The 115,343-nt window shown below is 44.0% G+C and carries 95 protein-coding genes, 1 tRNA gene, 1 other RNA gene and 1 riboswitch (1 of these 98 running past the window's edge); of the genes, 45 read left to right on the top strand and 52 right to left on the bottom strand.

Translation table 11 applies throughout. The features are described 5' to 3' along the window. A protein-coding gene (gene aspS / locus R7Q48_RS09290) for an aspartate--tRNA ligase (protein WP_005378401.1) crosses the window boundary here: on the bottom strand, nucleotides 1-377 show its 5' portion. Its footprint begins 1,402 nt before the window's first position; only the first 377 of its 1,779 coding nucleotides appear in the window; it begins with the start codon at nucleotides 375-377; its stop codon lies beyond the left edge, outside the window. A gap of 273 nt (nucleotides 378-650) precedes the next feature. Between aspS and R7Q48_RS09285 the strand changes: the two genes are divergently transcribed. The 7 genes from R7Q48_RS09285 (at nucleotide 651) to R7Q48_RS09255 (ending at nucleotide 7,293) form a co-directional block, all read left to right on the top strand. Next, nucleotides 651-1,517: a DUF72 domain-containing protein gene (locus R7Q48_RS09285; RefSeq protein ID WP_318132263.1), complete on the top strand. Its 867-nt coding sequence runs from the start codon at nucleotides 651-653 to the stop codon at nucleotides 1,515-1,517. Between the two features lie 93 nt (nucleotides 1,518-1,610). Then, nucleotides 1,611-2,348: a carboxy-S-adenosyl-L-methionine synthase CmoA gene (gene cmoA, locus R7Q48_RS09280; RefSeq protein ID WP_017635063.1), complete on the top strand. Its 738-nt coding sequence runs from the start codon at nucleotides 1,611-1,613 to the stop codon at nucleotides 2,346-2,348. Nucleotides 2,349-2,429: 81 nt separating this feature from the next. Further along, nucleotides 2,430-3,401, top strand: a complete 972-nt coding sequence (gene cmoB, locus R7Q48_RS09275; protein ID WP_318132262.1) for a tRNA 5-methoxyuridine(34)/uridine 5-oxyacetic acid(34) synthase CmoB — start codon at nucleotides 2,430-2,432, stop codon at nucleotides 3,399-3,401. 276 nt (nucleotides 3,402-3,677) lie between these two features. After that, nucleotides 3,678-4,424, top strand: a complete 747-nt coding sequence (locus R7Q48_RS09270) for an ATP-dependent zinc protease (RefSeq protein WP_005378391.1) — start codon at nucleotides 3,678-3,680, stop codon at nucleotides 4,422-4,424. Between the two features lie 11 nt (nucleotides 4,425-4,435). Further along, nucleotides 4,436-5,941 carry an inactive transglutaminase family protein gene (locus R7Q48_RS09265; RefSeq protein ID WP_005378389.1) on the top strand — a complete coding sequence of 502 codons (1,506 nt, stop codon included), beginning with the start codon at nucleotides 4,436-4,438 and terminating at the stop codon, nucleotides 5,939-5,941. Nucleotides 5,942-5,944: 3 nt separating this feature from the next. After that, on the top strand, nucleotides 5,945-6,913 hold the full coding sequence (locus R7Q48_RS09260; RefSeq protein WP_005378387.1) for an alpha-L-glutamate ligase-like protein: 969 nt from the start codon (nucleotides 5,945-5,947) through the stop codon (nucleotides 6,911-6,913). 227 nt (nucleotides 6,914-7,140) lie between these two features. After that, nucleotides 7,141-7,293, top strand: a complete 153-nt coding sequence (locus R7Q48_RS09255) for a hypothetical protein (protein ID WP_005378381.1) — start codon at nucleotides 7,141-7,143, stop codon at nucleotides 7,291-7,293. 143 nt (nucleotides 7,294-7,436) lie between these two features. Here R7Q48_RS09255 and mukB read toward each other — a convergent pair whose 3' ends face one another. The 4 genes from mukB to cmoM are packed head-to-tail and all read right to left on the bottom strand — an operon-like array spanning nucleotide 7,437 to nucleotide 14,740. Beyond that, nucleotides 7,437-11,900 (bottom strand): chromosome partition protein MukB, encoded by a 4,464-nt coding sequence (mukB, locus tag R7Q48_RS09250; RefSeq protein WP_064369083.1) that lies wholly within the window; start codon nucleotides 11,898-11,900, stop codon nucleotides 7,437-7,439. A gap of 2 nt (nucleotides 11,901-11,902) precedes the next feature. Then, nucleotides 11,903-12,628, bottom strand: a complete 726-nt coding sequence (gene mukE, locus R7Q48_RS09245) for a chromosome partition protein MukE (RefSeq protein ID WP_005378379.1) — start codon at nucleotides 12,626-12,628, stop codon at nucleotides 11,903-11,905. Next, entirely contained in the window at nucleotides 12,609-13,946 is a 1,338-nt protein-coding gene (gene mukF / locus R7Q48_RS09240; RefSeq protein ID WP_213866951.1) for a chromosome partition protein MukF, read from the bottom strand. The genes mukE and mukF overlap by 20 nt, the downstream gene beginning before the upstream one ends. Before the next feature lie 2 nt (nucleotides 13,947-13,948). Then, a complete protein-coding gene (gene cmoM / locus R7Q48_RS09235) occupies nucleotides 13,949-14,740 on the bottom strand; it encodes a tRNA uridine 5-oxyacetic acid(34) methyltransferase CmoM (protein ID WP_033905340.1) in 792 nt (263 codons plus the stop codon). 114 nt (nucleotides 14,741-14,854) lie between these two features. Between cmoM and elyC the strand changes: the two genes are divergently transcribed. After that, the gene (gene elyC / locus R7Q48_RS09230; RefSeq protein ID WP_005387893.1) at nucleotides 14,855-15,640 is read left to right on the top strand and encodes an envelope biogenesis factor ElyC; all 786 of its coding nucleotides are present in this window, start codon (nucleotides 14,855-14,857) and stop codon (nucleotides 15,638-15,640) included. A gap of 71 nt (nucleotides 15,641-15,711) precedes the next feature. On the opposite strand, the gene torR is transcribed toward elyC, so the two are convergent. Continuing rightward, nucleotides 15,712-16,422, bottom strand: a complete 711-nt coding sequence (gene torR / locus R7Q48_RS09225) for a two-component system response regulator TorR (RefSeq protein ID WP_005378370.1) — start codon at nucleotides 16,420-16,422, stop codon at nucleotides 15,712-15,714. Between the two features lie 266 nt (nucleotides 16,423-16,688). Here torR and torD point away from each other — a divergent pair, with 266 nt between their 5' ends. From torD to R7Q48_RS09200, 5 genes are all read left to right on the top strand, one after another. Further along, nucleotides 16,689-17,336 carry a molecular chaperone TorD gene (torD, locus tag R7Q48_RS09220; protein WP_005378369.1) on the top strand — a complete coding sequence of 216 codons (648 nt, stop codon included), beginning with the start codon at nucleotides 16,689-16,691 and terminating at the stop codon, nucleotides 17,334-17,336. A gap of 467 nt (nucleotides 17,337-17,803) precedes the next feature. Beyond that, entirely contained in the window at nucleotides 17,804-18,808 is a 1,005-nt protein-coding gene (purR, locus tag R7Q48_RS09215) for an HTH-type transcriptional repressor PurR (protein ID WP_005378368.1), read from the top strand. A 287-nt stretch (nucleotides 18,809-19,095) separates the two neighbouring features. Then, nucleotides 19,096-19,185, top strand: a riboswitch (cyclic di-GMP riboswitch). Nucleotides 19,186-19,301: 116 nt separating this feature from the next. After that, nucleotides 19,302-19,892, top strand: a complete 591-nt coding sequence (locus R7Q48_RS09210) for a TfoX/Sxy family DNA transformation protein (RefSeq protein ID WP_005378367.1) — start codon at nucleotides 19,302-19,304, stop codon at nucleotides 19,890-19,892. 114 nt (nucleotides 19,893-20,006) lie between these two features. Continuing rightward, nucleotides 20,007-20,693: a TVP38/TMEM64 family protein gene (locus tag R7Q48_RS09205; protein WP_213903564.1), complete on the top strand. Its 687-nt coding sequence runs from the start codon at nucleotides 20,007-20,009 to the stop codon at nucleotides 20,691-20,693. 20 nt (nucleotides 20,694-20,713) lie between these two features. After that, nucleotides 20,714-21,034: a DUF2007 domain-containing protein gene (locus tag R7Q48_RS09200; RefSeq protein ID WP_017820033.1), complete on the top strand. Its 321-nt coding sequence runs from the start codon at nucleotides 20,714-20,716 to the stop codon at nucleotides 21,032-21,034. 31 nt (nucleotides 21,035-21,065) lie between these two features. On the opposite strand, the gene R7Q48_RS09195 is transcribed toward R7Q48_RS09200, so the two are convergent. The 4 genes from R7Q48_RS09195 to topA form a co-directional block, all read right to left on the bottom strand. Beyond that, nucleotides 21,066-21,869: an alpha/beta fold hydrolase gene (locus tag R7Q48_RS09195; RefSeq protein WP_017820032.1), complete on the bottom strand. Its 804-nt coding sequence runs from the start codon at nucleotides 21,867-21,869 to the stop codon at nucleotides 21,066-21,068. A 109-nt stretch (nucleotides 21,870-21,978) separates the two neighbouring features. Beyond that, nucleotides 21,979-23,436, bottom strand: coding sequence for a glycogen synthase GlgA (gene glgA, locus R7Q48_RS09190; RefSeq protein WP_256902830.1), 1,458 nt, complete (start codon nucleotides 23,434-23,436; stop codon nucleotides 21,979-21,981). After that, nucleotides 23,426-24,643: a glucose-1-phosphate adenylyltransferase gene (glgC, locus tag R7Q48_RS09185; protein ID WP_017634726.1), complete on the bottom strand. Its 1,218-nt coding sequence runs from the start codon at nucleotides 24,641-24,643 to the stop codon at nucleotides 23,426-23,428. Before glgC ends, glgA begins: the two co-directional genes overlap by 11 nt. A gap of 608 nt (nucleotides 24,644-25,251) precedes the next feature. After that, complete coding sequence (gene topA, locus R7Q48_RS09180) at nucleotides 25,252-27,882, bottom strand: type I DNA topoisomerase (RefSeq protein ID WP_005378351.1); 2,631 nt, start codon at nucleotides 27,880-27,882, stop codon at nucleotides 25,252-25,254. Between the two features lie 434 nt (nucleotides 27,883-28,316). Here topA and R7Q48_RS09175 point away from each other — a divergent pair, with 434 nt between their 5' ends. Further along, the gene (locus R7Q48_RS09175) at nucleotides 28,317-28,565 is read left to right on the top strand and encodes a YciN family protein (RefSeq protein WP_005387884.1); all 249 of its coding nucleotides are present in this window, start codon (nucleotides 28,317-28,319) and stop codon (nucleotides 28,563-28,565) included. 62 nt (nucleotides 28,566-28,627) lie between these two features. Here the strand turns inward: R7Q48_RS09175 and aroA are convergent, their stop codons facing one another. After that, complete coding sequence (aroA, locus tag R7Q48_RS09170; RefSeq protein ID WP_017634728.1) at nucleotides 28,628-29,908, bottom strand: 3-phosphoshikimate 1-carboxyvinyltransferase; 1,281 nt, start codon at nucleotides 29,906-29,908, stop codon at nucleotides 28,628-28,630. A 290-nt stretch (nucleotides 29,909-30,198) separates the two neighbouring features. Continuing rightward, nucleotides 30,199-30,675 carry a glycine zipper 2TM domain-containing protein gene (locus R7Q48_RS09165; protein WP_005378348.1) on the bottom strand — a complete coding sequence of 159 codons (477 nt, stop codon included), beginning with the start codon at nucleotides 30,673-30,675 and terminating at the stop codon, nucleotides 30,199-30,201. 39 nt (nucleotides 30,676-30,714) lie between these two features. Between R7Q48_RS09165 and aat the strand changes: the two genes are divergently transcribed. The 3 genes from aat (at nucleotide 30,715) to infA (ending at nucleotide 32,420) form a co-directional block, all read left to right on the top strand. Continuing rightward, nucleotides 30,715-31,422, top strand: a complete 708-nt coding sequence (gene aat, locus R7Q48_RS09160) for a leucyl/phenylalanyl-tRNA--protein transferase (protein WP_005387881.1) — start codon at nucleotides 30,715-30,717, stop codon at nucleotides 31,420-31,422. Continuing rightward, nucleotides 31,419-32,120, top strand: coding sequence for an arginyltransferase (locus R7Q48_RS09155; protein WP_005378346.1), 702 nt, complete (start codon nucleotides 31,419-31,421; stop codon nucleotides 32,118-32,120). The genes aat and R7Q48_RS09155 overlap by 4 nt, the downstream gene beginning before the upstream one ends. An 81-nt stretch (nucleotides 32,121-32,201) precedes the next feature. Next, a complete protein-coding gene (infA, locus tag R7Q48_RS09150; RefSeq protein ID WP_001040192.1) occupies nucleotides 32,202-32,420 on the top strand; it encodes a translation initiation factor IF-1 in 219 nt (72 codons plus the stop codon). A gap of 135 nt (nucleotides 32,421-32,555) precedes the next feature. On the opposite strand, the gene clpA is transcribed toward infA, so the two are convergent. Beyond that, nucleotides 32,556-34,823: an ATP-dependent Clp protease ATP-binding subunit ClpA gene (gene clpA / locus R7Q48_RS09145; RefSeq protein WP_005387879.1), complete on the bottom strand. Its 2,268-nt coding sequence runs from the start codon at nucleotides 34,821-34,823 to the stop codon at nucleotides 32,556-32,558. A 50-nt stretch (nucleotides 34,824-34,873) separates the two neighbouring features. Further along, nucleotides 34,874-35,194 (bottom strand): ATP-dependent Clp protease adapter ClpS, encoded by a 321-nt coding sequence (gene clpS, locus R7Q48_RS09140; RefSeq protein WP_005378419.1) that lies wholly within the window; start codon nucleotides 35,192-35,194, stop codon nucleotides 34,874-34,876. Between the two features lie 704 nt (nucleotides 35,195-35,898). Here clpS and cspD point away from each other — a divergent pair. Continuing rightward, the gene (gene cspD / locus R7Q48_RS09135) at nucleotides 35,899-36,117 is read left to right on the top strand and encodes a cold shock domain-containing protein CspD (protein WP_005378407.1); all 219 of its coding nucleotides are present in this window, start codon (nucleotides 35,899-35,901) and stop codon (nucleotides 36,115-36,117) included. A gap of 183 nt (nucleotides 36,118-36,300) precedes the next feature. Here the strand turns inward: cspD and R7Q48_RS09130 are convergent, their stop codons facing one another. Beyond that, on the bottom strand, nucleotides 36,301-38,526 hold the full coding sequence (locus tag R7Q48_RS09130) for an NADP-dependent isocitrate dehydrogenase (protein ID WP_005378404.1): 2,226 nt from the start codon (nucleotides 38,524-38,526) through the stop codon (nucleotides 36,301-36,303). A 311-nt stretch (nucleotides 38,527-38,837) separates the two neighbouring features. Between R7Q48_RS09130 and R7Q48_RS09125 the strand changes: the two genes are divergently transcribed. After that, the gene (locus R7Q48_RS09125; protein ID WP_005387874.1) at nucleotides 38,838-39,539 is read left to right on the top strand and encodes a pseudouridine synthase; all 702 of its coding nucleotides are present in this window, start codon (nucleotides 38,838-38,840) and stop codon (nucleotides 39,537-39,539) included. 85 nt (nucleotides 39,540-39,624) lie between these two features. On the opposite strand, the gene R7Q48_RS09120 is transcribed toward R7Q48_RS09125, so the two are convergent. Both R7Q48_RS09120 and R7Q48_RS09115 read right to left on the bottom strand, forming a co-directional pair. After that, nucleotides 39,625-40,302 carry a DUF2057 family protein gene (locus R7Q48_RS09120; protein ID WP_017634732.1) on the bottom strand — a complete coding sequence of 226 codons (678 nt, stop codon included), beginning with the start codon at nucleotides 40,300-40,302 and terminating at the stop codon, nucleotides 39,625-39,627. Nucleotides 40,303-40,378: 76 nt separating this feature from the next. Next, nucleotides 40,379-41,458, bottom strand: coding sequence for a porin (locus R7Q48_RS09115; RefSeq protein WP_005378424.1), 1,080 nt, complete (start codon nucleotides 41,456-41,458; stop codon nucleotides 40,379-40,381). A gap of 515 nt (nucleotides 41,459-41,973) precedes the next feature. Between R7Q48_RS09115 and dinG the strand changes: the two genes are divergently transcribed. From dinG to xthA, 5 genes are all read left to right on the top strand, one after another. Beyond that, nucleotides 41,974-44,049 carry an ATP-dependent DNA helicase DinG gene (gene dinG / locus R7Q48_RS09110; RefSeq protein WP_017634733.1) on the top strand — a complete coding sequence of 692 codons (2,076 nt, stop codon included), beginning with the start codon at nucleotides 41,974-41,976 and terminating at the stop codon, nucleotides 44,047-44,049. Between the two features lie 14 nt (nucleotides 44,050-44,063). Then, nucleotides 44,064-44,849: a sulfite exporter TauE/SafE family protein gene (locus R7Q48_RS09105; protein WP_138940022.1), complete on the top strand. Its 786-nt coding sequence runs from the start codon at nucleotides 44,064-44,066 to the stop codon at nucleotides 44,847-44,849. Beyond that, nucleotides 44,846-45,391: a primosomal replication protein gene (locus R7Q48_RS09100; RefSeq protein WP_318132261.1), complete on the top strand. Its 546-nt coding sequence runs from the start codon at nucleotides 44,846-44,848 to the stop codon at nucleotides 45,389-45,391. The genes R7Q48_RS09105 and R7Q48_RS09100 overlap by 4 nt, the downstream gene beginning before the upstream one ends. Beyond that, nucleotides 45,391-45,555: a pleiotropic regulatory protein RsmS gene (rsmS, locus tag R7Q48_RS09095; protein ID WP_005378432.1), complete on the top strand. Its 165-nt coding sequence runs from the start codon at nucleotides 45,391-45,393 to the stop codon at nucleotides 45,553-45,555. Before R7Q48_RS09100 ends, rsmS begins: the two co-directional genes overlap by 1 nt. 93 nt (nucleotides 45,556-45,648) lie before the next feature. Then, a complete protein-coding gene (gene xthA / locus R7Q48_RS09090; RefSeq protein ID WP_005378433.1) occupies nucleotides 45,649-46,455 on the top strand; it encodes an exodeoxyribonuclease III in 807 nt (268 codons plus the stop codon). Between the two features lie 92 nt (nucleotides 46,456-46,547). On the opposite strand, the gene R7Q48_RS09085 is transcribed toward xthA, so the two are convergent. The 6 genes from R7Q48_RS09085 to R7Q48_RS09060 form a co-directional block, all read right to left on the bottom strand. After that, nucleotides 46,548-49,271: an ImpA family metalloprotease gene (locus R7Q48_RS09085; RefSeq protein ID WP_256902828.1), complete on the bottom strand. Its 2,724-nt coding sequence runs from the start codon at nucleotides 49,269-49,271 to the stop codon at nucleotides 46,548-46,550. A 154-nt stretch (nucleotides 49,272-49,425) separates the two neighbouring features. Then, the gene (locus tag R7Q48_RS09080; RefSeq protein ID WP_005378435.1) at nucleotides 49,426-50,103 is read right to left on the bottom strand and encodes an ABC transporter permease; all 678 of its coding nucleotides are present in this window, start codon (nucleotides 50,101-50,103) and stop codon (nucleotides 49,426-49,428) included. Between the two features lie 3 nt (nucleotides 50,104-50,106). After that, complete coding sequence (locus tag R7Q48_RS09075; RefSeq protein WP_005378436.1) at nucleotides 50,107-50,847, bottom strand: ABC transporter permease; 741 nt, start codon at nucleotides 50,845-50,847, stop codon at nucleotides 50,107-50,109. Between the two features lie 81 nt (nucleotides 50,848-50,928). After that, nucleotides 50,929-51,699, bottom strand: coding sequence for an ABC transporter substrate-binding protein (locus R7Q48_RS09070; protein ID WP_005378437.1), 771 nt, complete (start codon nucleotides 51,697-51,699; stop codon nucleotides 50,929-50,931). An 83-nt stretch (nucleotides 51,700-51,782) separates the two neighbouring features. Next, nucleotides 51,783-52,553 (bottom strand): ABC transporter ATP-binding protein, encoded by a 771-nt coding sequence (locus R7Q48_RS09065; protein WP_005378438.1) that lies wholly within the window; start codon nucleotides 52,551-52,553, stop codon nucleotides 51,783-51,785. A 264-nt stretch (nucleotides 52,554-52,817) separates the two neighbouring features. Continuing rightward, on the bottom strand, nucleotides 52,818-54,293 hold the full coding sequence (locus R7Q48_RS09060) for a 54K polar flagellar sheath protein A (protein WP_256902827.1): 1,476 nt from the start codon (nucleotides 54,291-54,293) through the stop codon (nucleotides 52,818-52,820). A 453-nt stretch (nucleotides 54,294-54,746) separates the two neighbouring features. Here R7Q48_RS09060 and R7Q48_RS09055 point away from each other — a divergent pair, with 453 nt between their 5' ends. The 9 genes from R7Q48_RS09055 (at nucleotide 54,747) to R7Q48_RS09015 (ending at nucleotide 67,732) form a co-directional block, all read left to right on the top strand. Continuing rightward, on the top strand, nucleotides 54,747-56,294 hold the full coding sequence (locus R7Q48_RS09055) for a DUF3360 family protein (RefSeq protein ID WP_256902826.1): 1,548 nt from the start codon (nucleotides 54,747-54,749) through the stop codon (nucleotides 56,292-56,294). A gap of 303 nt (nucleotides 56,295-56,597) precedes the next feature. Then, entirely contained in the window at nucleotides 56,598-58,874 is a 2,277-nt protein-coding gene (gene pflB / locus R7Q48_RS09050) for a formate C-acetyltransferase (RefSeq protein WP_005378442.1), read from the top strand. A 153-nt stretch (nucleotides 58,875-59,027) separates the two neighbouring features. Further along, complete coding sequence (locus R7Q48_RS09045; RefSeq protein WP_256902825.1) at nucleotides 59,028-60,005, top strand: lipid A deacylase LpxR family protein; 978 nt, start codon at nucleotides 59,028-59,030, stop codon at nucleotides 60,003-60,005. Nucleotides 60,006-60,216: 211 nt separating this feature from the next. Continuing rightward, a complete protein-coding gene (gene pflA, locus R7Q48_RS09040) occupies nucleotides 60,217-60,957 on the top strand; it encodes a pyruvate formate lyase 1-activating protein (RefSeq protein WP_005378444.1) in 741 nt (246 codons plus the stop codon). A gap of 154 nt (nucleotides 60,958-61,111) precedes the next feature. Next, entirely contained in the window at nucleotides 61,112-61,777 is a 666-nt protein-coding gene (locus R7Q48_RS09035; protein WP_256902824.1) for an energy-coupling factor ABC transporter permease, read from the top strand. 136 nt (nucleotides 61,778-61,913) lie between these two features. After that, the gene (locus R7Q48_RS09030; RefSeq protein WP_005378446.1) at nucleotides 61,914-62,414 is read left to right on the top strand and encodes a YfbU family protein; all 501 of its coding nucleotides are present in this window, start codon (nucleotides 61,914-61,916) and stop codon (nucleotides 62,412-62,414) included. Between the two features lie 493 nt (nucleotides 62,415-62,907). Beyond that, nucleotides 62,908-64,842, top strand: a complete 1,935-nt coding sequence (locus tag R7Q48_RS09025; RefSeq protein WP_005378447.1) for a PrkA family serine protein kinase — start codon at nucleotides 62,908-62,910, stop codon at nucleotides 64,840-64,842. Between the two features lie 47 nt (nucleotides 64,843-64,889). Beyond that, entirely contained in the window at nucleotides 64,890-66,161 is a 1,272-nt protein-coding gene (locus R7Q48_RS09020; RefSeq protein WP_005378448.1) for a YeaH/YhbH family protein, read from the top strand. Nucleotides 66,162-66,172: 11 nt separating this feature from the next. Beyond that, complete coding sequence (locus R7Q48_RS09015; protein WP_005378449.1) at nucleotides 66,173-67,732, top strand: SpoVR family protein; 1,560 nt, start codon at nucleotides 66,173-66,175, stop codon at nucleotides 67,730-67,732. Nucleotides 67,733-67,811: 79 nt separating this feature from the next. Here R7Q48_RS09015 and kdsB read toward each other — a convergent pair whose 3' ends face one another. From kdsB to R7Q48_RS08990, 5 genes are read right to left on the bottom strand one after another with little or no spacing between them, the layout of a single operon-like run. Beyond that, complete coding sequence (gene kdsB / locus R7Q48_RS09010; protein ID WP_053349434.1) at nucleotides 67,812-68,567, bottom strand: 3-deoxy-manno-octulosonate cytidylyltransferase; 756 nt, start codon at nucleotides 68,565-68,567, stop codon at nucleotides 67,812-67,814. Further along, nucleotides 68,567-68,746: a Trm112 family protein gene (locus tag R7Q48_RS09005; protein ID WP_005378451.1), complete on the bottom strand. Its 180-nt coding sequence runs from the start codon at nucleotides 68,744-68,746 to the stop codon at nucleotides 68,567-68,569. The genes kdsB and R7Q48_RS09005 overlap by 1 nt, the downstream gene beginning before the upstream one ends. Then, the gene (lpxK, locus tag R7Q48_RS09000; RefSeq protein ID WP_256902823.1) at nucleotides 68,727-69,734 is read right to left on the bottom strand and encodes a tetraacyldisaccharide 4'-kinase; all 1,008 of its coding nucleotides are present in this window, start codon (nucleotides 69,732-69,734) and stop codon (nucleotides 68,727-68,729) included. The genes R7Q48_RS09005 and lpxK overlap by 20 nt, the downstream gene beginning before the upstream one ends. Nucleotides 69,735-69,739: 5 nt before the next feature. Continuing rightward, a complete protein-coding gene (msbA, locus tag R7Q48_RS08995) occupies nucleotides 69,740-71,488 on the bottom strand; it encodes a lipid A ABC transporter ATP-binding protein/permease MsbA (protein ID WP_042522131.1) in 1,749 nt (582 codons plus the stop codon). Nucleotides 71,489-71,519: 31 nt separating this feature from the next. Continuing rightward, nucleotides 71,520-73,775, bottom strand: a complete 2,256-nt coding sequence (locus R7Q48_RS08990; protein WP_130546609.1) for a DNA internalization-related competence protein ComEC/Rec2 — start codon at nucleotides 73,773-73,775, stop codon at nucleotides 71,520-71,522. Between the two features lie 8 nt (nucleotides 73,776-73,783). Here R7Q48_RS08990 and R7Q48_RS08985 point away from each other — a divergent pair, with 8 nt between their 5' ends. Then, on the top strand, nucleotides 73,784-74,293 hold the full coding sequence (locus R7Q48_RS08985) for a DUF2062 domain-containing protein (RefSeq protein WP_005387834.1): 510 nt from the start codon (nucleotides 73,784-73,786) through the stop codon (nucleotides 74,291-74,293). 149 nt (nucleotides 74,294-74,442) lie between these two features. On the opposite strand, the gene lolE is transcribed toward R7Q48_RS08985, so the two are convergent. The 3 genes from lolE to lolC are packed head-to-tail and all read right to left on the bottom strand — an operon-like array spanning nucleotide 74,443 to nucleotide 77,598. Continuing rightward, on the bottom strand, nucleotides 74,443-75,687 hold the full coding sequence (gene lolE, locus R7Q48_RS08980) for a lipoprotein-releasing ABC transporter permease subunit LolE (protein ID WP_256902822.1): 1,245 nt from the start codon (nucleotides 75,685-75,687) through the stop codon (nucleotides 74,443-74,445). A gap of 2 nt (nucleotides 75,688-75,689) precedes the next feature. Next, nucleotides 75,690-76,397 (bottom strand): lipoprotein-releasing ABC transporter ATP-binding protein LolD, encoded by a 708-nt coding sequence (gene lolD, locus R7Q48_RS08975; protein ID WP_054700735.1) that lies wholly within the window; start codon nucleotides 76,395-76,397, stop codon nucleotides 75,690-75,692. Further along, a complete protein-coding gene (gene lolC, locus R7Q48_RS08970) occupies nucleotides 76,390-77,598 on the bottom strand; it encodes a lipoprotein-releasing ABC transporter permease subunit LolC (protein WP_031778997.1) in 1,209 nt (402 codons plus the stop codon). The genes lolD and lolC overlap by 8 nt, the downstream gene beginning before the upstream one ends. Nucleotides 77,599-77,847: 249 nt before the next feature. On the opposite strand from lolC, the gene R7Q48_RS08965 reads away from it, so the two are divergent. The 4 genes from R7Q48_RS08965 to R7Q48_RS08950 all read left to right on the top strand — a co-directional run bounded on the left by R7Q48_RS08965 (nucleotide 77,848) and on the right by R7Q48_RS08950 (nucleotide 83,376). Then, complete coding sequence (locus R7Q48_RS08965; protein WP_017634743.1) at nucleotides 77,848-78,417, top strand: hypothetical protein; 570 nt, start codon at nucleotides 77,848-77,850, stop codon at nucleotides 78,415-78,417. A 5-nt stretch (nucleotides 78,418-78,422) separates the two neighbouring features. Then, nucleotides 78,423-81,884 carry a transcription-repair coupling factor gene (gene mfd / locus R7Q48_RS08960; RefSeq protein ID WP_318132260.1) on the top strand — a complete coding sequence of 1,154 codons (3,462 nt, stop codon included), beginning with the start codon at nucleotides 78,423-78,425 and terminating at the stop codon, nucleotides 81,882-81,884. A 7-nt stretch (nucleotides 81,885-81,891) separates the two neighbouring features. Continuing rightward, entirely contained in the window at nucleotides 81,892-82,665 is a 774-nt protein-coding gene (locus tag R7Q48_RS08955; protein WP_005387825.1) for a peptidoglycan binding protein CsiV, read from the top strand. A 162-nt stretch (nucleotides 82,666-82,827) separates the two neighbouring features. Beyond that, the gene (locus R7Q48_RS08950; protein WP_318132259.1) at nucleotides 82,828-83,376 is read left to right on the top strand and encodes a GNAT family protein; all 549 of its coding nucleotides are present in this window, start codon (nucleotides 82,828-82,830) and stop codon (nucleotides 83,374-83,376) included. A gap of 76 nt (nucleotides 83,377-83,452) precedes the next feature. On the opposite strand, the gene R7Q48_RS08945 is transcribed toward R7Q48_RS08950, so the two are convergent. The 7 genes from R7Q48_RS08945 to hinT form a co-directional block, all read right to left on the bottom strand. Next, on the bottom strand, nucleotides 83,453-84,742 hold the full coding sequence (locus R7Q48_RS08945; RefSeq protein ID WP_005378463.1) for an NAD(P)/FAD-dependent oxidoreductase: 1,290 nt from the start codon (nucleotides 84,740-84,742) through the stop codon (nucleotides 83,453-83,455). A gap of 533 nt (nucleotides 84,743-85,275) precedes the next feature. Continuing rightward, on the bottom strand, nucleotides 85,276-85,818 hold the full coding sequence (gene ycfP / locus R7Q48_RS08940) for an alpha/beta hydrolase YcfP (RefSeq protein ID WP_005378464.1): 543 nt from the start codon (nucleotides 85,816-85,818) through the stop codon (nucleotides 85,276-85,278). Between the two features lie 75 nt (nucleotides 85,819-85,893). Further along, complete coding sequence (gene thiK, locus R7Q48_RS08935; protein ID WP_115385840.1) at nucleotides 85,894-86,775, bottom strand: thiamine kinase; 882 nt, start codon at nucleotides 86,773-86,775, stop codon at nucleotides 85,894-85,896. Nucleotides 86,776-86,799: 24 nt separating this feature from the next. Beyond that, the gene (gene lpoB, locus R7Q48_RS08930; protein WP_005378467.1) at nucleotides 86,800-87,390 is read right to left on the bottom strand and encodes a penicillin-binding protein activator LpoB; all 591 of its coding nucleotides are present in this window, start codon (nucleotides 87,388-87,390) and stop codon (nucleotides 86,800-86,802) included. A gap of 66 nt (nucleotides 87,391-87,456) precedes the next feature. Further along, a complete protein-coding gene (locus tag R7Q48_RS08925; RefSeq protein WP_256902819.1) occupies nucleotides 87,457-87,849 on the bottom strand; it encodes a YcfL family protein in 393 nt (130 codons plus the stop codon). Continuing rightward, nucleotides 87,849-89,246: a COG3014 family protein gene (locus R7Q48_RS08920; protein WP_213903573.1), complete on the bottom strand. Its 1,398-nt coding sequence runs from the start codon at nucleotides 89,244-89,246 to the stop codon at nucleotides 87,849-87,851. The genes R7Q48_RS08925 and R7Q48_RS08920 overlap by 1 nt, the downstream gene beginning before the upstream one ends. A gap of 69 nt (nucleotides 89,247-89,315) precedes the next feature. Then, nucleotides 89,316-89,666: a purine nucleoside phosphoramidase gene (gene hinT, locus R7Q48_RS08915; protein WP_005378473.1), complete on the bottom strand. Its 351-nt coding sequence runs from the start codon at nucleotides 89,664-89,666 to the stop codon at nucleotides 89,316-89,318. A 269-nt stretch (nucleotides 89,667-89,935) separates the two neighbouring features. Here hinT and R7Q48_RS08910 point away from each other — a divergent pair, with 269 nt between their 5' ends. Then, nucleotides 89,936-91,927, top strand: a complete 1,992-nt coding sequence (locus R7Q48_RS08910; RefSeq protein WP_256902818.1) for a methyl-accepting chemotaxis protein — start codon at nucleotides 89,936-89,938, stop codon at nucleotides 91,925-91,927. 163 nt (nucleotides 91,928-92,090) lie between these two features. Continuing rightward, the gene (locus R7Q48_RS08905; protein WP_005378476.1) at nucleotides 92,091-93,251 is read left to right on the top strand and encodes a DUF1887 family protein; all 1,161 of its coding nucleotides are present in this window, start codon (nucleotides 92,091-92,093) and stop codon (nucleotides 93,249-93,251) included. Between the two features lie 157 nt (nucleotides 93,252-93,408). Here the strand turns inward: R7Q48_RS08905 and udp are convergent, their stop codons facing one another. The 7 genes from udp to R7Q48_RS08870 all read right to left on the bottom strand — a co-directional run bounded on the left by udp (nucleotide 93,409) and on the right by R7Q48_RS08870 (nucleotide 101,706). Continuing rightward, nucleotides 93,409-94,167, bottom strand: a complete 759-nt coding sequence (gene udp / locus R7Q48_RS08900) for a uridine phosphorylase (protein ID WP_017820007.1) — start codon at nucleotides 94,165-94,167, stop codon at nucleotides 93,409-93,411. A 314-nt stretch (nucleotides 94,168-94,481) separates the two neighbouring features. Further along, nucleotides 94,482-96,788 (bottom strand): zinc/cadmium/mercury/lead-transporting ATPase, encoded by a 2,307-nt coding sequence (locus R7Q48_RS08895; RefSeq protein ID WP_017820006.1) that lies wholly within the window; start codon nucleotides 96,786-96,788, stop codon nucleotides 94,482-94,484. A gap of 172 nt (nucleotides 96,789-96,960) precedes the next feature. Then, on the bottom strand, nucleotides 96,961-97,380 hold the full coding sequence (locus R7Q48_RS08890; protein ID WP_005378483.1) for a CBS domain-containing protein: 420 nt from the start codon (nucleotides 97,378-97,380) through the stop codon (nucleotides 96,961-96,963). 245 nt (nucleotides 97,381-97,625) lie between these two features. Beyond that, nucleotides 97,626-98,360, bottom strand: a complete 735-nt coding sequence (locus R7Q48_RS08885) for an RNA methyltransferase (protein WP_005378485.1) — start codon at nucleotides 98,358-98,360, stop codon at nucleotides 97,626-97,628. A 212-nt stretch (nucleotides 98,361-98,572) separates the two neighbouring features. Then, nucleotides 98,573-98,669: signal recognition particle sRNA small type (gene ffs, locus R7Q48_RS08880), an RNA gene on the bottom strand. 137 nt (nucleotides 98,670-98,806) lie between these two features. Next, nucleotides 98,807-100,810: a GGDEF domain-containing protein gene (locus R7Q48_RS08875; RefSeq protein WP_213973152.1), complete on the bottom strand. Its 2,004-nt coding sequence runs from the start codon at nucleotides 100,808-100,810 to the stop codon at nucleotides 98,807-98,809. 152 nt (nucleotides 100,811-100,962) lie between these two features. Next, a complete protein-coding gene (locus R7Q48_RS08870; RefSeq protein ID WP_005389942.1) occupies nucleotides 100,963-101,706 on the bottom strand; it encodes a hypothetical protein in 744 nt (247 codons plus the stop codon). A 257-nt stretch (nucleotides 101,707-101,963) separates the two neighbouring features. On the opposite strand from R7Q48_RS08870, the gene R7Q48_RS08865 reads away from it, so the two are divergent. Beyond that, nucleotides 101,964-102,266, top strand: coding sequence for a DNA base-flipping protein (locus R7Q48_RS08865; RefSeq protein ID WP_005378570.1), 303 nt, complete (start codon nucleotides 101,964-101,966; stop codon nucleotides 102,264-102,266). 30 nt (nucleotides 102,267-102,296) lie between these two features. On the opposite strand, the gene R7Q48_RS08860 is transcribed toward R7Q48_RS08865, so the two are convergent. Continuing rightward, nucleotides 102,297-102,731 (bottom strand): YbaY family lipoprotein, encoded by a 435-nt coding sequence (locus tag R7Q48_RS08860; protein ID WP_238844278.1) that lies wholly within the window; start codon nucleotides 102,729-102,731, stop codon nucleotides 102,297-102,299. A gap of 240 nt (nucleotides 102,732-102,971) precedes the next feature. Between R7Q48_RS08860 and tesB the strand changes: the two genes are divergently transcribed. After that, nucleotides 102,972-103,832, top strand: a complete 861-nt coding sequence (gene tesB, locus R7Q48_RS08855) for an acyl-CoA thioesterase II (protein ID WP_005378575.1) — start codon at nucleotides 102,972-102,974, stop codon at nucleotides 103,830-103,832. Between the two features lie 68 nt (nucleotides 103,833-103,900). Here tesB and R7Q48_RS08850 read toward each other — a convergent pair whose 3' ends face one another. Both R7Q48_RS08850 and R7Q48_RS08845 read right to left on the bottom strand, forming a co-directional pair. Next, nucleotides 103,901-106,942: a cadherin repeat domain-containing protein gene (locus tag R7Q48_RS08850; protein WP_238844277.1), complete on the bottom strand. Its 3,042-nt coding sequence runs from the start codon at nucleotides 106,940-106,942 to the stop codon at nucleotides 103,901-103,903. A gap of 456 nt (nucleotides 106,943-107,398) precedes the next feature. After that, complete coding sequence (locus R7Q48_RS08845; RefSeq protein ID WP_025998626.1) at nucleotides 107,399-107,863, bottom strand: Lrp/AsnC family transcriptional regulator; 465 nt, start codon at nucleotides 107,861-107,863, stop codon at nucleotides 107,399-107,401. A gap of 140 nt (nucleotides 107,864-108,003) precedes the next feature. Between R7Q48_RS08845 and R7Q48_RS08840 the strand changes: the two genes are divergently transcribed. Further along, nucleotides 108,004-109,098, top strand: a complete 1,095-nt coding sequence (locus R7Q48_RS08840) for a PLP-dependent cysteine synthase family protein (RefSeq protein ID WP_005389952.1) — start codon at nucleotides 108,004-108,006, stop codon at nucleotides 109,096-109,098. Between the two features lie 61 nt (nucleotides 109,099-109,159). Here the strand turns inward: R7Q48_RS08840 and R7Q48_RS08835 are convergent, their stop codons facing one another. Continuing rightward, nucleotides 109,160-109,477: a DUF1244 domain-containing protein gene (locus R7Q48_RS08835; protein ID WP_005378586.1), complete on the bottom strand. Its 318-nt coding sequence runs from the start codon at nucleotides 109,475-109,477 to the stop codon at nucleotides 109,160-109,162. 214 nt (nucleotides 109,478-109,691) lie between these two features. Here R7Q48_RS08835 and R7Q48_RS08830 point away from each other — a divergent pair, with 214 nt between their 5' ends. Continuing rightward, nucleotides 109,692-110,267 (top strand): porin family protein, encoded by a 576-nt coding sequence (locus R7Q48_RS08830; protein ID WP_213966479.1) that lies wholly within the window; start codon nucleotides 109,692-109,694, stop codon nucleotides 110,265-110,267. 90 nt (nucleotides 110,268-110,357) lie between these two features. On the opposite strand, the gene R7Q48_RS08825 is transcribed toward R7Q48_RS08830, so the two are convergent. The 3 genes from R7Q48_RS08825 to R7Q48_RS08815 all read right to left on the bottom strand — a co-directional run bounded on the left by R7Q48_RS08825 (nucleotide 110,358) and on the right by R7Q48_RS08815 (nucleotide 114,984). Next, complete coding sequence (locus tag R7Q48_RS08825) at nucleotides 110,358-110,555, bottom strand: type II secretion system protein (protein ID WP_031781369.1); 198 nt, start codon at nucleotides 110,553-110,555, stop codon at nucleotides 110,358-110,360. Between the two features lie 221 nt (nucleotides 110,556-110,776). After that, the gene (gene vmeF, locus R7Q48_RS08820; protein WP_151514631.1) at nucleotides 110,777-113,890 is read right to left on the bottom strand and encodes a multidrug efflux RND transporter permease subunit VmeF; all 3,114 of its coding nucleotides are present in this window, start codon (nucleotides 113,888-113,890) and stop codon (nucleotides 110,777-110,779) included. Continuing rightward, nucleotides 113,890-114,984, bottom strand: a complete 1,095-nt coding sequence (locus tag R7Q48_RS08815) for an efflux RND transporter periplasmic adaptor subunit (RefSeq protein WP_005389959.1) — start codon at nucleotides 114,982-114,984, stop codon at nucleotides 113,890-113,892. The genes vmeF and R7Q48_RS08815 overlap by 1 nt, the downstream gene beginning before the upstream one ends. Before the next feature lie 292 nt (nucleotides 114,985-115,276). Here R7Q48_RS08815 and R7Q48_RS08810 point away from each other — a divergent pair. Next, nucleotides 115,277-115,343 (top strand) — tRNA-Tyr (locus tag R7Q48_RS08810).

Below are 115,343 nucleotides of genomic sequence, written 5' to 3'. Positions count from 1 at the left end.
TAACGGTACTTCAGGCGCTGCTCTTCAGAGTTCTTTTGGTTGAAGTCTAGAGGCAGAACATCAGAACGGTTGATGATTTCAAGACCTTTCGCAAGGATCTCAACTTCACCTGTTGCCATGTCTTTGTTTGCTTGGCTCTCTGGGCGAACGCGCACTTCACCCGTTAGTTTGATACAGAATTCATTACGAAGTGTGTTCGCCACTTCATACGCATCCGCCATATCTGGATCAACAACTACCTGAACGATACCTTCGCGATCTCGCATATCAATAAAAATAAGACCGCCTAAATCACGACGACGGTTAACCCAGCCGCAAAGTTCTACAGTTTGTCCTGCAAGGGACTTGTTCAGGTGACCACAGTAATGGGTACGCATAATGAAATTCCCAATCTCTCAAATGTTGTTAACTACGCTCTGTCAGCCTCATTGCTAAGCAGAGTAAAGATTCAGTTATACGCTGAATGTCCACGAAAATCGACTACTCAACATACAATTACGTGTGTTTTATCATTCACTGGTGCTTTTTAGTACAACAAATGTTCAAAAGCGCACCAAAGCGAAAAAATTGGGGAGGATTATAGCGTGAAATTACCTATTTCAGCAAAACTCTCGTAAAGTATTCACACGAGTAGCAAGCAGTAAAGAATAATGGATAACTTACCTCTTCGACTTGGATTGACGATGTGGTCGCACAATCAATGGCAACAAAGTTTTTACGGCAGCGGGACAAAGCCCGCTGAACGTTTAGAAAGGTATGCGCAAGTGTTTCATACCGTGGAAGGCAACACGACATTTTATGCCACACCGACGCTCAATACAGTGCAAAACTGGAGAGCCGCAACCCACGATGATTTTCGCTTTACTTTCAAACTTCCTAAAGCCATCACTCATGAGCAAATGCTAAGAGGTTGCAGCGAACAACTGAGAGACTTCATGAAAGTCATGGAGCCTTTGCATGACCGTGTGGGCCAATGGACAATTCAATTACCAGCCGCATTTGGTCCTGAGCACCTTGATCGGCTGAAAAAGTTCTGTGCGAACTTTCCACCTAACTTCCCTCTCGGTGTTGAGGTTCGCCATATGGCATTTTTCTCCAAAGGCGAAGAAGAGCGAGCACTTAACCAATGGTTAGTAGAGAATAATATTGACCGCATTATTATGGATAGCCGCCCAGTCTTTGCCGCTAAGCCCGACAATGAGGCGATTATTGATGCACAAATGAAAAAACCACGAGTCCCTGTTCACGTCATTGCTACCGCTTCACACCCTTTGATTCGCTTTATTGGTCATCCAGAAGAACAGCAAAATTACGAGTTTTTTAAACCATGGCTCAACAAGTTGCCACAATGGATTGCCGAAGGTAAACAGCCATATGTCATGATCCATACCGCAGACAATATAATTGCGCCAGAGTTGGCCGCAAACCTATATAAAGACATACAAAAGCGTATCACACTCCCTGAGTTATCACCTTTCCCAGCTGACGATGGCAACTCGCAGTTACAGATGTTCTAACGCAACACATGACAGAGGCGCGAAATTCCCATAAAATACGCGCCTTTTTTGGTGCCTGACATTTTCAGGCGGCTTGTATGCAGAGACTTAGTTATGAACCCTAAGAGCAATCCAGATACTATTTTTTCGGCTCCAATCGATAAAATTGGGGATTTCACGTTCGATGAACGCGTAGCGGAAGTATTTCCTGACATGATTCAACGATCGGTACCGGGTTACAGCAATATCATTTCTGCAATCGGTATGCTGGCAGAGCGTTTTGTAAAACCTCACTCAAACATCTATGACCTTGGCTGTTCTTTGGGTGCTGCAACATTGTCTATGCGTCGCCATATCAAACAAGAAGGTTGCCAAATCATCGCAGTGGACAACTCTCCTGCGATGGTTGAGCGTTGTAAACTTCACGTCAACGCTTACCGCAGTGACACTCCTGTGGATGTAGTAGAAGCAGACATTCGCAATATCGAAATTGAAAACGCGTCAGTGGTGGTGTTGAACTTCACTTTGCAATTCCTCTCTCCAGAAGATCGTTACTCCTTGCTCGAGAAAATTTACGCAGGCCTGCGTCCAGGCGGCATTTTGATTCTATCGGAGAAGTTCGTCTTCGAAGATGAAGTTTCGAACGAACTGTTAATTGACCTTCACCACGACTTTAAACGTGCGAATGGTTATAGCGAACTAGAAATCAGCCAAAAGCGCAGCGCGATAGAAAACGTAATGCGCCCAGATTCAAAGAAAGAACATAAAGAGCGTTTCGCTAAAATTGGCTTTTCTAGCTACGATGTTTGGTTCCAATGCTTTAACTTCGGCTCCATGTTCGCGATTAAATAGACCATGCATACAAAGCCTGAACCATACCGATTTCGGCTTTTGTTAATAATTTATACCCATCAACTCAGCGATTAACTAACTATGTTTAACTTTGCAAATTTCTACCAATTGATTGCCCAAGACACCCGTCTTCAACCTTGGCTTAATGTGCTTCCACAACAGCTAACGGATTGGCAAAATGCAGAGCACGGTGACTTTGGTCGCTGGTTGAAAGCCCTGAACAAAATCCCAGCGGGTAGACCGGACAACATCGACATTGTTGATTCTGTCACGATTTCAAACGATGAGCCGATGCCTCAAGGGGAACTTAAAAAGCTAGAAAGCTTACTTCGTACATTCCATCCTTGGCGCAAAGGCCCATACCACGTACACGGCATCCATATTGATACTGAGTGGCGCAGTGATTGGAAATGGGACCGCGTGCTTCCGCATATTTCACCATTAAAGAATCGCAGCGTACTCGATGTAGGTTGTGGTAACGGCTACCACATGTGGCGCATGCTAGGCGAAGGTGCACGCTTAACTGTCGGTATCGATCCATCTCACCTGTTCCTGATTCAGTTCGAAGCAATTCGTAAACTAATGGGCGATGACCAACGTGCACACCTATTGCCATTGGGCATTGAACAGCTACCTAAGTTAGAAGCGTTCGATACGGTATTCAGCATGGGCGTGCTTTACCATCGCCGCTCGCCTCTCGATCATTTAGTGCAACTAAAAGATCAATTGGTATCTGGTGGTGAACTCGTATTGGAAACACTCGTTATTGAAGGTGATGAGAATGCAGTACTGGTCCCGACTTCTCGTTACGCGCAAATGCGTAATGTCTATTTCTTCCCTTCAGCAAAAGCCCTAAAAGTGTGGTTAGAATTGGTCGGTTTTGAAGATGTTCGTATCGTTGATGAAAACATCACATCCGTAGATGAACAACGTACCACAGATTGGATGACGCATAACTCTCTACCTGACTACTTAGATCCGAACGACCCAAGCAAAACTGTAGAAGGCTACCCTGCCCCTCGCCGCGCGGTTCTTGTCGCTCGCAAATCATAATTCGCTGAGATTCCTGACATTGTCTTAACTCATTTTACGAGTTAAGACATTACCCTCTTTCCTCGTAATGAGCGAGTTTGTTTTTTGAATCCATTTTTCACGTCAAAATATAAGCACGCTCTAAATAAGGATGCGCTTTTATGTCCTTGATTTTTGGCTTTTCATCACTATTCCTCAAACAATAAGTAATAGAGAAACATTCTTACTTGTGAGGCTTTATCGATATAAGCTAAACTCCTAAAAAATAAACAACTTAATCCAATCCCAAGGTTTTCAATGTTATTACGATTGACCCCGATTGTTGCCATCGCCTTACTATCTGGATGCTCACTAACCAAAGGCGAACAGTACCACCAAGAAACGTTAGCGGCGATTCAAAATTCAGAAGCGAATGTCAATAATCGCATTACCAACCTAGAGCTACAGCTCAGCAACCAATCGGACTATATCGACAGCCTTGAAGAACAAGTCGATAAACTACAGGTTGAACTTCTTACATTTCGCGATGAAGCAATGGCAGAAGTAAAAAAACCGAAAGAACCGATTATTGTCCAATCTCCCGCTCCTGTGGAACCAACCCCAACTCACGATATTGTCCTTGGCTCTATCGAAAAGGTCACTGTAGAGTCGATTAAGCAAACTTTTGATGCACGTATCGACACTGGTGCCGCGACGTCGTCTTTAAATGCCGTTGATATTGAAGAGTTCGAAAGAAATGGCAAAAAATGGGTCCGATTCCACTTAGCAGACACCAGTAAATCCGAAGAAGAGAAAAGTACTTGGATCGAAGCTCCTGTCATTCGCTACGTCAAAATCCGCCAGGTTACCAGTGAAGAGTTAGAACGCCGCGCTGTGGTAGAACTTTGGGTGCGCGTTGGAAAAATTCATGAAAAAGCGCAATTTACGTTGGCAGATCGCTCACATATGAACCATCCTATTTTACTGGGTAGAGAATTTATGCGCGACATAGCACTTGTCGATGTAAGTCGTACCTATATCCAAACGGACGAAGATAAAAAATAATAAGGTAGATTATGACGTCAAAAATACCGTTTTACCTTTCTATCATCTTATTGGTGATTGCGGGCATTGCTCTGAGTGTTTTCAGACATGAAAACTACGGCGTGCCTTGGACGCCAGGCGAAACTCGCCAGGTATGGGATGTAGAAGCTCGTATTGAGTTCAATGCTAACGGCAACGAAGTAAAAGCGTCACTTGCAGCACCTCATACGCAAAGTGGTTACACACTTATTGGTGAATCTGCTTCCTCATCAGGTTATGGCGTTTCCTACATCAATGACGATTCAGGCCGTCGTGCAGAATGGTCAATTCGCCAAGCTCAAGGGCCACAAACCATATACTACAAAGCCCAGTTCTTAGTAGACCCTCAGGCTAAAGTCACTCCGTTACCGCCAACGGAAGACATTACGCCACCAACGCTATCAGCACCACAAGCAGCAGCGGCAAATGCCCTTATCGAACGTGCGATGAGTCGATCAGCCGATAATGTGACGTTTACTCGTGAGCTTATCAAAGCGCTTAATGACCCAGATAGCCAAAACTCGTCGCTACTACTGAACGATTTCAGCCGTACTGATGCACTGCATAACATTTTGCTTACCGCAGGTATACAGAGCAAAACCGTCGGTGTTATCGAACTAGAAGATGGTCGTCGACGCCAAACAATTCAGCCAATGGTTCAGGTTTGGTCAGGTAAAGATTGGGTACTGTTTTCGCCAAAATCCGAACAAAAAGCAGTGAAACCCAACTTGTTAGTGTGGGATGAATCAAACGTATCCTTACTTGACCTTGTTGGTGGTAAAAATAGCCAAGTGCATTTCTCGATGATTAAGCAAGAAATGACACCACAACAAGCTACAAACAACAAAATAGAAGCAGATGGATTACTGAATATTTCAATTCATAGCCTACCTTTGGAAGAGCAAGCGATGTTCAAAACCATCATGCTCATCCCTATTGGTGCTCTGATCGTTGTGTTCTTGCGTGTGATTATCGGCCTGAAAACATCCGGTACCTTCATGCCTGTGTTGATTGCCGTTGCTTTTGTTCAAACTCAACTATTAACGGGTATTGTCGGTTTCTTGCTAATTGTAGGTACAGGCCTGATTATTCGAAGCTATTTGTCTAGGTTGAACTTATTGCTGGTAGCAAGGATATCTGCGGTCATTATTACCGTTATTATGATCATCTCGGTGTTCACCGTTGTTGCGTTTAAAATGGGCTTAACAGAAGGCCTAACAATTACCTTCTTCCCTATGATCATCTTGTCTTGGACGATTGAACGTATGTCAATCCTATGGGAAGAAGAAGGTGCGAAGGAAGTTGCTCTGCAAGGTGGTGGTTCATTGCTGACAGCGGTATTAGTTTACCTTGCAATGACGAACTCATACATTCAACACTTAACCTTTAACTTCATTGGTCTACAGTTGATTGTTCTGGCCGGTATTCTATTACTAGGTACTTACACAGGTTACCGCCTCACTGAGCTACGACGCTTCAAACCACTAGCGGAGGACTAAACGATGTTCGAAAGTTTTACTTCGCCGTCTAAGCTTCGCCATAAAGGCATTATGGGGATGAACAAGCGTAACCACAGCTATATTGGCCGTTACAATGATCGTTCTAAATACCCACTTGTCGATGACAAGCTAAAGACCAAAATTATTGCACAGGCAGCAGGAGCAACAGTTCCTGCCCTGATCGGTGTCATTCATAACCAAGCTGAAGTTAAGACTATCCACAAAATGGTTGAGAACTGGCCTGGTTTTGTAATCAAACCTGCACAAGGTAGTGGCGGTAAAGGCATTCTGGTTGTTACGTCTCACAAAAACGGGGTATATACCAAACCCTCCGGCTCTACAATTGGTAGGGATGAGGTCGAGCGTCACATTAGTAATGCGCTTGCTGGCCTTTTCTCTCTTGGTGGTAAAAATGACGTTGCTGTGGTTGAAAACTTAATCAAGTTTGATGACTGTTTTGATGGCTTCAGTTATGAAGGCGTACCAGATGTTCGGATCATCGTATTTAAAGGTTATCCAGTTATGGCGATGATGCGCTGCTCTACAGCGGCTTCCGACGGCAAAGCAAACCTTCACCAAGGAGCGGTAGGAGTAGGCATTGACATCGCGACAGGTAAAGCCGTCAGAGCGGTGCAGTTCGATCATCCAGTGACTCATCACCCTGATACAGGTAAAGACCTTTCGACCCTTCAAGTACCGCATTGGGAGCGCTTGCTGGAGCTTGCGTCAAGTGCCTGGGAAATGACAGGTTTGGGATACATGGGTACGGATATGGTGCTGGATAAAGATGAAGGACCTATGGTTTTAGAGCTTAACGCTCGCCCTGGTCTGGCAATCCAAATAGCTAATGGTGCAGGCTTACTTCCTCGTTTGAAACACATAGAGAGCCTTGGCACACCTGCTGAGTATCCAAAACCGATTGAACGCGTCGCTTACGCAGCAGAGCAGTTCGGTGTGAAGCCGTTGTTCTAACCCTCCGACCTAATGTTCGTTATTACTCGCCAGTAATTGTCATGATTACTGGCGTTTTTGTTCCCGCATCCAAAAACCTTGCACTTGCTCTCCTTATTAAACACATCCTTCTCATATATAAGTTGAATCAATGATCGAGCTAACAAAATCAACATAGATCGTTTCTTTTCTACTTTGCCTTTTGAGTATGATGAGAGCTCCCCTTACTCAACTTGAGAGGTTGGGAAATGCTAATAAAAGAAACAAATAATGATGAACCAGAGCTTGAAGAACAAGAGAGCTTAGACCAACACCTACAACGCTTGTCTGAGCTTTCTGTCCAAGCACTTGAAGAGCTTGCTGAAATGATCGAAGTCAGGGACGATATTCCAGAGGAATAAACGTCGCTTCCTCATTAAGTTCCGTTAATAAGCCGAGACTGCCGTCCTACAGTCTCGGCTTATCTTATGTATTTCGAAGCCTGCCTCGTAAACAGATACAAAAACGCCCGCGTTCATTGCGGGCGTTTTGTTAGATTCGAAGTTTACGATTCAAACTCTTCAATCATCTCTTGTGCTTCGGTCTTAGGCTTATCCGTTTGACCAAAACCGCGTAGACCCACTACGTGTACGTGTTCGTGGTCTTTAAACACCTTACGCACCAGTTTGTAGGTCGTACCTTTCTCTGGGCTGATGTTTTCTGGTGCCGCGATAAGAAGCTGCATATCCAGACGGTCACACAATTCGAACAATGTCGCGATCGATTTCGCATCCAGACGCGCTGCTTCATCTAAGAACAGCAGACGACAAGGCACAATGTCTTTACTGCGCAGGCGGCGTGATTCTTCTTCCCAGCTTTGAACAACCATCAGTAGGATTGACTGACCAGTACCGATCGCCTCACCTGTTGATAGCGCGCCAGACTCAGCCTGTAGCCAACCATCTGTACCACGGTTCACTTCTACACTTAGCTCTAGGTAGTTACGGTAATCCAGTAGCTCTTCACCCAGAACCTGAGGAGAACGTTGACCCATATCGATGTGTGGGTTCACGCGTTGGAACAGTTTCGCCATTGCTTCAGAGAAGGTAAAGCGAGTCGATTCAAACAGGTCTTTATGCTGCTCTTGTTGTGTCGCTAGGCCGTTCAGTAGCACTTCGTGACTTTCGCGGATCTTCACGTTCAGACGTACGCCCTTCACCTGACCAAACGAGATGTTCGACAGGCCTTGGTTCAGCATACGAATACGGTTTTGCTCACGTTGAATCGTCTTCTTGATAATGCTCGCTACTGACTCAGAGCTGATCGCTAGACGGTTTTCACGTTGCGTTAGCTCTTCCGTTAGACGCGCCAGCTCGACTTCCATCTCTTCGATTGCTTCAACTGGGTCATCAGTACGGATGATATCCTGACGAATACGCTCACGAAGGTGTTGGTATACAGCAATATAGAACAGAACTTTACGCTCTGGGCGAGCGTTGTCTTCTGATAGACGCAGCGCATCACGCAGGTCGTCATTGTTCGCAACCGCTAGACGCAGCGCACCCAGTGATTTATCCGACATCGAACGCAGTTCATCCGCTGACATGTAAGCCAGTTCACGCTTGTGTAGACGACGTTCAACATCGTTCTCGCGCGCCAGACGAAGTACAGAGCACCAGCCAGCTTTCGCTGCAACCACAAAGGTACGTAGCTCAACGTATTCTTTCTGAACTTTCTTCAGACGTTTCGCCAAGCCTTTCATCTCTAGTTCAGTAGAGGTGATTGTGCGCTCGTATTCGCTCTTACGGCTACGAGACGTGTGTAGACGCTCATGCAATTCATCACGACGACGCATTGCACGTTCTTCAGCACCTTCGTCCGCGTTCACGCCAAACTCTTGAAGTTCTTGTTTGAACTCTTGAACCGTTTCCAGTTTCGCTTGGTGTGAACTCTTCAATGACGCCAATACTTGGTTGTATTGGTTCATTTGGCCTTGCGACTGTTTCAACTCTTCACGAGAGCGTGTACGCATTTGTTCAGCTTGAACCAGTTTTGCTTTTAGCTGCTCGCTCAGTTCGCTACTCTTGTTCAGTAGGTCTACTGAATCTGAGTAAGCGAAGTAGTGGCGACGCTCAACGAGATCTGAGAGTGCAAAGATTTGCTTCTTAAGATCTTGTAGCTGTTCGTCTGCCGCTTTGTATTCTGCTTCTAGCGCGTCGAATTGCTCTGGGTCAGCATCAAGCGCAGACGCAATATTCTCTAATTGCGCGACGGCTTTTGCATGGTTGCTTAAGAAGTTCTTCGCCTCTGCAAGCTGAGCGATTTTCTCTTCTAGCTCATCAAAACGCGCTTGCAATGACTCATCTTCAACAAGCACCATGTGTGACGCTAGCTTGTCCAGAGAAGACAACGCTTGCTTGCTGGTTTGAAGCTGAGAACGTTGTTGTTGCTCTTTCGCATCCAGATCCGCCAACACGCGAGCAATTTGGTTACGCTTATCACGAATAGTTGCCAGTGCTTGTTCTGGATCGGCGTCAAAAGCAACCTGAATGTGGTTAGACACAAATAGGTTAAACGCTTGGTACAAGCGCTGCATTTTCTGAGAGTCAAACGCCGCTTTCGCGTGTTTCTCTACCACTTCTTCTCGTTCGTTACGCAGCAACTCTAGACGCTGCTCACGTGCCGCACGGCCAAACAATGGGATCTCAGGCAAGCGAGAGTAACGCATTTGGCGATCGTTCATACGAACGCAAACCGCGCCCTCTAACTCTTCTGCATCGAACGAGCTGTCATCAAAGGCATCGATGTCACCTTCAATGATGTACAAGTCTTCTGGACAGTCGTCTAGCTCTACCAGTTTCTCTTCGATGCCTGACAAGTCAGAAACAACGATAGCGTGACGAGCCGGACCGTACATCGCACTGAAATAAGGCGCGTCATCAATCGTGATGTCATCGTAGATCTCAGACAGCAATACACCGCCCAGCGTATCTGCCAAACCTTTCAGGCGAGGGTCATTTGAACCACCAGGAGAAGCAAGACGCTCAATCTCAGAGTCTAGCTGGCTACGGCGCTCAGCAAGCTTATCTTTAGCTAAAGACAGCTCCCTTTCTTGTTCAAGGACAACTTGCATGTGGTTCATTACCGCATGGCGATCCTCAAGCTCTTCACCGCTCTGCTCTCTCAGTTTCTCTAGCGCATCGTTCGCCGCGATCCAAGCTGGTGCTATTGCTTCAAGCTTACTGATTTCTGCCACCGCGTTTTGCTCTAGACGGCGCTGTTCACCACGCTGATCACGAACTTCTTCTTGAGCTATCTCTAGTGATTCGATTTGCGTCGCATGACGTTCACGTTCTTGTTCAAACGTAACCTCATCGGTTAGTTCAACGTGATATTGCTTTTTGTATTCAGCAACCAGTTCACGTGCTTGACGCTGCTGGTTAAGGCTGCGTTCGAGATCACGGTGTTGTGCTCGCCATTGCTGTTCGTTTTGTGCGATTTGTTGTGACTCACGCGCTTTCGCGATTGCAGTTTTCGCATGTTCAGACGCGTCTTTGCGCTCAACTTGACCAACGATGCTTTGTACCAGTTTAAGCGCGGTTTCAAACTGCTCTGCCGCTGCAGAGGACATGTCCAGTTTGTGCTTAACCGATAGCAACGCATTGGTGTGTTCTGATTCTTTGCTCTTAAGCTCAGAGACAAGCGCTTGAGCCGATTCCGCCGTTAGGCTGTCATCGCCAAGTAGCTGCTTCGCTTTCTCCAGCGCTTGAACTGCTTGTTGATATTGAAGGGCGCGAGTTTGCTGAACGTCAAGAGCTTGCTGGTAATCAGCAAGTTGCGTCTTAAGGCTATCCACCTCTTCTTCTGCAACGGTAGCTTGCTCTTCAGCCATCATCACGCGTTCTTGCGCTTCTTCCACTACCATCATTTGTTCTTCAAGACGCTCGCTCAGCTCTTCAAGATCTTCTTGGTAGCGTTCGATCTTCTCTTGCTGACGCAGCGCGTTTTGCACCAGTTGCAAGTGATCAGAAGCCGCTTGGTAGTCTTGCTCTAAAGAAGATTCTGATTCGATCAGCAGTTCCAGCTCTTCTTGAACGCGATTAAGCAGATTGTTTTGCTCAATCAAGGTCTCGCGAGAACCAAATAACTCTGAACGCAAAGACAATGTCTGTTCTAGTTTTTTACGACGCTCGTTAGCATGGCGCATATAGTCCGCTGCCACGTAGTTAGTCGACTCTGTGATCAAGTGTTTGAACAAGTCACGGTCTGCTTGCGTAGTTTTGATCGCTTCTAGCGTCATGCGGTTTTCACGCAGCGCCGATTCCATATCTTGGAACGCTTTCTTCACGCCGCCGTTTTGTGGCAGAAGGTAGTCACGTAGCGAACGGGTAATCGCACTTGAGATACCACCGTAAAGCGATGCTTCGATCAGGCGGTAGAATTTAGAACGGTCACCAGAGTTACGCAGTTTCTTCGGAATCACACCGAATTCAAACATTTGTGCGTGGTAATCCACGATAGAAGAGAAGGCTTTAAATTGAACGCCTTCAAATTCGGCGATTGATTCTTTTACTTCATTGATTTGACGTACACGAGCTTGAGTCGCAGATACGCTTTCAACCAAGATATCTGTTGGTTTCACATGGCTTGGAAGACCTTGGATAACAAACGGTTTGATATCTACTTTCTTATCACGACCTGCAACTTGCTGCAGTTTTACTGCGAACAATAGGCGTTGGTTACGTGAGTTAACCACGTCAAGCGCCGCATAACACGCGCCCGGCTGTAGCTTACCGTACAGACCTTTGTCGCGAGACGATTGGCTGCTGCCTGCTTCTGTCGTGTTACGGAAGTGCAGCAGCGTTTGGTCAGGAATCAATGCGGTGATGAACGCCGCCATTGTGGTTGATTTACCTGCACCGTTACCACCTGATAGCGTGGTGACCAGACCATCGATGTCAAACGTACGGGCAAAGAAGCCGTTCCAGTTGACCATGGTCAGCGATTGGTATTTACCGCGTTCAATCATGCTCATGCTTCACCCTCTTCTGTTGTTTCTTCTTGGGCTTGGTCGTCTTGATCTTCTTCAGACAATAAGCTGCCTTGGCTTGGCTCTTTGGTGTGCACTACTGCTTCACCATCACGGATCAGACGCAGCTGCGCTTCACGCATGTCATCGCCAATACGTACATCGGCACCAAAGCGGAATACCGCTTCACTGATGCTGAATTTACCGGTTTCACCGATGTTGATGATCATGCCTAGACGGCGTAGACGACGAAGTGACGTACGTACTTTTTCAAACAGCTTTTCTTTATCAAGGTCGGAACCAGTCGCACGGTTCGTCACTAGCTTCATCAGCTTGTTTTCATCTGCTAGAGCAAGCAGTTCGTCGTACAGCTCTTGGTTAGTGAAGATGCCTTCGTGCGCAAGACGCTCCGGGCTTAGGTAAAGGAAACACAATACCTTACCCACCAGCATATCCAGTTCAGAAAGAACACTACGGCCAATCAGAGACGTTGAACGTGGACGAAGGTAGAAGAAACCTTCTGGCGCTTTCACCAATTCGGTGTTGTAGCGTTGGTAGAAAGAAGAAAGCTCAAGTTCGAAATCCGACAACAACGCGTGGTTGTCTAGATCTTCACTTGAGATATGACGCCCTGCTCGAAGCATGCTGTCTAGCGCTGGGAACAGAGGGTTAGAAATTGCTTTTGCCAGATTCTCTGACATGTATTCATTAGTATCGGTCGATGACATTCGCTTGTACCTTTGCCCCAAATTCGTTGATTGCTTTCCAGTCTGGTTGAATCGCTTGGTAATCCGATTCTGAATACCCTAGACGTACAGCTTGATCGACGATAATGCGAGCTAAATCAAAATGATGAGTGTAAGGGTGCTGTGCAAGGTAATCTCGCAGTACCACACTCAAATCGATTGGTGTGCCTTGATCTTTATGCGCTTTCAGCATGTCACCAATTCGCTCTGCCAACTCATCATTGACTTGTTGAAACTCTTCGTATTCTACTTCCATCGGAACTTGACCCGTGACCTCGTCATCACGCAGTACTAGGGCCTCATCACGAAGGTCGGAAAGCCTCTCCGCATCTGCATAAGTCAGATACCAAGGCGCATCGAAGTAATCTTTGACAGATTGACGCAGACGCGAGCTAAACGCACGATTCTTATCCATATCGATTGCAGTACGGATAAACTTGTGCACGTGTCGGTCGTAACCAATCCAAAGGTCGATAGCTTGCTGGCCCCAGCTTGTGATTCGGTCCAGCTTCATTTGCAGACCAAACAAGGCTTCTTCGATAAACTCCAGCTCAGGGTCACCGTAAACAATTTCTTGAATATCGAGGATCTGAGTTTGCAGTTCATCACTGGCGGCTTGCAGCGTATCTTGAAGTTCACGCAACGTGCTTGATGTTTCTGACAGAAGTGCTTCACAGTTGTTGATCGCTTCACGCCAGTCTTTGTTAAGCAGGTCAGCAATCTGTTGTTTCACTGACTGTTGCTGCTCATCCATAACACGTTGGTTGAGGTCAATTTGATCGAAAATTTCGCCTACAGAATATTTTAAAACACCGTATACGTTTTTCTTCCAGTGACCCGGTGTGCCACCTTTTTGTGCTGCCTCAATCGCTTTCGCCATTTCATCCGCTACCATGGATAGCTGGATAGATAGACGCAGTTTTGAGAACTCACGATGACGCACGTAGTAGTCGGTTATTCCTATCGCTAATGGCGACAAGCGGTAAATGCTCGCTCCGTCAGTAATCTCACTGACAAAACGGCTCATAAGACGCTGCTTAACCATCTCGTTGATCGCATTGTTCGCACGAAAAGCGGAGGCTTCGCCGGTCTCATCAAATAGTCGAGTGACGATGGCAAATGCATCATGCAGTTCACCTTCACCCAGTTCTTCATCGAACCTTTCATTACTCAGTACGGCAATGGCTATCAAAAATGCCAATCGCTCTGTGGTCAGGTTCAACGAGAAATCGTGCTGCTTAACCCAGCCAACCAGCTCATCGATTGGTTGCTCTGCAGCATTGAGAGTCATCTCACTCATTGTTATTCCTGTTTATCGTTCTTCTTAGCCCACACGTGTATGTAGCGGCCTAATGAGAGGTATGGCTCTTGTCGACAAAGTTGTTTTTCTAGCGCCAACACATCTTCAAACTCGTAATCGCCCATGTATTGCATATTGCCTATGTAATCACTGAAGGAACGAATACCAGATTTGCCACAAATACTAAAACCAGAATCTTCTATCCATTGATAGACCTCTTCGGGTTTTAGGCCTTTCTGTGGCTGTAGTTTAAATCTTTTCCGGTGAGGCATGCCGTCTAAAATATGAGGAATGTTGCCACAAACCACATTTTTATAGACTAAACCGTGGTGGTTGTAGAACATGACTGATGCGATGCCTCCCGGTTTTACTTGCTCTAGAACTGTTTCAAGTGCGGCCTTAGGATCAACCAGCCACTCCATCACAGCGTGGAACATAACCAGATCGACCTGTACATCCATATGTTCACCGATGGATTGGACAGGCGAATGAATCAGGCGATACTGCTCAAGCAAACCGTTTTTTTCAATATCCTGCTTAGCCAACTGCAGCATTTCCGAAGATAGATCACATAAAGCGATTCGATGTCCGAGCTTAGCAAGCTTTTGCGACATTTGTGCCAAACCACCACCAGCGTCTAACACTTCTAGGGGTTGCTGGTCAGCATCTAATTCACTTAGAATCTGTAGAAAATCTTCCCACACAATGATTTGGCGGATCTCCCCTTTATCGGAGCCGTAAATATTTTTTGCAAATTTGTGGGCGATATCGTCGAAATTGCGGTCTTCTGTCACTTCTGCTGAGTTATCATAACGGATTGTGCCGCTATTCTGGCACAAGGAAAGCAGGAATAAAGAGGGATACCCTCATTTTTATTATCAATTGATGTTTTTTCGGACTATTTATGTATGTTTGAGCTGAAAAAAGTAGTGTCAGCCATGCTTATGCCCCTTCCGGCATTGCTGCTGATAGGCTTGTTGGGTCTTGCTCTCATTAGTTTTACTACAAAACGTAAAACTGGCTGCTTCGTTGTTCTATTCTCTTTTGTTGGCATTTTTCTTGTTGCCTTCCAACCTGTTTCAACCAAGCTTCTTATGCCGTTAGAGCGAGAGCATAAAGCCTTTTTGCCAGTTTCTGGCACCATCGACTACGTGATGGTTTTAGGGAATGGTCATGTTATCGATGACGAAATTCCACCCACCTCGCAGTTAAGCCGTGCAGCATTAATGCGCTTAACTGAGGGCATTCGTATTTTAAGAATGTATCCAGGCGCGAAATTAATCTTATCCGGCTATGCTGGCGGTTCTGAAATTAGCCACGCGCGAATGATGGCGAACGTTGCCCTTGCGTTGGGAGTCGCGAAATCCGATATCATTTTATTAGAAGATGCGAAAGATACGTGGGAAGAGGCGCGTCAAGCGGCTGCATTCGTTCAACAAAAGGAGATTGTGTTAGTCACTTCTGCGAGTCACATGAGCCGTGCATTGTATGAGTTCAACGCAGCAGGCATTAAACCAATCCCAGCCCCGACCAACTTCTTAGCTATTAGCGAGATAAGTCAACCTTGGGATAAATACTCACCTAAAGCGCGTTACTTAGAACAAACAGAGCTTTATTGGCATGAGTACTTGGGCAGTATTTGGCAAAGGTTGCGTGATACTGTCGGCCAAACACCAATGGTTGAAGCAAACTAGTATTATCTTGAAGCCACAAAAAAGGAGAGCCGAAGCTCTCCTTTTCTTTTTACGATTGAGTTATGTTCAAACTAGTCACCAGCAAACATATAGCCTTCGCCGTGCACCGTTACAAAAATCTGTGGGTTCTTAGGATCGAACTCCATTTTTGCGCGCATACGTCGAATAAGAACATCAATGGTGCGGTCATTCGGCGCATCCACTCGATGGCTGATCATGTTCAAAATACGCTCACGACTTAACACCTGGTTAGGGTAAGACGATAATGCCACCAAAAGTTCATACTCTGCTTTAGTTAGTTTTACTGGCTCACCGTTGCGGCTAAGTGCGCGACGTTGAATGTCGAATGTCCACTCCCCAAAGCGCACAATGTGCTCTTCACTGGTTTCATTCGCTTTCGAGCTGCCACTGCGCGCTGCTGAAATACGCCACAGCAAGTTTTTAACGCGAACTAACAGCTCTCTCAGTTCAAAAGGTTTTGTCACATAATCGTCAGCACCCATTTCTAGGCCTACGATTTTATCAATGCTATCCGTGCGTCCTGTTACTAATATGATACCAATATCCGATTGGCTACGTAACTCACGAGTAAGCATCAGGCCGTCTTCACCAGGCAGGTTAATATCCAGCATGATCAGGTCTACATCGCCCGCTTGCAAAACTTCACGCATTTCTGCGCCACTCTCTGCTTCGCTGACTTGGTAGCCCTCATTTTGGAAATATCCCGCAAGCTTACTACGAGTTACAACATCATCTTCTACGACTAATACGTGATAGCTCATTTACACCACTTTTCTGTCTTCTTATTATCCAAGACGTATTCTATTCATAACTAGTAACATTTCTAGTCATAGATACATTAAAACGCAAGATTTAGCGTTTTTATTGATTCAAAACAAGCTTGCCCATTGCTATTAATAAGCGGTCATTTTTGACCATAAAACATAACAATTATAGTTACTGCTATTCATTTTAATTGATTACACTTAGGGGATATCCCTAATTGACTTTGTGATGCATGACTTGAAGCATCATTCAGGAGCCCAAAATGCAAGAAGTGAAAGCTTTTAATGAAAAACGCGCTGAAATTTACTGGTGGTTTTCGAGCTTGTTCGCAAAAGAACTAACAGAGAAAGAATTGGAAGCCTATCACAGTGTTGAAATTCGCAGTTTTCTCGCAGGTTTAGGTGAAAATGAGTCGCTAAAACCAGCCGTTGATAGCCTAGTTGATGCATTGAATCGGTTACAAGATCGTGAAGATGCACAACTAGAGCTTGCAGCTGACTTTTGTGAACTGTTTTTGAAGACAGAAAAATACGGCGCTCTTCCTTACGCATCCATGTACATTGGTGAATCAGGTTTACTGAATGACAAGCCAGCTGAGGAAATGGAAAAGTTGATGGCTGAATTTGGCGTTCAAGTAGACGAAAACCTAAAGGAACCTGCGGATCACTTAGCCGTTGAGCTCGACTTTCTCGGGAACATGATTATCCGCTCAAACGAGCTTGAACAAGAAAAACACATGGAAGAAGCCTTCGTTAAACAAAACGACTTTATCCAGCAACAATTGATGTCTTGGTTACCTCAGTTTTCAGACAAATGTAAAAAATTCGATGAATTTGGATTTTACTCAAGTGTCGCGAAACTATTAGTTGCATTTTGTAAACTAGACAGCGCCTACCTTCTTGGTGAATAATTGCCGCCTATTTTTAGGGAGCCTGCCTATCGGGCTTCCTGTGTGCCTGAAAGTGACCGATTGTAAGTAACTTGGGTATAATATTCGTTTGCCTTAACTTAGCGCAAAGACGCTTGGTTATTTAGCAGTCAAAATGTGACTTCAAATACACAAATCTCTTGCTGAAAACATTGCTAGTCAGTCCACATAGGGCTAAAATGTGAGCGCAAACGATTAAATATGATTTATATGTAAACCGCTGAAATATAGCGGTTTTTGTGTTTTCTTAACAGGTTGATGGCAATTTCTCATCAGATAGAAAAAGATAAAATTCATCGACCGATGCTGCTACGCACCCTTTTGTCGCACTTGGATCAACCGCTGCCGAGACACTTAGCGCCAATTTTAGATTGCTAGGTGTGAAACCATTAGAGCATCAGGTACATCCAATACGACATATTTCAGTAGCTCGATACAGGACACCATTTATGGCCACGATAAAAGACGTTGCTCGCTTAGCCGGCGTTTCCACTACGACAGTTTCGCACGTTATCAATAAAACGCGTTTCGTTGCAGAAGCAACGCAAGAAAAAGTAATGAAAGCCGTTGACGAGCTGAATTACGCGCCAAGTGCCGTTGCACGCAGCCTAAAATGCAACTCAACTCGTACGATTGGCATGTTAGTAACTCAATCAACTAACCTATTTTTCTCAGAAGTGATTGATGGCGTTGAGAGCTACTGTTACCGCCAAGGCTATACTCTGATTTTATGTAACACAGGCGGGATTTACGAAAAACAACGCGATTACATTCGTATGCTGGCTGAAAAGCGCGTTGATGGCATCCTAGTGATGTGTTCTGACTTAACCGAAGAACTAAAAGAGATGCTTGACCGTCATGCGGACATTCCTAAAGTGGTCATGGATTGGGGCCCAGAGAGCTCACAAGCAGACAAGATCATGGATAACTCAGAAGAAGGTGGCTACATTGCAACCAAACATCTGATTGACAATGGTCATACGGATATCGCTTGTCTAAGCGGTCATTTTGAAAAGCTTGCTTGCCAAGAGCGCATTGCAGGTTTCCGTCGCGCAATGAGCGAAGCGAACCTAGCTGTAAATGAAGACTGGATCCTTGAAGGTAACTTTGAATGTGATACGGCCGTATTAGTTGCAGATAAAATTACCGCAATGGACAAGCGCCCGACGGCGGTATTCTGTTTTAACGACACAATGGCTCTAGGCCTAATGAGCCGCTTGCAACAAAACGGGATCAAAATTCCTGAAGATATTTCAGTGATCGGCTACGACAACATCGAGCTTGCGGAATACTTCTCTCCACCGCTAACGACTATCCACCAACCTAAACGTCGTGTTGGTAAAAATGCATTCGAAATTCTACTTGAGCGTATCAAAGATAAAGAACACGAAAAACGAATTTTCGAAATGCAACCTGAGCTTGTAATTCGAAATACTGTGAAAAAAATGAACTAAATTTCACTGTATTTAACCGTGTTAAATAAGCGCTCTACAGGGGCGCTTATTTTTTTGGAAAAATTAAGCATTCTCTAATACTTCACACCACTCTAATAACAATTGACTAACGTTAACTCCCTGTTTTATATAAATGTAATATATATTAAGAACTCCTTTTCAAAGGCCAATTTGCACCTTTCCATATGCAAAATAGAGCATTCAATCTATCATTTTTATTGAACCGAAATCACACTTTTAACGCTAAACCGTGATGTTAATTCAATATAAGAAGTATGCTCATTGTGTCACGCACAGGGCAAACCATTCGAAAGAGTGGGACGCAAAGCCTCCGGCCTGAACCATATTACGATATGGAAGGTAGCGGGGTTACCGATGGCAAGTGTGTAAGCAATGACTTTACTCTGTAATGACATTGTTTTTACGCATGTTTGCTACTCTCTCGGACCTGACTTTTGGTGGCGTAATATTAATTACACCGAGATAACAAAACATGGATAAACCGATACTCAAAGACTCTATGAAGCTATTTGAGGCACTTGGTAATATCAAGTCGCGCTCAATGTTTGGTGGCTTCGGACTATTCGCTGATGAAACAATGTTTGCACTAGTGGTAAACAATCAGCTTCATATCAGAGCAGACCAAAAAACTTCATCTGACTTCGAGAAACAAGGGCTAAAGCCTTACGTTTATAAAAAACGTGGCTTCCCAGTCGTTACAAAGTACTACGCTATTTCCAGCGATTTATGGGAATCAAGCGAACGCTTAATCGAAGTAGCGAATCAATCATTGAAAAAGGCAAAGCTTGAGAAAGAACAGCAAGCAAGTACAAAGCCTAACCGTTTGAAAGATTTGCCTAACTTACGACTGGCTACCGAGCGCATGCTAAAAAAAGCCGGCATCGAATCCGTAGAGAAGCTTGAAGAGGAAGGTGCGCTTAACGCCTATAAAGCGATAAGAGATACGCACTCTGCAACCGTCAACATTGAGTTGCTATGGGCACTAGAAGGTGCTATCAACGGCACTCATTGGAGTGTGGTACCTCAAGCTCGCCGAGATGAGTTGATGAACGGCCTCCAATAAAAGTCGACCTAAAAACTATCTTGTAAAACCGCAGTCTAATCTGCGGTTTTTTTGTGAAATTTTTTCGGTTTTCCTACTGTCTTATTACATATATCCCAAATTGGAATCAAAATTATGAATAAGAAACTGATATTAGGTCTCATCCTACTAGCGGCTATCGTCTTTTTAGGTATTAACTTTGGCCAGTATTTAACCTTAGAGAATGCAAAAGCCCAACAAGAAGCACTAACTACATACCTCGATCAGAATTTTGTATTCTCGGCTGCGATTTACTTTTTTACCTACATTGCAATTACCGCTTTTTCTATCCCAGGAGCGGCAGTAGTCACCTTACTTGGTGCAGCCTTATTTGGTTTTTGGACAAGCTTGCTACTGGTTTCTTTCGCTAGCACTATGGGGGCAACACTGGCCTTCTTGAGCAGCCGATACTTATTGCGTGACTGGGTACAAAACAAATTCGGAAATAAACTCAACGCAATTAATCAAGGTGTCGAAAAAGACGGAGCTTTTTATCTATTTTCCTTGCGCCTAATCCCTGTATTCCCTTTCTTTCTAATCAACTTACTGATGGGCTTAACACCGATGTCTGTAGGTCGATTTTATCTCACTAGCCAAATAGGTATGCTGCCAGGCACAGCCGTATATCTGAATGCAGGTACTCAATTAGCAACAATTGAAAGCCTATCGGGCATTGTTTCACCCGCAGTATTAGCGTCTTTTGCGCTATTGGGACTATTTCCAATCATCACTAAATGGGTTATGAATAAAGTAAGGCCGACACCAAGTCAGCAAAACTCGTAATTGGTGAAGTGGGTATTTTGATGAAAATATTTATCGCTAAAAACCCAGCAGAAGCACACATTGTATGTGAGCTGCTTAAAGTGGAACAAATTTACTGTGAAGTTCGTGGAGAAGGTATTTTCGGCTTAAAAGGAGAACTGCCGTTTGGTGATGATACCGATCCTTATGTGTGGCTTTTTGACACTGCACAAAAGATGAAAGCTGAAGAAATAGTAAAAGCATATCGAAAACAATCCGATAGGCATGAGTATCAAGATTGGCAATGCCCAAAATGTCATGAAATAAACGAAGGGCAATTTGGTGCATGTTGGCAATGTGGATATCAACTAGGAGAGCTATAGCGGCTCTCCTATTCAGTGGATGCACTCAGTTTTAAGCACATACAGCTTGCTGTTTAATAAACTCGATGGAGTGTTGATTGAAGTCTTCTGGACGCTCTACATTGCATACATGACCACAATTCGGGATTTCTCGTAGAATGCTGAGCTTATGTGCTGCAACCATTTCTTTGACAGGTTTAATAAACATGTAATCCCTGTCGCCCATTAAGTAAAGAGTCGGAATGGGTAACTCTCGATCTTTAAAATATTTCATTAACGGATTTACATCAGCGGCAAGAATAAACCAACGTTTAAATTCTTTTTGGCAAAGCTTCTTGGCTTCGCGAATAAAAAGGTGGCGAGATTCTCGTTGGCTTCTTTGAGGCATAACAATATAAGCGAACAGTTTGTAGAGCCACATGTACGGTAGGATATGCTTACAAAAATTACCTAATTTCACCAATATCTGAGAACGAGTGTTAAGCCTTGTGACAGCACCGCCGAGCACCATCGAACGTACGCGCTCTGATGACAATTCAGCAAGGTTTCGAACAATAATAGTACCAAGCGACATACCGACAAAGTGAGCGGATTGGATCTTTAAATGGTCCAATACTTTCAAAATATCTTGGGTAACTTCCGTAAAGGTATAACGGCTAGCAATGAGCTCTTTAAGTAACTGATTTGACTTTCCATGACCTCTTAAATCGATCAGCAATAAGTTAAAGTGTTGCTTGTAAGCTTTAATTTGCTTGAACCAGATAGAAGAGCTACCACCAGCACCGTGCACAAATACAACCCACTCATTACTAGTAGGGTGCAAATAGGTTTTATGAAAAAGTAGCGGCTGGGTCATATTGAGTATCAAAAAGATCGTGCTATTGAGTAAAAAGCCATCCTACCACACTCCCCTTACTCAAGATAATAAAGGCACCTCATTCGGTGCCTTTCGTTACAATTTTAAGTCAAACTAACGCTGAGTGGTAAAGCTGCAAATAAGATTCTGCGGCCTTTTGCCAACAAAAGTCTTGTTGCATCGCGTGCAACTGTACTTTATTCACTTCAGGCTCGTTTTGAGCGTAGAGCAACAGTGCCCTTAGCATCGTTAACAACAATGCCTGCGGTGTCGGTTCGAAAAAAACAAACCCCGTTGCTTCAGATGGGTTTACATCATAATCGCTAACGCTGTCCTTTAAGCCACCAACACCGCGTACTATCGGTAATGTCCCATAAGCCATACTATAGATTTGGTTTAAGCCACATGGTTCAAACTCAGAAGGCATCAAGAAGAAATCAGAACCAGCTTCAACGATATGCGCAAGTTCATTGTCATACGCTTCTACAAAGGCAAATTTGCTAGAAAACTGCGCGGTAACCTCTCGTAGCTGAGCGGCAAGAACAGGGTCTCCGGTCCCAACGACAACTAGCTGAACATCGTGCTTCAAAAAATCGGCCAAAGCAGGCAACAAGTAATGAACGCCTTTCTGCTGGGTCAATCGACAAACCATACCGAACATAGCTACATTTTTTTCGGGCAAATTTAGTCGTTGTTGTAATGCTTTTTTACAAGCTTTCTTCCCTTGCGACATACTTTGCTGGTCGGCGCAGTAATTAACCGGCAAGTAGGTATCCGTTTCCGGATTCCAAGCGCTGTAATCACAACCATTCAAGATGCCGACTAAGTCCTGTGCACGTTGCTGAAACTCCCAAGCCATGCCGTGACTGCCAAGCTCTGTTTTTAGTTCCTCTGCGTACGTAGGGCTAACCGCGTTTATCTTATCTGCATTCATTACGCCAGCTTTAAGCATCGTAATATGCGTTGCACTCACCGCAGCATCGGGAACGTTTCTACAATGAAACTCTGGCAAACACTGCACGTCTTCATAACTAAATACGCCTTTAAAGACCGCATTGTGAATTGAAATGACGCTTTTAGTATGAGCAAAGAACGGATCATTGCCATACCTGTGCTTGAGCAAAAATGGAACAAGACCTGTGTGCCAATCGTTCGCGTGTATGATATTAGGTTGAAAGGCGAGCTTGGGTAACATGTCGAGACATACTGCACTAAAAAACGCAAAGCGCTCGCCGTTATCAGTATACGCTTGGTTGTTCTCCGCATACATTGATGGTCGATTGAAATACGGCGGACAATCAATCAGGTAAACAGGATTTTGACCTAACATGAGCCGCAAAACTCGATACTCCGTATGCGGCCATGATGTTAATTTTGTTTCTAATACAACTTCTGCGTCTGCGAGTTTATCAATACTACTGTACGCAGGGATGGTAATTCTTACGTCTTGCTGTAGGTTTTGAAGGGCTTCCGGTAGTGCCTTGGCAACATCTGCCAAGCCACCACTTTTAATGAGGCCTTCAACCTCAGAAGCTACAAACAGAATAGATAAGTTGTTAGTAGCCAACTCGAGCTCCTTTCGGAATAACAACAATGCCCTCCTCAGACACGTGGAAGTGTTTTTTATCTTCTTGAAGATTCACACCAATCTGAGTACCAGGAGCAATATCGGCATCCTTGTCGACAATCACACGACGTAAAACACAGCCTTCGCCAATTTTTACGTCACCAAGAAGTATACATTCGCTGATATCGCAAGCAGAAGCAATATTACTGCGAAAACCAAGCACCGACTTTTCGATTCTTGAGCCTCTAACATAGCTGCCATTACACACTAAACTATCGATTATCTGCACACGACCATTATCAGAGTCGGTAAATGTCGCAGGTGGCAATGGTGGGTAGTAGGTGTGCAATGGCCATTTACGGTTGTACAGCGAAAATGGTGCATCTTTTTCTAGCAGATCCATATGCGCTTGCCAGTACGCATCAATAGTTCCGACATCACGCCAGTACACCTCTTCTTTTTCGCCACTGATTTTGTTGGTACTGAAGTCATACACGAACACATCACCTCTAGGGAACATCTTTGGAATGATGTCCTTTCCAAAATCATGTGATGAAGCTTCATTATCCGCATCTTCGACCAACTCTGAGAACAGTACCTGAGCTTCAAAAACATAGTTACCCATTGAAACTAAAGCGTAATCAGGGTCACCAGGAATCGACTTCGGATTTGCTGGTTTTTCTTCAAAGCCAATCATACGACCTTCACTATCCACTTCGATAACCCCAAATTGCGACGCCTCTTTTAGTGGCATGCGCAATGCAGATACCGTCAGAGAAGCCTGCTTTTCTGAGTGGAAGTTCAGCATTTGTTTGATATCCATCTTATAGATATGGTCAGAGCCAAAAATACAAACTTGCTCTGGTTCTTCTAATTCCATAAAACGCAGGTTTTGATAGATCGCGTCCGCCGTCCCTTCGTACCAACGTTTACCAGTACGCATTTGAGCGGGAATAGGATCGATAAAGCGGTCTGTAATGCCGTTGATGTTCCACCCCTTTTTTAAGTGATGGAATAAAGATTGAGATTTAAATTGGGTTAGGACGTAAATGCGCATCAAATCCGCATTAACAAAATTGTTTAGAGCAAAATCGATCAATCGATAACTACCACCAAACGGTACCGAAGGTTTACTGCGAGATTCCGTTAAAGGTCTCAAACGAGAGCCTTCACCGCCAGCAAGAATCATTCCCAAAACACCAGCCATTTGTTGTTCTCCATATCGTTATAGCTTGGATTTGGTACTCGCTTGAATGAGTCATACTCGGGGAGTCAAGCGAATACATTTAGCAACCGTCTCTGAGTTTCTGTGAACTCTTACAACACGGATAAAAAAGCTACGGCACTTCCAGTATGCAACGTCCACTCTTTCCTTATTTTTTGACGCAAACAATGCACACAGTTGCACTAATTTTTGTAATAAATTATCTAAGCGGGTTCTAAATTACAATTTTTAATACGCCATTCTGTGTACCATACAGCTCTTGCGTACTCAAGACGATATCTAGATCACACATGGAAAAGCAAACGATTACATTGTGAAAACAATTTACGAACGGATTCACTACACCGCCGATTTTTTAGCCTAATGTATAACAAATATGTGAATGCAAAATGAAAGTTACAACGAATATTTTTTACATAAAAAATACATCAGCGACTACGAAATATTGATGCTGGGATCTTCTTGCGTCAGCAAAACTCAGTCAAAGCAGCAAAGATCTATACGAACAACACAGTGGCCTTTACGCAAAAACAAAACGCAAAAAAGGCAGCGATATCGCTGCCTTTTTACATTACTTAGATCGTACGTTTTTATGCTTTCGCTTTTTTACGCTTATCAGTGACTTCCCACTTACCGTCAACAAAGAGCGCTGTCCAACCAGATGGTTTGCCATTCTCTTCCGAACGAACGTAGTTCTCTTTTGTTTTGCGACTAAAGCGTACGACTGCAGGACGACCATCAGGATCTTCTTGCGGTGCGGTCGCTAGGTATTTGAACTTCTCAGGTAAACGCTCTTCAAAACGTGCCAGTTCAGCAACCAAAGGAGCACGTGTCTCGCGCGATTTCGGGAAGTTGCTTGCCGCCATAAATAGACCTGAAGCACCATCACGAAGTACGAAATACGCATCTGAGTTTTCACATGGCAACTCGGGGAAATGAACAGGATCTTCTTTCGGGGGCGCGACTTCGCCATTCTTCAAGATCTTACGAGTGTTCTTACACGTTTCGCTCGTACAATCCATGTATTTACCAAAGCGACCGTTCTTAAGCACCATATCAGAGCCACATTTGTCACATTCAACAACTGGACCATCGTAGCCTTTTACTTTGAACTCGCCGTATTCAACAAGGTAGCCTTCACAATTCGGGTTATTACCACAAACATGCATCTTACGCTTGTCATCAATCAGGTATGCGTCCATCGCTGTTTCACAGATCGGACAACGCTTTTTAGCGCGCAGAGCTGCGGTTTCAACGTCTTCTTCTAGAACGTTAATAATACCTTCTTCGTCACCCAAGTTGATGGTTGTCTTACAACGCTCTTTTGGTGGTAACGCGTAACCTGAACAGCCTAAGAACACACCTGTCGAAGCAGTACGGATGCCCATTGGACGGCTACACGTCGGACACTCGATATCCGTCATGACGATGTGGTTTAACTTCATACCGCCTTCTGACTCATCCAGCTCCGCTTTTTCAAGATCGCCAGTAAAATCAGCAAAGAAGTTGTCTAACACAGCTTTCCAGTTCACTTCACCTTCAGCGATTTGGTCCAATTTCTGTTCCATACGCGCAGTAAAGTCGTAGTTCATCAAATCGTTAAAGCTGTCATCAAGGCGGTCAGTAACAATTTCACCCATTTTTTCAGCGTAGAAACGGCGCTGATCAACTTTCACGTAGCCACGATCTTGAATCGTAGAAATGATCGATGCGTAAGTCGACGGACGACCAATACCTCGTTTCTCCAGCTCTTTAACCAGTGCTGCTTCAGTGTAGCGCGCAGGTGGCTTTGTAAAGTGCTGTTTAGGGTCAAGTGACTCTAAGCTTAGCTTATCGCCAAGTTGTACCGCAGGAAGGATTGTATCCTCGTTTTTGCCCATTGGACGCTGTACACGAGTCCAGCCGTCAAATTTAAGGATACGGCCTTTCGCTTTAAGCGTGTATTCTGCCGCTTTTACACTGATGGTTGTTGAATCGTATTCTGCTGGCGTCATTTGACACGCTACAAACTGATTCCAAATCAAAGCGTAAAGTTTGTGCGCATCAGCATCGACACCTTGCAGGTCTTCCGCCTTAACACCCACATTTGAAGGACGGATCGCTTCGTGCGCTTCCTGTGCCCCTTCTTTGCTACCGTACGTCAATGGTTTCGCTGGCAGGTACTTATCACCAAACTCAGAACCAATAAAGTCACGTACAGCGTCCACAGCCTCGGCACTTAGGTTAGTCGAGTCAGTACGCATGTAAGTGATGTAACCGGCCTCATAGAGGCGCTGAGCTAGCATCATGGTCTTTTTCACGCCGTAGCCCAGACGTGTACTCGCTGCCTGTTGAAGCGTAGAGGTGATGTAAGGTGCTGAAGGCTTGCTCTTTGTAGGACGGTCTTCACGCTTACATACTTCGTAACTTGCATTCTCAAGTACAGACATCGCTGCTTTGGTTTCTGCCTCATTAACTGGCTTAAACGCAGAACCGTCTTTCTGCGCAACAAGCAGTTTAAAGTCCGCTTTGTCTTTCGTTTTCGTATTCGCATGAATGTCCCAGAATTCTTCTGGTACAAACGCGTTAATCTCACGCTCACGCTCAACTAACAATTTCACCGCAACAGACTGCACTCGACCAGCAGATAAGCCACGAGCCACTTTTTTCCAAAGTAAAGGTGAAACCATAAAACCAACGACACGGTCCATGAAGCGACGTGCTTGTTGGGCATTTACACCATCCATGTTCAGCTCGCCAGGTGTCTGGAAAGCTTGTTGGATCGCGTTTTTCGTAATTTCGTTAAAAACTACACGTTTGTATCGCTCTTCATCGCCACCGATGATCTCACGAAGGTGCCATGCGATTGCTTCCCCTTCGCGGTCCAAATCGGTTGCGAGATAAACGCAATCTGCGTCTTTGGCGAGTTTTTGTAGTTCGTTGACAACTTTTTCTTTGCCTGGAAGGATTTGGTAATTCGCTTCCCAGTCATGATATGGGTTAATCCCCATTTTTTTGATCAACGCTTTGCGGTCTTTCTCTTTTTTAACGCGCGCTTTCTCTTCCGGACTCATCCCTTTAGTTGAGATGGCTGCGGCTTTTTTCTCACCAGTGCTTTGACCGGCCGTAGGCAGATCACGCACATGACCAACACTAGACTTAACAATAAAGTCTTTACCAAGGTACTTATTTATCGTCTTTGCCTTGGCTGGTGACTCCACTATAACGAGTGATTTACCCATAACTGACTCTAACGTCCTTCATAATAATGCGGGTAGAAACCTTGTTTAAAGGCCACCCGCATAATGTTCTATTTCATTGCTTCTTTTTTTACTATTGTGCGAGATGAAAAGAAGATCAACTGCTTTTTTGAAATTCAGATCCGATTGGTTGACAATTCATCGTCTTTATACTTCAAAGAGACAGGGTTCTGAAAGGTATTGAGCGGCATATCTAAACAGGCAAACTTAGCATCCGCTAATCCAATGCAATAAATTTTGTTACCCATCACAAAATAGTTTGGTTCAATGCTCTGCCATCTTCCTCCGCATCATGCTTATACTCTAAAAATTGATCTGTTTAGTCTTACTGAACGATTGACTGAATTAATCATGCAAACCCATTTTAGTTGTAGGTATACTCAGCATTCTTAACTAAATAGAATGGTAGAAAGAATATGTCTGATAGAACGTTTATCGAAGAGTTCGACCTTCTTTTGATCGCTAACCAAATCATCCAAGAGCACGATGATTACATCGAGGGGATGCGAGCAACAAGCGTAGAAGAAAAAGAAGGTGTTTTAGTTTTTAAAGGTGAATACTTCCTTGATGACAAAGGTTTACCAACTTCAAATACGACTGCAGTATTCAATATGTTCAAATACTTAGCGCATCACCTTTCTAAGGAATTTACGCTGGTTAAATAGTATTGGGAAACAAAAAAGCCAGAGTGTTATTCACTCTGGCTTTTTGTTTTAGGTCAGAATATTTAGCAACTTAAAGCCTTAAGTTTGTCGAAGTAGTCAGGGAACGTTTTCGACGTACACTTTGGATCGTTAATCGTCACAGGCGTATCACTAAGTGCCACCAGCGAAAAACACATCGCCATACGATGATCATCGTAAGTATCAATCGCTGCATGCTTTAACTGAGAGACAGGTTTGACGATGATGTAGTCTTCCCCTTCTTCCACTTCCGCACCAACTTTACGTAACTCAGTCGCCATAGCTGACAAACGGTCTGTTTCTTTTACACGCCAGTTATAAACGTTACGAATAGCGGTAGTGCCTTCGGCAAATAACGCTGTTGTCGCGATGGTCATTGCAGCATCAGGGATATGGTTGTAATCCATATCAATGCCTTTTAATTGACCAACACGTGAAATTACGTAGTCATCACCCCATTCAATTTCTGCACCCATTTTTTCAAGCGCATCAGCAAATTGAATATCACCTTGAATGCTGTTTTTACCGATACCCGTGACTTTAACTTCTCCGCCTTTGATGGCTGCCGCCGCCAAGAAGTAAGAAGCAGAAGACGCGTCACCTTCAACCAAGAAATCACCTGGAGCGATGTATTGCTGACCGGCTGGGATCACAAACTCTTGATAGTCATTGTTGATCACATCGACTCCAAACTGCTTCATGATATGCAGGGTGATATCGATATAAGGCTTAGAAACCAAATCGCCTTCGATGTTGATGCGAATTTCACCTTCAGCCAATGGCGCAGACATTAAGAAAGCGGTCAAGAACTGACTTGAAATGGACCCATCGATAGAAACTGTACCTGCTTTTAGGCCAGTACCAATTATTTTGAGAGGCGGAAAGTTCTCGTTTTCCATGTACTCAACGTTCGCACCAGCATCTTTCAGTGCCGTGACAAGGTGACCAATTGGACGCTCTTTCATACGAGGTTCGCCCGTCAGTACATACTCCCCTTCTCCAAGACAAAGAGCCGCAGCTAATGGTCGCATCGCAGTGCCAGCATTGCCGAGAAATAACTCTACCGGCTCTGAGACAGAAAACGGACGCCCAAGGCCGTCAACGAGACATTCTGTTTTATCTTCGGAAAGTTGGTATTGAACGCCTAGTTTAGTCAGCGCATTCAGCATATGACGGATATCATCACTGTCGAGGAGATTAGTAAGGCGAGTTCTGCCTTTAGCAAGAGCAGCAAGTAAAAGAGCTCGATTAGAAACGCTTTTAGAGCCAGGAAGGTTCACTTCCCCTTGAATTTTATTGATAGGTTGTAACGTTAGGCTTTCCATTAAAAGTTGATAATCCTTTGTGCCCTCAACATACGATTTTTTATGAGGGCTAAACAATTCTTCGTGAATTCAGACTACCCAAAAAAACACGACAAAACCAGAGTAAATCGGCGCTAATTTATGAATATCCTCAAGCAGCCTAAAGATACAGAATTAAAGGCATTGCCAGCGATGTAAATAAGAGCGAAAGAAGCACGGCGAAACAGCAAACTATTTCGACTTGATTTGACAATAAGCCAGCCCGACTGTACATGCCTGATTAGGCTTAGTTAGGCTAAAACAACCTAGGGTTAATAAGTGATATCAACCCTGACTCCATCATCAAAATATAAAATACGAACTTCATCCCCTCGACTAAATAACATATTTTTATCAACATCTTGGATGACATTAATTAGCTTATCACCCTTCACTTTGATGAGTAGCTCAACTAACTTATATTCAACCGTGTATTGGTAATTACTTTGGTTTTGAGCAACTGCGGCACCTGCAAGCGCACCCACTGCCGTCGCGACTTCTCTTCCCGTACCGCCACCAAATTGATTACCGACTAAACCACCGATAGTGGCACCAAGTAGTGTCTTCCAACCGTTACTTTTCGATTGAACAACCTCTTGTTGAGTAATATAACGGACAGAGTCAATCTTCCCGTAAACTACTTCATTAACTGGCTTGGCAACATTTCTTTCATAGGCTGCGTTGGCGACAAGTGGTAAAAACAGTATGATCCCAAGCCATACTTTTACGATATTTCTTAACCAGGTCATCATAAACTCCTCTGACTCCAATGTTGGTAACGACTTCTTATGGCTATTTATTTAACTGAACTCGATGAAACGTTCAACTTTCCCTCACCCTATAAAGCACTCAGCGACCCCAATGGTTTGCTGGCTTTTGGTGGTGACTTAAACCCCATGAGAATCCTCAATGGTTACTATCAAGGCATTTTCCCTTGGTATGGTCCTGGTGAACCTATTTTATGGTGGAGCCCTTCTCCGCGCGCTGTGTTTGACCCATTGCAGTTTAAGCCATCTAAAAGTCTCAAAAAATTTCAGCGTAAACATAACTATAAAGTAACACTCAATTTCGCGACAGAAGAAGTGATTAGACTATGTTCTTCAACACGCCCTGCAGAGGAAACATGGCTCAACGAGGAAATGCAAGCTTCCTACATTGAGTTAGCCAAACTTGGTCACTGTCACTCTGTAGAAGTATGGCATGACAACAACCTGATTGGCGGACTATATGGCATCTGCGTGGGCCAACTTTTTTGCGGGGAGTCGATGTTTAGCCTAAAAGATAACGCATCCAAAATTGCATTGTGGTACTTATGCAACCATTTGGCGTCAAAGCAAGGTCAATTAATCGATTGCCAAGTTATGAATTCTCACTTGGCATCACTTGGCGCATTTGAACTTGAGCGTGACGAATTTATGCAAAAACTACTATCTTTAAGAGAAAAGCAAACACTATTTGATGCCTATCAGCCCCAAGTTTTGCAGGATTCAGTATGAGTACGGATATACAACATATTCGAATAGGGTTGACGAATAATCACCCTTGTAGTTATTTGCCTGAACGGCAAGAGCGGGTTGCGGTGGCGCTTGATGAAAGGCTGCATACTGAAGAAAATTACCAGTTGCTCATGGCTAACGGTTTTCGTCGTAGCGGAGATACCATATATAAACCGCATTGCGAGCATTGCACCGCTTGCCAGCCAATTCGAGTCTCGATTCCAGACGTTAGATTATCAAAAAGTCAGAAGAGGCTGCTTAATAAAGCACAGTCTTTACGCTGGGAAATGAAACCTGAAATGGATGAGGAATGGTTTGAGCTTTACAGTCGGTACATCTGCAAACGGCATAAAAACGGCACTATGTACCCACCAAAGCGTGATGAGTTTGCTCGATTTGCTCAAACTAGCTGGCTGACAACGTCGTTTTTACACATTTACGATGAATCAGATCAATTGCTCGCCATTGCGGTGACAGATTTGATGCCACAATGCTCGAGTGCTTTTTATACTTTCTTTGACCCTGACTACGAGTTATCTCTTGGCACGTTAGCAGTGCTTTATCAAATTAAATACTGCCAAGAAAACAAACAACAGTGGCTATATTTGGGATATCAGATTGATGAGTGCCCAGCAATGAGCTACAAAACACGCTTTCAACGCCACCAAAGGCTAGTAAATCAGCGTTGGCGAGGGTAGAATACGCCTCAACTTTACATAATTACTATTTAGCGGCAGAATATAGCCCGCTAATATTGCCTAATTTCTAAAGAGGATTAAATGGCTAAAGAAGACGTAATCGAGATGCAAGGCACTGTCCTTGACACTCTACCAAACACTATGTTCCGTGTTGAACTTGAAAACGGTCACGTTGTGACTGCTCACATCTCTGGCAAGATGCGTAAGAACTACATCCGTATCCTAACGGGTGACAAAGTAACTGTAGAGATGACTCCATACGACCTGTCAAAAGGCCGCATCGTCTTCCGCGCTCGTTAATCTCTGATTTTCGGATGCAATAAAAAACGGAGCAAGCTGCTCCGTTTTTTATTGCACAATTTTTTCCGATTTAGTTCAGATAAAAAAAAGCGTACGATCTTCTCGTACGCTTTTGCGTTTGTTACCGACTAACGATTAATGCATCGCTGTCTCTTTCTCACTTAAGTATTCAAACTCAAGCGTATCGTTGACCAGCGTTACCTTCACTGTACCGCCGTCAACTAAAGATCCAAACAACAGTTCGTTAGCCAAAGGCTTCTTAAGCTGTTCTTGGATAACACGCCCCATTGGGCGAGCCCCCATAGCTTTGTCATAACCTTTATGTGCTAACCAATGGCGAGCGTCTTGCGATACTTCCATTGAAACGCCTCTCGCATCAAGTTGCACTTGCAGTTCGACAATGAACTTATCAACCACTTGATGGATAACGCTTTCATCAAGGCTGTTAAACCAGATGATGTTATCAAGACGGTTACGGAACTCAGGAGTAAACACCTTCTTAATTTCCGCCATTGCATCGTGACTGTTGTCTTGTTGAATCAAACCAATTGATTTCTTCTCGGTTTCCGCCACACCTGCGTTAGTTGTCATAACAAGAATGACATTACGGAAGTCTGCTTTGCGACCATTGTTGTCCGTTAGCGTACCGTTATCCATGACTTGTAACAACAGGTTAAAGATATCAGGGTGCGCTTTTTCAATCTCATCAAGTAATACGACTGAATGTGGGTGCTTAATAACAGCATCAGTTAGCAAACCACCTTGGTCATAACCGACATAGCCAGGAGGCGCACCAATTAAGCGACTTACGGAGTGACGCTCACCATACTCAGACATATCAAAACGAAGTAGCTCGATACCTAGAAGCTTAGATAACTGCACCGTCACCTCTGTTTTACCAACCCCTGTTGGGCCTGCAAACAAGAATGAACCAACAGGTTTGTTGTCTACACCTAAACCTGCACGTGTCAGCTTGATCGCCTCGGACAAGGCATCAATCGCATTATCTTGACCAAATACCAACATCTTCATTTTGCTATCTAAGTTTTTCAAAATGTCTTTATCTGAAGAAGAAACCGACTTCTCTGGAATTCGCGCCATTTTGGCAACCATTGATTCGATATCAGCCACTCCGACCGTTTTTTTACGACGGCTTGCAGGAGCAAGACGACTACGCGCACCAGCTTCATCAATGACATCAATGGCCTTATCTGGTAGATGGCGTTCATTAATGTATTTAGCCGACAGTTCTACCGCGGCACGCAGAGCTTTATTGGTATAACGTACTTCATGGTGAGCTTCGTACTTCGGCTTCAAGCCCATCAAGATTTTAGTTGTGTCATCTAATGAAGGCTCTACAACGTCTATCTTTTGGAAACGGCGAGACAACGCACGCTCTTTCTCGAAAATGTTGCTGTATTCTTGGTATGTCGTCGAACCAATACAACGCAACTTACCGCTACTCAAAAGAGGCTTAATAAGATTTGCTGCATCGACTTGCCCCCCAGATGCCGCGCCTGCACCGATGATGGTATGTATTTCATCGATGAACAAAATGGCATCCTCTTCTTTTTCAAGTTGTTTCAAAATCGCCTTGAAGCGTTTTTCAAAATCACCGCGATATTTGGTACCAGCGAGCAAAGAGCCAATATCTAGTGAATAAATCACGCTGTTTTGAATGACCTCAGGGACCTGCCCTTCGACAATTCTCCATGCAAGACCTTCCGCAATAGCTGTTTTACCAACCCCTGCCTCACCCACTAGTAGTGGATTATTCTTGCGGCGTCGACAAAGTACCTGAATAGTGCGCTCTAACTCTTTATCACGTCCAATGAGTGGGTCGATGTTTCCATCTTTAGCGACTTGATTAAGATTCGTCGCAAAGCTTTCTAGGCGTTCTTCAGAATTAGGCTCTTCAACACTTTCTGAGCTAAACGAGTCTGATGATGAATCCTCACCTGCACCTGATGCTTTAGTAATACCGTGGGAGATGAAGTTAACAATATCTAATCGGGAGATGTCATTTTTCTTCAGAAGGTAAGCGGCATGCGACTCTTGCTCACTGAAGATAGCAACAAGCACGTTGGCGCCTGTTACTTCATTACGACCAGACGACTGTACATGAAAGACGGCGCGTTGTAGTACACGTTGAAAACTCAAAGTCGGCTGCGTTTCACGCGTCTCATCACTATCTGGGATAAGAGGCGTAGTTTGATCGATGAAAATATCGAGTTCGTTGCGTAAAGCGTCGAGATCCGCCTTACAAGCTAGAAGGGCTTCCTTAGCTGCATCATTTTCCAACAATGCAAGTAGGAGGTGTTCGACAGTCATAAACTCGTGGCGTTTGTCGCGCGCCCGAGCAAATGCACCGTTAAGGCTTGACTCTAGTTCTTTATTTAGCATAAGTACCTCCCGAAAAAACAACTGGGGTTGTTCGAGCAAGTCTTCTTTGTTTACGCTTGCTCCATAGTGCAAAGTAGCGGATGTTCATTTTCCCTTGCGTACATCGTAACTTGCGCTACTTTTGTTTCGGCAATTTCTGCGCTGTATGTGCCGCAGATTGCCTTTCCTTCATAGTGGACCTGAAGCATGATTTGAGTTGCTTTATCAATATCATGTGAGAAAAATCGCTCAAGCACCTCTATGACGAAATCCATAGGTGTATAGTCATCATTATTGAGTACGACATTGTACAGCTTAGGTGGCTGGACTTTCGTACTTTCTCTCTCCAGAAGATCAGAGTCCGGAGTGACCCATTCAAAATTTTTACTCATGGCAATCTAAAGATATCGTATCAAAGGGTTGATGTTTTCGACCTATAAAAACAATCTACCACAAGCATGCAGCGCGGTGTAGTGAGTTATGGCACCGAATTCGATCTTTGATCAATAAAAGTTGCTACCTAATATAGAGACTAATGCACGTCTTGATACGGCGCAAATAAAAGATGCTTGTCGATAAGTTACACATTTTTTCTTATAAAAGAACTTTCTATTTATTGCTCTCGGACTATTGCAAACCACCCCATCATCTTCTATCTGGATCACACTTCCTCATTGAGAATACGGTAATTATCACGAAAACTTCATTTTTTATTCAGTCAGAGGATTCTTCTCCCATAAGCAACACGGACAGTATGGCTTTTTCAGTATGAGCCACTTCATAGGCAAATTGACTAAACTTCTGCGTATATACGAAAAACTGTTTGCAAATTTGTTAATCTCAAAAGTGATTTGTTTTCAATTATGTTTCTGTTTGTTGCTCACTGCTATTGACTGTCGAAATTCATTGACTACAGTGGAAAGTGTCGATGCATAAATCATCATTTTGAAACCTCTCTCCTTTAAGTGGTTTGATGAATGTGACTTATCATTGATTTGACGTTTGTTGGCATTCGCTGACAATGGTAGTACCAAGTTAAAGGTATAACTTGGTTGCAGTAACAACATCAGTAAAAAATGCATGAGGGATGTAAAGCATGGCTACAGGTACAGTAAAGTGGTTTAACAATGCCAAAGGATTTGGGTTTATTTGTTCAGATGAAGAAGAGGGAGATATCTTTGCCCACTACTCAACTATCCAGATGGACGGTTATCGTACACTGAAAGCAGGCCAACAAGTCTCTTACGAGATTGAAAAAGGTCCCAAAGGCTGTCACGCGAGTAGCGTCGTGCCTCTTGAAGGCCAAGCCAAATAATTAGAGCGCTGTCGAAATATTAAAATATTGCTCTCGAAACGCCACGTTGATGTTTTGAAGAGAAAAATAAACCCGCAAAGATAGCGGGTTTCTTACTATTTAGAGCACGTGTTACAAAAGGAACACTTACAACGCACTTACAGGATAGGAAACACGCCGAAAACGACGTGTTTTTACACTAACTTACTTGTTAATGATTGCGTTAAAGGTTTCGCTTGGACGCATCAATTTAGAAACCAATGCATCGTCTAGTAAGTAGTAACCTCCTAGCTCACCTTTCACGCCTTGCGCATTATTTAGCTCAGCAACGATCGTTTCTTCCTGCTCTGACAGCGCTTTTGCAATTGGTGCAAATTCAGCAGCAAGATCCGCATCATCCGTTTGCTCTGAAAGCGCTTTCGCCCAGTAAAGTGCAAGATAGAAGTGGCTTCCACGGTTATCTAGCTCACCCACTTTGCGTGACGGAGATTTGTTGGTGTCTAAAAACTCACCGGTCGCTTTATCTAGTGTATCTGCGAGAACCTGAGCCTTAGGATTGTTTGTCGCTACACTTAAATGCTCTAACGAAGCTGCAAGCGCTAGGAACTCGCCCAAAGAATCCCAACGAAGGTGATTCTCTTTTTCTACTTGTTGAACGTGCTTAGGAGCAGAACCACCAGCGCCTGTTTCAAATAGACCACCACCATTCATCAATGGAACAATAGATAGCATCTTAGCAGACGTACCTAACTCGAGAATTGGGAACAAGTCTGTTAGGTAGTCACGAAGAACATTACCTGTAACAGAGATAGTATCTAGGCCCGCTTTCATACGCTCTAGTGAGTACTTACAAGCTTCAACAGGAGATAGGATCTTAATCTCTAGACCGTCAGTATCGTGATCTGGTAGGTAGGCGTTTACTTTCTTGATGAGCTCAGCATCGTGCGCGCGGTTTTCATCTAGCCAGAATACAGCTGGAACACCTGTTGCACGTGCGCGAGTCACTGCTAGTTTAACCCAATCTTGGATTGGTGCGTCTTTAACCTGACACATACGGAAGATATCACCTTCTTCAACCGCTTGCTCTAACAGTACGTTACCTGAAGCATCAACAACGCGAACAGTACCCGCAGCGTCTAGAATGAATGTCTTGTCGTGAGAACCATACTCTTCAGCTTTCTGAGCCATTAGACCAACGTTAGGTACGCTACCCATAGTGGTTGGATCAAATGCGCCGTGCTCTTTACAGAAATCAATAACCGCTTGGTAAATACCTGCGTAGCTACGATCTGGAATCATCGCTTTGGTGTCTTTTTGTTTACCATCTGGTCCCCACATTTGACCCGAAGAGCGAAGCATTGCTGGCATAGAAGCATCTACAATAATGTCACTTGGTACATGTAAGTTTGTGATACCACGATCAGAGTCAACCATCGCAAGTTCTGGTTGAGTTTGGTAAACCGCTTGAATGGCCGCTTCAATTTCTGCTTTTTGCGCTTCAGGTAGAGACTCAATTTTTGAGTAAACATCACCGATGCCATTGTTTACATCAACGCCTAGCTCTTCAAACAGCTTACCGTACTTATCGAAAACGTCTTTGTAGTAAACTTTTACGGCATGGCCGAAAATGACAGGGTCAGAAACTTTCATCATCGTCGCTTTCATATGAAGAGACAGCAGCACGTCTTGCGCTTTCGCTTCAGCAATCTCTTTCTCGAAAAATTCAACCAACGCCTTCTTCTTCATTACTGAAGTATCAATGACTTCTTTATCTAGTAATGGGAACGCAGACTTAAGCTCTTTAACTGTACCATCATTACCGACAAACTCGATTTTGACCTCTGTTGCACCAGAGATAGTTGTAGACTTTTCGCTACCAAAGAAGTCATTGTCTGACATGCTCGCAACATGAGACTTAGATTCGGCTGACCATGCACCCATTGAGTGTGGGTTTTTCTTCGCGTAGTTCTTAACCGAAGTCGGAGCACGACGGTCTGAGTTACCTTCACGAAGTACTGGGTTAACCGCACTACCTTTGATTTTGTCGTAAGCCGCTTTAATCGCTTTCTCTTCGTACGTGCTCGGCTCTTCTGGGTAGTTTGGTAAATCGTAACCTTTCGCCTGAAGCTCTTTAATCGCCGCTTTAAGCTGAGGAACTGAAGCTGAAATGTTAGGTAGCTTGATGATATTTGCTTCTGGAGTTTGAGCTAGTTCACCAAGCTCAGTCAACGCATCGCCAATGCGCTGTTCTTCTTTTAGATGCTCTGGGAAGTTAGCGATAATTCGACCTGCTAGTGAAATATCACGAGTATCTACATTGATGCCAGACGATGCTGTGAATGATTGAATGATTGGTAGTAATGAATAAGTTGCTAGCGCCGGCGCTTCATCAGTGATGGTGTAGATAATTGTAGGTTTTTCTGTAGGCATGAAATTTCCCTATTTTTTAATCAACTTGTTGGCTGATCAACTCAGCGTCTGAGTTGGTTTAATTGACGCATTGCTGCACGTTAGCAGTACATGTCTCCTCACTAACGCCACATGCGGTTCGCACTCTTTGTTGTAGTTTGAAGCTCTAAGCTCTGAATCCATGAGTGCACTGATATAATTAAACAAATAACACGAATTAGTCTATCATTCTGTGCGCGTTTGTTAGTTTTAGGCGCGCAAATCATATCCGATCATGAGAAAACTTAAAACTTTCAAACACAGTTCATTTACATTTTTGCAGGGTAGTTAACATGTCATCTCGTACAGGTCAGGAAAAAGGTCGCAGTCGTAACCAGTCTAAAACGGGCCATTTTAAACACTCAGGAGCTCGCAATGGCTCGAAGACTCGTACTCAACAAGACCGCCGCCCTAATCGTCCAACAAAAAGCCAAAAGCCAAAAGTGGCCCCTAAAGATCGTAAAGTCATTATTTTCAATAAGCCTTACGATACGCTCAGTCAATTTACCGATGGCGATGGTCGCAAAACGTTAGCGGACTATATCCCAATCAAAAATGTCTATGCGGCTGGCCGATTGGACCGAGACAGCGAAGGTTTAATGGTACTCACTAACGATGGCATCTTGCAGGCGAAGCTAACGCAGCCAAAGTCAAAATCACCGAAGACTTATTGGGTTCAAGTCGATGGCGCTCCTCAAGAGCAAGATCTTGAAAAATTGAGAAAGGGAGTAGAGCTAAAAGATGGTATGACTCTACCAGCCGAAGTTGAAGTTATTCCAGAACCACAAGTCTGGGACAGAACCCCTCCGGTCCGTTTTCGAGCAAATATCCCTACCACTTGGTTAGCCATTACCATTATTGAAGGAAGAAATCGTCAGGTACGTCGCATGACTGCGCACATTGGCTTCCCTACTTTGCGCCTCATTCGTCATTCGATGGGTGATATCGTCCTTAACGACCTAATGCCTGGTGAATGGAGAGAAATCTCTCTCTAATAAGCAGAAAAGATAAAAGCAGGCTTAAAGCCTGCTTTTTAGATTCGTACTTTTTCAGTTAAGCCCTATCTAATGAACTAAGGGATTACTGCTCAGCAAGCCAGTTTTTAAATGCCTCTTTTTCCGCCGGAGACGCTTTCTGGTACATCGTCTTTAATACATCAACCATTGGGCTGTCGTTCGATGCGGCTGTTGAACGGGTATCACTAGTCTCAACTCGAGGCTCGATATCACTTACTGATTGTTGATGCTGATTCACAGTTACATAACTAACGGCAACACTCGCGATACCGCCAGCAATATTGTAGTTGCGAGATTCTTGAGGGTAATTACGACCAATTTGAACACCATCTGACTCTAATACATCTTCGACCAAAGCAATAGGTTGGCCTTTGGTATCCAGTAATTGCCAATCTAGAGGCGAGATGTTGTTTTGCGCTTGGCGAAGAGTTTTAAACTCTGGCAGTTCAAACGTTAGCTTTTCGTTTTCAGCATCAAATTTAGCAACGATTACATCACTGTAAACCGTCTTAAGGTTTTCGTTAATTTCGAATGTAGGTTGATATTTGAAGACAATTTGATTCGTTCCGTCAGGTAGTTCGATTGTCTTCTCACTAGAAAAAAGACCACCTTCTAGATCTGGCTTCTCCATGTTGACGGCCAATAACTTCACGTCTTCTGGAACCACTAAAGTCGTTGCAGCGTAGAGGTTTGTACTGGCAAAAATAGACAGTGCCATTGCCACTTTTAATGATAACTGCATAGAATTTTTCATCCTTATCTTCATAGTAAAAGACCCAGCATATAGCTGGGTCTTACAATATCAAACTGGGTATTGATTACCAGTAGAAACGAGCACCAACACCGAAGTTAGTTGCGTCGTCTGTGTCTTTGTTGTCGAAGTCAGTACCTTCGAAAGTGTAACCCGCTTCTGCGAATACACGTGCCCATTTAGAGAACTTGTATTCAACACCAGCGTAGAACCAAGAAGAGTCTGCGTCTACTTTACCTGCTTCGTCAGTAGACTGAGCTAGGTACTCGTAACCAGAGTATAGAGTTGTTTTAGGAGCAACAGCGAACATACCAGCTACAACGATGTAGTGTGAATCAACTGTTGATTTACCTAGCTTATCTTCGTTTTCGTTGTAGTAGTACGTAGCACCTAGAGTGTGCTCGTTTAGTGCGTACTCAGCAGTTACTTCAAAAGATAGGTTTTCGTTATCAGTACGCTCTGTGTGAGAAACTGTTTGCTCTACACCATTAAGAACTAGTTTTTTCTCTTTAGTTACGTTGATGTCGTTGTTCGCAGTAAGTACACCAGCGTGTAGAGATAGGTCGTTGAAAGATTTACCAACGAATACTTCTAGTACTTCTTCGTTAGAATCTTTTTCGCCTAGCGCGTAACCAGCTTTTAGCCAGAACGCGTCATTTTCGTAAGCGTATTTGATTTGAGAATCGTTGTTCCAAGCATGACCGTATGCAGTTTCCGCTGCGTTACCACCGAAGAAGTAAGAGTAATCTGCGAAGTATACGTCATCAGCCCAAGTACCTTCTTTACCGAAGCGAAGAGTACCCATATCACCCATATCAAAACCGATGATGTGGCGACGTACGTATACAGAGTCATCTGTACGCTCGCTTGAATCAGCACCTGCGTCGTAGTTGTCACCTAGAGCAACACCGATTTCAACTTCACCCAGAACTTTTAGGCTTTCGTCAACAACGTAAACCGCGTTCACACCAGTACGAGAAGAGCTAGTGTTTAGCTCTGCTGTGTGATCAGTTTTTTCTGTGAATAGAAGAGTTGGACGTAGCTGACCGTAGAAATCTACAGAACCTTCTTCAGATTTGAATACTTCAGCTGCGTTCACTGAAGTTGCAGACGCAACTACAGCTAGTGCTAATAGAGTTTTTTTCATAATTAATCCACTGCCTTTTCTTAGTTCGGGATATCCTTGTCCGGTTCCCTTTTTTTATATGTTTGAGGTAGAGCGTTAACAAAACGTTATACAGCACCTCCTCAAAATCTGGAGCTAAGAGTGCAAAAGATTATTCTGGCTGTCAAATTTTCTAAATACCAATGTAAAAAAAACAAAATACCATTACAAAACAACAACTTGATAAGATTACCTTTATTTATTCGACGAACATCTAACCAATCTCCATTATTATTTGTAATTTACAAAATTATTAACAAATGGTTTTTTAATCCAATAAGTAAATTTAAAAAAACAAAAAAAAGAATAAAAACCTACAAATCAGACAAAGTTGGAGTTTTATATTTTTCATATAATGAAATTAATTTCATTAAGATAAGGTTCAATATTTTTTTGTGAAGGAGATCTACATTCCTTATAAAAGCATTCCGTTTTGTGAACTACTGTACAACTAGTGATGTGTGCTACTATTCGCCTCCAACGCATTTGAGGCCCGTATGCTGACCAGTAACATTCAAAAATCGATTCGTAATAGCTATCAAAACCTTCAAGATCAACTTGATAACTTTGTGCCTAGAAGAGCACAAAACTACCTTGTTGCAGAGATTGCAAAAACGCTGTGCGGTCAGTATCACAAATCTAACCGAATACTCGTTGCAGAAGCAGGGACTGGAATTGGTAAATCGCTCTCCTATCTAATGGCGACCATTCCCGTGGCTGTACATAACAATAGAAAAGTGGTTATCTCAACGGCGACCGTCGCTCTGCAAGAGCAGCTCATAAATAAAGACCTCCCTCTTTTTCGTCGGATTACCGACCGAGAGTTTTCTTTTATTTTGGCAAAAGGCCGTCAACGCTATTGTTGTGCAGAAAAGCTCGCTACTGCTAGCGGTGCTGATGGTGGCCAGTTAGCCATGTTTGAAACCAAACCTAAGCAAAAAGATATAGAGCTGTTAGAAACAATGCATCGCTCTCTTGCGCAAGGTAAATGGGACGGTGACCGTGATTCTTGGCCTAAACCCATCGACGATAAGCTTTGGCAACTGATTGTCAGTGATAAACACAGTTGCAATAACAGTTTACCAGGCCACCGCGGCTGCCCATTCCAAAAAGCGCGCTCAGAGTTGGATAAAAACGATGTCATCATTGCTAACCACTCTCTCGTCATGGCAGACGCAGATTTAGGTGGCGGCGTGATTTTACCTGAGCCAGAAAATACGATATACGTCTTCGACGAGGCACATCACTTACCTCACGTCGCTCGTGACCATGCTTCAGCATCTGCGAGTTTAAAAGGTGCGGCAGCATGGCTTGAGAAGTTAAATCAGTCGATTAGTAAGTTTTCATCACTCGCAGACGAGAAACGCGTAGCTCGATTTCGCAACGACCTTCAAGACGCGGTTCAGAACTTGATACCGGCACTGACTCAATTGCCCAAACAGTTCGACCCGGCTCAATTTGAAGAGGGTATCTACCGCTTCGAACACGGTGAACTACCAGAATGGCTAGAGAACCAATCCAAAGAACTAAAACAGTTCAGTAAAAAAGCAAATCAGAGTGTGGCAAAAATTGCCGACCTTATTGCGGAAAGAGTAAAGGACGGGGAGCTTGCGACAAGGTTGGCTGAACCAGCGCTTGCAGAGCTCGGTTTCTACATTCAAAGGTTAGAAAACCTAGCGCAAGTATGGCATTTAATGGCTGAACCAACTCGTGAAAAAGGTGCGCCTTTAGCTCGCTGGTTAGAAACCCACCCCGATCGCGAGGGTGATTTCATTGTGAGTGTTTCGCCACTTGAAATTGGATGGCAACTCGACCAACAGATTTGGAGCAGATGTATTGGCGCCATTTTGGTTTCCGCAACGATGCGTGCATTAAACTCTTTCCATTACTTTTGCCATCAGGTTGGTATTGATGGAAAACCAGAATCAGGCACTCAGTTTTTAGCGCTTGCGTCACCATTCGATTACCAAAACCAGGCAGAATTGCTCATCCCTGCGATGAAATATGAACCACCAGCGCCTCAATTTACTGAATATCTTATCGAGATATTGCCTAAGTACTTGGAAGACAAGAAAGCCAACTTAGTATTATTCTCATCCTATTGGCAGATGAACCAAGTCGCGAAGGCACTCTCTTCGGAGTTCATAAAAAAAGGCTGGGCGTTGCAAGTTCAAGGTGAAAGCTCACGTCAAGAAATTCTAAAAAAACATAAAAAGTTAATAGAATCAAATAAAACCAGCGTCTTATTTGGTACTGGTAGTTTCTCTGAGGGGCTAGACTTACCTGGCGAATTACTTGAAAACTTGGTGATTACAAAAATTCCATTTGGCGTTCCAACCTCCCCTGTTGAGCAGGCTCATTCCGAATACATCGAGAAAAAAGGAGGAAACCCGTTTATGCAAATAACTGTACCTGACGCAAGCAAAAAGCTGATCCAGAGCGTAGGTCGCTTACTGCGTAAAGAGAGAGATTCTGGTAGAGTAACGATTCTTGATCGACGCCTAGTCACTAAGCGATACGGACAAGCCTTAATCGACTCACTACCTCCATTTAAACGTAAAATAGAATATTAGAAGAATCACCATTTATGGAAATGATTGAGCCAACCATGCTGTTGGTGTTGGCGCTTGTCGCTTTTGTCGCAGGATTTATTGATGCAGTTGCCGGTGGTGGTGGCATGCTTACCGTACCTGCTCTACTTTCGCTAGGCTTGCCGCCTCATATTGCACTAGGCACCAATAAACTTGCCGCTACCTTTGCTTCTTCTACTGCAGCATTTACGTACTACAAAAAACGTCTATTCAAGCCTCAATGCTGGCGGCGTGCATTCGTGGCGACACTCGTCGGAGCGACATTAGGTACGCTATTTGTAGATGCGATTAGTACAGATTGGCTGGAAAAAGGATTGCCGCTTGTTATTTTGGCGGCAGCGTTGTATACCGTTTTTCATAAAACGCCCCACTCTGCTCATCAAAGTCCAATACCCGAGCCTTGCCCCAAACTTCATAAAAAACAGTACATACAAGGCTTATCAATCGGATTCTACGACGGACTCGCAGGGCCTGGAACTGGGGCTTTTTGGACAGTAAGTTCAATGGCGCTGTACCGGCTGAATATCTTGCTCGCCTCTGGCTTAGCAAAAGCAATGAACTTTACCAGTAACTTTACCTCTTTGATCACTTTTGCATTCCTCGGACATATCAACTGGGTGCTAGGCTTAACAATGGGAGTATGTTTAATGGCTGGTGCTTTTGTTGGCGCGCACTCCGCTATTAGATTTGGTTCTAAATTCATTCGTCCTGTATTTGTTACTGTCGTCAGCATACTAGCCATTAAATTGGCTTATGACGCATGGTTTGTAGGTTTGTCATGAACATTTCTCAACTCCAGGAAAATCTAGAACAAATGGCGAAGCAAGCCGCTGTTCTTGACCGTCAAAGAGGCGAACATCATGTTCCGCTTTTTGATGAGCGCTTATTTGGTTGCCGCTCTCGCTTACTTACTCCTTGCGTAAAAGAAGCAAAAGCCACGCTGGATGCGATTGTGCGTGAGCAAAATGAAGGTAAGCTCACCGCTTTGCGTGCTGAGTACCTCACTGAACAGTTAGTGGCGCAAATCGGTGCGATTCAACGCGAGATTTCTACCACTAAAATTCGTAAGAATGAAATCAAACATAGCAGCCATTTCCGTAAGCCTATCAACGTGCTTTATCAGGAGCTCGCTCAACATCAAGAGTGGGCAAGACGCTTGCGCGAGATGGTGTTAGAAAAAGAACGTGCTGTCGAAAGCGCTCCTAGTTTTATGCGTGCCGACGCTCAAAAAGTATTACTAGCAACCGAGCAACGTTTAGCGCGTTGTGAAGCAGCACTTCTTAAGCTAGAGAACCAAATTACACATAGGGAAAAACATCAATAATGGCTGATCAACCAACCTCGCCTTTAGATGACGCACCTGAAGAGATCAAACTGGCTGTCGATTTAATCTATTTGCTTGAGAGCAATGAGATAGATCCAGAAGTTGCGCTTAACGCTTTAAAGATCGTGCAAAACGACTTAGAAAACAAATTAAAAGCAAAGTAGCTCAGAGCGTTTCACTCCTTTCACCGAGACTCATTTTCAGTGCTCTTACACAATGATACTATTCATAAAAAGTACGCCCCAAAAGGATAAATAATGAAAGTAATCAGCTTTAACATCAATGGACTACGTGCGCGACTGCACCAACTCCAAGCGCTAATCGACAAACACCAACCTGATGTGATTGGTCTTCAGGAAATTAAAGTTCACGATGAAGCATTCCCGATTGAAGCTGTCGAAGCCATGGGCTACAAAGTGTATTTTCATGGTCAAAAAGCACATTACGGCGTAGCAATGCTTTGTAAGCAAGAGCCTCTACACGTACAAAAAGGGTTCCCGACGGATAACGAGGAACATCAAAAGCGCATGATCATGGCAACGTTTTTAAATGAAAACGGCGAAAAGGTAACTGTGCTAAACGGCTATTTCCCTCAAGGGGATAACATCAGCCACGAAACCAAATTCCCATACAAGCGCCAATTCTATAAAGATCTGATGACCTACCTAAACGATCATCACAATAACGACGAGCAATTGATTGTTATGGGTGACATCAACATCAGCCCTATTGATGCAGATATCGGTATCGGCGAGCCAAACCGTAAACGTTGGCTAAAAACAGGTAAATGTTCATTCCAACCTGAAGAACGCGAATGGTTGAAAACCTTACTAGACTGGGGCTTTGTGGACACCTTCCGTAAGCTATACCCAGAGGTGAACGATCAATTTTCGTGGTTTGACTACCGTTCTCGCGGTTTTGATGATAACCGTGGCCTACGAATTGATGTCATTTTGGCAACCCCTTCTCTAGCGGAAAAGTGTATTGAATCTGGTATCGACTATGAGCTTCGTGGTATCGAGAAGCCTTCAGATCACGCACCAATCTGGTCAACATTTAAGTAATATATTGCAAAGCTATAAGCGAGACTCAACGCTAAGCTTAGTCCAATAAAAAGGGAGACTCAGTCTCCCTTTTCATACAAATTACCAGTTAATCACTGATTCAGCGGCCAAACCGTTTGACCATCAATAGTTATCGGTGTTTGAGCAAATTCGTTCAGACAGTAGCCTGTATTACTACTTGCAAAGTAAGTGAGCGGCATCGGCGGTAGATTCAGCGCCACAACCTGCTGTTTCGCTTTTTCTGTGAACGAGAACCCCCACATATCGAGATAGCTAGTCATATCTCGCTGAGAGATGTAGCTCAGAGCAATAAGCAACCAGTCGTTGTTCGAGATGCTATTTGCTTCTTCCCGAGAGTAGTTGGCAAAACCAATGCTCAATCGTCTCTCATCCCAAAGCGCGTCGTCCGATTTTAAGCGGTTAAACTCACGTTCAATCAGGTGCAAGCGCGCCAATAAATGCCAACCATTTTTAAGCACACCTTCATGCTGCGCCGCCATCATCATTTGAATGTAAACACGAGCGCCCCAACTCCAACTGGTTTGATTTTGCGCAGCCATGTATGCGTTTGGATCCGCTTGAGTTCGGCTAGCTTGCAATAATTCAAACTGGCCTTTGAAATCCAAGCTTTGGCAAGTTGAAACTTTTCCCGTATTCTGGAAGAAACGAGACTTACTGTAATACGAGTAGTAATTGGTCGTTGAATGCCCTTCCCAGCCTGAAAATCGGAATCGACCTTTTTCTAAACCATGACCAAGCTCATGTAAATCACCGTGACCGAGTGGGCTGAATGACCAGTAAGCATCGTAAGGGTTACCCGAACAACCATAACCACACGTCGCTTGGTCAGCGTTCATGTGCTTCACTATATCAATATTGGCGATTTCCCAACCTTGGTTTTGGGCGTATTGAATAATTTCAGGCACTTCATCTATGCCCGGCCCTTGGAAACCTGCCAGCACATGCGGGTAGTTGTGAACATATTCTTCTGTTGCAAGCGCCATTTCCGAAGGGGTAGACCACATTTCATCGTTGACCGACTCCAACATTTTGTCGCGCTTTGAGTGTACTTCAAACCCAGGAGTGATCAGCTCAGCCCAATCGAATAAATTGGCTTCTAACTGTTGAATAAAAGCGTCGTTGTCCTTCTCACTTCTCCAAACTGGATGCTGTGCCACATGATTAAATTTCAGTTCAACCGGAACATCATTTTTGTCAAAGTGAACCTGTACTGGACCACCATAAGGAGAAGTCAGCGTGATGGTTTCACCCGGCTTCACTTCATAGCCGAATGAAGTCAGCAGTTTTGGTCGCGTGTATCCATCTTTGCTGAACTCATGAGTTGCACCACTTCTTAAAGTGTTGATGACAATCTTAGTCGCCACATCATTGCTGTCATTACGTTTAACCGTAAAGGTTTCCCCAGGAAGCGCATACACACCAGCCGAACGGAAGTTACGCTTTGATTCCATATTAATCGTTGCACTGATTCTCTTTATGTCAGGGCTAAACTCACTACGGCTGAAGTTCCCCATATTTGGTTGTTTTGGGTTTACGCTTCGGCTGTTGTATTGCACGTAATCGGCAAAGTACGACTTTAGGAATTCGGTCGTTTGGGTTGATTGTTTGTCCATCGGGAAGACAACCGTTTGACGATAATGATCAGCCAGCAATACCATGAGTTTTTCGTATTGGTAGCCGTTTTGATTAAACAAATCTACTTTTTGTTCATCAAGCTTTTGCAACCAATGGCGAATGCTGTTTGCCCCTGCATAAAATTGACTGTCCATATTCGCAGTGTCAGGGCAGGATTTGTCATCACACTTTGACAAGTCAACGTTGAAATTTTGAGATTCAAAACGAGACAACAGCGCTTGTTGCGTAGCAACAGAGTCTGGCACGAAGTTCATGAGTGATGAAGGCGCCCAATCAACCAAGCCTAACTTACGCCAATAGTTATCTCCCACATAATCAACATGGAATTTTTCCAAAATGTCTCGGCCAAGTTCAGTTAGTCCTCCATCCCAATGCAGGTATAGAACAGGAATTTGGGCTTGCTCAGCGTATGCCAGAGCATCGAGTACTTGTTGGTTGGTGTCGCCAGATTGCAGATGCTGTGACAAGATCAATAAGTTTGGAGTATTGGTTTGCAAGCAGCTAAGTAGCTTCGAACCATCGCATAGGTTGGCCTCGTTAAACGCCAACTCTTGTGAAACATTGTCTTTCAGCCAATTCCGAGTCGCTTGCTCATCCGGAAAGTAATAAGACTGGTCCATTTGCGCGATGACGACGTTTGAAGTAACTCCGCCCGACAACCAAGTGACCAGATTACTTAACCATTTCGTCATCGCTGCGTTGGAAGAGTCGGGAAAACGTTGTGCCGTTCTAAATGGGTTACTCCCTAATAGTGCGTAACGTTGACCATTAGACTTTTCCCCGGCAACGCCAATTGACATAGCTTGATCTTTGTAACCGCTTACCATGGCCTTATTGGTCATCAAGATGGTGTCGTTGAAGCCATACTTAGGTGCCAAGATCGCGGCATCATGGGTTGGATCCCAATAAAGACCTGAAAGGTTTTTCGCAATTGCAGATTTGATCGTATTCGACTGCATCTTGTGAGCTTCCACAACCTGACGACTTTCACGAATGAAATCGCTCGGGTCAGAAACGAGCAGTGCATTACCAGTTTCAAGAGCTTGTTGAACTGGAGCTGGCGTTGGTTTTACTTGAGCATTAGGTTGTGATTCTCCCTCTCCCCCACCACATCCTGTGGCTAAGGCGGCAATGCCCAACGATAGAATTGTTTTTTTCATTTTTACTTACTAAACAATGAGTTTATCGAATGTTAATGTAAGTTAATGAATAATAAGAAAGAGTCTTTTACATCGGCTGGAAAAATAGGAATGAAGATAACAAAATTATCAAAAGCAATAGCACCCACTCCGGTGCTATTGCCTCTATTGATAATTAGCTTAAAGGACGCAGATAAGCTAAGAAACGCTTCTCTGCCACTTTGAAACACCACAAAATCATAAACGTCAGTGCCATGTAGAACAGCCCCGCCGTCAGGAAAGACTCAAATGGTGCATAGTAGCGCGAGTTAACTAGACGCGCAGCACCAGTTAAATCCATGATGGTAACGATGCCCGCGACTGCACTTCCGTGCAGCATAAATATGACCTCGTTGGAATAAGCTGGTAATGCTCGACGCAATGCACTCGGCAAGATAATACGTCTGTATGTCATAAACTTACTCATGCCATAGGCTTTCGCAGCTTCCACCTCACCTTTCGGCAAACCATTAATCGCACCACGAATAATTTCTGCGGTGTAAGCCGATGTATTCAGAATAAAAGCGACCAAAGCACAGAACCAAGCGTTCTCCCATAAGGTATCTTTCACAGGGAAAAACTGATCCATGCCGTAGTAAATCAAATACAGCTGAACCAATAGCGGCGTTCCACGGAAAAAGTAAATGAATCCCCAAGAAGGTAAGCTTAGAGCGTAATTGGTACTATTGCGTGCCACGGCTAATGGAATAGAGACACACAAGCCAATAACCAACGCTAATCCCACTAACCAAACTGTTGTCCAAAGTCCCTGAAGATAAGTTGGAAAGCTTTCAATAATCAAAGAAAAGTCCATAACTTACCTCGCGTGAATACTGAACTTACGCTCAACAAGCTTGAGTAGCCCGGTCGAAACGCTGGTAAAAAATAGAAAGATGAGCGCGACAGCCATGTAAAAGGTGAACGGCATTTTCGTTGTACCTGCTGCCAATGAGCTCATTCTCACCATGTCATCCAGACCAATAATGGAAACTAACGCAGTGGTCTTAAGTAACACTAACCAGTTATTACCAAATCCAGGTAATGCATGACGAATCATCTGAGGCAGTAAGATTCTTCTAAACGATAAAGCAGAACTCATCCCATAAGCTTTCGCCGCTTCTAGCTCACCTTTGTCCACCGCCATGATCGCTCCACGAAAAGTCTCCGCCATGTAGGCGCCAAAGATAAAACCAATCGTGAGTACACCAGCAATAAATGGGCTGACATCAATATAATCAGGTAAGTAAGACGTCCATTCATGGTTTGGATCACTCGAGGCAAACCACTCGTTGAGCGTTTCGTTGATGGAGTAAAGGCTGTTATTTAAAAGTATTTGTCCACCAAAGAAAATTAGCATCATCAGAACCAAATCTGGAATGCCGCGAATGACGGTGGTGTAAAGAGTGGCAATCGCCCTTGCCCATTTGTAAGGCGCTAACTTAGCTAATGCGCCAAGCATGCCTAAGACCATGGCGAGAATGAGTGAAAGCACTGCAACTTCTATTGTTACTAAAGCTCCTTTCAAAATCGAAGCTTCGTATCCTTGTAAATCTAGCATAGGTGAGTTCCTAATCCCTAAACTCAAAAAATCGACCGTTGACTACTTCTAGGAACAAGCCAACGGTCGCTTAATTACGGTTTATTCACCGTACACATCGTAGTTAAAGTATTTACCAGCAATTTCTTGGTAAACACCTTTCTCACGTAGTGAAATAATTGCTGCGTCGAGTTTCTTCGTTAGATCTTTGTCTTGTTTACGAACAGCGATACCCATACCTTCGCCAAACCATTTTGGATCGGTTAACGATGGTCCAACAAACTCATAAGCTTCGCCACCTGCTTTGTTGATCACACCCTCTTCTAGAGCAGAAGCATCACCTAAAACGGCAGCAATTCGACCATTTTCTAGATCAAGATACGCTTCATCAAAAGAGCCATAACGCACAATTTCGACATCATCGCCGTAGTTGTCAGTTAAGTACTTGTCATGTGTCGTCGCACGTTGCACGCCAATTTTGACATCTTTAAGATTATCAAAATCTAGACCCGCACCTTTCTTAGCGATAAATTTATTTGGAATTTGTGCGTACTTGCCAGTGAAATCGACTTTTTTCTTGCGCTCTTCAGTGATAGACATTGCTGCGATGATGGCATCGTACTTACGTGCAAGCAGAGAAGGAATAATACCATCCCAATCTTGAGCGACGATTTTGCACTTCACTTGCATCTCTTCACAGAGTGCATTTGCCATATCTACGTCAAAGCCTTTTATTGAGCCATCAGTTTCTGTCCAGCTAAACGGAGGGTAAGCACCTTCGATACCAAAGCGAACTGTTTTCCATTCTTTCGCTTGGGCAACACCTGATACTGCCGTTGCAGCAATCGTTGCTGCTAATAACCACTTTTTCATTTCCATACTCCTGTGATTGCTATTTTATTTCGTTTTGTTTGTTGTGTTGGCTTAGGAGGCAATAGTCTGCCGCCTAACAAATATTAGTAAATGGATGAGATAAACTGCTGTAATCGTTCTGAATCCGGGTTTGTAAATAGCTTAGCTGGATTTCCCTGTTCTTCCACTAAGCCTTGATGTAAAAACATCACATGGTTTGATACGTCACGCGCAAACGCCATTTCGTGCGTGACCACCAGCATAGTTCGCCCTTCATCTGCCAAATCTCTCATTACCCCCAGAACTTCTCCTACAAGTTCTGGGTCAAGCGCAGAAGTTGGCTCGTCAAACAACATCACCTCTGGGTCAACTGCTAGCGCACGGGCAATAGCTGCACGTTGCTGCTGACCACCAGATAAGTGCCCAGGGTAATAATCTTTACGCTCATACAAGCCTACTTTCTTAAGCAAGACTTCTGCATTTTCAATCGCTTGAGCTTTTGGCACGCCTAAGACATGAACAGGCGCCTCAATCACGTTTTCTAGTACGGTTAGGTGAGACCAGAGGTTGAAACCTTGGAAAACCATTGCCAGGCGTGAGCGAATACGTTGGACTTGCTTTTCATTAGCAGGAACAGATTCACCTGCTCTGTTGTTCTTCATTTGGATTAATTCACCATTTACCCAAATTTCGCCCGCGGTAGGCGTTTCTAGCAAGTTGATACATCTGAGAAAGGTACTCTTGCCTGAGCCGGAAGAGCCAATGATGGAGATAACATCTCCTTTGTGCGCGGCAAGTGAAATGCCTTTTAAAACTTCATTTTGTCCAAATGTTTTGTGCAGGTCTTTTATATCTAGCGCTGGTACATCATTCATGCGCCCTACTCCCTGTGTTTTTGTCACTGCAATTAAGGGACTCCGCCCTCTCTAATTCGGAACAAATTAGCACCGCCCCTTGAAACTTGCAACAAATTATTAACCTAAATAATTCGAATAGAAAGATACGATAGACAAATTAATATGCAATATATAGCAACATATTCTTCAAAAGTTGAATATTAAATATAAAAAAGCCCCTTTCAAAGGGGCTTAATAAATTTACAAAAGTGTTAATTGAAGCCTATTCGAGGTCGCAATGAATTAATTAAAACGACTGACTACCAACGAGTTTGAAGTACGTAATGTCACTTCATTTTCCAAGCCTTCTTTTTCAGAAGTAATGATGCCATCTAGGTCTTCATCTAGTTCAGGCTCTGACGCTTCACCATTGGAGAAGAAGCTCATGAAAACTTTAGAATCAATATTACTATCTTCATTCACTACTAAAGCAGTGCGATTAAAATCGTCCGAAGCTGAAACTTTCAAACCGTTAACGGCCGATGTTGGGAAGTTGTAGTAATGCAATTCTGGAACAACAACAGAATCACTATCACTTGTTGTGAAAATGCGATGTGTGACTCTATAGTCGCCTGAAGTTGCAAAGTAAGCGACACGAGTAAAGCCTTCAGTAGACGATGTTAAGCCCATGTCCAGATCAATCACGGACTCTGCACTTCCTTGCGCTGATACACTTGGTTTTGTGTTCGGCAGGTTATCAATATTTAAGTAAGCACTCGGATCAACGTCAATATCCCATCCGTCAGAGATCGTTTCGTTAAGTAGAGACTCCCAACCATTAACTTGATTCTCTGAGAACGCCATGTATACCCAAGTTTCTTTATTCGTTGCACTAGGGCGATTATATTCAACGGCCGTTTTATCCAGCTTCAACGCGTCATATGCAAAGCCGTTAGTAACAAAGCCAATGTTGAGCGAGTCGTAAGTATAGTCAGAAGACGAATAAATGTTTGACGTATTATCCGCTCTAACTAAGGCTATCTCACCAGTTCCCCACGAACCAATACCATACTGGTAAAGCGCTTTGTCACTTGAACCTGATTCATACTGAAACAATGCCGTTGGTTCACCTTTAAGCCCCATCAGTTCATCAGTAGGCAACATATCAGGGTTCGGAGACGTGAAAATATCGGTTTGCGAGACAAAGTTGTAATCTCCGCCACCTGATTCAGCGTTTCGGTAATCTAAGTTAGTAAACTTATTGCTTGCTAAGTTACCGCCAGTAAAGCATTTGTTCAAAGAGTCTCGGTTTAGTGCAAAAGTAGCATTACGTAGTTTCTTATCTTGCAAGAACTCTTTTGAAAACGTGTTTACGCGAGCTTCTTTGCCGTTAAATTCTATTGCTTGAAACGTTACAAAGCCGCCGTCAGGGATATCTTCAAGATAAAACTTAAAGTTATCAGTGGTAGGTTTGATAATGTCTCCGGATCTTTTGCCATCGGCATCAGAGTAGTAACCGATAACATAGTTGGTCACTTGCTCTTTTGACGCTGCACTGTAGGTTAAAACCGTTTTATCGCCGTTCAGCTCAGTTTTGTGGTCATATACAGTACAACCTTTCGTAGTTGCTTCACTTTCAGTCATTGTTGCTGGTATAGCAAAACCAAAAGTAAACGCAGTTTTCGGCGCTGCACCACCGCCACCGCCGCCACCGCCGCCGCAACCGACCATTAACCCTGAGATGATTGCCACTAGTGGCAGTACTTTAAGCTGTTTCATGTCTTTTTCCTAAACTGAGCGGCAATGATTAGCCAAAAAATTGTCTTTGCTCTGTCCAAAGCAAGAATAAAGCCAGCTTTATATAATCATCGTGAATATTGACATTTAATCTGCATCTCGTGCCAAAGGACAAAAAGTTCTAATTTTATGCAACTTGTGTAATGAAATTACACAAGATCTCCGCATCTCATTCGCATGCCAGAAACTTTCTGTAGTTTTATTTCACAACCATTCTTAAAGTGATCTAAATCAATCACCCTAAATGGCTATCTTGCTAGACTCCTGCCAAAAGATGAGGCTTTTTTTGTGCCTCAACACAATAAGTTATTAGCTATGCTTAGGCACAGTGTCGACGTGTAACAAATCTAACAATAGCTAGCATAAGCGTGCCGCAGGATGCGGATTAACACAATTGAATGAAGAATTCATAACTTTTAAATATATGAGGAATCTATGTCAGACGCAGTTAACAAAACGCACTCTGATTCAGATATCGAGACCAAGAGCTACCGTGAGCTTCATCGTCCAGCATCTGAGTTCGCAAGCCGTTCAGACTATCTAGACCACGAACTACAAATTATGAAGCCACGTCGTTTTGGCTTGAACTTGCCAGGTCGTGACTTCCGCTTTGAGCTTGAAGACCTTGTTCCAGCGCTTGCTGGTACTATCGGTATTATCGCAATGTACTCTGCGGTAATGATGTCTTGGGCTGAAGGTCTTACTGCAGCATGGGACCACGTAAACTTAGGCAAGGACTTTGCTATCGAAGTTGCGCGTGTAGAAATGCTCATCCCTGCACTTCTTTTCTGTGTACTTGCCTCTGGTTTTATTAACCCTAAAGCCAACCTAGCAGGCAACCACGGCCCAATGATCCCTCTTATTGGTACCATCGCTCTTGCTGGTGCTCACCCTCTTGCATTAGCAATTCTCATTGGTGTGTTTGGTTTGATTTTGAGCCTCTTAAAAGGTGGGTCAAAACTGGTTAACCTCACCTCTGAAGGTACGGCTGGTGGCCTTCTTATTTTCCTAGGTTTAACCGGAACCATGAGCCAAATTAACTCTATTCAAGCTTGGGCTGTTGGTTTGCAATCCGATACGGTTGCCGCTGGTAGCATTGGTTACATCGGTCTAATTGTTCTTGCGGTTACCATTGGCTTATACGCGTTCCTTGCTAAAGTGAACAAACGCTGGCTAGCGATCCCTGTTTGTGCCTTCACTGGGCTTGCAATCGCACTTGCTCTTGGCGCAGGCTTCGATATTAAATTCGTAACCGAGACAGGCCTTCCAAACCTAAATCCAATCTACTGGTGGGGTTCAACAGAAGAAGGTTGGATGCTTGGTCTTCCTAATATGGAACACTTCATCGCTTCTCTACCATTCGCCATTCTTGCGGTAGCAATGTGGTCACCTGACTTCTTGGGTCACCGTATCTTCCAAGAGATGAACTACCCACGTAAGAGTGAGAAAGTGCTGATGGACGTTGATGACACAATGACAATGTGTTCCGTTCGCCAAATGGTCGGTACTGCAGTGGGTGGTGGTAACATCACATCATCTTGGGGGACTTACATGATCCCTGCTGCAATCGCGAAACGCCCTATTCCTGCTGGTGCCATCTTACTAGGCTCTCTATGTATTATTGTTGCAATCCTTGGTTTTCCTATGGACGTTGCAGTATGGCCTCCAGTTATGCGCGTTGCTCTTCTCGTTGGTGTATCTCTACCACTGCTTGAAGCTGGCATGCAGATGGTGAAGGACTCGAAAGACTCACAAGCAGCAGGCATTTGTATCTTTGGTTCTGCCGTTGTTAATCCAGTTCTAGCTTGGGCACTAACTATGCTTTTAGATAACAACGGTTTAATTGGAGATAAAGAGCGCGCGTCTCGCCTATCATTTGTAGACAAGATTGTGATCCCAGTAAGCGTACTTGTTATCTGTTTAGTTGCTATGCTTGCAGTTGGTATGCTTGAAGGCCAGTATGGCATCCAAGCTTGGCTATAAGCTAGCAGTCCAGAAATTTGTGGGTAGCGCTCGTCGCTACCCCATTTTTATCGAGATTTTTGAGGATTTATTGATTTAGTTTAAGGTTTGCAAAAAAATTTTAGTTTAACCTCTAACTGTTGCTTAAAAAGAGAAACGTTAAAACTAGTGACAATATTTATAGTTTTGTAAATCGAATACGTAAATTTAAGACTATAAATATTGTTATTCATAAGAGTGTACTGTTCCCCTCTTTTATCTGGGGATAGCTGGCTCAACGGCGAAGCAGTACGTATTTTTTTCTACTAAAAAGGTAGGTATGTCATGGCAGAGCAATTTGCTAAAGCTTGGGAAGGTTTTGCTGCAGGCGACTGGCAAAACGAAGTAAACGTTCGTGATTTCATTCAGAAGAACTACACTCCGTACGAAGGCGACGAATCTTTCCTAGTTTCTGAAGGTACTGAAGCGACTAACAAGCTTTGGGCTAAGGTAATGGAAGGCATCAAACAAGAGAACGCGACTCACGCTCCTGTTGATTTTGATACTTCAGTTATCTCTACCATCACTGCTCACGATGCAGGCTACATCGAAAAAGACCTAGAAACTATCGTAGGTCTTCAAACTGACGCTCCTCTAAAACGTGCGATCATCCCTAACGGTGGTATCCGCATGGTTGAAGGTTCATGCAAAGCCTACGACCGCGAGCTAGACCCACAAGTTAAAAAAATCTACACAGAATACCGTAAAACTCACAACCAAGGCGTTTTCGATATCTACACTCCTCAAATCATGGCGTGTCGTAAATCTGGCGTACTGACTGGTCTTCCAGATGCATACGGTCGTGGTCGTATCATCGGTGACTACCGTCGTGTTGCTCTATACGGTATTGACTTCCTAATGAAGGATAAATTCGCGCAGTTCTCTTCTCTACAAGAGCGTTTTGAGAACGGCGAAGACCTACAAATGACAATGCAGCTTCGTGAAGAGATCGCAGAGCAACACCGTGCTCTAGGTCAAATCAAAGAAATGGCTGCAAAATACGGTTGTGATATTTCTCGTCCTGCTGAAACTGCGCAAGAAGCTATTCAGTGGACTTACTTCGGTTACCTAGCTGCTGTTAAATCTCAAAACGGTGCGGCTATGTCTCTAGGTCGTACTTCTACATTCCTAGACATCTTCATCGAACGTGATATCGCGGCTGGTAAGCTAACTGAAGAACAAGCTCAGGAAATGATCGACCACTTCGTAATGAAACTACGTATGGTTCGTTTCCTACGTACTCCTGAGTACGATGATCTATTCTCTGGCGACCCTATCTGGGCAACTGAGTCTATGGGTGGTATGGGTCTTGACGGTCGTACGCTAGTTACTCGTACAAACTTCCGTTTCCTAAACTCACTATACACTATGGGTCCTTCTCCAGAGCCAAACATCACTGTTCTTTGGTCTGAGCAACTACCTGAAGGCTTCAAGAAGTTCTGTGCGAAAGTATCTATCGATACTTCTTCTATTCAGTACGAAAATGACGACTTAATGCGTCCAGACATGAACTCTGACGACTACGCGATCGCATGTTGTGTATCTCCAATGGTTGTTGGTAAGCAAATGCAGTTCTTCGGTGCTCGTGCGAACCTTGCGAAAACAATGCTTTACACCATCAACGGTGGTGTGGATGAGAAGCTAAAAATCCAAGTTGGCCCGCAAATGCCTAAGATCGAAGGCGATGTTCTTAACTACGATGAACTGTGGGAGAAAATGGACCACTTCATGGATTGGCTAGCGAAACAATATGTGACTGCACTAAACGCTATCCACTTCATGCACGATAAGTACAGCTACGAAGCGGCACTAATGGCTCTACACGACCGTGACGTTAAACGTACTATGGCTTGTGGTATTGCTGGTCTATCTGTTGCAGCTGACTCACTATCTGCAATTAAATACGCAAAAGTTAAGCCAATTCGTGACGAAGACGGTCTAGCAATCGACTTCGAAATCGAAGGCGATTACCCTAAATTCGGTAACAACGACCCACGCGTTGATGACATTGCATGTGAACTTGTTTCTGTATTTATGGGCAAAATCCGTAAGCTTAAGACTTACCGTGACGCAATCCCTACTCAGTCAATTCTTACTATCACTTCAAACGTGGTTTACGGTAAGAAAACTGGTAACACGCCTGATGGTCGTCGTGCTGGTGCTCCATTTGCTCCAGGTGCAAACCCAATGCACGGTCGTGACGAGAAAGGTGCTGTAGCATCACTAACTTCAGTTGCTAAACTGCCGTTTGCTGACGCACAAGATGGTATCTCTTACACATTCTCTATCGTACCTAACGCACTAGGTAAAGATGAGGGCTCACAACGCGCTAACCTTGCTGGTCTGATGGATGGTTACTTCCACCACGAAGCGGGTATCGAAGGTGGTCAACACCTAAACGTGAACGTTCTTAACCGTGAAACTCTAGAAGACGCAGTTAAGCACCCAGAGAAATACCCTCAGCTAACAATCCGTGTATCTGGTTACGCTGTTCGCTTCAACTCTCTAACTGCAGAGCAACAAGCTGACGTAATCGCGCGTACATTCACTGAGTCTCTATAAGACTATAGCGAAATAACGTTCTAGTAATACAACAAAGGCTGATGCTAAGTAGCATCAGCCTTTTTTTATTTCTTGAATGAAAGTTGTGATATCGCGAAAGACTTTTGCCCGCATTCTTACGTATGATGCGAAAAAAGTTAGCAAATAAAGTCTATGAGATTTAGTAAATTAATTATTCTTACCCTTCTTTCTCCAGTTGCAATAGCATCCACTAAGTCTACGGTTTCTTTTACCATCGACAACGATGGTATTTTTGGCGTCGATCAAGACTATACGAATGGTGTTTTCCTTTCTTACGCGACAGGCCAACTGATACAAGAAAGCCAATGGAAATGGCTGAGTCTAGCTAACTCAGAGCACGCCAATATCGATAAAATAGAGTTGGTTCTTGGCCACAAAATGTGGACTCCAAGCGACATTGAAGCCGATTATCCACTAATCAATGATCGCCCATATGCCGGTTACCTACACACCGAAATCAACTACCTTTCCCTAACGAGTGACAAAGCTGTACGGTACAATTTCACCATAGGAGCTACGGGTGAAAGTTCGCTATCAGAAAAGGCGCAAGAAATCGTTCACGGCATAACAGGATCGACGGACCCTCAAGGTTGGGATTACCAGATTGAAGATAAAGTTGCGTTCAGCCTTGGTTACCGCGTATTTAACAAATTGATGCGCAGCGAAGCACAAAAAACACAATGGGAGATTACCAACATTAACGACATCAATGCGGGTAACTTCCGTAGTGATGTCTCCCAAGGCGTCATGTTTCGTTGGGGTACAAACCTAGCGAATAGCATCGGAGCCGCCAATATCAGTGTCGAAAGCCCTTTCTCAGCAAGTATGATCGCTCAGAACACGTCGAGTTGGTTCTTGTTCACCGGGTTTGAAGGTCGTTACCGCTTTAATGACATGACTATCGAAGGAGATCGTCCTGGCATTCCTGAACCGTCAGCGCCATACGACGTCACACTGCAAAATTGGCAAGCAAGTGCCGTCGCGGGGGTATCTTGGTACAACCAAAATTACGGTGCAAGCATCACCTTTACAATTAAAACACCGGATTATGAAGAAGCCCAAACCGATGTTTATGGGACAGGCTCGTTCTCCGTGTTCGCCTTTTTCTAAAAACTGGATTATCCCAGCATCGAAGTCAATCTAGATACACGGCAAGTTCTCGGGGTAGGTATTAACCACCTCGTGTTCAAGCGTTTATGTAGATTGGCTCCATCTATTTTCTTTCTTCAAATAACCTTGCCTTTAGTACCGACAAAGCTGTTTTAACCCTGCTTTTTGTAATAAAATAACAGCTAGAATTTACTAGTAATGAGAGCAAAAGATGTCAACAGCTGGTCGTATTCACTCATTTGAGTCATGTGGTACCGTAGACGGACCTGGTATTCGATTTATCGTCTTCTTGCAAGGTTGTTTAATGCGCTGTAAGTATTGCCATAACCGCGATACTTGGGACACGCATGATGGCAAAGAAGTCACGGTTGAAGAAATCATTTCCGAAGCGAAAAGTTACCGCCACTTCATGAATGCATCAGGTGGTGGCGTTACTTGTTCTGGCGGCGAAGCGATGCTTCAACCGGAATTCGTACGTGATTTTTTCCGCGCAGCTAAAGCCGAGGGCATTCATACATGTCTAGATACTAACGGTTATGTTCGTAAGCACACTGATGTTATCGATGAAGTACTGGATGCAACAGACTTAGTCATGCTTGACATCAAACACATGAAAGACGAAGTGCACCAAGATCTCATCGGTGTATCCAACCGACGCACATTGGACTTTGCTCGTTACTTGCAAAAAATCGGAAAGAAAACATGGATTCGCTATGTCGTCGTGCCTGGTTACACAGATGACCCAGAAGCAGCACACATGCTTGGTGAATTTATTAAAGACATGGATAACATCGAAAAGGTCGAGTTACTTCCTTACCACAAATTAGGGGCTCATAAGTGGGAAGCGTTAGGCTTAGAATACCCACTCGAAGGCGTAAACCCGCCACCGAAAGAAACCATGGATGAAATTCAATCCATTCTTGCTCAATACAACGATAACGTAAAATACTAAGTGAACCGCAAGACTAACCTCTTTAAAATACCAGCTTATTGCTGGTATTTTTTTGATTATATCTAAGCCTTATCAGTGAGTTTCTCTGCGGTCATTTAGGTATAAAAAGAACGATAGAAATGATTGCGTCATGTTCGCATAGGAAGGAAGTAACATGGATTTGTTTAACTTAGGCTCTCTTGTTGTCTCAATTTGGATAGTAGTAGTCTACTGCCTACCAGATTGGAAAAAAGTCGTTTGGCCCAAACTGGAAAAAGAGAAAGGATTTCAGCACCTCGTTTTTGCAACGCTCTTCTTTTTCAGTATTTTATGGGCCGCTCAAGCAGGTGTAAAAGAAGGATTACAGATTCATTTTCTTGCACTAACAACGCTGACGATGATGTATGGTTGGCGCATGGCATTTCTACTCAGCATTCCCGCTATGTTGGTCAACCACCTACTACATGATGTGTCCTTGCTACTCTTACCCACGTCGTTAGTTCTATCTACCCTAATTCCGATTTTCATTAGTTACTTAGTGTTTCTTCTGAGTTACCACTACTTGCCACGAAACATTTTTGTTTTCATCTTCGTTGCTGGATTTTTCAATGGCGCGATAACAGGAAGTCTGCACCTCATCATTAACTCTTTTTATCACCTATCAGTTGGTCACTACGATTGGGAAACCATTCAACATAACTACTTTGTTTTTGTGCCGTTGCTCGCCTTTCCAGAAGGTCTATTAAATGGTATGGCACTGGCGGTTTTAACCGTATTCAAGCCAGAGTGGCTGAGAGTATTTTCAGACCGAGACTACATATACAATCATTACCATAAATAAGTGTTTTCAAACTGGTCAAAAGTGACAGTTCTTGCCATTTTTTAGTATTAAATATGTGTTGAGATCATGTTTCACTCATGTCTTAAGCGTTAACCTAAGCACATTAAAAATGTATTAGATATCTAGTGAGGTCACCATGGAAATGTCAAACGCTCAACGTTTGATTCTATCAAACCAATACAACCTTATGTCTCAACTTGATCCAAGTAATGCGGCCAAATACAAACGCTTACAAACGATCGTTGAACGTGGTTATGAACTACAAATGCGAGAGTTGAACAAAGATTTCGGCTGCCTCTCAGAAGCAGAGTGTCGTGAGATCATCGACGTTATGGAGATGTATCATGCGATGCAAGAATCTTACAACATGCTAGACGATGAAGATCGCAGCAACGTAGATCAGCGCCGCTTGAAGTTCTTGGGATTTGATATTGCTTCAGAAGCGCAACAAGTACATTACGTACGTTTTCTCATCGATTCTGAAGGTTTGTACCCTCAGTTTGACAAGGCAGATCATCACTTTAACAGCCAAATGCCGATGCTAGATAAATACCGCCGTATGCTGCAAACTTGGCGTAACTGCCCTCGTCAGTATCATTTATGTGAAAACGAACTAGCGCAAATCTTCAGCGCATAAAATGGTCGTCTAAGAATGAGGAGAGCGCCCGCTCTCCTTGTTATTTACCCTGTCACAAACTTATCTAAGACTTTGCTCTCTTCCTACCTCTTTCACTTACCTTGCTCAATGTAGAACAACGAATCACTGAGACTCTTCTGTCTTTGCCAAATATTTGATTTCTATTGCACCTATTCACGACATAAATTCGTCCTTAATAAAAGAGTGATTCAAATGTCACTTTTACAATAAATTCATAATTGTTAAGCAAAATTGCAAATCCCCGACTAGGCTTAAGTAGAGAAAGGCTGTGATTGAAAAATTCATATCCACCGCTCACCGTTGTAACGAAAAAACCGTCCATAAAGCAAAGTCTTTGGTGTCGCCAATCTTACATTCTGTACGAACCAAATGTGATAACAGGACGTATATTCAAACAACAACGAGCATAACTGTTGGTGGAAAGCCTGAATCAACGTTCGTCGGTAGACTGACTATTAAAGGGGAAAGCGACATGAGTATTTTCGACCACTATCAATCAAGATATGAAGCTGCAAAAGATGAAGAGATGTCGTTACAGGAGTTTTTAGCCCTGTGTAAAGATGACAAAAGCGCTTATGCTAATGCAGCAGAACGCCTACTGATGGCGATTGGTGAACCAGAGATAATCGATACGGCAAAGGATCCGAGACTAAGCCGAATCTTCTCGAATCGTGTTATCTCTCGTTATGAAACCTTTAAAGACTTTTATGGCATGGAAGATGCCATAGAACAAATTGTGTCTTACCTAAAACATGCGGCGCAAGGCTTAGAAGAGCGTAAGCAGATTCTTTACTTACTCGGCCCTGTAGGTGGCGGTAAGTCTTCGCTTGCAGAAAAGCTTAAGGCTCTGATGGAACAGATGCCTATTTATGTTCTTACTGCTAACGGCGAACGCAGCCCAGTGAATGACCATCCGTTCTGCCTATTCAAAGCCACAGAAGATGGCGATATTTTGAAAAAAGAATATGGCATCGAGCACCGTTATCTTCGCTCGATAATGTCTCCTTGGGCCGCTAAACGTCTTCACGAGTTTGGTGGTGATATCACCAAATTTAAAGTAGTGAAAGTACGCCCTTCTATCCTTGACCAAATCGGTATTGCCAAAACTGAACCAGGCGATGAAAACAACCAAGATATCTCATCATTGGTTGGTAAAGTCGATATTCGTAAGCTTGAACACTATTCGCAAGACGATCCAGACGCTTACAGCTACTCCGGTGCGCTGTGTAAAGCAAACCAAGGTTTAATGGAATTCGTTGAGATGTTCAAAGCACCAATCAAAGTGCTTCACCCGCTGCTAACAGCAACGCAAGAAGGCAACTTCAACGGTACAGAAGGCCTTTCTGCGATTCCATTCGACGGTATGATTCTGGCTCACTCAAACGAATCTGAGTGGCAGACCTTCCGTAACAACAAGAACAATGAAGCGTTCTTGGACCGTGTTTATATTGTGAAAGTACCTTACTGTCTACGTGTTTCAGAAGAAGTCAAAATCTACCAAAAACTTCTTGAAAACAGTGAGTTGTCTCAAGCCCCTTGTTCACCAAGCACGCTCGAGACTCTGGCACAATTCAGTATTCTTTCTAGACTTAAAGAGCCTGAAAACTCGTCCATCTTCTCTAAGATGCGCGTATACGACGGTGAAACGCTGAAAGATACGGATCCAAAGGCAAAAAGCTATCAAGAGTATCGTGATTATGCTGGTGTCGATGAAGGCATGAACGGTCTCTCAACACGTTTTGCCTTTAAGATTTTGTCACGCGTATTTAACTTCGACCAAACCGAAGTGGCAGCCAACCCTGTACATCTATTCTATGTGATTGAACAACAGGTTGAGCGCGAACAGTTCCCTGCTGAAACAGCAGAGAAATATCTCGAGTTCTTGAAAGGCTACCTAGTACCTCGATACGTTGAATTTATCGGTAAAGAGATTCAGACCGCTTATCTTGAGTCTTACTCTGAATACGGCCAAAACATCTTCGACCGATATGTCACCTATGCAGACTTCTGGATTCAAGACCAAGAGTACCGAGATCCAGAAACTGGTCAGCTATTTGATCGCTCTTCACTGAATGCTGAGCTAGAGAAGATCGAAAAAACAGCTGGTATTTCTAACCCGAAAGATTTCCGAAACGAAATCGTTAACTTTGTGCTTCGTGCGAAAGCGAATAACAATGGTCAAAACCCGGTTTGGACCAGCTACGAAAAACTGCGCACAGTAATCGAGAAGAAAATGTTCTCCAATACCGAAGAGCTACTTCCGGTTATCTCATTTAATGCGAAAACCTCTTCTGAAGATCAGAAGAAGCACGACGACTTTGTCGCTCGCATGATGGAAAAAGGCTATACCGAGAAACAGGTTCGCCTACTTTCTGAGTGGTACCTACGAGTACGTAAGTCATCCTAACCCAGTATTGAGTTAGGTCGCTTGTGAAACATGAAGAGGGCTATTTCATGGCGCAATTTATAGACCGAAGGCTCAATGGCAAGAACAAGAGCGCTGTTAATCGACAGCGCTTCTTGAAGCGCCACAAAGAGCAAATAAAAGAGTCGGTAGCAGACGCAGTGAATCGACGCTCGATTACGAATACGGAAACGGGCGAAGACGTCTCTATCCCTCACAAAGACATCAATGAGCCTATATTTCATCAGGGCAAAGGGGGTGTTCGCGAACGAGTTCATCCCGGTAACGACCAATTCATTACTGGTGATAAAATTGAGCGTCCCAAAGGTGGCGGTCAGGGTAGCGGCTCAGGAGAAGGGAACGCCAGTCCAGATGGAGAAGGCCAAGACGAATTTGTATTCCAAATATCAAAAGATGAGTACCTCGATATTTTGTTTGAAGATCTCGAGCTGCCTAATCTAGAAAAAAACCAAATTGCCAAAATCACTGAATGGAAAACACACCGTGCAGGCTTTCAAACTGCCGGTATACCTTCCAATATCGCAGTAGTACGTTCTCTGCAACAATCTCTTGCGCGCCGTACTGCAATGACTGCTGGTAAGAAACGACTTCTTAAAGAGTTAGAAGACGAACTTGCTCGCATCAAAAATATTGAACCTGCTCAGCAGTTTGAAGAGAACCGCTTGAAGGCTGAAATTGAAGAACTGCGCAAGAAAATCGAAAGCGTGCCGTTCATCGATACCTTCGACTTACGCTTCAAGAACTATGAGAAACGCCCGGTACCATCGAGCCAAGCGGTCATGTTCTGTCTAATGGACGTATCCGGTTCTATGGATCAGGCAACAAAAGACATCGCAAAACGCTTCTATGTTCTTTTGTACTTGTTCTTAACTCGTACCTACGAGAATGTCGAAGTCGTCTTTATCCGCCACCATACCCAAGCGAAGGAAGTGGACGAGCACGAATTTTTCTACTCACAAGAAACCGGGGGTACCATTGTATCTAGCGCGCTCAAGTTAATGGATGAAATAGTAAAAGAGCGATACCCGATTGGTCAGTGGAACATATATGCAGCTCAAGCATCCGACGGTGACAACTGGGCAGATGATTCGCCAAGATGCCGGGATCTGTTAGTGAACAAATTACTTCCAAACTGTCAGTACTACTCTTACATAGAGATCACGCGGCGCTCGCACCAAACTCTATGGCATGAGTACGAAAAACTCACTGAAGAGTTTCCTAATTTCGCAATGAAAAACATTCGCTCTGTGGAGGATATTTTCCCAGTCTTTCGTGAACTATTCCAAAAAGAAACGGCGTAAGGAGGCTAGCGATGAATACCGCAACGAGAAACCTCTCAGGAGAGGCGCCTAAGAAGCGTAACAGTAAAGTGTTGCCAGATGGACCAGATTGGACATTTGAGCTGTTAGAGCGATACCACAAAGAAATTAAGCGTGTCGCGGAGCATTATCGCCTAGACACTTACCCTAACCAAATAGAAGTGATTACTTCAGAACAGATGATGGATGCCTACTCAAGTATCGGCATGCCAATCAATTACAACCACTGGTCATTTGGTAAAAAATTCATTCAAACAGAGCAGAACTATAAACATGGTCAAATGGGGTTAGCCTACGAGATTGTGATTAACTCCGACCCTTGTATTGCTTATTTGATGGAAGAAAATACGGTAACAATGCAAGCACTCGTGATAGCGCACGCGTGTTACGGCCATAACTCTTTTTTCAAAGGTAACTACCTATTCCAAACGTGGACTGACGCCAGTTCTATTATCGACTATCTGCTGTTCGCCAAAAAGTACTTAGCCGAATGTGAAGAACGATATGGCGTAAAAGAAGTGGAAAAGCTGCTCGACTCTTGTCACGCGTTAATGAACTTTGGTGTAGACCGCTACAAGCGTCCAGAGAAAATCTCAATTACAGAGGAAAAAGCAAGACAAGAAGAACGCGAAGCATACCTACAATCTCAAGTTAATGAGCTTTGGCGCACCGTACCGACAGCCAAGACGAAAGAGGAAGACATCAAAGAGCGATTCCCAAGCGAGCCTCAGGAAAACTTGCTCTACTTCTTCGAAAAACATGCGCCGTTGCTAGAGCCGTGGCAACGTGAAGTTGTTCGGATCGTCCGTAAGATCAGTCAGTATTTTTATCCGCAAAAACAAACGCAAGTTATGAATGAGGGCTGGGCAACGTTCTGGCACTACACCATACTCAACCATCTTTATGATGAGGGCTTGGTGTCTGAAAAATTCATTCTAGAGTTCTTACATAGCCACACCAGTGTCGTGGCTCAGCCACCTTATAACAGCCCTTACTTTAATGGCATTAACCCCTACGCATTAGGCTTTGCCATGTTCCGAGATATTAAGCGTATCTGTGAAGAACCAACTGATGAGGACAAAGAGTGGTTTCCAGACCTAGCAGGAACCGACTGGTTAGATGCAGTGCATTTCGCGATGCATAATTTCAAAGATGAAAGCTTTATTAGCCAATACCTTTCTCCGAAATTAATGCGTGATTTCAAGTTGTTTGCGATCAACGATGATGATCATAAGAACTTTATTGAAGTCGCTGCGATACACGATGAGATGGGTTATAAACGCATTAGAGAAACCCTAGCCGCTCAGTATAACTTATCTAATCTTGAGCCAAACATTCAGGTGTTTAATGTCGATGTCCGTGGTGATCGATCGCTTACGTTGCAGTACGTTCCTCACAACCGCATCCCACTTGATGATAGTTACGAAGAAGTTCTAAAGCACGTGTATCGATTATGGGGCTTTGATGTCATTCTCCAAGAAGTGAAAGACACCGGTCACCGAGAGGTGTTAGCGACCTGCCCTAAACGGAACCAATACGACACTAACATTTAACTAATACCGCGATACGAGTAAAACAAAAAGGCTCCTAATTCAGGAGCCTTGTTTATTCTTAAATCTATATGAGCATTTGTTACGCTTGCTTTGCAACAATCGCGCGCACGGCTTCTAGATCTTCGGGCGTATCAACGCCTGCTGCTGGTGCTTCTTTCGCTACCGCCACATGAATTTTTTCACCGTACCAAAGCACTCGCAGTTGCTCAAGACACTCAATCTGCTCTAATGCACTTGGTGCCCAGTTGACATACGTATTAATGAAACCAGCTCGATAAGCATAAATACCAATATGACGCATTAATGGGTTGGCAATGGTTTTGTCTTGTTTAGCAAAGTTATCGCGATCCCAAGGGATGGTTGCTCGACTAAAGTACATCGCATAGCCTTGCTCATCTGCGACAACTTTAACAGCGTTCGGGTTGAACACTTCCTCTTCCGAGTCTATTTCTACAGCTAACGTCGCCATCGGGGCTTCACACCCAGATAAGTTATCAGCAACCTGACGAATGATGGACGGCGGAATCAAAGGCTCATCCCCTTGCACATTAACAATAATGTGGTCTGACGGAATAGCCATCTTTTCAACAACTTCGGCAAGACGCTCCGTACCTGATTCGTGGTGGGGAGAGGTCATACAAACTTTACCACCAAATGACGAAACCGCTTTCGCAACACGCTCGTCATCAGTTGCAACGATGACATCTTCCGCACCCGCTTGTAGCGCTTGTTCATAAACCCACTGAACCATAGGCTTACCACCAATATCCGCTAGCGGTTTACCAGGCAAACGGCTCGATGCGTAGCGCGAAGGGATGACAACCGTAAAAGACATTAGCGTCCCTCATCCATGCTCATAGTGCGAGCTTCAGGCTCTAGCAGAACTGGAATACCCTCTTTGATCGGGTAAGCAAGGCGATCCAATTTGCAGATCAACTCTTGATTATCTTTATCGTACGTCAGCTTACCTTTGCAAACAGGGCAAGCTACAATCTCAAGTAGACGGTGATCCATAAGCCGCTTTAACCTCTTTTATTCTATTTAAAATTTGCTCTGCATCGTTTGACTCAAACTGGGCAGATACAGGCAGATACCACCAATTATCTTGCGCATAATGGCTGCACTTGACGGCATCTTTCTCGGTCATAATCACATTGGTCCCTTGTTGAGCCAATGCTTCTAATTCTTGTTGATCAAAGTCTTGATGGTCAGCAAAACCTTTTGTGACTTTAACATTTGCGTTCATCGAGTTTAGTGTATGAAAAAAACGCGGAGGATGCCCAATGCCCGCAAATGCGACGAGATCTTTCAACTCCGAGACATCCACATGTTGCTTAGTCTTAAGATTAATAGCTTTAGAGGGTGCTAAAGCCATTGCGATTTCGCCCGTATGCGCTTGACCGCCATTGGTGATGATAAAGTCGACTTCTTTAAGTCGCTCAATACCTTCACGTAAAGGACCTAATGGAATCAGGCTTTCATTCCCAAACCGGCGATTCCCATCCACAATCACTAACTCAATATCACGGCCTAACGCATAATGTTGTAATCCATCATCCGTAATTATGATATCCACATCCAAATCTAGCAGTGCTTTCACTGCATTTGAACGCACAGGATCTACCGCAACAGGTGCTCCTGTACGGCGATGAATCAACTTAGGTTCATCGCCACAATGCTTCGCTGGCGTATCTTCTTTTAGCACTAACGGATAGGCAGGAGCCTTTGCCCCATAACCACGAGAAACAACCCCCGGCTTAAAGCCCATTTGCTGTAGTTGCTCAACAAGCCACACAACAACTGGTGTTTTACCATTGCCACCAGCAGTGATATTGCCAACCACAACAACAGGTATAGGCGCATTATAAGCTTGCTTGCGGCCAGTTTGGTATTGCTTTCGCTTTGACTTGCTTATCGCTCCAAATAATAAACTCAGTGGCCACAAAAGCGGCCAAAAGAGATATTTTATTGGATGGTTTTCAAACCAGATTTTTTCAATCACCGCGCTTATTCACCAAACTGAATACGGTGCAATTGTGCATACGCACCATTTTTCTCAATAAGCTCAGCGTGGTTGCCACGTTCAATGATGGCACCATCATCAACCACAAGAATTTCATCGGCTTTCTCGATTGTGGATAAGCGGTGCGCTATTACAAGTACCGTTTTGTCTTTTTGCAGCTCATCAAGTGCAGCTTGAATAGCTCGCTCGGATTCGGTATCCAAAGCCGAAGTTGCCTCATCAAGAATCAGCACTGGAGCATCACGCAATAGAGCTCGCGCAATCGCAACACGTTGGCGTTGACCACCAGACAAGCTAGCACCATTTTCACCAATCATGGTATCAAGTCCATCATCCATTTTGCCGATGAACTCCATCGCATGCGCGAGTGTTGCCGCTTTCTCGATATCACTACGCTCGTATTGGCCATCCGTTGCGTACGCAATATTGTTTGCTATCGTGTCATTAAACAAATGAACATTTTGCGATACTAGTGCAAATTGCTGACGTAAATTCTTTAGCTCGTAATCACGAATATCATGCCCATCTAATGTGATAGATCCACTGTCAACATCATAGAAGCGGTTGAACAAGTTCGCGATGGTACTTTTACCTGAACCAGAACGGCCAACTAGCGCCACCGTTTTTCCTCTTGGAATATCGAAGCTGACATTTTCCAATGCTGGTTTTTCTGCACCAGTGTAAGTAAAGCTTACGTTTTTAACTGAAACATCGCCATTTGCGCGTTCAACTGTCAACTTACCTTCGTTTTTCTCAGGCTCGAGGTCAATTAACGCGAAGAGCGTTTGGCTCGCGGCCATACCACGTTGGAACTGAGAAGTAACGTTAGTCAGCGCTTTAAGTGGGCGCATCAGACCAAACATTGCAGAGAAGACAACAGTAAATGTACCTGGAGTCAGTTGCTCTTTAATCGAATCAATACTTGCTAAATAAAGAACGGCAACAATTGCAAGTGATGCAATCATTTGGATGATAGGGTTAGCCGCCGCTTGAGCCGTCACCAACTTCATGCTTTGTTGACGCATTTGGTTGCTGACTTTTTCAAATCGTTTACGTTCGATGTCTTGGCCGCCATAGCTCAACACAACTTTATGGCCTTTCAGCATCTGCTCTGCTGATGCAGTTACGTTACCCATCATGGTCTGCATATTTTTGGATATTTTTCTAAAACGTTTAGAAACAACACCAATACCCCATGCTACAACGGGAGCAACAGCAAACAGCACTAGCGACAATTGCCAGCTGTTGTAAAACATCAAAACTAACAGACCAATGATACTTGCGCCTTCACGGACAATGCTCACCAACGCTTGGCTAGTTGCCGCTGACACTTGCTCTGAGTCGTAGGTTATACGCGACAATAAATTGCCCGTCTTTTCCTTATCAAAGTAAGACACTGGCATATGCATAAAGTGATTGAACACCATGCGACGGACTTGCATAACTACGTTGCCAGATACCCAGCTCAAACAGTAGGTGGAGACAAATCCACTTATGCCACGGATGAACATCATGGCAAAAATAATCAATGGAAGCGTGCGTAAAAAATCAGATTCAGCGTTCCCAAAACCTTCATCGAGTAGTGGTTTTAGCAGGGAAATCATATAGGTATCTGATATGGCATTAATAACTAATGCAATGACTGCAACGACAAGACCTGACTTATAAAGGCGAATAAATTGCCATAGACGCTTAAACGTCTGCCAAGTCGTTTCATCAGTATTTATCGACATAGAAGTGCTTTATTTTCTTACATTAAGACTCTCATTCTACTCCCTTACGCAGCATCTGCCTATACCAAGGCTCAAATGTATCGCTACGTTTGGTTTCTGAGCGCCAATTATCACGGTGAATAAAGAAGCTTACCTGACCACCCTCACCAGTATCAAGCCAAGTAACGCCAAGCTTTCGGTATGAAGCAACGACATTTTCCGCTGGCATTCCCCATCGATTGTTTTTTGCTAAAGAAGCAACTGCCACACTCGGGCTCACCGCCTCAATAAATCGAGGATTCGATGAACTTTTACTCCCGTGGTGAGGGACTAGCATCACATCGCTTTGTAACTTTCCGGGTTCTCTAAGCAAAATCCACTCGCTAATGGCCTCAATATCACCAGTAAAAAGCATACTAAAGTTAGAAATAGGGTCAGTAAGTCGTAATACACAGGAGTGCGGATTATACGCACGTTGAACAAGTGCAGGAGGCCAGAGCACTTCCATGTTTAATCCTTGCCATTTCCATTGGTCGCCTCTAGTGCAAGGCTCATATTCGATAAAGAATTGACTACTAAGTTTACGCTGTGGAGAAAAGGCATCTTCAATGAAAAAGCGGCCGCCTGCGTGATCATTATCGGAATGGCTTAGAATCAGTGTATCTATGCTTTCATAACCTCGTTGATGCAAAACCGGAGTGACGACCTGCTCTGCGATACTGCCGCTTTGCCATGCTTTACCAGTGTCATACAGCAACACCTTGTCGTCTTTTTCTACAACCACTGCAAGGCCATGACCTACATCTAATACATCGATACGCCAATGCGGTTCATACTCCGCTGCAAACTTGATACTAATAACGATGCCGAGTAACAAATACCACGCGTACTGAGACATGAACCGTTGAAATATTAAGCAAACCACTATCACCATAACCAGCATTGTCATTTCCATGCTAATGGGTTGCCAAGAACCTACTGCGTACTGTATTGACGTGCTCAATGGCTGTAATGACCAGTCCACCAAATGCCACAGAGGCTTCGCTATCATTTCAAGAAACAAAGATGAGAACAGGGCTAGAAACATCAAGGGTACAACGATAAATCCGAACCAAGGAATAAATACCAAGTTGTAGGCTATTGAGGACAAACTAAAACCGGAGAAGAAATGGCCACTAACAGGTACGATTAAAGCGCTCAACATCAATTGAGTAAGCAATAACGCTTTTAATCGCGCTTTCCAACCTCCCCTTTGATGTCGAATCAAATTAATTGCGAACAATACCGCACAAACGGAGAGGTATGATAACCAAAAGCTCATACTGTAGGATGCAAAAGGTTGGACAAGCAGTTGTAGAGATACTGCAAGCAAAAGAACTCGCCAAGAAGTCCAGTGCACTAGAGTATACTTCAGGAGAACGTAAACAACGCATACCGACACTGCTCGCGTAGTAGGCAGAGAGAAATCCGCTAACCAAGCGTAGGCAACAGCGAAGATTAGCCCATATAAGCTAGGTAACAACTGGTATTGGGGTAATAGATAACGAACGGTACCGCCCACGACTAGCCCAAAAGTAAACGCCATACCAATATGTAAACCAGAAATGGAGACCAAATGCAGTAAACCACTGTCCCTGAGCGCTTGCCAATCTTCCTTAGACAACCAAGAACGGTCAGCAAAAACTAACGCACTTATTAACGAGAAATGATGAAGGGAAGACACATCATCAGCGACATCGGCAATAATGGATTGACGCAGAGATACATTAGAACGAACAATCCACTTAGCGTCTTTGTTAACAACCGCTCGGGCGATAGTATTTTTACCCATCGCGTGCTTTTCAGCATCAAAGCCAGCTTCGTTGCGTAGACCTGTAATCGGCTTTAACGAGATGGATGTCGTAAACTCACTGTTAACATCGAGTGGAAAAGGCGTAATAAGACGGATTTTAGGTTTAAGAAAAGGTAACAGAGTTTGAGAATTTACCGCTTCTATCGCGACAATACCTTCATAACCGTGACTTATTTGCGTAAAAGGGCTGTCAACTTTACCAATTATGGTAATATTCTCCCCTGCTTGAAAAAGGGCTTGTCTCTGAGACTCCAATACATTGCCGTGGACGATGACAACCATAAAGCCCGCAATTGCGCCTATGCTAATTAAGCCACGACGTAATTTGATTATTGAGCCAGTGGTTATTATTCCCAGCAGCAACCAACGCCAATCTGGTATTGTCGGCCACCAAGCCGACGAGATTACGCTCGCTACAAATAACGCCAAGGTCCAACTTTTTTCTGAGAGAGTCATGCTGTCCTATGCCTAGAAAGCTGATAAAACGCTTCATGCCAGATCATGAATTGATCAAACGCCAAAAAGCATTGAAGGTCTTCGGCAATGTGTTGTACAACCCGAACTTGTGGTGCTTAAACCGCCGCTCGGCATCAGGGGCTTTTGCTGTCGGGTTATTTATGGCTTTTGTTCCACTGCCGAGCCAAATGATCATGGCCGCTGGCTTGGCCATTATGTTGGGTGTCAATCTGCCCCTCTCCGTCGCTTTGGTATGGATAAGCAACCCTATCACGATGCCTGTGCTATTTTACTTTGCGTACAAGCTAGGTGCTCTAGTGATGCGTCTTCCCCCGCAACCTTTTCACTTTGAACTATCGTGGGAATTCATCATGCAGCAAATGAGCACCATTGGACCTCCATTTCTATTGGGCTGCGCAATTTGTGGGGTTGTATCCGCGATTATTGGCTACTTCGGAATTCGAGGGCTTTGGCGCTACTCCGTGGTACGGAGCTGGCAAAAACGCAAAATAAGATAAGACCTTACTGCGTAAAAATCAGCATTTGAGCTATCAGTTGAGGGGCATCTAACAGTTAGAATGAAACGCGATGTTACTCAAGTCGGATAAATACAAAAAAAGGACCGAATTCGGTCCTTTTTGTTTTTCGCATATTGTAAAACAATCAGCTATTTAGAACTCAGTACAGCCGCCGGATTCAACCTTGCGGCACGAGAAGCAGGATACCACGTCGCAAGTAAACTAAGCACTATCGCCGTCACTGACACCAATGCCACATCTGGCCAGTGTAGTTGTGATGGTAAGAAGTCGACGAAGTAAATATCACCCGATAAAAACTGATGACCAATTAAGCTCTCTAACCCTTTAATTAACGGAGTCAGGTTTAACGCCACTAAGACACCGATAACACTGCCGACGAGACTGCCAAATACACCAGAGAATACACCTTGCCAAACAAAGATCCGTTTGATTAGGCTATCTTTTGCTCCCATTGTTCGCAAAATTGCAATTTCCGCCGCTCGGTCTTTCACTGCCATCATCAACGTAGACACAATATTAAAACATGCCACGCCAATCACCAGTACCATCACCAAGTACATAATGGTGCGCACGAGCTGAATATCGCGATACAAAAAACCAAACTTTTGCTGCCAGCTTTTCAAATACACATAAACATCAACCATGCTACCAACCTCGCGAACAATAGAAGGCGCATTGAGAACATCGTCAGTTTTTAGTGAAATGCCAGTGACCCCTTCCCCTAATCTCGCGTATTGCTGAGCATCCGCTAATGGTACTAACGCTAGAGAGTGGTCGATTTGGCCATTCAACGTTAAGAGCCCTGACACCTTCACGCGCACACGCTTAGGAGCCTGCACTTTATTTGCGCCGCCTGTTTGCGGAATCATCAACGTAACGTAATCCCCCACGGCGACATTTAGCTCGTTTGCTACACCTCGTCCTAAGATCACTTGCTGCTGACCGGCATAAAAGTTTTGCCAAGCTTCTTGGTCAATAAAATTCGATAAGCTCGACACCGCTTGCTCGAAAGTAGGCTCTACACCACGAACTTCTATCGCTTTTAGCTTACTGCCTTTTTCTGCCAAGCCCGTAAAACGAACGTACGGTGCTGCCGCAACAACATGTTCATGTTTTAGAGCTTGATTCATCGTTTTGGTGTAGTCATGAAGTGGTCCATTAACACCTTCTAACTCGCCGTGTGGGATCACAGACAACACACGCGATTGCAGCTCGCGCTCAAAGCCATTCATTGCAGACAAACCGATAATGATCACAGCAACGCCAACCGCAATACCAATAGTCGAAGAAAGCGATATGAAAGACACCATCTTGTTGCGCTTTTTCGCTCGACTGAAGCGACCACCAATCATCAAAGCTAAAGAGGTAAACAAAACTAGCCCTCCGCAGATGCTGTATCAGTCACAAAACGATCTACGAGCAAACCATCTTGCATGTGCATTTGACGATCCATTTTTGCTGCCAGCTCTTTGTCATGCGTGACAACCAAAAATGCAATGTTTGACTCTTTATTGAGCTCGCGCATCAAATCATAGATAGACAGTGCCGTATTGTGATCTAAGTTCCCCGTAGGTTCATCAGCCAAGACCAGATCAGGTTTATTCACCAATGCACGCGCAATCGCAACACGCTGACGCTCACCGCCCGATAACTCGGAGGGTCTATGTTGCATCCGATGATTCAAACCAACTTTATCTAACAGCGCTTTAGCCGCCTGTTTTGCATCCGCTACTTTAGCACCGCCAATCATCAGTGGCATCGCCACATTTTCAAGCGCAGTAAAGTCAGCCAATAAGTGATGAAACTGGTATACAAAACCAAGGTGCTTGTTGCGTAATGCAGCCTGTTTGTTCGAGCTCAAAGCTGATAAGTTTTGCCCTAGAAAATCAACTTCACCATGAGTTGCGTCATCTAACGCACCTAAAATATGCAATAAGGTACTTTTTCCCGAACCAGAAGAGCCAACAATAGAAACCAACTCCCCTTTGTCGATATCGAAACTTACGCCTTTCAACACTTCCGTATCTAACGAACCCTCTCGGTAGACTTTACGAATATCACGACATTCTAATAGCTTATTCATAGCGAAGTGCCTCAGCAGGTTTAACAGAAGATGCTCGATAAGAAGGATAAAGCGTAGCAGCAAGGCTAAGAGCAATCGCCAATACCACCACTAAAAGAATTTGCAGTGAATCAATCAAGATGGGTAGATGACCACCAAAGCTGAATAGCGCCACACCAGCAGATTCAAGAATCGCATTTAGATTAAGTGACAAGATCACGCCCGCAGCGCCACCAACAATCGCGCCAATTACACCACTGCTTGCACCTTGCACCATGAAAATGGTCATCACTTGAGATTGAGTCATGCCTTGAGTTTTCAATATTGCGACTTCTGATTGCTTCTCCATTACCACCATGATTAAAGCGGAGATAATATTGAATGCAGCGACACCCACAATTAGACCTAGCATAAGTCCCATCATGTTCTTTTCCATTTTCACCGCTTGGAAAAGCTCACCACGCTGTTCGCGCCAATCACTCCATTCCCATCCATCAGGCATGGGTTGGTCAGCAAAATCCGTCACCATAAATGGGTCAGAGAAAAAGACACGCCAACCAGAAACCGTGTCTTTAGGGAAACGCATCAGCTTAGATGCATCCGTCATGTTCACAATCATTAATTGACCATCAACGTCCGATCCCGTATTGAAAATGCCTGAGACAGTAAAGTTTCGCTGGCTAGGAATACGACCAAGTGGGGTAAACTGCGTCGCGTTGGTCACCATCAAGCGTACTTTATCCCCGATTGAGACCTTTAGTGAACGCGCCAAACTGTGACCCAAAAATACATTGTAGTCACCTGCTTGAAGTGACGATAATCGTCCGGCAATCAAATGGTTGCTAATCGGATCGCCTTTCTTAGGTTCAATACCGATGAGGTAACCAGCCGTCAGCTGTGCAGAACTCTGAATAACAGCCTCTCCTCTAACGATAGGTTCCGGCTGAGATTCACTCGACATCGCTTGAACAAATGGAGGAGCAGACTCGGTCATAGGCGTTTTTCCATCGTGTTGCGAAACAACGGCATGAGGTAGCACACCTAAAATGCGTTCTTTTAACTGCGATTCAAACCCGTTCATCACAGAAAGAACCGTCACCAACGCCATTACACCGATCGTAATACCCGCCGTCGACATATAAGAAACAAATCGGCTGAACCTATCTCCAGAGCGTCCCCGAAGATACCTTAAGCCAATAAACAATGAGATAGGATGATACATATAAGACAAACCAACTGGTTGTTTTGATATAAAGCTTTAGCGGATTATCTTACCTTACTCTTCTCATTAAGAAGACAAGAGAATCGCTAAATTTGTCAACGACATGCAATAAGTCTGTATTTAGGGCAAAAAGTTCAAGGACAAATCAGCTAAACTTGATAACTTCATTCAGTTAGCGATAATCAGTGCCCTATTTCTCTTTGTTTGTTGAGTGAACAGGGAGCGCTCACTGGCAAAAGGATCGACTATATGACAGAGCAAGAATACTTTACCGTCCATCATAACCTCACCATCAACGTCGAAACGTTGAGTGCGGACTTTGCTTTGCCAGATGAAGAAACATTTGCCTCCGAAATTCCAGCACCATTTATTGTCGCCAGTGAATTTAGTCACTTAGATATGTTGGCAGACAACGCGCGTCTAGAGCTGAAAAACAAAGAGTTAAAGCATGTGATCAACTTGCTTGATACGCAAAACGCGAAACTTAACCTCTTGTTGAGCTTTATGCTTTCACAACAAGATGACGCCTCCATTCGATATCAAACGACGCAGTTTGGTGCTAGTCAACTCAGTTTCCGCTCAGATACAGCGTTAACTACTCAACAACTCGTTCGTGTTAAACTGTTCCTCGATCACCCTGCTGCGGCGATTTATTGTTACGCTCAAGTAGAAGAATGTGATGCTTCAGAGCAAGATTTCATTATCACGCTTAGATACAAGATGCTCCGAGAATCTGATCAAGATTTACTGATAAAGGCGGCACTGTATCAACAACAAAAACTTTTACGTCAGCGCTCGATGGAGCGAGATAAAAAATAATTCCTATGACAAAAGCAACGATTCTTTCCGTCACCAACCCTTCAGAGCGTGGCGACAAAAAACAGCTAGGTAATTTGCCGGGCGCAGCTCTACCTCTAGCCATTGCAGAGCTAGCCAAGCAGCATTCGAGTCACTCGCTACTCGTTGTGCCTGACCCGCAAATCGCTTTAAAGCTTCAGGCAGAGATTGAGCAATTCACCGACCAAACGGTAAGCCTGTTCCCCGACTGGGAAACGCTGCCTTACGATAACTTTTCTCCGCATCAAGAAATCATCTCTGAACGTATCGCACGCCTATACCAACTGCCAAGTCAACGTGATGGCATAACCATCGTCCCGGTCAGTACAGTATTGCAACGCCAATCGCCACGTGATTTTCTGTTGCAACACACTTTAATGGTGAAAACTGGTGATCGGCTCTCGCTAGAGAAGTTACGTGTACAACTTGAAAATTCTGGCTACCGCCATGTAGATCAAGTATTTGGACCAGGTGAATATGCAAGTCGTGGGTCTATTCTGGATCTCTTTCCTATGGGCAGCAATGACCCGTACCGCATCGACTTCTTTGATGATGAAATAGATACCATTCGCACGTTTGATCCAGAGAACCAACGCTCTATCGACGATATTCAGCAAATCCAATTGCTGCCTGCACATGAGTTCCCAACCACTAAAGAAGCGATTGAAGATTTCCGTACACGTTGGCGCACCCAGTTCGACGCACGCCGCGAGCCTGAATCAATCTACATGCAAGTGACCAAAGGCACGTGGCCCGCTGGTATTGAGTATTGGCAGCCGCTGTTTTTTGACCATACCGAGACTTTATTTGAATATTTGCCAGAAGACTCTCAAGTCATCACATATGGTGATATCGAATCTGCGGTCGATACTTTCTTAACCGATGTCGAATATCGATACGACCAGAAAAAAGTTGATCCGCTGCGTCCTCTTTTGACTCCTGAACAGCTTTGGTTGAAAAAAGACGAACTTTTCAGTCAACTAAAACAGCTCCCTATCGCTCAATTGATCCTAGATAAAGTGGTTAAGCGTGCCGGTCGGCAAAACCTACCAGTACAATCGTTAGCCGAGCTTGGCGTTCAACAACAAAATAAAGAGCCGCTCTCGCGCCTTCGTCAGTTTAGTGAGCAATTCAGCGGCAAAATCGTTTTCTCGGTAGAGTCAGAAGGTCGTCGTGAAGCACTAACGGAGCTGTTGCAAGGCATCAAAGTTCGGCCAGTCGTACATGGCTCACTTTACCAAGCTCTAGACTCGGGTGATCGATTCAGCTTGATCTTAGGCGCAGCAGAGCATGGTTTCATTCACGAAGAGCTGAACTTCGCTCTGATCTGTGAAAGTGATCTACTCGGTGACCGTGTTATCCAGCGACGCCGCAAAGATAAAAAAGCCGTCAACAGTGACACCGTTATTCGCCATCTTGCGGAACTAAAACCCGGTCAACCTGTGGTTCATATTGATCACGGTATTGGCCGCTACATCGGTTTACAAACACTTGAAGCAGGTGGCATGAAAACGGAATACGTCACCCTTGAGTATCAAAACGATGCCAAGCTCTACGTGCCAGTTTCATCACTGAATCTTATCAGCCGTTATTCTGGCGGCGCTGAAGAGAGTGCGCCACTGCATAAATTAGGTGGTGAAGCGTGGGCAAAAGCACGTCGTAAAGCGGCAGAAAAAGTGCGTGACGTCGCGGCAGAATTGCTGGATGTGTATGCAAAACGAGAATTAAAACCGGGCTTCAAATTTGAGCTAGATCGTGGGCAATACGCAACATTTAAAGCAACATTCCCGTTTGAAGAAACAGATGACCAAGCGATGGCCATCAATGCCGTATTGTCAGACATGTGCCAGGCAAAAGCAATGGATCGCTTAGTATGTGGTGACGTGGGCTTTGGTAAAACTGAAGTCGCTATGCGCGCAGCATTTGTCGCAACGGATAACAGTAAACAGGTCGCTGTACTCGTACCAACAACCTTGCTTGCTCAGCAGCATTTCGAAAACTTCCGTGACCGTTTTGCCAACTTACCAATCCGAGTTGAAGTACTGTCTCGTTTTAAATCTGCCAAAGAACAAAAAGTCATTCTGCAAGACGTTGCCGATGGTAAAGTAGACATTGTCGTTGGTACGCATAAGCTGCTTTCGAGCGACATTAAATTCAAAGATTTAGGTTTGTTGATCGTTGATGAGGAACACCGCTTCGGGGTTCGTCAAAAAGAAAAAGTCAAAGCAATGCGTGCGGATGTGGACATTCTTACCCTCACCGCAACACCAATTCCACGCACACTGAATATGGCAATGAGTGGCATGCGAGACCTGTCGATCATCGCTACACCTCCTGCACGCCGTTTAGCCATTAAAACCTTTGTTCGACAAAAAGAAGAGCCAGTGGTCCGTGAAGCGGTACTGCGTGAAATTATGCGTGGTGGTCAGGTTTACTTCCTGCACAATCAGGTTGAAACCATTGAAAAAACGGCAGAAGACTTACAGAAACTCATCCCAGAGGCACGCATTACCGTGGCTCATGGTCAAATGCGCGAGCGCGAACTTGAGCGAATCATGAATGACTTCTACCATCAGCGCTTTAATGTGTTGGTGTGTACAACCATCATCGAAACCGGTATCGACGTACCAACGGCGAATACCATAATCATGGATCGTGCGGACAATCTTGGCTTGGCGCAGTTGCATCAATTGCGTGGCCGTGTTGGACGTTCGCACCATCAAGCCTATGCTTACTTATTAACGCCACATCCAAAAGCCATGACCAAAGATGCCATCAAGCGTCTTGATGCGATTGCTTCACTGGAAGACTTAGGTGCTGGCTTTACGTTAGCAACCCACGATTTAGAAATCCGTGGTGCTGGTGAGCTGCTTGGTGATGAGCAAAGTGGGCAAATTCAATCCGTTGGTTTTACACTTTATATGGAAATGCTGGAACAAGCAGTGCAAGCATTAAAAGAAGGCAAGGAGCCATCTTTGGATGAGCTGCTTCGTGAGCAAACTGAAGTGGAAATGCGAATCCCAGCGCTCTTACCAGATGATTACATTCCGGATGTAAACACACGACTGTCGATGTACAAACGCATTGCGAGTGTCACAAGCAGTGATGAACTATCAGAGCTAAAAGTGGAACTGATTGATCGCTTTGGTTTGCTTCCAGACGCAACAAAGAACTTACTTGCCGTCTCAGAATTGAAAATTTCGGCTGGTAGTTTAAAAGCGAAAAAGATAGAAGCCCATGATAAAGGTGGATTTATCGAGTTTTACCCTGATGCTGACATAAATCCAGCGTATTTAGTTAAACTGCTGCAATCACAGCCGCAAAAATTTGCAATGGAAGGTCCAACTAAGTTCAAGTTTAGCGTACCATTGGTGGACCGACGTAAACGCATTCAGTTTGTTCAAGACTTACTGAATGATTTTAAACAGAATTTATTACCAACGAGCTAATAGTCGAATGAGAATACTGATCCCGTTATTGCTTCTATGTGTCTCAATGCCCTCTTGGGCACAGCGCCAATTTGATATTGAAGTGATCATTTTCAAGCGAGCAGTCGACGCTGAAAGCACAACAGAATCTTGGCCGAATCAACTGCCAAAAATCGATATGGAAAATGTCGGTAGCCTAGAGAGTGAATCCTACCGCCGCTCTAAAGGCGTGACACTTTTGCCAAGTTCTTCTTTCCGTCTCAACGCGCAAGAAGCGGCACTAAATAATCATGCTGGCTTTAAAGTGCTTAAACACGTAGCCTGGCGTCAAGGTGACCGAGGTAAATCTAGCGCCCCAATTTTCCGCATCGTTGGCGGGCGAGATTTCTCTGATTCTTATCAAGCAGATGGCCGCCCAATCAATGGCAATAGTAATCAAACATTTTCCAGCGACGGTTACAGTGAAGAGACGGTCAATGGTCCTTTATATGAACTAGATGGTCGATTCCAAATATACGTACAGCATTACCTCTTCGCCGAAACAACACTAGATCTGCGCGAACCAAGTGTTAGAGAGGTGCGTTTTGAACCAACCTCAACTGAGCAATTGGCGGATGACTTAGGTGAAGTAGATGGTAACGTCCAAGTCGGTAACTTGGCAGAAATATCGCCGACAGTAACCGAAGAGAAATTCCTGAAGAGTTATCGAATGGATCAAAAACGTCGTATGCGTAGCAGCGAGACTCATTACCTAGATAACCCGTTGATGGGTATGATCATTCAAGTTCGTCGGGTTCGATAAGCACGAGCGGTTCGACAAAGCGCAGCAAAGCTGCGCTTTGTTTTTATCTGCTATACCTCAGTTATTCCTAACCAACGCAGAGCAAGGAAAATAGCTGCGTTCAAGTATAAAATAGACAGCTTTCAATTTACTTACACCTCAACATGGAAGTCGTATTAGTTCATGAGTCCAGACTTTGAAATCATTGCGCCCCGCTTAGCGCTCAAGCTCATCCCTGCTGAAGAAGCACATTCACTACAACGATTACTTGCAGAATCCCCTTCGCTGCACCAATGGCTTGACTGGTGTGATAAAAACGTCACATTGAAAACCGCGCAGGACTTTCTGTTGGCAACCCGTCTTAACTGGGTCAAAACTGAGGCTTTTGGTTTCGGTATCTATGAGCGGCAAAGTAACACTTTGGTTGGAATGGCAGCGGTTAATGAGTTATATCATACGTTTAATATGGCGAGTATTGGTTACTGGGTTGCCGACCGCTATCAACGGCAAGGCTATGCCCAAGAAGCCGTTAAAGCCTTAGCAGAATTCTGCTTCGCAAAGCTAAGTTTAACTCGACTAGAGGTTGTTTGTGACCCCGACAACGAAGCTAGCCAAGCCTTAATTGAGTCCGTCGGTGCACAAAAAGAAGCCATCGCCAGAAACCGTTTTATTTTTCATGGTAAGCCTAAAGATGGCGTTGTGTACTCACTTTTACCGACAGATCTAACATAAACAAAAAGCCACCGACTTGCGGTGGCTTCTGCATTTTTTAAGATACAACACATCCACACAGAGTGGATTTAAAACCTTAGTGCAGCTTAAGGTTTGGACGCAGCACGCGATTAATGCGGCCGACGAGCATCATCAGACCGGTTTTGAATACACCGTGCAATGCCATTAGGTGCATGCGATACAATGAGATGTAAACGACACGAGCAATACGGCCTTCTACCATCATCGACCCTTTAGTTAGGTTCCCCATCAGACTACCAACGGTTGAGAAGCGACTTAGAGACACTAATGAACCGTGATCTTTATATACATAGTCTTTCAACTCGCGCCCGTTGATCTTCGCGACGATGTTACTAAATGCCTGGCTTGCCATTTGGTGTGCAGCTTGAGCGCGTGGCGGCACGAACGAACCGTCAGACTGGGTGCATTGTGCTAAGTCACCAATAACAAAGATGTCATCATCTCGTGTTGTCTGTAGTGTGTTTTTCACTACAAGCTGATTGATACGGTTCGTTTCTAAGCCAGCGATATCTTTAATAAAGTCTGGAGCTTTGATACCCGCAGCCCAAACCATGATTTGAGCTGGGATCTTCTCACCATCTTTTGTAGTAAGGCCATCTTTTTCAGCTTTAGTCACCATAGTGGCGGTGCGCACGTTTACGCCCAACTTCACCAACTCTTGATGAGCAGCAGAAGAAATACGTGGAGGTAACGCTGGTAAAATACGCTCACCTGCTTCAATCAGATTGACGTTCAACTTGCTAGAATCAAGATCACCGAAGCCATAAGTGCGCAGCTCTTTAACAGCATTATGTAACTCAGCTGATAGTTCAACGCCAGTTGCACCAGCACCAACAATCGCAATATCGACCGTACCGTTACCGTTTTTCGCGTGCAGCTTTAGGAACTCGTTGTTCATTTCTGTACGGAAACGGTGTGCTTGCTCAGGGCTGTCTAGGAAAATACAGTTTTCACGAACGCCAGGCGTGTTGAAGTCGTTTGATGTCGAGCCAATTGCCATCACTAGAATGTCGTATTCTAGCTCACGGCTTGGCATAAGAAGTTCACCGTGTTCGTCTTTAAGCTCACTTAAGATGATCACTTTACGTTCACGGTCGATGTCTTGAAGACTCCCCATTTGGAAGTCGAAGCTGTGGTTTTTTGCATGAGCTCGATAGCTCAGTGCATCTACTCCTTCGTCCAAAGAACCTGTAGCAACCTCATGCAATAATGGCTTCCACAAGTGGCTCGCTTTTCGATCGACTAGCGTAATTTGCGCACGGTTTTTGCGACCTAGAGTTCGACCAAGCTTAGTTGCCAACTCAAGACCACCTGCACCGCCGCCTACAACGATAATGCGTGTCACAATGATTTTCCTCTACAAAAATGAATATATGGGGTTCAGCTCGATGCATGACTCACAAACATTTGTGGCATCCATCCAACCGATGAATTCTTGGTTCTTAGAGGTGTCTCAATTACTTGGATTAAAAAACTGCCACTCACCTTGATTCTTTATCTATCAATGACTTGTCAGGGTTTGGCATGTTTATCTGGTACGCATACGACGCCAGAATTTTTTGGGCAAGTTTATTACTCGCTCTCAATTTTTTTTGATATTTATCAAATTATTTTAGTCCGGTTCATTATATAGAGACCAACTTTGAAGGCAACCAAAATCCGTGTAACGAGTACGGATTGACTACTTTTCGACTACTCTACAACAAGGTGTTCGTGCTACATAGGAGGGAAGTAAGAAAACGGTAAGGAGAACACAATATTCAAAGCGTTAAACCAAGAAAATGTGCCTTTCAAAGAGACAGTGGCTCGGCATACTCAAGAGAAGGAATCGCAGCAAAGCAGCCGATAAAAACGCCGCTTTACTGTCTACACTCAACATTAATAAGTATTTTTAAATGCCTTTATCGCTTGTAAATGATGAGAGATTTTTTTGAACTTATGAGACTGAGTTTCATCCCAAATGATTTGATAGTGTTTTTCTAGCTCAGCTGCCGTTTTCGAATTGTCATGCACTTCATCATCTTTAGAGAGAATCACTAAGCAGTGAGCTTGATTTTTCGCTCGAAACTGATCAACACATTTTGTTGCGATATCTTCGTACTCTTCTGGGCGATCGATTCGACCAGCCATCGTTTTTTCTGGGTGCAAGTTCGGGTTGAACATCACTTGCTTGATACCGCATAGAAAACCAATTCGCTCAGACCAGTAACCACCTAAACCTACCCCACAGATTAACGGGTTTGGGTCATCAGATTGATCGATAACTTTAGACACTTCTTTTAACAAGTGTTGCATGTCGTGCTTTGGGTGAAGGGTGCTGTAATTGATAAAACGAACGTCGTCGTCGATAAATTGCAGTTGAAGAACTTTTTCGTGGTTACCCGGGCTTGTGCTGTCAAAGCCGTGTAAGTAAATAATCATCTGTACCTCTCCCTGTGTGTATCTGGTACTTTTATTAAAACTACCACTATTTCCTTACTGTTAAAGGGGAAAATATCACGAGTTCTCAAAACAGTGATCTTCCATACACAATGAGCCTTTCAACTCATACGCACTGTTTAAGTATTGTTCATCTCCCCACAATTTATAGGCAAGTAGATACCAGAGCATCGCCATCACCAAGGTTCTTGGTTGCCAAGCGTGTACACCTCTCAGCCAAAGAGACACATCTTCGATACCTCGAAGTTGGCAATACTGCTTTACCGCTTCTTCCACAGGCGCATTCGCGACCTGAATAGTTAAGGTCAAATCAAGCCTAGGGTCAGCAATCCCGGCATACTCCCAATCAATGACTTTCACCCCACTCTCCCCTCGCACTAGGTTGTAACACCCCAAATCGAAGTGACATAGGGCAAGCGGAACAGGTGCAACGTTCGGTTCCGTGCGCCACTTCATGTACAAAGCCTCAAACTCCGTACCCACATACTGACCATCAAGCTCAAGCCAATAATGATCGATGCGAGAAATATATGAAAATGGAACCAAAGGAATTGCGCTTATCGGATATTGATGAATCTTCGCCGCAATGGATAATAAATCGCTTAGTGCTAAGCCTGACTCCGTCAGTGCCTCTCCTTCTATCCATTCCACCAGCAACCCTTGCTCATGAATAAAAACTGGCTTGGGGCCAATTTCCAATGAAGAGACTGCATTCAGCACTTGATATTCACTGTGACGAGAAATTGAAAAAGCCTTGCAGACATGACTGGTCGGTCGCCAGATGTATGCAAGGCCTTGAGAAGATTCCAACCGCCAACAGCGGTTGGTTAGCCCCCCGGTAACAGTTTGTACTTTTACCGGAGGCTCCGTAAAGAAGCCATCGAGAGCATTAAGACTCGGATCTAACTGTTTTGCTTGTTGCCAAGAAAACCATGCCATTGATGACTTCTCCACCCTGTTCGATTAAAGACCGAATAGGCTCTTAGATTGCGCTTTACGAATTTCAGTTTCATCCGCCCACTCAATCAAACCTGTTTCTAGGTCCATTAGGCGCATGGTCATCTTGTAGTATACATCTTTATCGCTACCTGCATTTTTCACAATGCTAGATAGGTTGCCGTAAAGCATGTATTGAGCACCAACCATTTTACCAAATTGGATCGCTGTGCTTTGGTTAACAAGCTCATCCGTGTTTTGGAAGTTAAGTTGTTCACGCACAGACTCAACACGATCCATATCAACAAAACGGAACTTACCTGAGTTCAACATCTTAGTAGAGATCGTGTCAGTAATGGATTCAGTGTCAATATGTTCACTGGTTTTGTTCTTAATTCGCTCAACAAAAACGATAGGACGTTGGTCACGAGTAATTGCTGCTACAGAGCCCGACATCATCATGCTATCCACCATTTCAGCCGCGATTTTTTGTAAATCTGTTGAGCCAAAATCGATAGTCGTGGTTTCTGTTGCTTGCGCATCGCCGTAAGAGACTTTGTTAGAACAGCCACCTAAAATGACGGCAAGACCTAAAAGAGCAATAATACTTTTTTTCATGAGAGTTCCTTAGTTTTTCAATACCAGCGCATCGTTAGCGCGGCAGCTTCGGCAGAGCCGTTAAGATTAATCGTCTTGTGCTTCTCTAATTTGCACACGGAATTTTGTGCCATTTGGATTCACAGTAACTTCAGATAACGTGACTTGCTCAAATCCTCGCACAATCATTTTTCGCCACGGACCAGGTTTGGTATTCACTTCTAAACCATTGTTGTCATACCAATAAAATCGGTAAAGAACGTGCTGATCACCTTTGTAATTGCTACTCAGCTGCACGACTCCTCGTGGGCGATCATCAACGTAAGTGGTGGTGATGTTGTCAACTAATAAGCGACTACCTAAAACGTTATCATTAAAAAATACTTTTTGCGTTTGGCCATCAATTCGAATACCAGCCGTGTTTTCGGCGCATCCAACTAAACCAATAGCCATTGCTAAACAAACAAGCCATGCTTTCATTACAGTCTCCCTAGCTGTTTATGCCACACGGTTGAGTGTGCTCCCTGACGAGATACCCATACCAATGTAGTCTGCTGTGCAGGCACTTCAAACTGATAGGTTTGATCACCCAAGTTTAAACTTTGTGTTCCCGGTTTCACGATTTTTGAAGCCGTTTTCACTTGCGCTGGCAATGTTTGCCAACTTCTCGTATCTGGCTGTTCGGTCAATGTGTTCCATACATTGAAAAGTATGTTGCCCACATCATCGCCTTTTTTCGCCGCCTCTTTTCGGATTCGATCTTTTGCCCAAACACGAAGAGCTTGACGGATCACTATTGTAGTAAGACGTTCATTAAGATCGTTTTGCGCCATCGCATTAACATCAACCAGCGTACTGGAAGATAATACCTGACCATTTAAAACAACATCGCTAAAACGTTGAGCACCTCGGTTCTGATAATAAGGAAGCGCCAACGAATAAATCGCGCCATTATCGCGACTGTCGTAAATCGGTAAATCAATACGCCACCCTTTCATCGCCTCAACAACACCCTGCTCATCAATAACGATGACTCGCCCTTGTGACTGAGTTAATCCAGAAGGTGCTTTGCCATACCGCTTCTCTAGCATGCGCAAGTCTTCACGCATGCCTAACTTCTTAGCAGCGTATAAGGTGCTTTCTACAACTTGCTTGTTGTCTGGCATTACAGCGAGTGCTCGTCGGTAATCAACATAAGCACTGTTTAAGTCTCGCGACGCTTCATATAACAAGCCAGAAAGATAGAACAGATAACCATTTTGTACCGCGCTTAGTTTTTTACCAGCATCAGGGTAGTTCGCTAATACACTGCCTAAATTGGCAGACATGCCTTGCTTGTTAAGGTCTTTCTCTGCTGCTTTTAGCTCTTTTTCACGCGCATTTCTTGCCGCTTCCTGAACTTGATTAGCTCGACGCACTTCAACTAGTGCTCCTTCTAAATCGTTTTTCTGTAAGTAATTTAGTCCTAGATACAGGTGCAAAAAGCCAAGTTCGTAATCGGCGGGATGATAATCTTGGAGATTGTCGTTCACTGCGAGAGAGCCGACGCTCGTTGCCGTGTCTGACACAGATATCGTCGCTCGATCTTGTTGAACACGTACGGCACGATCGCTGCTTTCTAGCGCATTCAAACTTGTTGGGTAATCTTCAGCAAGAAAAGAGATGCGACCTTTTTCAAAATTGCCAAGTATCTCGCCACCCACTTCACTTGATTGAAGTTGTTTTGCTTTGGCATATTCCCCTGCAACAACGGCTTGATAAACTTCTTGATTCTGGTTGCTGTAATGACTAAACAGATTGCCCGCAGATAAATTCGCGCAGCCAGAGGCCATTAAAGCCCAGCTCATCAGCCCTAACAGCTTTACACCTAGTTTCACATTTATCTCCACAAATGTGTCATTCGACAGGAAAAAGAAGTGGGTGAATCGCCACCCACTTTTAAAAGCTTAGCTCAATACCATTGGACCTAGAGGGCGGCCGCCTAGTAGGTGCATGTGAATATGGTAAACCTCTTGGCCACCATGTGGATTACAATTAACGATCAGGCGATAGCCGTCTTCAGCAATACCTTCTTCTTTCGCCAACTTTCTAGCAACAGTGAACAAACGCCCCATCATTGCTTCATCTTCAGCTTCTACATCATTCGTTGTTGGGATCAGTTTATTCGGAATAATGAGAATATGGCTTGGTGTGCGAGGGTTAATGTCGCGAAACGCAGTCACCAAATCATCTTGATAAAGGATATCGGCAGGGATTTCCTTGCGAATAATTTTACTAAAGATCGTTTCTTCCGCCATGAGGACTCCATTTTATAAACGTAATTAGACCCCAATTAGTATGCGCCAACCAAAAGCGGAGCTCAATAAAAACAGTGTTCACTTAACATTATTAATCAAATGCTAATTAACGAAGCTTTTTTTGTCGTGTGCGTCATAAAATGCGCATCACAAACTGAATACAATCCAATGAATTTTGTTACTTTTTTAAGACAATTATTATTTTTATACCCAAGTAAATTCAAAAATACTTGGGTAGCTTGTCTATTTTTGGGAGAGGAAGCTCACTTATGCGAGGTTCAGTTATTAAAAGGATGTATGCCGGCTTTGCACTGATCATCATCCTATTTGCCGTCACAATTGCCATTATGATGGGAGGAATGAGTGATATTCACGGAAAATTTAGCACGGTTTCTAAATCATCCCTACCGTTGGTATCGTTATCTAATCAAACCAGTGTTGAGCTGCTTTCTGCCGACAAATCATTTAAAGACTTCCTGACGACAGAGAATAAACAACGCATGGATGAAATGCGTCAGGAATTTGCTAGATCTCAACAGCGCTTCGAATCCACATTGGCTCAACTGAAAACCGCAAGCCAAATCTACCCTTCTCTTGCCGAACCGTTTTCACAGTTAAAAACGTTAGAGCAGAGCTATTTTACAGAAGCTCTAGAGGCCATGGACAACTACGAAGCAATGTTTGCGGCTCAAGAAGAAGTGCAAAAATCCTCACGCCGCTTCCAAAAACTGAATACCGAACTTTCGGTTGGTCTTAAAGAATATGTGGCAGATCAAACCAGCATTTCTGTCAAAGTCATGGCAAAGAGCTACTTTATCAAGTTAAAAGATGCCGAAGTAATTACCTCTGATGCCCTCGCCAGTTCCAACCCTGAGTTTGTTACGCAAGCCGTAGCTAAAAACCGCAAAGCAGTAACGCACTTGAATTACGCATTCCGCGGGTTGGTGACTCAGCTTCCTGAGCTAGAAAAAGCTTTTGGCGAATCTGTAGAGCAATTTACTCGTGACGTTGGTATGCGTGGCGGTGTGCTAGACCAACATAATAATTACCTCAATGCTCGCGCCGCTTTGTATAACAATATCGCCAACCTAGCAAATAAAGTGGATTCAACCATGGCGATTCTTGAGCAATTCACGACAACCGCAACAGATAAGCTCAATGAATCATTGGCAGACGCAGGTGACATATATTCGGCGGGTGTAACGAAAGCCATCATCATTGGCGTTATTGTCGTTTTACTCGCGACAGCGATTGGCTACCACATCGCACAAAGCGTTCGCGAACCGTTGACTCGTATTCTAAAAGTGTTAGAAAGCCTGACTGAAGGTGATATGACACAGCGTATCGACATTCGCTATAACAACGAATTCAGCCGTGTGAGTGGACACATTAACTCACTCGCCGACAACCTTCACGAGATCTTGGTGAAACTCAACGAAGCGTCAGAAAACCTATCGTCAACCGCGACAACCAACGAACGCACCTCTTCGCAAGCACAAATTAAATTGAGCTCTCAACGCGAACAAACAGCAAACGTCGCTACCGCGATGACAGAAATGTCTCATTCAGTGCAGGAAGTCGCGCAAAGTGCGCAAGGCTCGTTAGAAATGGTGCAACGCGTCGAATCTGCCTCTGAAGAAGGTAGAAATGTTATGAGCAGTAATATCTCAACCATTAATCAACTAGAAACACGTTTGAACGAATCGGTCTCCGCAGTTTCTGAGCTACAAAAAATGAGTGGTCAAATTGGGTCTATCCTTGATGTGATCCGCAACATTGCGGAGCAAACCAACCTACTGGCATTGAACGCGGCAATTGAAGCGGCTCGCGCTGGTGAACAAGGTCGCGGCTTCGCGGTAGTGGCAGATGAAGTACGAGTACTCGCATCAAGAACGACTCAATCAACCACTGAAATTGAATCCATGATCAGTAATCTGCAAGCTAGCTCGCAATCGGCGAACCAAGTCATACAAAGCTGTATGAGCGATATGGAGATGTCGGTTGAGCAAGCATCAAAAGCGAACAGCTCAATGGAAGAGATCCAGGCGCTAATCATCGAAATCAGCCAAATGAGTACGCACATTTCACAAGCAGCAGCAGAGCAAAGTGAAACATCAACAGACATTGCTCGCAGCATTGAAGATATCAACAGTATCGCCGATGAAAGTTTCCAAGCCATGTCGAGTATCGCACAAACCAGTGAATCACTGACCCACTTGGCTCATCAGCAAAATGAATTGGTCCACCGCTTTAAGTTATAAATACTTTATAACTAAGAGCATTAATTAGTGCAATCAACTGTATAAGGGCGACTTTTTGTTAAGTCGCCCTTGTTTTTTGTCGGCCATGTCTACATATGATTAATAAGGCCAGCTCATCCCCTTGCACAACTCTTTTCGAGCGGCCTCATAAAAAGGAAAATCTATGGCTGTTCATGTTGGTATTATCGACCAAGACCCAGTGAGATTGGTCACTCCTCTATTAGATAATCGTACGCTAAGCACACATATCGTCTTCATCGGAGACAAGAGCCAGTTAGATATATTTGACCGACTGAGTGCCGTTTTAGATCAACGAGAAATTACTTCTGAATTTTTTGAAATTCCATCCGCTGTTAATACATCTCTGATCAAACAAGCAATTCAAAAACTGGCAAAAGACCTCCATGAACGCGGCGAAGATGTAAAATTGAACGCGAGCTGTGGTCTTCGTCATCGCTTGTTGTCGGTGTACGAAGTTTTCCGTACCTATCGCTGGCCAATTTTTGTGGTAGAGCCTAGTAGCGATAAGCTTTGTTGGTTATACCCTGATGGCAAAGAAGATACCCAAGTCGAAGATCACATTACGATTGCAGATTACCTCACTATCTTTGGTGCACGCGGCGAGTTTCACCACGTTGATTTACCACCTCTTCTTGATAAAAAATTGTATGAACTTGGTGAACGATGGGCCTCAAATGCGCTTGAGCTTGGGCCAGGTCTAGCAACACTTAACTACCTTGCAACCACATGCCGCAAAGAACAAAAGCTTGATGTCGAGCTCTCCGAAAAACAGCAGGGCTACCGTGAGCTCAACATGTTGCTTTCAGATTTAGTAGAAGCAGAAATCGCCACCTACGAGAATGGCGTTTTAACGTTTGCAGATGAAGATGCTCGACGCTTTTCAAACGGTGAGTGGTTAGAGACTTTGGTTCACAGCACCGTGAAGCAAATCCAAGACACCATGCCGACGATCCAAGATCGATCGTTAAATGTTCAGGTTTATCGCAAACTTGGTGAAAGTGAAGTACGCAATGAGTTAGATGTCGCAACAGTTGTAAACAACAAGCTGCACATCATCGAGTGCAAAACCAAAGGCATGAGAGATGACGGCGACGATACTTTATATAAGTTAGAATCGCTTCGCGATCTATTAGGTGGCTTACAAGCGCGCGCAATGTTGGTGAGCTTCCGTCCTCTTCGTCACAATGACATTACTCGTGCTGAAGACTTAGGGCTAGCCCTGATTGGCCCTGATGAGCTTAAAGATTTAAGAACGCACTTAACGGCTTGGTTTAAAGACGCGGGCGGTTCAGACGAGATATAGTGCCATTAAGAAAAGCTAAAATTCACAACGATAAAAAGCAGCATTAATGCTGCTTTTTTTATACCTAAATTTTAGCTGTACGCATTTCTATAAGTAGAAAAAAACCAGAGGTTAGCCTCTGGTTTTTTCTGTTTGTTTAAATGCCAACTATAGCGGCTTAAAGCATTTTACGCGCTGCTTCTACAACCACTTTAATTGAACGCGCTTCCGTTTCTTTCAGAGTTGAATGATCTGGAATCTCTTTTTGTGTACGGTTGATGATAACACCAGCCACACAACCCGCTTTTAAACCAGAGCTCGCACACATTGTTAGCAGTGTTGCAGACTCCATCTCGAAGTTAAGTACGCCCATGTCTTGCCATTCTTGCATAGAGCCTTGGAAACGCTTAACAACACGACCAGAGAACGTATCGTAACGTTCTTGACCAGGGTAGAACGTGTCGCTTGATGCAGTCACACCCATGTGAACCGTAGCGCCAGACTCTTCTACCGCTGCTTTCATTGCGGTTGCTACTTCAAAGTCAGCAACTGCTGGGAATTCCATAGGAGCAAAGTGTAGGCTCGCACCGTCAAGACGAACTGACCCCGTCGTTACGATCATGTCACCCACGTTTACATGCGGTTGAATTGCACCCGTTGTACCAACACGTAGGAAAGTGCGAACACCAAGCTGTGCCAATTCCTCAACTGCGATAGAGGTAGAAGGACCACCAATACCTGTAGAACAAACCACAACAGGTTTACCGTCTAGCTCTGCACGGTATAGCGTGTATTCACGATGGCTTGCTAGAAATACTGGATTTTCCATTTGTTCTGCGATTTTTTGAACACGCGCTGGGTCACCAGGAATGATCGCTAGAGTCGCACCATTAAGATCAGCTTCAGTAATACCTAAATGGAATACAGCTTGAGACATAAGTCGCTCCTTATTGTGGCTTGTTTTATGAACAATAAGCTCATTAATCAGTTATTGGGTACAGATGCACTGTAGCGAACCTTTCACCAACATAGAGTGATCACAATCACAATGACAAAATGTAATGAAAATGAAATTTCAAACAAAACTGGTATTGATCACACTTTAAGGGGCATTAGATCATTTTGTTGCATAGCAATGCGTGATTTCAAGGACGAGAAAAACGTCTGATCGCATCAGGTGAATACGGTTAAAAAAAGCCCGATACACGAATGCCTCGGGCTATTAATGAGTGGGATCAATGGTTAGGTCAGTTATTTAATCTGCTTGGACTCAAAACGAAGTAATCTCAACGCATTCAATGTCACCAGTGCTGTTGCACCACTGTCGGCTAATACAGCAACCCACAACCCAGTAACACCAAGTAAACTTGTCACTAAGAATACACCTTTCAAACCTAGCGCTAACGCGACATTCTGACGAATGTTACTTAGCGTCGCACGCGACAGTTCTATCATGGCAGGTAGCTCAATCAAACGGTTGTGTGTTAACGCCGCATCAGCTGTCTCGAGCGCAACATCCGTACCGCCTCCCATCGCAATGCCGATACTCGAAGCTTTCATGGCTGGAGCATCATTGATACCGTCTCCCACCATCGCAACGGTATGTTGTTGTGATAGCTTCTCGACGTAATGCACCTTGTCTGCAGGTAACAAACTCGCTTTATAATCCAAGCCTATTCTATTTGCCATTGCTTCTGCACTTCTCGGGTTGTCACCCGTTAGCATCACCGACGTGACCCCAAGTTCCTTCAACATTGCGATGGCTTGCTGGGCATCTGAGCGCAATGTATCTTGCCATGCGATCACGCCAATGACCTCGTCATCGTAACGAACAATGACAACCGTTTTACCTTGTTGTTCCAACGTAACCACTTGCTCTTTGGCTTCCTGAGAAAGTGGAAAGTCTGCCTTTGAAGGCGTGACCACTTGGACCATTTTTCCATCGACGTAACCAGTGACACCAGAGCCTACTTGCGCGGTTTTATCCAACGCTTCAGGAATAGTAAGCCCCTGCTCTTGCACTTTGGTAACTAAAGAAACCGCTAGAGGATGACTTGAACCAACCTCGATTGACGCAGTTAGGCTAAGTAATTTGTCTTCATCCATATCAAAAGCAAAGACGTCAGTCACTTCTGGTTTACCTTGCGTCAGTGTCCCAGTTTTATCAAATGCGACAGACTCAACCTTGCCAAGCAACTCAAGCGCCGCTCCACCTTTGATCAATGCGCCCCGCTTAGCAGCTGCCGCCAAGCCAGAAGTGATCGCCGCAGGCGTTGAAATTACTAATGCACATGGACAAGCAATCAACAGCAGGGCGAGTCCTCGATAGATCCACGTTTCCCACGGTTGGGCAAATAGTAATGGCGGCGTAACGATAACCATAAGAGACACCAGCATCATTAGCGGCGTATACCAACGGCTAAATTTATCAAGAAAGCGTTCTAATGGTGCCTTACGGGATTCTGCTTCTTCAATCAAATGAAGAATTCGGTCTATCGCATTCTCGCCCTGACGGGAAGTCACCTGTAAACGAACCACTTTATCGACAACCACAGCCCCGGCCATCACTTTGCCACCGGTTTGATGTTCAACGGGAACAGATTCTCCCGTTAACGCACTTTCGTCAAAACTCGCAAGCGCATCTTGCAAAACACCGTCGGCAGGCAAACGACCTCCGGGTGCGACTTCTATGATATCCCCTGGTTTAAGCTGAGCAGCTGGTACTTCTTTACGCTCTCCATCAATAATTAAAATTGAATTTTCTGGGACTAAGTCCATTAACGCCTGGACACCGCTTCGCGCGCGAGATGATGCATATGCTTCTAACTTTTCACCAATAAGGAAAAGCAATAACACCATTGCGGCTTCGGCGGTTTCACCTAAATATAAAGCGCCGAGCGCCGCTACACTCATTAACGTTTCAATCGCAAAAGGCGTACCGCTACGCGCCAACTTAAATGCTTTGAGCGCGATTGGGTATAAACCAAGTAAACACGTCAAAGTGAATAACCAAGCGCTTATTTGAGGGTCGATCTTAGAAATTACTGCCGCAGTAGCCATTGCACCAGCAATCGAGAGAATTTGGATGTTGTCTCTTATGACGCCAAGCCAGCCTTTCTTTGTAGTGCTTGGTTTTGGAGCATCCAGTGAAGAGAGCGGGAAACCCGTTTTTTGGGCTGTCTGCTCTATCGTAGCTATCAGCTCTAGACCATCAAAATCGACGACCAGTTTTTCTGTTGCAAACAAAACCTTGGCTTGGCTGACGCCTTGTAAAGACGTAATGGCTTTCTCAAGCTTTTGCGCACAAGATGGGCAATCCATACCTGACACAAGCCAAGCGTTCCGAACGGAGGAATTACTCTCCCTTGTGGGATCGTCTTCCTCGCCTGTGTCAACGCTGCAGCCTCCTCCACTACAGCAAGAGCTTTCAGAAACATCAACACTGGCCTGAGAGATATTGAGCGAAGATTTTACTGGCGCACAGCATGACTCGCTTGCACCAAGCGGCACCGCAGTTTTGATTTTGCTAGATTGGCAACCTTGATGTTTTGTACACATAATTTTTTCCTTATTGGTATCGGTGATTTACCTATTGCTAAGGATAAACCTTAGAGTAAGCTCCAAGGTCAAGATAAATTTGTACAGTTCGGCGATAGAAAATAAAAAAGACGCCGAAGCGTCTTTCCAAACCAGTTTAAAAGCAATATTCCGTAAAGTTTAAACAGAGAGGTTAAACGGGATGCTTAAAACACTCATTTAATGTCATTCCTATGGCACGCAGCACGTCTCTTCTTGTGATAACACCAACCAACTTACCTTTGCCATCCACCACTGGATACATTTTCGGCTTTCCAACTTTCATCATGTCAGCCAGTTCAATTACTGACATTTCTGGAGAAACAGATAAGACATCATCATGCATACACTCTTGTACCGTATGTGTATCTTGGCAGTGATAACTTGCTTTCACCAACTTATCTAATAAGTCTTGCTCCGATAAAAACCCAACCACTTTTTCATTTTCATCAATGACAGGGCCACCTAGTGTGACACTTTGCATTACTTTGTTTAAAGCTGCCGAAAGTGACATATCTTTCGTGAAAGTCACCGCTTGCAACGTCATGTAATCTTTTACTTTTAATGAATGCATTCTTATCTCCTTAAGGGCATTTTATTGCGGCCTTTAGATAAGTGTCGCCTAATTTCCTGATTTTACTAAATGGAAAGGAGTAATTTTATTTATAGGCACAGCCTATTGAACTAAAACAAATAACTCACCGAACAACTTTCACTGTATTTCGTTAAACGCAAGATTTAGCCAGGCTGATTTTTCTAGGCAATAAATACAACAAAGCCAGTCAAATTGACTGGCTTTGTTATTAAGTAATTGTTGCGTTAGCTATGTTGGCGGCGCATGTTGTCTAAAATAATGCCAGTCGCCATCGCGACATTCAGTGATTCGGCACCGCCAAACGCCGGAATCGTGATCTTATCTGTCACGAATTTTGCTGCGGCTTCGCGCACACCATGAGATTCGCTGCCCATCAACAAAATACCTTCAGCAGCGAAATCCGTTTTATGAACGCTCTCTCCTTCCAAAAACGCGCCATATACTGGCAATTTGGCGTGTTCCAAGTAACTTGGCAAATCCACCAAACTCACTTGTACGCGGCCAAAGCTGCCCATGGTCGCACTGATCGTTTTAGGATTATAAGGATCAGCACAATCTGTACTCGCAATAATGTGCTTGATGCCATACCAGTCTGCAACACGAATAATCGTACCTAGATTACCAGGGTCGGATACACCATCTAGCGCAATCATCAAGCCTTTCGCTTGAGGCTCTTTTACACTCGGAATTTCAACCACAGCAATGGCCGCATTATTGCTCACAAGCGTGCTCGCTTTGGTCAATTCATCAAGCGATGCTTCAACACAATCAAAACGATTTAGCGTACCAGCATTTTGTTCGAGAAATGCCGCTGTTGCAAAAACCTGCTTCACCTTCAATGAACTACTTGCTAGCTCTAGTACGTTCTTTTCACCCTGAACTAGGAATAAGCCATGCGCTTTACGCTGTTTCTTTTGACCTAAAGCACGAAGCAGTTTTAATTGGTTTTTTGAAATCATTAAAGTATCCCAGGTGAAAATGGTTATTCGGCGAGCGTACCCTAAACAATCTTCACGACAGTTCGGTATCAAGCGGATGAGATTATAAATTATACCTAAATAACCTCAAGAAGCTTGATCATCAGAAGACGTTGAACACCAAGCGTAGCCAAAATAAAAGAAGGCTCAAAAACGAAAAAAGCCCTGCGATAACGCAGGGCTTTCAAAGGGTGGGACCCCAGCCACATCCCGGCACACAAGTCACACGCTGCGGCTGCTTCCTTCCGGACCTGACCGAGTTCACGAGCTATTGTTGCGAGAGGACCAGAGCCCCATAATTCTTTTCGAGAGGTCTTGCCTCAATCGATGGGGCGATTATTCAGTATCAGCTCTCATAATGCAAGAGCAAAAACCTTGAATTTCATCATTTCATTACCGTTTGAACAAAACTCGATCAATTCATTCCTTTATGATGAAACCGTGCAGTCACGATAAGAGGAGTCGTGCCGTGAGGACTGCTTACTCATGTACATGTCTTCATCAGCCAAATGCATCGCTTGCTCTAAGCTCATGTGACGTTCCCTTTTTGCAGAGAAACCAATAGAGATACTTATAGACTCCAAATCACTACATAATTTGCCTTTCACGTCGATTCTACTGAGCTCTCTCATTGCTCTAGTTAACTCGGCTTGCGTTGGATAACCCAGCAATATGAACTCATCCCCTCCAATTCGATAACATCTTCCCGACCAGACATAATGAATTTTTAGTGCCAGTAGTTGTAAAACTTCGTCCCCAGCGCGATGCCCATAAGTGTCATTGATTCGTTTGAAATGATTAATGTCTAAGTAAAGTATGGATAGATCTTTGTTTACTCCTTTTCGATACTTTACTTGCAACGCACGACGGTTCCTTAACCCTGTTAAGTTGTCAGTGTTCGATTGACGGTAAAGATAAAGCGAAACACAAATAGCAAACAATAATACAAAGATAAACACAGCTTGTGTTTGCGTCGCTAATCGAATCTCATATTCAAGTGCGGTACGCCAATCTGGGCGTACATCGTACTGAGCAATGATCTTATCAACTTCTAACATCGCTATCGCTCGACTGAAGAAAGGCGCAAGCATGGCTCCTTTTTCATTCGCGACCAATCCAACAGAGAGTTGTGACTCATAAAACTCGCCAATAGCGGTATCCTGCTCTATCGGAACCAGTTCACTGAGACGTAAAAAATGATTGAGCATCGCCGTATCCATCGGAATGTAATCGACTTCTTCATTTAATAGCCCCTGAATGAGCTCTTGTTGAGTACGATAACGTTTGAGTTCTTTTAGCGGTAACAGTTGCGTCATCATTTGATCGAAAAAGTCATCCTTAACTACGCCAATCCGCTCAGATATCAACTGTGAAACATGAGAGTATGTGCTCGGCTTGTAACCTAAACGCTTGACCATCACCGATGCTGGCGCGTAATGGGACTTTGGAAAGTAGCTAAATGCGCGCCGCTCACGGCTGACCGTTAACGGCGCCAAAATTTCGAAATTACCTTGGATAAACTCATGGTACATAGAACCCCAGCTTTCACCAGGCTCACTAATGATCAAGCAGTTTAAAGCCAAGATCTCACAGCTTCTCAGAACTACATCAGCCGTCATCCCTTCGACACTACCATCTGCGTTGTATACAACATATGGAAAGATAGATTCGAGCTTAATCCGTATTGGTTCATTAAAATCAAGGGGCAATAAACGGATAGACTCACGCAACGCTGCTCGCCTTAATTCAAATTGATACTGGGAAATTTCTTCGCGAAGCTGCTTTTGCACCGCTTCCCCGTGAATAAACGTAGCGAACGTGTCCAACTCCTCAAGATGATGATCTTTTTTACTGATGATGGATACGGGCTTTATCGAAATCTGATCATTGAGCATCTTGGCGTCAAACCCCTCCATCAGCATCGGCTTTAGCTGGTTAATGGCATCGACAACGCCGTCCACAGCACCTGAACGTAGCAGTGTTACTGCTTGTTCGTGACCTTGATAAGAGATCTGTTCTAGACCAGGGTAGTGTTGTTTAAGTAATTGGGCATAAACTGTATCTTTGGGGACGCCAACACGCGAAATATCACTCAACGTCGAATCTTTTAAGCCAAAGAGGTAGGTATATTCGATATTTGTTGGGCGGGAATAACTAAAACGTTGAGCACGTTCTTGTGTGTAAGTGATATTCGCAGCAAAGTCCGCTTCCCCATTCGCTACTGAATTTAGAATGGCATCAAAGCTGGAGTAGTTTACGTATTGAACGGTAAAGCCAAACTCCTTTGAAGCAGCATTGAAAAGAACACGAGTGACGACATCATCCGCTTCAGTCGCGACTTTATAATGAGCAATTAAAGGGGCTTCGGCTTTTACATTCAAACTCAAGAGGCAACATGCAAAAAGCAACAGTGTTCGAGCAAAAGTTGTCATGACAAACTTATCTTAAATCAACCACTTATATTGTGGTTATTATTATTGGAAGTGTAGTAAATATGAAATGAAGAACATATACTAATCTCCATTTTGTTCCACAACCAATTCGATACTCTGCCGCACATGTCACTTTTTACCTGACTAAAAACTCATAATTCAGCCTGTTCATCGCTACTACGTAAAATATAGTCAGTCATCCAAGCCGTCCCTAACAAACAGATCCAAACCACGAAAACAGGGTTTGGCACATCCGTGGTCGGGCTGACGACTAAAGCGGCAAAACCCACAGTCGGCAATGTCCAACATAATAATTTGCTCCAACGAATGGTATGTTGAAGCTTCGCAAGTGCTTCCATTGACGCTAACATTCCCGTCAAACTTAACGCCATAAGAACGGCGTACGGTAGGCCTGCAATCCACAATGGGAGCAACAAAAACAACGGCCACCAGCTGTGTTTATTGGATGGCGTCCAATGCGCAGCCGACCACCACATCGCCATAACCGCAATGGTTTGAACCACTGTAACCCAAGCAGACCCATCCAGCTTACCGCCTTGCTGTGTGACCATAAGACCAACTTGCAGTGTAAGTACAATAAGACCAGCGGTGAGCAACACGCCTAAAGAGCTTCTACGAGAAAACACCACCATTAAAAGTGGGAAAAGGATCAAAACACCAACCGACAAAGCAATTGGCTGCATTGAGAGTGTCGCACCAAAAGCCATCATCGCGCCCAGTAATACTAGGCCAGCGAACCCACCTTGTGGCAGAACCCACAGCGCGGGGATCATAAGTGCAAGAACGGGAATGTCACCCTCGCTCAAACTCATCGCCCGAACGCAGACAACAGCGAGTAAGGTCGTAACGAAAAATTGAAGTGTCGATAAAATCATAGCGCCTCCTGGCTTCCCCACCTACTTGGTAACTCAACGGCAAAAACTGGGATTGAAAGTCGTTGAGAGGGTCTAGATTCAAGCTTAGCTTGCGTTTGCTTCATGCTGTTTAAGGCTCATCAACCAACGACACTAAAGAACAGAAAATGTAATTCTTCAAAGTGAGTCGCTGGCAACACAAGGGTTAAGAACCGTTAGCAATATACAAGTCCAATGGTTTACCATTCCTTAGTAATCCAAAATAGACACTTTTGAGTATGGACCAATTTTTAGCGCAAATCTTTGCTGTAATTCACCAAATTCCAAAAGGAAAAGTCTCCACCTATGGGGAAATTGCAAAAATGGCCGGTTATCCGGGCTATGCGAGACATGTTGGTAAAGCACTGGGTAACCTACCAGAAGGCAGCAAACTCCCCTGGTTTAGAGTGGTAAATAGCCAAGGAAAAATATCTTTAAAAGGCAGAGACTTAGAGCGACAAAAAAAGAAATTAGAAGCAGAAGGGATTGAAGTCTCGGAAGTTGGCAAAACTTCACTTAAAAAATACAAATGGCAGCCTTAAGCTGCCATTTTTTGTTCTCAGTACGTCGTATTAACGTGTGCCAACTAGACGAATATCTAACTGGTGAGTTTGTGCTTCATCTGTAATAACACCGTTATGTGTGTCACTGATAAAACGCAGCTTTCCATCTACCTCAATACGAGCACGAACGCTGTAACGATGGTTTGGTTTGATTTCATTGCTGTCATAACTCAACTCAAAAGAAAGAGGAACTTGCTTACCTTCCGTTTCGAATGTCTGTTTCGCCAACACTTTTGCTGGCGCATCCGCCAAGGACACATCTTCTAACGCAATAGTAACCACTGCGTTTGGTGGCAAGGCAATCCGCTCGCGATAAGCCACTGTACCTGTAATCGTCTTCATTGACGCCTCTGTAGATTCCATTTCTGTATGTTGAGAAGTTTGGCAACCCACTAACGCAGCCCCAAAGAGTAGAGAAGTAACAAGTAGTAGTGTTTTTTTCATATATTCCTCGAAAAGAGCATTAAACCGAAGCAATTATAGGTGTGGAATATAAAACTGTCTGCTTCCTGTCACTTTATTTGACAATAGTTTGACTGAGTTAGAATTTATCAAACAATTGATTTTGTTTCATAATTGGAACAATACTATTTCTAAGTTACTCAATAATTCTTAACTATGCCACTTCACAAGAGTGAGGCTGTTGAGGTAACTTGGAATGAAAGACAACGGTGAGGAGACACAATGAGTAAACCACTACGAGAATTGCTCAGCCTACTACAACTCGAAAAATTAGAAGAAGGCTTGTTTCGTGGCCAAAGTGAAAACCTAGGTTTGCCTCAAGTTTATGGCGGTCAAGTAATTGGGCAAGCACTTTCTGCTGCGCGCTACACCGTTGAAGAAACACGCACGGTACACTCCTTCCATAGCTATTTTTTGTACCCTGGCGATCCAGAAAAACCTATTATTTATGACGTAGAAAATCTGAGAGATGGCCGTAGCTTTAGCACTAGACGCGTAAAGGCAATTCAAAATGGACGCCCTATTTTTTACCTAACCGCATCCTACCATGGCGATCAACCTGGGTTTGATCATCAAAAAGAAATGCCAGATATCCCTGGTCCAGAAAACTTTGCCTCAGAGAGTGAGCTCGCAAGCCATATTGCAGAATTTCTACCCAAACGCTTACGCAAAACATTTTGCGGGGAAAAGCCAATCGAAACTCGCCCCGTTACGGTTATCAACCCTTTGAAGCCCAAAAAAGCAGAACCCAAACAGTACCTTTGGATTCGTGCTAATGGTGAAATGCCAGAGAATCAGCTAATTCACCAGTACCTTCTGGCCTACGCATCCGATTGGGGATTCCTTGTGACAGCAATGCATCCACATGAAGTCTCATTAATGACGCCTAACTTTCAAGTGGCCACCATTGACCACTCTATCTGGTTCCATCGTCCGTTTAAGATGGATGAATGGCTTCTATATGCGATAGAGAGCCCAACGGCGAGCAATACTCGTGGGTTGGTCCGTGGCGAAATATACAACCAGCAAGGTCACTTAGTGGCGACCGCCGTGCAAGAAGGGGTGATGCGCTACACGAAATAGCTCGTGTTCGCCAGACGAAAAAAGGAGTGCTGTTCCGCACTCCTTTTTTAATGGGTATCAAACGATGATTAATTTGGTTGATACTTCATGTTAATAACCGACCATTCGTAAAGTGATTTCGGGTAACCATATTCGCCTTTCCCGTAAATGACATTTGGGTCGGCATAGAATCCACCTTTATTCGTTGCTAAAAATTCACGAACCCCACGACGGTAAGTAATCACAGGTGCTACTAACTCATACTCTACCTTTTCCATCTTCGAGTCATCAATTATTAAGAACCGAGTCATACGAATCGTGCTGCCGTTGGTGCAGTACCCTGGGTCATCATAGTCAATTGCTTCAAAAGGCTTGAGATCATCTTCGAACAGCTCTGATGTACATCCATCAAATCGAGCTAAGTGTACCCACGCTCCTTTTATTAGAGTTTGGTCATCGTTACCCACCGGCTTGAATGCAAGTAGTGCAATCTTACCTTTGCCGTATAATTTCAATTCTTCGTCCGTTGGCTCACGCACTGAACGAACGTTCATCAAACCAAACTCACTTTCTTCTAAGTTAGAAAACTCACGTGCATTTAGCGTGCTAAACAATACTGTTTGTTCAGTTTCAAGCAATGTATATTGATCCGCAACACCTTCATCTGCAAAGCTTAGATACAGCTGGACTTTCTTACTTTCCAACGCTTTGTAATCTCTAGATTCTCCTTCCGAAACGTCGAGAGAAATCCAACGTCTTTTTACTGGTGGGAGGTCAAGTAATGTCAGCTCTTCCTTATCAACATCTAATGAAGCGACTCCTTTAATTGTTGAGCTGGATATTTGATAGCTGCGGTTTCCTATTGGTGTACCAAAATCTAGCTTAACCTTTTTAAATGGTTCAAATTCCACCTTCATCGTGGAAGTACTTAAACCAGGGTGCTTCGCTTTGTTAATAGTGCCATTTACGACGATTGTTTTAGCTTTGTAGTTGCGTCCAGTGAGGGTTACCTCTACTTGGTACTCGCCTGCGTGTAAAATCTTCAAGCGCCCCGTATCAGGGGAAACTAACTCGACCACAGGATCTTTTTGGTTAATAAGACGGTAACTTGCCTTCGCAGTCCCACCACTCATCACTGGTGAGATAACACTACTAGCGGAGAATTCTACCGTTGGGTAAGTAACCGATACAGGGTTTGTGCCTTGTTTAATCGTGACCGAGAAACTACTTTCACCCGGATCCACTTTGTCGTCCCCCGCATCCGAAACAATAATTTTTGTGCTACCCGCGTTAAGAATTTGCATGGCACCCGTTTGGCTGTTTAAGGAAACTACATCTGTTGCTGCGTTGTCTGCAAATCGGTACGTAACTTCCCCAACCGTACCAGAGATTTTCGGCGCAACAAATGTTTGGCCAACCTTCCAAATCTCTTCCACATCGGATTGAACTTCAATTCGGCTCGGCGCACTCAAAATTGTCACGTAGACTTTTTGATCAGGACCAACAGTATAATTCGCGCTCTCTTTTCTGCGCACAGTTAGCGTCGCTTTACCCGCTTTATACACATGGAGACGTCCTTCACTAAAACCACCGACAACATCTGGTGCGGTGTTATCTACAATCTCAATTTGCTCGTCAGCACTCAAACCAAAATCACGGTGAAGATCAAAACTGTATTTGTTGCTGTATACAACGTCATAATCGTGCGTTGCCATGGGTTGGCCTTCAGCCTTTGCAACTTTGATGACGACATTAAATTGAATAGGTTGGTAGAACTCCCCACCATCGTCTTCAAACTTAAGGTCGTACTCACCCGCAGTCACTACCTCCAATTTGCCATCAGTCATTCGTAAGCCATTAGGTAAGCTGCTAACTAGATTTACGTTACCTTTTTGCCCTTTAAACGCCAGAGGGATTGAAAGATTTGGTTGATAGGTAAGCGGCATTTCAATGTCTTTTATAACGGGATGAGGCGCGCGATTAACTTCAAGATCAAAACGAGTTTTGCTTGCAGGATAATTACGCATGTCATGCTCGTAAATTTCCACTTCAGCAGCACCAACACCTTTGATCAGTAATGCTTCACCATTTTCAGTTTTAGCAACAACGTCTTCACCACGAATGATTCTCAGCTCATAGTCACCGTAGGCGTTCGTCACCTTAGGGAAAATTCGTCCACCTTCCTCATAAGTTGTGACAATATCCGCTGCGCTGATTTCTTGACGCTTGCCTTGTTTTATATCCACAAAGAATTGCGCTGTTTGCTGTTTATCCAGAAACGCGTCGCTGTAAGTTGCAGTCGCTTCAACCGTTAATCGCCCAACATTATGAACAAGAAGCAAACCCGTTTCAGGGTCTAGCAACTCGGCCACCTTGCTGTCTGGTACGCTATTTATTATTTTGTAAGAAATACGTTGCGTTTGAGCTTTATCTAGACGCACTGGTTCTAACGTCAACCCTTCTCGATACTCGTCTTCAAGCAAAGCGAACTGTAATTGCCCCGGAGCTACTGCATGCAGTTTAACCGTAGCGCGAACTTGTTTCGGCAAGTAAAAGTCGTTACCTGAATCAGTAATCAGCACCGATGCCTGACCAACTGAACCTAATGAATATACCGACCCGTTCTCATCAACACGAATCAAGTTATGACCACTTTCTACCTCATAACTCAGTTCGCCTTTTTGGCCACGGACGATCAACGCTTTTCCTTCTGACTCAATCGCATTGAAATTCAGATCACTCACTGAAAGTTCAGTATTGATACCTCGCTCTACAGTCACAGAAAATCTTGCTTCAGAAGATTCATAAGCAGAGCTACTATCTGTAGCAAGAATAGTCGCCGTTCCTGGGCGCAGAATTTGTAGTATTCCTGAGTCATTAATTTTCACGACATTTGGCGGATTAGAATCAATGACTTGGTAAGATACCGACCCATGTACATTGCTCAGTTTTGCTTCAGTAACCGTTCCCACTCCTTCAAACTTCAATACCGTGTCTTCCACTTTTAATTGCGGACGGTTCTGCTTTGTTATCGTAGTTGGTGTCTTCGTATTGTTCGGCTTAGAGTCTCCCCCACCGCCACAGCCAGCAAGTAAAGCTGCGAGAAAAAGCAAATAGTAATTTCTGTTCATTTTTAGTAATACTTTGTTACATACAAGATGGGGCGATAATAATACGATGTTTTATTAATCACTATCCCCATTTTTGAGTACTTTATTACTTAAGTAATTGCTACTGTATTCATCCTAAAAACAAATACTCAAAAATAGCGACCAAATTACATGAAAACACAAAAAGCAAACGTTTAAATCAAACTCTTCCATTAATTTAGTAAAAATTAATATTCAATAAAATAAAACATGAAAAAGAAAGAGAAAAAATTGCGTTATTTTTTCTTTCATTATGATGTACAGGATTAATGGACTGTAAAAACAAATGGTTAATAGAAAATAGAAGAGAGAATAAATATCGTTTATATTTATAAAAATCTGATAGGAAATAGTTTTAAAAGCATAATCAAACTACCTTTTAACATTTAAAATACTAAAAGGTAGAATTAACATTAGATAGAATTCTTATAGGGCGAGTTATTTTAGGATTGGTAACTCTGTTGTGTATTTAATGGACTCCATAGCAAATGTTGAAGTCACATTAGATAGCCCTTTTACGCTATTAACTAACCGCTTATAGAATTCGTCAAAACACTTCATATCTTTGACTAGTACTTTCATCATGTAGTCATACTCGCCAGCCATACGATAAAACTCCATTACCTCAGGAAAGTCACTCACAGTTGTAACAAAATGGTGATACCAACCTTCGGAATGATCAATCGTTTTTAACTGAACAAATGCAATGAAAGATAGCTCGAGCTTTTCTGCACTTAACAACGCCACGCGTTTTTCGATGTAGCCCTCTTCTTCCAACCTTTTCAAGCGCTTCCAGCATGGTGTTGTAGTAAGATTGACTCGCTCAGCCACGTCATTTAATGACAAGGTGCTGTCGGTTTGTAGTAAAGCAAGCAGCTGCTTATCTATTCGATCTAAACTCATTTCTATAAAACCCATAAAATGTAGAAAATTTTTCTACAGATATCTTTATTAAGAGTAACAATAGCAAAGTTTTTCTCGGAAATTATAGATAAATTATCCCTATCTAATACTTATCTATCGATTTCCCAAGGAGAGACGCCATGTGTACTGACCACAATTGGATCAACAATGCAGTGCGTAAAATTGAAGCAGACTTCCAACGTTCTGCTGATACTCACTTATTTAAACTCGAACTACCTTCTCTTGATGGTATCGATATCTATCTAAAAGATGAGAGTACGCACCCTACAGGCTCTCTTAAGCATCGATTGGCGCGCTCATTGTTTCTTTATGCTATTTGTAATGGATGGATTGGTCCTGAAACCACTGTAATCGAGGCGTCCTCAGGCAGCACTGCCGTTTCGGAAGCGTATTTTGCGCGTTTACTTGGCTTACCGTTCATTGCCGTCATGCCGAAAACCACTGCACGTAAAAAGATCGAACAAATTGAATTTTACGGTGGTAAAGCGCACCTTGTTGAACGATCAGATCAGATTTATGACGAGTCTCGACGCTTGGCTCAAGAGCTAAATGGTCACTACATGGACCAGTTTACTTATGCTGAACGCGCTACTGACTGGCGCGGTAACAACAACATCGCGAACTCTATCTTTAGCCAAATGGAGTTAGAAGATCACCCGATTCCTAGCTGGGTAGTGATGAGTCCTGGAACAGGCGGCACATCAGCAACCATTGGCCGTTTTATTCGTTACCAAAAATACGACACTAAGCTTTGCGTGGTAGACCCTGAAAACTCAGTGTTTTACGATGCTTTCCAGTCAGGAAATCACTCATTGAAAGGCGATACTGGCAGCAAAATTGAAGGTATCGGGCGACCACGTGTCGAACCAAGCTTTATTGCTGGTGTCATTGATGAAATGCGCAAAATTCCAGACGCAGCCAGTGTGGCAACCGCCCATTGGGTATCTCAGCTGATTGGGCGTAAAGTCGGCGCATCAACAGGCACCAATCTTTACGGTGTGCTGCAATTGGCTTGTGAGATGAAACAACGCGGTGAGAAGGGTTCTATCGTGACGCTTCTATGTGATTCTGGAGAGCGTTACCTAGATACGTATTATGACTTAACATGGGTAAAAGAGAACATCGGCGATATTCAACCTTACTTAGCTCAACTCGAAGTCATTCAAGCAAAAGGTTGCGTTGAGCCAGCTTGTTGCGGCTCAACTAACGCTTAACGTGCAAACTGGACTTTAAAAAACAGCCCAACTTCATGCGGGCTGTTTTTATCGCTGGGTTTTACTTTTTCTGGCGCGCTTCAAACGCAGCCAATTGTTCTGGCGTTGCCGCTGGTTGATGATTTTGTTTCCATTCATCGTAAGTCATCCCGTAAACACGTTCGCGAGCGTCATCAATATCTAAATCCAAACCGAGATTTTCAGCCTCAGATTTATACCATTTGCTAAAGCAGTTGCGACAGAAGCCCGCAAGGATCATCAGGTCGATGTTTTGTACGTCTTTGTTGGCATCTAAATGCGCCAATAAACGGCGAAATGTCGCCGCGTCTAACTTATCTTGTTCTTCTTGAGTCAAGTTTTTGTATTTGAATTCAGCCACTTTCCTTTCCTTCTCTCTTATTTAACTAGCTTTCGTCACCATATCTAGTTAGTCGGTAGTCATGAGTAAGAAGTATGCTTTAGCGCAACAATTCCCATTCTAAAATCACTACCTTTGATAAAAGCTGATATGATAATTACCATCCATCCTATTGATTAAATTAACATTTAAACAAATCATTACAACGGTCTTTTACCAAGGTTATCGTCTAGTTATGAAAAACGCCATTCTATTATTGTCTGCCTTGACCATTAGCGTGCCAACTTTAGCTGCTCAAGAACAAGCTCATCAATCTTATTTTTATCTGGGTAGTGGTAACGTTGGTTTTGATACACCGTATTTCGGCTCGGATAGAGACAATGAGTGGTCAACACCACATATCACAGTTGGCTGGGGTTACCATGTAAACCAATACCTCGCGTTTGAAGGGGTTCTGCGCTATTCACAAAATGAACTTAAGAACGATGCTCTAAAAACTGACTTAGATCTTCACTATTACCAAGCAGGTATGTCTGCTGTTGTAACGAGTGATGACTTAGGCGATACGCCACTATCACTATTCGGTCGCGTAACAGCGCTTGGCACTCAAGCCGAAATGTACGTACCAAACGAACAAAAAGTCACAGATGACTCAGGCGCACTATTCAACATCGGTGCTGGTGTCCATTGGGATATGAGTACAGATATCTGGTTACGCGCAGAGTACATTTATAATGTCGCGGATATGGGTTTTGAAGATTTTTACGACAGCTACGAAGGTGTACAAATCAGCCTAGGGAAACGCTTCTAACATTAGATAGCACCAAGTTTCCATAATTGAAAAACAAAGAAGCCGAGAGTTTTGCCTCGGCTTCTTTTAGATTCTATAGTATGTCGTCACTTACTGAACAGAGAACGTTTCTGTTGCCTCTTTGTTCACATGGTTGCTTGGTTGACCAGCATCGAGAGAATGTAAAATACCATCTTGACGATCTTTTAATGCATTCGTCAACGTTGGAAGTGCGGTAGTTGCTAGCAACGCCATAACACCTGCAACTAAAACCATTTCGACCATGTAACTACCACGTACTTTTTTCAAGGAAACACCTCAATAATAATAGGCATAGGCTGCTTTCCTAGCATTAAACCTAACAAGACCCAACATTCAGTCAAAACGATGAGCGAGTCCTGTGCCCCTCGAAGAAGTGACGAAATAATAAACAAAAATAATCATTAAATCTATAAGTAATCACTATCTATATAAAAAAACACCGAACAAAAATTGCCCGGCGTTTTCAATCAAAGCTTTACGTGCTACTGCTAGGGGTGGGCAACACGGCCCTTCGTATCATGGCTAATTGCTTTGTTTAACTCTGCTTCTACATGACCTGGTGCTTGTGTTTTCGCCGAAATCAATCGGTACATTGCCGGGATAACAAACAAGGTCACCAATGTCGCAAACCCCATCCCGAAAAAGATAACCGTACCCACGGCAATACGGCTCTCATAACCCGCCCCTGTCGATACGATCAACGGAATTGCGCCAGCAAGTGTGGTAAACGCAGTCATCAAGATTGGACGTAGACGTCGCGCAGCTGCATCAATGATCGCTTTTTCAAACCCAACGCCACGATCACGTAGCTGATTGGCAAATTCTACGATCAAAATACCGTTTTTCGTCACCATACCAATCAACATGATCATGCCAATCTGGCTATAAATGTTCATACCTTGGCCCATAATAACCAAACCAAGGAAGCCACCAAATACACCCATCGGCACCGTAAACATGACCACTAACGGGTTTACGAAGCTTTCAAACTGAGCCGCCAACACGAGATACGCCACTAGTAGTGCCAATGCAAACACAACAGCAACACTCGCTTGGTTCTCTTTAAAGTCTTTCGACTCCCCCGAATAACTCACCGAAATGTCACCCGGTAAGTTGTCGATGGCTTCCTGGTCTAGGTAATTCAGCGCATCTCCTAATGTATAACCTTCCGACAGGTTGGCAGTAATAGTGATGGACTTCTGTTTGTTGTAGTGAGAAAGACGAATAGAGGCCGCCACTTCTTCAATTTTTGTGACCGCATCTAACGTCACTAGCTGACCGCTATTCGTGCGCAGATAAATCTGACTTAAATCTGCAGCATTATTAAAGCTATTTTCATCACCGCGAAGATACACATCGTACTCTTCGCCACGCTCAACATAAGTCGTTTCGCTTTTACCACCGAGCATGATTTCTAGGGTGTCAGAAATGTCTTGAACACTGACTCCTAGCTCTGCGGCACGCTGTCGGTCAACTGTAACCAATAACTCAGGCGTTTTTTCCGAGTAATCTATCTCTGCTCCTTCCATCATTGGTGATTCTTCTGCTTTGTTCTTTAGCATTTCAGCCCAAACAACGAGCTCATCGTAATCAGAGCCGCCTAATACGAACTGAACTGGCTCACTCGAACCACCTTGGAAACCTGGCATAAATGGGAACACTCGAACATCTGGGATACCTGCCAATTCTTTACGTACTTTGTTAAGGGCTTGCTGAGCCGTGATATCACGTTCGTTCCAATCTTCTAGAATCATGATCACAAAGCCTGTCTGGTCTCCTGCCTGGCCACCAAACGCTGGCGTTTGGATGCTGAATGACTTCAGATAACCTTGCCCTAGTAATGGCATCAATCGGTCTTCGACAATATCCATATTGGCTGACATACGATTGTATGACGTAGCATCTGCACCGCGCACAAACGCGAATATCACACCGCGGTCTTCTTGTGGGGTCAGTTGGGCCGGTACCTGATTCATCAAGAAATAGCTACCGCCCAAACAAGCTAGAATCACCAGCGGAGCAGCCCAACGTACTTTCAATGCGCCTTTCAATAATGCGCGATAGCCACTCTCAAGCTTGCTAAACAAGCGATCAACCGCTTCATTGAATCGATTTGGTTTTACATTCGCTTTCAAAATCTGACTCCCTAATACAGGCGTCAGCGTCAGGGCAATCAAAGAGGAGAATATGACCGACATAGCCAGCAATACAGAAAACTCTGTAAATAGTAGACCTACCATGCCATCCATAAAGGAGATCGGTAAGAACACCATCACCAGCACTAATGTTGTTGCTACAACAGCAAAACCAACCTCTCTGGTGCCTTTATATGCGGCGAGTAATGGCGATTCACCGCGTTCAATATGGTGGAAGATATTCTCTACAACCACAATTGCGTCATCCACCACCAAACCAATCGATAATATCAACGCCATCAAGGTGATCAAGTTGATAGAAAACCCAAAGTAGTACGCGGCAATGAACGAAGAAATCAGAGAAACAGGTACCGTAACCGCAGGAATTAAGGTTGCACGAGCTTGGCCGATGAAAATGTACAATACCAAAATCACCAAGCCGCCCGTGATAAATAGCGTGCTGTACACCTCTTCGATTGAACGCTCGATAAACACTGTCGCGTCGTAATCTATCGCAAGACGTGTACCTTCTGGTAAGAACTTCTGGATGTTATCGACTTCAGACCTAACCAGCTTCGCTACTTCTAACGGGTTTGCGTCTGACTGCGGTACCACACCAAGACTGATGTTTACTACACCATCACTTTTGAAGGTTGAGTTTTCGTTTTCTGCACCAATGAAGACATCTGCTACATCTTTTAAATAGATAGGTGTATTGTCGCTTGCGCGTTTAATGACAAGATATTGAAAATCTTCAGGCGTGTTATAAGTACGAGCCGTACGCACGGACATTACTGTTGAGTCGTTGCGAACTTCACCACCTGGGCTTTCTAGGTTCTCACTTCGCAAAGCTGATGTAATATCCGAAGCTGTAACTGAACGTCCAGCCATTAGTTCTGGCTTAAGCTTCACGTACATGACCTTGTACAAACCACCGGATAGATCAATGGAGCTAACCCCAGAGATCAGGCTAAAGCGGTCCATCAATACACGTTCGGCATAATCGGTTAATTGAGTACGGTCCATCTCTGCAGAACTGAGATTGATGTAGAGCGACGCCTCTCCCGAGCCATTGTTCTTATAAACAATAGGGTCATCCGCTTCATCAGGTAGCGAGCGCTGAGCACGAGCTACGGCATCACGCACGTCGCTCACACCTGTGTTGAGATCGTAACCTAACTCAAACGTGATCGTGATACGCGACATGCTGTTACGAGTAGTGGAGCTAATTTCATCAACTCCACTGATCCCAGAAAGCTGGTCTTCCAAAACGGAGGTAATTTGGCTTTCAATAATAGTCGCCGATGCACCCTCATAACGCGTACTGATAGAAACGACTGGGCTTTCTATATCAGGCATTTCACGAACGGCTAATTTGGTGAATGACACAAAGCCAAACACACACAACAGCATGCTCAGAACCAACGCCGCGACAGGGCGTTTAACTGAAACGTCGGACAGTAACATTAGTTTTCTTCCTCATCCGATTCACTGTCATTGCGTGTCACATCCGTGGTGTTCGCTTTTAGTGGCGCGACAATTTCTTTCACTTCGACACCATCACGCATGTTAACAATGCCTTGAACCACAATCTTGTCACCAATCTCAACACCAGATTCGATCACCACCTCGTTACCAACACGAGCACCTAGCGACACTTCTTGACGAGTAGCTTTGTTGTTTTCATCAATTACATATACAAAACGTTTAGTTCCGGAGTATTCAAGCGCTTGAACAGGAATGATTGGCGCCTTAATAGCAGGAAATGCTAGTGAAGCGTTCATCAACATGCCCGGCTTCAATTGATTTTCTGGGTTATCAAACTCAATACGCACGCGAAGATTCAGTGTTTCGGCGCTGATACGCGTATCAATACCTGTGACTTGACCAGTAAAGATCTGGCTACCCCATGCACTGGTTTTAGCGATGACTTCCATACCAATAGAAAGCATCGATAAATAGCGCTCCGGTACTTGTAAATCCAGTTCCATGACGGAAAGATCATCCAACGTCAAAAGTTCAGTACCCGCACTGACCATTTTGCCGCGGCTAAAATCGATAAAACCAACAGTGCCAGAAAATGGAGCAGTAATATGGAGATCAGCTAAATTGGCTTGAGCAGCATCTAGCCTCGCTTGTGCTATTTCAACACTGGCTTTTTGTGCATCGATTTCAGTTTGAGTAATCGCATTCCGCTTAACCAAACGTTGGAACTCTTTTAACTTACGCTGTTCATCTTTTAGATACGCCTTTGCCTCAATCAAAGCGGCTTGAGCCTTATCGTCATCTAACTTAATTAATAACTGGTCTTGCTGAACATTTTGATTCGCTTTAACAGCGATTTGATTCACTTTGCCGGCGACTTCCGATGCGACAACCACAGACTCCGCTGCCTTTAATTTGCCGATAAGAGTTAAGGATTGATTGATCTCGTGCGTTTCTACTTGTTCAGTCACAACGGTAACCGCTGAGCCTCCTCGCATCGCAGCGCAAACCGATGGAGAACTCAGTAATATAGAAAGCGTTAAAACAGATAACGATAACGTGGCTTTCATGCTCATGATATTGACTTCTAAACGAATAAACTTATGTCATTAAACTGCTTACAGTTTATCAGTAGATACGGTGTTTAACGTCAAGTAGTGTAAATTCAAGTAAAAAGCGCGCTTCTCTTCTGTTCAAAGGACAAACAAAACGCTGACTTTCTACCATCTTTGCCCAAAAAGACAGCATTCAACGTAAAAACGTAAGAAAAACGCTTTACAGCCTGAGCGAGTTTGCTATGATTCGCTCCGCACTTGGGAGATGAGTTGGGAAAACATCTTACTAAGTATAAAAATCCTCTGGAGGGGTTCCCGAGTGGCCAAAGGGAGCAGACTGTAAATCTGCCGGCACTGCCTTCGATGGTTCGAATCCGTCC

This window comes from Vibrio sp. 378 (assembly GCF_033339435.1).
The sequence above is the reverse complement of the archived record's forward strand: the minus strand, read 5'-3'. Positions and strand labels throughout refer to the sequence as shown.

Excerpts from the sequence above, each read along its gene's own strand:
- R7Q48_RS09285 (WP_318132263.1), top strand. The coding sequence starts at position 651 with ATGGATAACTTACCTCTTCGACTTGGATTGACGATGTGGTCGCACAAT.
- R7Q48_RS09205 (WP_213903564.1), top strand. The coding sequence starts at position 20,007 with ATGAATAAGAAACTGATATTAGGTCTCATCCTACTAGCGGCTATCGTC.
- R7Q48_RS08865 (WP_005378570.1), top strand. The coding sequence starts at position 101,964 with ATGGACCAATTTTTAGCGCAAATCTTTGCTGTAATTCACCAAATTCCA.
- R7Q48_RS08815 (WP_005389959.1), bottom strand. The coding sequence starts at position 114,984 with ATGAGCATGAAAGCCACGTTATCGTTATCTGTTTTAACGCTTTCTATA.
- cspD (WP_005378407.1), top strand. The coding sequence starts at position 35,899 with ATGGCTACAGGTACAGTAAAGTGGTTTAACAATGCCAAAGGATTTGGG.
- R7Q48_RS09070 (WP_005378437.1), bottom strand. The coding sequence starts at position 51,699 with ATGAAAAAGTGGTTATTAGCAGCAACGATTGCTGCAACGGCAGTATCA.
- cmoA (WP_017635063.1), top strand. The coding sequence starts at position 1,611 with ATGAACCCTAAGAGCAATCCAGATACTATTTTTTCGGCTCCAATCGAT.
- clpS (WP_005378419.1), bottom strand. The coding sequence starts at position 35,194 with ATGAGTAAAAATTTTGAATGGGTCACTCCGGACTCTGATCTTCTGGAG.
- R7Q48_RS08895 (WP_017820006.1), bottom strand. The coding sequence starts at position 96,788 with ATGTGTACAAAACATCAAGGTTGCCAATCTAGCAAAATCAAAACTGCG.
- R7Q48_RS09195 (WP_017820032.1), bottom strand. The coding sequence starts at position 21,869 with ATGACCCAGCCGCTACTTTTTCATAAAACCTATTTGCACCCTACTAGT.
- R7Q48_RS09100 (WP_318132261.1), top strand. The coding sequence starts at position 44,846 with ATGAACATTTCTCAACTCCAGGAAAATCTAGAACAAATGGCGAAGCAA.
- dinG (WP_017634733.1), top strand. The coding sequence starts at position 41,974 with ATGCTGACCAGTAACATTCAAAAATCGATTCGTAATAGCTATCAAAAC.
- R7Q48_RS08955 (WP_005387825.1), top strand. The coding sequence starts at position 81,892 with ATGAGAATACTGATCCCGTTATTGCTTCTATGTGTCTCAATGCCCTCT.
- clpA (WP_005387879.1), bottom strand. The coding sequence starts at position 34,823 with ATGCTAAATAAAGAACTAGAGTCAAGCCTTAACGGTGCATTTGCTCGG.
- topA (WP_005378351.1), bottom strand. The coding sequence starts at position 27,882 with ATGGGTAAATCACTCGTTATAGTGGAGTCACCAGCCAAGGCAAAGACG.
- R7Q48_RS08885 (WP_005378485.1), bottom strand. The coding sequence starts at position 98,360 with ATGATTTCAAAAAACCAATTAAAACTGCTTCGTGCTTTAGGTCAAAAG.
- pflB (WP_005378442.1), top strand. The coding sequence starts at position 56,598 with ATGGCAGAGCAATTTGCTAAAGCTTGGGAAGGTTTTGCTGCAGGCGAC.
- mukE (WP_005378379.1), bottom strand. The coding sequence starts at position 12,628 with ATGTCATCGACCGATACTAATGAATACATGTCAGAGAATCTGGCAAAA.
- R7Q48_RS08860 (WP_238844278.1), bottom strand. The coding sequence starts at position 102,731 with ATGAAAAAAACACTACTACTTGTTACTTCTCTACTCTTTGGGGCTGCG.
- R7Q48_RS08990 (WP_130546609.1), bottom strand. The coding sequence starts at position 73,775 with ATGACTCTCTCAGAAAAAAGTTGGACCTTGGCGTTATTTGTAGCGAGC.
- R7Q48_RS09165 (WP_005378348.1), bottom strand. The coding sequence starts at position 30,675 with ATGACCTGGTTAAGAAATATCGTAAAAGTATGGCTTGGGATCATACTG.
- R7Q48_RS09055 (WP_256902826.1), top strand. The coding sequence starts at position 54,747 with ATGTCAGACGCAGTTAACAAAACGCACTCTGATTCAGATATCGAGACC.
- vmeF (WP_151514631.1), bottom strand. The coding sequence starts at position 113,890 with ATGTTACTGTCCGACGTTTCAGTTAAACGCCCTGTCGCGGCGTTGGTT.
- R7Q48_RS08870 (WP_005389942.1), bottom strand. The coding sequence starts at position 101,706 with ATGATTTTATCGACACTTCAATTTTTCGTTACGACCTTACTCGCTGTT.
- R7Q48_RS09015 (WP_005378449.1), top strand. The coding sequence starts at position 66,173 with ATGAATACCGCAACGAGAAACCTCTCAGGAGAGGCGCCTAAGAAGCGT.
- xthA (WP_005378433.1), top strand. The coding sequence starts at position 45,649 with ATGAAAGTAATCAGCTTTAACATCAATGGACTACGTGCGCGACTGCAC.
- pflA (WP_005378444.1), top strand. The coding sequence starts at position 60,217 with ATGTCAACAGCTGGTCGTATTCACTCATTTGAGTCATGTGGTACCGTA.
- R7Q48_RS09115 (WP_005378424.1), bottom strand. The coding sequence starts at position 41,458 with ATGAAAAAAACTCTATTAGCACTAGCTGTAGTTGCGTCTGCAACTTCA.
- R7Q48_RS09260 (WP_005378387.1), top strand. The coding sequence starts at position 5,945 with ATGTTCGAAAGTTTTACTTCGCCGTCTAAGCTTCGCCATAAAGGCATT.
- R7Q48_RS09200 (WP_017820033.1), top strand. The coding sequence starts at position 20,714 with ATGAAAATATTTATCGCTAAAAACCCAGCAGAAGCACACATTGTATGT.
- R7Q48_RS09045 (WP_256902825.1), top strand. The coding sequence starts at position 59,028 with ATGAGATTTAGTAAATTAATTATTCTTACCCTTCTTTCTCCAGTTGCA.
- udp (WP_017820007.1), bottom strand. The coding sequence starts at position 94,167 with ATGTCTCAAGCTGTATTCCATTTAGGTATTACTGAAGCTGATCTTAAT.
- R7Q48_RS09175 (WP_005387884.1), top strand. The coding sequence starts at position 28,317 with ATGTCTGATAGAACGTTTATCGAAGAGTTCGACCTTCTTTTGATCGCT.
- R7Q48_RS09120 (WP_017634732.1), bottom strand. The coding sequence starts at position 40,302 with ATGCAGTTATCATTAAAAGTGGCAATGGCACTGTCTATTTTTGCCAGT.
- mukB (WP_064369083.1), bottom strand. The coding sequence starts at position 11,900 with ATGATTGAACGCGGTAAATACCAATCGCTGACCATGGTCAACTGGAAC.
- tesB (WP_005378575.1), top strand. The coding sequence starts at position 102,972 with ATGAGTAAACCACTACGAGAATTGCTCAGCCTACTACAACTCGAAAAA.
- cmoB (WP_318132262.1), top strand. The coding sequence starts at position 2,430 with ATGTTTAACTTTGCAAATTTCTACCAATTGATTGCCCAAGACACCCGT.
- R7Q48_RS09255 (WP_005378381.1), top strand. The coding sequence starts at position 7,141 with ATGCTAATAAAAGAAACAAATAATGATGAACCAGAGCTTGAAGAACAA.
- R7Q48_RS09125 (WP_005387874.1), top strand. The coding sequence starts at position 38,838 with ATGTCATCTCGTACAGGTCAGGAAAAAGGTCGCAGTCGTAACCAGTCT.
- R7Q48_RS09265 (WP_005378389.1), top strand. The coding sequence starts at position 4,436 with ATGACGTCAAAAATACCGTTTTACCTTTCTATCATCTTATTGGTGATT.
- R7Q48_RS08830 (WP_213966479.1), top strand. The coding sequence starts at position 109,692 with ATGAAAAACGCCATTCTATTATTGTCTGCCTTGACCATTAGCGTGCCA.
- lolD (WP_054700735.1), bottom strand. The coding sequence starts at position 76,397 with ATGAATAAGCTATTAGAATGTCGTGATATTCGTAAAGTCTACCGAGAG.
- ycfP (WP_005378464.1), bottom strand. The coding sequence starts at position 85,818 with ATGATTATTTACTTACACGGCTTTGACAGCACAAGCCCGGGTAACCAC.
- aat (WP_005387881.1), top strand. The coding sequence starts at position 30,715 with ATGGCTATTTATTTAACTGAACTCGATGAAACGTTCAACTTTCCCTCA.
- elyC (WP_005387893.1), top strand. The coding sequence starts at position 14,855 with ATGTTTGAGCTGAAAAAAGTAGTGTCAGCCATGCTTATGCCCCTTCCG.
- R7Q48_RS08905 (WP_005378476.1), top strand. The coding sequence starts at position 92,091 with ATGGCTGTTCATGTTGGTATTATCGACCAAGACCCAGTGAGATTGGTC.
- R7Q48_RS09035 (WP_256902824.1), top strand. The coding sequence starts at position 61,112 with ATGGATTTGTTTAACTTAGGCTCTCTTGTTGTCTCAATTTGGATAGTA.
- R7Q48_RS08840 (WP_005389952.1), top strand. The coding sequence starts at position 108,004 with ATGTGTACTGACCACAATTGGATCAACAATGCAGTGCGTAAAATTGAA.
- aroA (WP_017634728.1), bottom strand. The coding sequence starts at position 29,908 with ATGGAAAGCCTAACGTTACAACCTATCAATAAAATTCAAGGGGAAGTG.
- R7Q48_RS09075 (WP_005378436.1), bottom strand. The coding sequence starts at position 50,847 with ATGCTAGATTTACAAGGATACGAAGCTTCGATTTTGAAAGGAGCTTTA.
- R7Q48_RS08875 (WP_213973152.1), bottom strand. The coding sequence starts at position 100,810 with ATGACAACTTTTGCTCGAACACTGTTGCTTTTTGCATGTTGCCTCTTG.
- R7Q48_RS08925 (WP_256902819.1), bottom strand. The coding sequence starts at position 87,849 with ATGAAAGCATGGCTTGTTTGTTTAGCAATGGCTATTGGTTTAGTTGGA.
- lolC (WP_031778997.1), bottom strand. The coding sequence starts at position 77,598 with ATGTATCATCCTATCTCATTGTTTATTGGCTTAAGGTATCTTCGGGGA.
- msbA (WP_042522131.1), bottom strand. The coding sequence starts at position 71,488 with ATGTCGATAAATACTGATGAAACGACTTGGCAGACGTTTAAGCGTCTA.
- R7Q48_RS09085 (WP_256902828.1), bottom strand. The coding sequence starts at position 49,271 with ATGAAAAAAACAATTCTATCGTTGGGCATTGCCGCCTTAGCCACAGGA.
- R7Q48_RS08950 (WP_318132259.1), top strand. The coding sequence starts at position 82,828 with ATGAGTCCAGACTTTGAAATCATTGCGCCCCGCTTAGCGCTCAAGCTC.
- hinT (WP_005378473.1), bottom strand. The coding sequence starts at position 89,666 with ATGGCGGAAGAAACGATCTTTAGTAAAATTATTCGCAAGGAAATCCCT.
- mukF (WP_213866951.1), bottom strand. The coding sequence starts at position 13,946 with ATGAGTGAGATGACTCTCAATGCTGCAGAGCAACCAATCGATGAGCTG.
- R7Q48_RS09020 (WP_005378448.1), top strand. The coding sequence starts at position 64,890 with ATGGCGCAATTTATAGACCGAAGGCTCAATGGCAAGAACAAGAGCGCT.
- R7Q48_RS08985 (WP_005387834.1), top strand. The coding sequence starts at position 73,784 with ATGCCTAGAAAGCTGATAAAACGCTTCATGCCAGATCATGAATTGATC.
- R7Q48_RS09105 (WP_138940022.1), top strand. The coding sequence starts at position 44,064 with ATGGAAATGATTGAGCCAACCATGCTGTTGGTGTTGGCGCTTGTCGCT.
- R7Q48_RS08965 (WP_017634743.1), top strand. The coding sequence starts at position 77,848 with ATGACAGAGCAAGAATACTTTACCGTCCATCATAACCTCACCATCAAC.
- rsmS (WP_005378432.1), top strand. The coding sequence starts at position 45,391 with ATGGCTGATCAACCAACCTCGCCTTTAGATGACGCACCTGAAGAGATC.
- lpoB (WP_005378467.1), bottom strand. The coding sequence starts at position 87,390 with ATGAAAAAAAGTATTATTGCTCTTTTAGGTCTTGCCGTCATTTTAGGT.
- glgC (WP_017634726.1), bottom strand. The coding sequence starts at position 24,643 with ATGGCTGGTGTTTTGGGAATGATTCTTGCTGGCGGTGAAGGCTCTCGT.
- torD (WP_005378369.1), top strand. The coding sequence starts at position 16,689 with ATGCAAGAAGTGAAAGCTTTTAATGAAAAACGCGCTGAAATTTACTGG.
- R7Q48_RS09030 (WP_005378446.1), top strand. The coding sequence starts at position 61,914 with ATGGAAATGTCAAACGCTCAACGTTTGATTCTATCAAACCAATACAAC.
- infA (WP_001040192.1), top strand. The coding sequence starts at position 32,202 with ATGGCTAAAGAAGACGTAATCGAGATGCAAGGCACTGTCCTTGACACT.
- R7Q48_RS09155 (WP_005378346.1), top strand. The coding sequence starts at position 31,419 with ATGAGTACGGATATACAACATATTCGAATAGGGTTGACGAATAATCAC.
- R7Q48_RS09210 (WP_005378367.1), top strand. The coding sequence starts at position 19,302 with ATGGATAAACCGATACTCAAAGACTCTATGAAGCTATTTGAGGCACTT.
- R7Q48_RS09005 (WP_005378451.1), bottom strand. The coding sequence starts at position 68,746 with ATGGATCACCGTCTACTTGAGATTGTAGCTTGCCCTGTTTGCAAAGGT.
- mfd (WP_318132260.1), top strand. The coding sequence starts at position 78,423 with ATGACAAAAGCAACGATTCTTTCCGTCACCAACCCTTCAGAGCGTGGC.
- R7Q48_RS09065 (WP_005378438.1), bottom strand. The coding sequence starts at position 52,553 with ATGAATGATGTACCAGCGCTAGATATAAAAGACCTGCACAAAACATTT.
- R7Q48_RS09130 (WP_005378404.1), bottom strand. The coding sequence starts at position 38,526 with ATGCCTACAGAAAAACCTACAATTATCTACACCATCACTGATGAAGCG.
- R7Q48_RS09080 (WP_005378435.1), bottom strand. The coding sequence starts at position 50,103 with ATGGACTTTTCTTTGATTATTGAAAGCTTTCCAACTTATCTTCAGGGA.
- R7Q48_RS08910 (WP_256902818.1), top strand. The coding sequence starts at position 89,936 with ATGCGAGGTTCAGTTATTAAAAGGATGTATGCCGGCTTTGCACTGATC.
- R7Q48_RS09060 (WP_256902827.1), bottom strand. The coding sequence starts at position 54,293 with ATGAAACAGCTTAAAGTACTGCCACTAGTGGCAATCATCTCAGGGTTA.
- R7Q48_RS08850 (WP_238844277.1), bottom strand. The coding sequence starts at position 106,942 with ATGAACAGAAATTACTATTTGCTTTTTCTCGCAGCTTTACTTGCTGGC.
- R7Q48_RS09270 (WP_005378391.1), top strand. The coding sequence starts at position 3,678 with ATGTTATTACGATTGACCCCGATTGTTGCCATCGCCTTACTATCTGGA.
- kdsB (WP_053349434.1), bottom strand. The coding sequence starts at position 68,567 with ATGTCTTTTACGGTTGTCATCCCTTCGCGCTACGCATCGAGCCGTTTG.
- thiK (WP_115385840.1), bottom strand. The coding sequence starts at position 86,775 with ATGGCATGGTTTTCTTGGCAACAAGCAAAACAGTTAGATCCGAGTCTT.
- R7Q48_RS09025 (WP_005378447.1), top strand. The coding sequence starts at position 62,908 with ATGAGTATTTTCGACCACTATCAATCAAGATATGAAGCTGCAAAAGAT.
- R7Q48_RS08845 (WP_025998626.1), bottom strand. The coding sequence starts at position 107,863 with ATGAGTTTAGATCGAATAGATAAGCAGCTGCTTGCTTTACTACAAACC.
- R7Q48_RS08890 (WP_005378483.1), bottom strand. The coding sequence starts at position 97,380 with ATGCATTCATTAAAAGTAAAAGATTACATGACGTTGCAAGCGGTGACT.
- torR (WP_005378370.1), bottom strand. The coding sequence starts at position 16,422 with ATGAGCTATCACGTATTAGTCGTAGAAGATGATGTTGTAACTCGTAGT.
- purR (WP_005378368.1), top strand. The coding sequence starts at position 17,804 with ATGGCCACGATAAAAGACGTTGCTCGCTTAGCCGGCGTTTCCACTACG.